General features: G+C 43.4%; 103 protein-coding genes and 1 riboswitch (2 of these 104 running past the window's edge). Of the genes, 56 read left to right on the top strand and 47 right to left on the bottom strand.

Features of this window, described 5'->3' with window-relative positions:
• The 3 genes in view from ACVW0P_RS09720 to ACVW0P_RS09710 are tightly spaced (at most 51 nt apart) and all read right to left on the bottom strand, a layout consistent with a single transcriptional unit that may run on beyond the window.
• Positions 1–308, bottom strand: partial view of a redoxin domain-containing protein gene (locus tag ACVW0P_RS09720; protein WP_457131908.1) — the 5' end (the start) only. It extends 823 nt beyond the left edge of the window; only the first 308 of its 1,131 coding nucleotides appear in the window; it begins with the start codon at positions 306–308; its stop codon lies beyond the left edge, outside the window.
• Positions 309–358: 50 nt separating this feature from the next.
• Positions 359–1,531: a redoxin domain-containing protein gene (locus ACVW0P_RS09715; protein WP_457131907.1), complete on the bottom strand. Its 1,173-nt coding sequence runs from the start codon at positions 1,529–1,531 to the stop codon at positions 359–361.
• A gap of 51 nt (positions 1,532–1,582) precedes the next feature.
• Positions 1,583–2,764, bottom strand: coding sequence for a formimidoylglutamase (locus ACVW0P_RS09710; protein WP_457131906.1), 1,182 nt, complete (start codon positions 2,762–2,764; stop codon positions 1,583–1,585).
• Between the two features lie 151 nt (positions 2,765–2,915).
• Here ACVW0P_RS09710 and ACVW0P_RS09705 point away from each other — a divergent pair, with 151 nt between their 5' ends.
• Positions 2,916–3,887, top strand: coding sequence for an NAD-dependent epimerase/dehydratase family protein (locus tag ACVW0P_RS09705; protein WP_457131905.1), 972 nt, complete (start codon positions 2,916–2,918; stop codon positions 3,885–3,887).
• 9 nt (positions 3,888–3,896) lie between these two features.
• Here ACVW0P_RS09705 and ACVW0P_RS09700 read toward each other — a convergent pair whose 3' ends face one another.
• From ACVW0P_RS09700 to ACVW0P_RS09670, 7 genes are all read right to left on the bottom strand, one after another.
• The gene (locus ACVW0P_RS09700; RefSeq protein ID WP_457131904.1) at positions 3,897–5,687 is read right to left on the bottom strand and encodes an ATP-binding protein; all 1,791 of its coding nucleotides are present in this window, start codon (positions 5,685–5,687) and stop codon (positions 3,897–3,899) included.
• A gap of 151 nt (positions 5,688–5,838) precedes the next feature.
• Positions 5,839–7,269 carry a 23S rRNA (uracil(1939)-C(5))-methyltransferase RlmD gene (rlmD, locus tag ACVW0P_RS09695; protein WP_457131903.1) on the bottom strand — a complete coding sequence of 477 codons (1,431 nt, stop codon included), beginning with the start codon at positions 7,267–7,269 and terminating at the stop codon, positions 5,839–5,841.
• 379 nt (positions 7,270–7,648) lie between these two features.
• On the bottom strand, positions 7,649–8,086 hold the full coding sequence (locus tag ACVW0P_RS09690; RefSeq protein ID WP_457131902.1) for a hypothetical protein: 438 nt from the start codon (positions 8,084–8,086) through the stop codon (positions 7,649–7,651).
• Between the two features lie 13 nt (positions 8,087–8,099).
• On the bottom strand, positions 8,100–8,852 hold the full coding sequence (locus tag ACVW0P_RS09685; protein ID WP_457131901.1) for a ferritin-like domain-containing protein: 753 nt from the start codon (positions 8,850–8,852) through the stop codon (positions 8,100–8,102).
• Between the two features lie 57 nt (positions 8,853–8,909).
• Complete coding sequence (gene creD, locus ACVW0P_RS09680; RefSeq protein WP_457131900.1) at positions 8,910–10,262, bottom strand: cell envelope integrity protein CreD; 1,353 nt, start codon at positions 10,260–10,262, stop codon at positions 8,910–8,912.
• Positions 10,263–10,315: 53 nt separating this feature from the next.
• Complete coding sequence (locus ACVW0P_RS09675) at positions 10,316–10,621, bottom strand: winged helix-turn-helix domain-containing protein (protein ID WP_354426643.1); 306 nt, start codon at positions 10,619–10,621, stop codon at positions 10,316–10,318.
• The gene (locus tag ACVW0P_RS09670) at positions 10,618–11,250 is read right to left on the bottom strand and encodes a hypothetical protein (RefSeq protein WP_457131899.1); all 633 of its coding nucleotides are present in this window, start codon (positions 11,248–11,250) and stop codon (positions 10,618–10,620) included. Before ACVW0P_RS09670 ends, ACVW0P_RS09675 begins: the two co-directional genes overlap by 4 nt.
• 82 nt (positions 11,251–11,332) lie before the next feature.
• On the opposite strand from ACVW0P_RS09670, the gene ACVW0P_RS09665 reads away from it, so the two are divergent.
• Positions 11,333–11,719, top strand: coding sequence for a hypothetical protein (locus ACVW0P_RS09665; RefSeq protein ID WP_457131898.1), 387 nt, complete (start codon positions 11,333–11,335; stop codon positions 11,717–11,719).
• Positions 11,720–11,723: 4 nt separating this feature from the next.
• Here ACVW0P_RS09665 and ACVW0P_RS09660 read toward each other — a convergent pair whose 3' ends face one another.
• Genes ACVW0P_RS09660 through kbl form a run of 4 tightly spaced genes read right to left on the bottom strand, consistent with a single transcriptional unit; the run spans position 11,724 to position 14,989 of the window.
• Positions 11,724–12,305, bottom strand: a complete 582-nt coding sequence (locus ACVW0P_RS09660; RefSeq protein WP_354426645.1) for a TetR/AcrR family transcriptional regulator — start codon at positions 12,303–12,305, stop codon at positions 11,724–11,726.
• 3 nt (positions 12,306–12,308) lie between these two features.
• Positions 12,309–12,719 carry a Rieske (2Fe-2S) protein gene (locus ACVW0P_RS09655; RefSeq protein WP_457131897.1) on the bottom strand — a complete coding sequence of 137 codons (411 nt, stop codon included), beginning with the start codon at positions 12,717–12,719 and terminating at the stop codon, positions 12,309–12,311.
• The gene (gene pheS / locus ACVW0P_RS09650) at positions 12,720–13,754 is read right to left on the bottom strand and encodes a phenylalanine--tRNA ligase subunit alpha (RefSeq protein ID WP_457131896.1); all 1,035 of its coding nucleotides are present in this window, start codon (positions 13,752–13,754) and stop codon (positions 12,720–12,722) included.
• A 44-nt stretch (positions 13,755–13,798) separates the two neighbouring features.
• Positions 13,799–14,989, bottom strand: a complete 1,191-nt coding sequence (gene kbl, locus ACVW0P_RS09645) for a glycine C-acetyltransferase (RefSeq protein ID WP_457131895.1) — start codon at positions 14,987–14,989, stop codon at positions 13,799–13,801.
• 130 nt (positions 14,990–15,119) lie between these two features.
• Here kbl and ACVW0P_RS09640 point away from each other — a divergent pair, with 130 nt between their 5' ends.
• From ACVW0P_RS09640 to ACVW0P_RS09600, 9 genes are all read left to right on the top strand, one after another.
• Positions 15,120–17,600 carry a DUF5686 family protein gene (locus ACVW0P_RS09640; protein ID WP_457131894.1) on the top strand — a complete coding sequence of 827 codons (2,481 nt, stop codon included), beginning with the start codon at positions 15,120–15,122 and terminating at the stop codon, positions 17,598–17,600.
• Between the two features lie 121 nt (positions 17,601–17,721).
• Positions 17,722–18,681 (top strand): oxygen-dependent tRNA uridine(34) hydroxylase TrhO, encoded by a 960-nt coding sequence (gene trhO / locus ACVW0P_RS09635; protein WP_457131893.1) that lies wholly within the window; start codon positions 17,722–17,724, stop codon positions 18,679–18,681.
• Positions 18,682–18,753: 72 nt separating this feature from the next.
• Positions 18,754–21,639, top strand: coding sequence for a ligand-binding sensor domain-containing protein (locus ACVW0P_RS09630; protein WP_457131892.1), 2,886 nt, complete (start codon positions 18,754–18,756; stop codon positions 21,637–21,639).
• A gap of 257 nt (positions 21,640–21,896) precedes the next feature.
• Positions 21,897–24,893: a SusC/RagA family TonB-linked outer membrane protein gene (locus ACVW0P_RS09625; RefSeq protein ID WP_457131891.1), complete on the top strand. Its 2,997-nt coding sequence runs from the start codon at positions 21,897–21,899 to the stop codon at positions 24,891–24,893.
• An 11-nt stretch (positions 24,894–24,904) separates the two neighbouring features.
• Entirely contained in the window at positions 24,905–26,389 is a 1,485-nt protein-coding gene (locus ACVW0P_RS09620; protein ID WP_457131890.1) for a RagB/SusD family nutrient uptake outer membrane protein, read from the top strand.
• An 18-nt stretch (positions 26,390–26,407) separates the two neighbouring features.
• Entirely contained in the window at positions 26,408–27,241 is an 834-nt protein-coding gene (locus tag ACVW0P_RS09615) for a LamG domain-containing protein (RefSeq protein ID WP_457131889.1), read from the top strand.
• Positions 27,242–27,335: 94 nt separating this feature from the next.
• Positions 27,336–29,012, top strand: coding sequence for a glucoamylase family protein (locus ACVW0P_RS09610; protein ID WP_457131888.1), 1,677 nt, complete (start codon positions 27,336–27,338; stop codon positions 29,010–29,012).
• 54 nt (positions 29,013–29,066) lie between these two features.
• Positions 29,067–30,425, top strand: a complete 1,359-nt coding sequence (locus ACVW0P_RS09605) for a glucoamylase family protein (protein WP_457131887.1) — start codon at positions 29,067–29,069, stop codon at positions 30,423–30,425.
• A 63-nt stretch (positions 30,426–30,488) separates the two neighbouring features.
• Positions 30,489–31,289 carry a carboxylesterase family protein gene (locus tag ACVW0P_RS09600; protein WP_457131886.1) on the top strand — a complete coding sequence of 267 codons (801 nt, stop codon included), beginning with the start codon at positions 30,489–30,491 and terminating at the stop codon, positions 31,287–31,289.
• 51 nt (positions 31,290–31,340) lie between these two features.
• Here the strand turns inward: ACVW0P_RS09600 and ACVW0P_RS09595 are convergent, their stop codons facing one another.
• The 4 genes from ACVW0P_RS09595 to ACVW0P_RS09580 form a co-directional block, all read right to left on the bottom strand.
• Positions 31,341–31,871, bottom strand: coding sequence for a hypothetical protein (locus tag ACVW0P_RS09595; RefSeq protein WP_457131885.1), 531 nt, complete (start codon positions 31,869–31,871; stop codon positions 31,341–31,343).
• A 133-nt stretch (positions 31,872–32,004) separates the two neighbouring features.
• The gene (locus ACVW0P_RS09590; protein WP_457131884.1) at positions 32,005–32,637 is read right to left on the bottom strand and encodes a response regulator; all 633 of its coding nucleotides are present in this window, start codon (positions 32,635–32,637) and stop codon (positions 32,005–32,007) included.
• A 195-nt stretch (positions 32,638–32,832) separates the two neighbouring features.
• Entirely contained in the window at positions 32,833–33,072 is a 240-nt protein-coding gene (locus tag ACVW0P_RS09585) for a hypothetical protein (RefSeq protein ID WP_457131883.1), read from the bottom strand.
• A 429-nt stretch (positions 33,073–33,501) separates the two neighbouring features.
• Positions 33,502–34,905, bottom strand: a complete 1,404-nt coding sequence (locus ACVW0P_RS09580) for a tetratricopeptide repeat protein (protein ID WP_354426661.1) — start codon at positions 34,903–34,905, stop codon at positions 33,502–33,504.
• Positions 34,906–35,138: 233 nt separating this feature from the next.
• Here ACVW0P_RS09580 and amaB point away from each other — a divergent pair, with 233 nt between their 5' ends.
• Both amaB and ACVW0P_RS09570 read left to right on the top strand, forming a co-directional pair.
• Positions 35,139–36,680: an L-piperidine-6-carboxylate dehydrogenase gene (gene amaB, locus ACVW0P_RS09575; RefSeq protein WP_457131882.1), complete on the top strand. Its 1,542-nt coding sequence runs from the start codon at positions 35,139–35,141 to the stop codon at positions 36,678–36,680.
• A 143-nt stretch (positions 36,681–36,823) separates the two neighbouring features.
• Entirely contained in the window at positions 36,824–38,467 is a 1,644-nt protein-coding gene (locus tag ACVW0P_RS09570) for a S8 family serine peptidase (RefSeq protein WP_457131881.1), read from the top strand.
• Positions 38,468–38,639: 172 nt separating this feature from the next.
• Here the strand turns inward: ACVW0P_RS09570 and metF are convergent, their stop codons facing one another.
• The 6 genes from metF to murQ all read right to left on the bottom strand — a co-directional run bounded on the left by metF (position 38,640) and on the right by murQ (position 46,586).
• Positions 38,640–39,596 (bottom strand): methylenetetrahydrofolate reductase [NAD(P)H], encoded by a 957-nt coding sequence (gene metF / locus ACVW0P_RS09565; protein WP_457131880.1) that lies wholly within the window; start codon positions 39,594–39,596, stop codon positions 38,640–38,642.
• A 35-nt stretch (positions 39,597–39,631) separates the two neighbouring features.
• A complete protein-coding gene (locus ACVW0P_RS09560; RefSeq protein WP_457131879.1) occupies positions 39,632–39,994 on the bottom strand; it encodes a four helix bundle protein in 363 nt (120 codons plus the stop codon).
• A 54-nt stretch (positions 39,995–40,048) separates the two neighbouring features.
• Positions 40,049–43,765 carry a methionine synthase gene (gene metH / locus ACVW0P_RS09555; protein WP_457131878.1) on the bottom strand — a complete coding sequence of 1,239 codons (3,717 nt, stop codon included), beginning with the start codon at positions 43,763–43,765 and terminating at the stop codon, positions 40,049–40,051.
• Between the two features lie 151 nt (positions 43,766–43,916).
• Positions 43,917–44,028, bottom strand: a riboswitch (SAM riboswitch).
• A gap of 219 nt (positions 44,029–44,247) precedes the next feature.
• Positions 44,248–44,985, bottom strand: coding sequence for a Bax inhibitor-1/YccA family protein (locus tag ACVW0P_RS09550; RefSeq protein WP_457131877.1), 738 nt, complete (start codon positions 44,983–44,985; stop codon positions 44,248–44,250).
• Between the two features lie 92 nt (positions 44,986–45,077).
• Positions 45,078–45,644: a hypothetical protein gene (locus ACVW0P_RS09545; RefSeq protein WP_457131876.1), complete on the bottom strand. Its 567-nt coding sequence runs from the start codon at positions 45,642–45,644 to the stop codon at positions 45,078–45,080.
• Between the two features lie 135 nt (positions 45,645–45,779).
• Positions 45,780–46,586 carry an N-acetylmuramic acid 6-phosphate etherase gene (gene murQ / locus ACVW0P_RS09540; RefSeq protein WP_457131875.1) on the bottom strand — a complete coding sequence of 269 codons (807 nt, stop codon included), beginning with the start codon at positions 46,584–46,586 and terminating at the stop codon, positions 45,780–45,782.
• A gap of 143 nt (positions 46,587–46,729) precedes the next feature.
• Here murQ and ACVW0P_RS09535 point away from each other — a divergent pair, with 143 nt between their 5' ends.
• Positions 46,730–48,316, top strand: coding sequence for a S41 family peptidase (locus ACVW0P_RS09535; RefSeq protein WP_457131874.1), 1,587 nt, complete (start codon positions 46,730–46,732; stop codon positions 48,314–48,316).
• On the opposite strand, the gene ACVW0P_RS09530 is transcribed toward ACVW0P_RS09535, so the two are convergent.
• Complete coding sequence (locus ACVW0P_RS09530) at positions 48,313–50,034, bottom strand: glycoside hydrolase family 3 N-terminal domain-containing protein (RefSeq protein WP_457131873.1); 1,722 nt, start codon at positions 50,032–50,034, stop codon at positions 48,313–48,315. The genes ACVW0P_RS09535 and ACVW0P_RS09530 overlap by 4 nt on opposite strands.
• 184 nt (positions 50,035–50,218) lie before the next feature.
• Between ACVW0P_RS09530 and ACVW0P_RS09525 the strand changes: the two genes are divergently transcribed.
• Positions 50,219–50,905 carry a porin family protein gene (locus tag ACVW0P_RS09525; protein ID WP_457131872.1) on the top strand — a complete coding sequence of 229 codons (687 nt, stop codon included), beginning with the start codon at positions 50,219–50,221 and terminating at the stop codon, positions 50,903–50,905.
• Positions 50,906–50,962: 57 nt separating this feature from the next.
• On the opposite strand, the gene ACVW0P_RS09520 is transcribed toward ACVW0P_RS09525, so the two are convergent.
• The 5 genes from ACVW0P_RS09520 to ACVW0P_RS09500 are packed head-to-tail and all read right to left on the bottom strand — an operon-like array spanning position 50,963 to position 56,752.
• Positions 50,963–51,904 carry a nucleotide-diphospho-sugar transferase gene (locus ACVW0P_RS09520; protein WP_457131871.1) on the bottom strand — a complete coding sequence of 314 codons (942 nt, stop codon included), beginning with the start codon at positions 51,902–51,904 and terminating at the stop codon, positions 50,963–50,965.
• A 25-nt stretch (positions 51,905–51,929) separates the two neighbouring features.
• Entirely contained in the window at positions 51,930–52,526 is a 597-nt protein-coding gene (locus ACVW0P_RS09515) for a hypothetical protein (RefSeq protein ID WP_457131870.1), read from the bottom strand.
• 8 nt (positions 52,527–52,534) lie between these two features.
• The gene (locus ACVW0P_RS09510) at positions 52,535–54,364 is read right to left on the bottom strand and encodes an ABC transporter ATP-binding protein (protein WP_457131869.1); all 1,830 of its coding nucleotides are present in this window, start codon (positions 54,362–54,364) and stop codon (positions 52,535–52,537) included.
• Positions 54,365–54,400: 36 nt separating this feature from the next.
• Entirely contained in the window at positions 54,401–55,546 is a 1,146-nt protein-coding gene (locus ACVW0P_RS09505; protein ID WP_457131868.1) for a glycosyltransferase family 9 protein, read from the bottom strand.
• Between the two features lie 24 nt (positions 55,547–55,570).
• Positions 55,571–56,752 carry a glycosyltransferase gene (locus ACVW0P_RS09500; protein ID WP_457131867.1) on the bottom strand — a complete coding sequence of 394 codons (1,182 nt, stop codon included), beginning with the start codon at positions 56,750–56,752 and terminating at the stop codon, positions 55,571–55,573.
• A 108-nt stretch (positions 56,753–56,860) separates the two neighbouring features.
• Between ACVW0P_RS09500 and ACVW0P_RS09495 the strand changes: the two genes are divergently transcribed.
• Entirely contained in the window at positions 56,861–57,595 is a 735-nt protein-coding gene (locus tag ACVW0P_RS09495) for a glycosyltransferase family 2 protein (protein WP_457131866.1), read from the top strand.
• Here ACVW0P_RS09495 and ACVW0P_RS09490 read toward each other — a convergent pair.
• The gene (locus ACVW0P_RS09490) at positions 57,592–58,650 is read right to left on the bottom strand and encodes a glycosyltransferase family 4 protein (protein WP_457131865.1); all 1,059 of its coding nucleotides are present in this window, start codon (positions 58,648–58,650) and stop codon (positions 57,592–57,594) included. The genes ACVW0P_RS09495 and ACVW0P_RS09490 overlap by 4 nt on opposite strands.
• Before the next feature lie 9 nt (positions 58,651–58,659).
• The gene (locus ACVW0P_RS09485; protein WP_457131864.1) at positions 58,660–59,547 is read right to left on the bottom strand and encodes a glycosyltransferase family 2 protein; all 888 of its coding nucleotides are present in this window, start codon (positions 59,545–59,547) and stop codon (positions 58,660–58,662) included.
• Positions 59,548–59,648: 101 nt separating this feature from the next.
• On the opposite strand from ACVW0P_RS09485, the gene meaB reads away from it, so the two are divergent.
• A complete protein-coding gene (meaB, locus tag ACVW0P_RS09480) occupies positions 59,649–60,542 on the top strand; it encodes a methylmalonyl Co-A mutase-associated GTPase MeaB (RefSeq protein ID WP_457131863.1) in 894 nt (297 codons plus the stop codon).
• 95 nt (positions 60,543–60,637) lie between these two features.
• Here the strand turns inward: meaB and ACVW0P_RS09475 are convergent, their stop codons facing one another.
• Complete coding sequence (locus ACVW0P_RS09475) at positions 60,638–61,927, bottom strand: aminopeptidase P family protein (protein WP_457131862.1); 1,290 nt, start codon at positions 61,925–61,927, stop codon at positions 60,638–60,640.
• A 148-nt stretch (positions 61,928–62,075) separates the two neighbouring features.
• On the opposite strand from ACVW0P_RS09475, the gene ACVW0P_RS09470 reads away from it, so the two are divergent.
• From ACVW0P_RS09470 to ACVW0P_RS09415, 12 genes are all read left to right on the top strand, one after another.
• A complete protein-coding gene (locus ACVW0P_RS09470) occupies positions 62,076–63,443 on the top strand; it encodes an OmpA family protein (protein WP_457131861.1) in 1,368 nt (455 codons plus the stop codon).
• A 75-nt stretch (positions 63,444–63,518) separates the two neighbouring features.
• Positions 63,519–63,662: a DUF6728 family protein gene (locus ACVW0P_RS09465; RefSeq protein WP_354426685.1), complete on the top strand. Its 144-nt coding sequence runs from the start codon at positions 63,519–63,521 to the stop codon at positions 63,660–63,662.
• Between the two features lie 21 nt (positions 63,663–63,683).
• Positions 63,684–64,064, top strand: a complete 381-nt coding sequence (locus tag ACVW0P_RS09460) for a RidA family protein (protein WP_457131860.1) — start codon at positions 63,684–63,686, stop codon at positions 64,062–64,064.
• Between the two features lie 12 nt (positions 64,065–64,076).
• A complete protein-coding gene (gene recG / locus ACVW0P_RS09455; protein WP_457131859.1) occupies positions 64,077–66,185 on the top strand; it encodes an ATP-dependent DNA helicase RecG in 2,109 nt (702 codons plus the stop codon).
• A gap of 52 nt (positions 66,186–66,237) precedes the next feature.
• Positions 66,238–67,626 (top strand): M20/M25/M40 family metallo-hydrolase, encoded by a 1,389-nt coding sequence (locus ACVW0P_RS09450; RefSeq protein WP_457131858.1) that lies wholly within the window; start codon positions 66,238–66,240, stop codon positions 67,624–67,626.
• 66 nt (positions 67,627–67,692) lie between these two features.
• Positions 67,693–69,000, top strand: coding sequence for an MFS transporter (locus tag ACVW0P_RS09445; RefSeq protein ID WP_457131857.1), 1,308 nt, complete (start codon positions 67,693–67,695; stop codon positions 68,998–69,000).
• 195 nt (positions 69,001–69,195) lie between these two features.
• Positions 69,196–70,914, top strand: coding sequence for a hypothetical protein (locus tag ACVW0P_RS09440; RefSeq protein ID WP_457131856.1), 1,719 nt, complete (start codon positions 69,196–69,198; stop codon positions 70,912–70,914).
• A gap of 679 nt (positions 70,915–71,593) precedes the next feature.
• On the top strand, positions 71,594–72,184 hold the full coding sequence (locus tag ACVW0P_RS09435) for a TetR/AcrR family transcriptional regulator (RefSeq protein ID WP_457131855.1): 591 nt from the start codon (positions 71,594–71,596) through the stop codon (positions 72,182–72,184).
• Between the two features lie 4 nt (positions 72,185–72,188).
• Positions 72,189–72,422, top strand: coding sequence for a hypothetical protein (locus ACVW0P_RS09430; RefSeq protein ID WP_354426692.1), 234 nt, complete (start codon positions 72,189–72,191; stop codon positions 72,420–72,422).
• Positions 72,423–72,428: 6 nt separating this feature from the next.
• The gene (locus ACVW0P_RS09425) at positions 72,429–73,709 is read left to right on the top strand and encodes an MFS transporter (RefSeq protein ID WP_457131854.1); all 1,281 of its coding nucleotides are present in this window, start codon (positions 72,429–72,431) and stop codon (positions 73,707–73,709) included.
• A gap of 476 nt (positions 73,710–74,185) precedes the next feature.
• Positions 74,186–76,255, top strand: coding sequence for a prolyl oligopeptidase family serine peptidase (locus tag ACVW0P_RS09420; protein WP_457131853.1), 2,070 nt, complete (start codon positions 74,186–74,188; stop codon positions 76,253–76,255).
• Positions 76,256–76,281: 26 nt separating this feature from the next.
• Positions 76,282–77,700 (top strand): hypothetical protein, encoded by a 1,419-nt coding sequence (locus ACVW0P_RS09415; protein ID WP_457131852.1) that lies wholly within the window; start codon positions 76,282–76,284, stop codon positions 77,698–77,700.
• A gap of 29 nt (positions 77,701–77,729) precedes the next feature.
• Here the strand turns inward: ACVW0P_RS09415 and ACVW0P_RS09410 are convergent, their stop codons facing one another.
• Positions 77,730–78,596 (bottom strand): PfkB family carbohydrate kinase, encoded by an 867-nt coding sequence (locus tag ACVW0P_RS09410; RefSeq protein ID WP_457131851.1) that lies wholly within the window; start codon positions 78,594–78,596, stop codon positions 77,730–77,732.
• Between the two features lie 249 nt (positions 78,597–78,845).
• Between ACVW0P_RS09410 and ACVW0P_RS09405 the strand changes: the two genes are divergently transcribed.
• Both ACVW0P_RS09405 and ACVW0P_RS09400 read left to right on the top strand, forming a co-directional pair.
• Positions 78,846–79,391 (top strand): peroxiredoxin, encoded by a 546-nt coding sequence (locus tag ACVW0P_RS09405; RefSeq protein ID WP_354426698.1) that lies wholly within the window; start codon positions 78,846–78,848, stop codon positions 79,389–79,391.
• A 92-nt stretch (positions 79,392–79,483) separates the two neighbouring features.
• Entirely contained in the window at positions 79,484–80,068 is a 585-nt protein-coding gene (locus ACVW0P_RS09400; RefSeq protein ID WP_457131850.1) for a carboxymuconolactone decarboxylase family protein, read from the top strand.
• Positions 80,069–80,285: 217 nt separating this feature from the next.
• On the opposite strand, the gene ACVW0P_RS09395 is transcribed toward ACVW0P_RS09400, so the two are convergent.
• Genes ACVW0P_RS09395 through ACVW0P_RS09380 form a run of 4 tightly spaced genes read right to left on the bottom strand, consistent with a single transcriptional unit; the run spans position 80,286 to position 84,904 of the window.
• Positions 80,286–81,827, bottom strand: a complete 1,542-nt coding sequence (locus ACVW0P_RS09395; protein ID WP_457131849.1) for a DHA2 family efflux MFS transporter permease subunit — start codon at positions 81,825–81,827, stop codon at positions 80,286–80,288.
• 5 nt (positions 81,828–81,832) lie between these two features.
• Positions 81,833–82,891, bottom strand: coding sequence for an HlyD family secretion protein (locus ACVW0P_RS09390; RefSeq protein WP_457131848.1), 1,059 nt, complete (start codon positions 82,889–82,891; stop codon positions 81,833–81,835).
• Between the two features lie 17 nt (positions 82,892–82,908).
• On the bottom strand, positions 82,909–84,279 hold the full coding sequence (locus ACVW0P_RS09385) for a TolC family protein (protein WP_457131847.1): 1,371 nt from the start codon (positions 84,277–84,279) through the stop codon (positions 82,909–82,911).
• On the bottom strand, positions 84,257–84,904 hold the full coding sequence (locus ACVW0P_RS09380) for a TetR/AcrR family transcriptional regulator (protein WP_457131846.1): 648 nt from the start codon (positions 84,902–84,904) through the stop codon (positions 84,257–84,259). Before ACVW0P_RS09380 ends, ACVW0P_RS09385 begins: the two co-directional genes overlap by 23 nt.
• Positions 84,905–85,077: 173 nt before the next feature.
• Here ACVW0P_RS09380 and ACVW0P_RS09375 point away from each other — a divergent pair, with 173 nt between their 5' ends.
• From ACVW0P_RS09375 to ACVW0P_RS09360, 4 genes are all read left to right on the top strand, one after another.
• The gene (locus ACVW0P_RS09375) at positions 85,078–87,594 is read left to right on the top strand and encodes a PIG-L family deacetylase (protein ID WP_457131845.1); all 2,517 of its coding nucleotides are present in this window, start codon (positions 85,078–85,080) and stop codon (positions 87,592–87,594) included.
• Between the two features lie 63 nt (positions 87,595–87,657).
• Positions 87,658–87,858, top strand: coding sequence for a hypothetical protein (locus tag ACVW0P_RS09370; RefSeq protein WP_354426705.1), 201 nt, complete (start codon positions 87,658–87,660; stop codon positions 87,856–87,858).
• Positions 87,859–87,969: 111 nt separating this feature from the next.
• Positions 87,970–89,667 carry a sodium:solute symporter gene (locus ACVW0P_RS09365; protein ID WP_457131844.1) on the top strand — a complete coding sequence of 566 codons (1,698 nt, stop codon included), beginning with the start codon at positions 87,970–87,972 and terminating at the stop codon, positions 89,665–89,667.
• A gap of 52 nt (positions 89,668–89,719) precedes the next feature.
• The gene (locus tag ACVW0P_RS09360) at positions 89,720–90,661 is read left to right on the top strand and encodes a cation diffusion facilitator family transporter (RefSeq protein WP_457131843.1); all 942 of its coding nucleotides are present in this window, start codon (positions 89,720–89,722) and stop codon (positions 90,659–90,661) included.
• Positions 90,662–90,696: 35 nt separating this feature from the next.
• On the opposite strand, the gene ACVW0P_RS09355 is transcribed toward ACVW0P_RS09360, so the two are convergent.
• The 3 genes from ACVW0P_RS09355 to ACVW0P_RS09345 form a co-directional block, all read right to left on the bottom strand.
• Positions 90,697–91,551 (bottom strand): DUF2911 domain-containing protein, encoded by an 855-nt coding sequence (locus tag ACVW0P_RS09355; RefSeq protein ID WP_354426708.1) that lies wholly within the window; start codon positions 91,549–91,551, stop codon positions 90,697–90,699.
• 327 nt (positions 91,552–91,878) lie between these two features.
• Complete coding sequence (locus tag ACVW0P_RS09350) at positions 91,879–92,382, bottom strand: hypothetical protein (protein ID WP_457131842.1); 504 nt, start codon at positions 92,380–92,382, stop codon at positions 91,879–91,881.
• Positions 92,379–92,960, bottom strand: coding sequence for an RNA polymerase sigma factor (locus tag ACVW0P_RS09345; protein ID WP_457131841.1), 582 nt, complete (start codon positions 92,958–92,960; stop codon positions 92,379–92,381). The genes ACVW0P_RS09350 and ACVW0P_RS09345 overlap by 4 nt, the downstream gene beginning before the upstream one ends.
• Positions 92,961–93,298: 338 nt before the next feature.
• Between ACVW0P_RS09345 and ACVW0P_RS09340 the strand changes: the two genes are divergently transcribed.
• Together ACVW0P_RS09340 and ACVW0P_RS09335 are read left to right on the top strand one after the other, a co-directional pair.
• Positions 93,299–93,649, top strand: a complete 351-nt coding sequence (locus tag ACVW0P_RS09340) for a DUF6249 domain-containing protein (RefSeq protein WP_457131840.1) — start codon at positions 93,299–93,301, stop codon at positions 93,647–93,649.
• A 100-nt stretch (positions 93,650–93,749) separates the two neighbouring features.
• Entirely contained in the window at positions 93,750–94,442 is a 693-nt protein-coding gene (locus ACVW0P_RS09335) for a hypothetical protein (RefSeq protein WP_457131839.1), read from the top strand.
• Positions 94,443–94,487: 45 nt separating this feature from the next.
• Here ACVW0P_RS09335 and ACVW0P_RS09330 read toward each other — a convergent pair whose 3' ends face one another.
• From ACVW0P_RS09330 to ACVW0P_RS09320, 3 genes are all read right to left on the bottom strand, one after another.
• Entirely contained in the window at positions 94,488–95,003 is a 516-nt protein-coding gene (locus ACVW0P_RS09330; protein ID WP_457131838.1) for a DinB family protein, read from the bottom strand.
• Positions 94,981–96,204, bottom strand: coding sequence for a sensor histidine kinase (locus tag ACVW0P_RS09325; protein ID WP_354426713.1), 1,224 nt, complete (start codon positions 96,202–96,204; stop codon positions 94,981–94,983). Before ACVW0P_RS09325 ends, ACVW0P_RS09330 begins: the two co-directional genes overlap by 23 nt.
• A gap of 61 nt (positions 96,205–96,265) precedes the next feature.
• Positions 96,266–97,462, bottom strand: coding sequence for a glycosyltransferase (locus ACVW0P_RS09320; RefSeq protein WP_457131837.1), 1,197 nt, complete (start codon positions 97,460–97,462; stop codon positions 96,266–96,268).
• A gap of 177 nt (positions 97,463–97,639) precedes the next feature.
• On the opposite strand from ACVW0P_RS09320, the gene ACVW0P_RS09315 reads away from it, so the two are divergent.
• From ACVW0P_RS09315 to ACVW0P_RS09285, 7 genes are all read left to right on the top strand, one after another.
• A complete protein-coding gene (locus tag ACVW0P_RS09315) occupies positions 97,640–98,287 on the top strand; it encodes a class I SAM-dependent methyltransferase (protein WP_354426715.1) in 648 nt (215 codons plus the stop codon).
• Positions 98,288–98,457: 170 nt separating this feature from the next.
• Entirely contained in the window at positions 98,458–99,258 is an 801-nt protein-coding gene (locus tag ACVW0P_RS09310; protein WP_457131836.1) for a shikimate dehydrogenase family protein, read from the top strand.
• Positions 99,255–99,833: a gliding motility lipoprotein GldD gene (gene gldD / locus ACVW0P_RS09305; RefSeq protein WP_457131835.1), complete on the top strand. Its 579-nt coding sequence runs from the start codon at positions 99,255–99,257 to the stop codon at positions 99,831–99,833. The genes ACVW0P_RS09310 and gldD overlap by 4 nt, the downstream gene beginning before the upstream one ends.
• Positions 99,834–99,966: 133 nt before the next feature.
• On the top strand, positions 99,967–100,602 hold the full coding sequence (locus ACVW0P_RS09300; RefSeq protein WP_457131834.1) for an MBL fold metallo-hydrolase: 636 nt from the start codon (positions 99,967–99,969) through the stop codon (positions 100,600–100,602).
• Between the two features lie 11 nt (positions 100,603–100,613).
• Positions 100,614–101,840: an FtsX-like permease family protein gene (locus tag ACVW0P_RS09295; protein ID WP_354426719.1), complete on the top strand. Its 1,227-nt coding sequence runs from the start codon at positions 100,614–100,616 to the stop codon at positions 101,838–101,840.
• A gap of 179 nt (positions 101,841–102,019) precedes the next feature.
• Complete coding sequence (gene rbfA, locus ACVW0P_RS09290; RefSeq protein WP_457131833.1) at positions 102,020–102,400, top strand: 30S ribosome-binding factor RbfA; 381 nt, start codon at positions 102,020–102,022, stop codon at positions 102,398–102,400.
• A 6-nt stretch (positions 102,401–102,406) separates the two neighbouring features.
• Positions 102,407–103,117, top strand: coding sequence for a peptidoglycan DD-metalloendopeptidase family protein (locus ACVW0P_RS09285; RefSeq protein WP_457131832.1), 711 nt, complete (start codon positions 102,407–102,409; stop codon positions 103,115–103,117).
• On the opposite strand, the gene ACVW0P_RS09280 is transcribed toward ACVW0P_RS09285, so the two are convergent.
• Entirely contained in the window at positions 103,104–105,002 is a 1,899-nt protein-coding gene (locus tag ACVW0P_RS09280; protein ID WP_457131831.1) for a DUF4153 domain-containing protein, read from the bottom strand. The genes ACVW0P_RS09285 and ACVW0P_RS09280 overlap by 14 nt on opposite strands.
• 126 nt (positions 105,003–105,128) lie before the next feature.
• Between ACVW0P_RS09280 and ACVW0P_RS09275 the strand changes: the two genes are divergently transcribed.
• From ACVW0P_RS09275 to dcm, 7 genes are all read left to right on the top strand, one after another.
• On the top strand, positions 105,129–106,112 hold the full coding sequence (locus ACVW0P_RS09275; RefSeq protein WP_457131830.1) for a pyruvate dehydrogenase complex E1 component subunit beta: 984 nt from the start codon (positions 105,129–105,131) through the stop codon (positions 106,110–106,112).
• A gap of 81 nt (positions 106,113–106,193) precedes the next feature.
• Positions 106,194–106,412: a zinc ribbon domain-containing protein YjdM gene (locus tag ACVW0P_RS09270; protein WP_457131829.1), complete on the top strand. Its 219-nt coding sequence runs from the start codon at positions 106,194–106,196 to the stop codon at positions 106,410–106,412.
• An 18-nt stretch (positions 106,413–106,430) separates the two neighbouring features.
• The gene (locus tag ACVW0P_RS09265) at positions 106,431–106,631 is read left to right on the top strand and encodes a hypothetical protein (RefSeq protein WP_457131828.1); all 201 of its coding nucleotides are present in this window, start codon (positions 106,431–106,433) and stop codon (positions 106,629–106,631) included.
• 75 nt (positions 106,632–106,706) lie between these two features.
• Positions 106,707–107,072, top strand: coding sequence for a CoA-binding protein (locus ACVW0P_RS09260; protein ID WP_457131827.1), 366 nt, complete (start codon positions 106,707–106,709; stop codon positions 107,070–107,072).
• A gap of 273 nt (positions 107,073–107,345) precedes the next feature.
• Complete coding sequence (locus ACVW0P_RS09255) at positions 107,346–107,765, top strand: very short patch repair endonuclease (RefSeq protein WP_457131826.1); 420 nt, start codon at positions 107,346–107,348, stop codon at positions 107,763–107,765.
• 56 nt (positions 107,766–107,821) lie between these two features.
• On the top strand, positions 107,822–108,055 hold the full coding sequence (locus ACVW0P_RS09250) for a helix-turn-helix domain-containing protein (RefSeq protein ID WP_457131825.1): 234 nt from the start codon (positions 107,822–107,824) through the stop codon (positions 108,053–108,055).
• The gene (gene dcm, locus ACVW0P_RS09245; RefSeq protein WP_457131824.1) at positions 108,055–109,272 is read left to right on the top strand and encodes a DNA (cytosine-5-)-methyltransferase; all 1,218 of its coding nucleotides are present in this window, start codon (positions 108,055–108,057) and stop codon (positions 109,270–109,272) included. The genes ACVW0P_RS09250 and dcm overlap by 1 nt, the downstream gene beginning before the upstream one ends.
• On the opposite strand, the gene ACVW0P_RS09240 is transcribed toward dcm, so the two are convergent.
• Positions 109,269–110,579 carry an MvaI/BcnI family restriction endonuclease gene (locus ACVW0P_RS09240; protein WP_457131823.1) on the bottom strand — a complete coding sequence of 437 codons (1,311 nt, stop codon included), beginning with the start codon at positions 110,577–110,579 and terminating at the stop codon, positions 109,269–109,271. The two genes, dcm and ACVW0P_RS09240, sit on opposite strands and share 4 nt — an antisense overlap.
• 101 nt (positions 110,580–110,680) lie before the next feature.
• Between ACVW0P_RS09240 and ACVW0P_RS09235 the strand changes: the two genes are divergently transcribed.
• The 3 genes from ACVW0P_RS09235 to ACVW0P_RS09225 all read left to right on the top strand — a co-directional run bounded on the left by ACVW0P_RS09235 (position 110,681) and on the right by ACVW0P_RS09225 (position 112,345).
• Positions 110,681–110,920, top strand: a complete 240-nt coding sequence (locus ACVW0P_RS09235) for a hypothetical protein (RefSeq protein ID WP_457131822.1) — start codon at positions 110,681–110,683, stop codon at positions 110,918–110,920.
• Entirely contained in the window at positions 110,904–111,092 is a 189-nt protein-coding gene (locus ACVW0P_RS09230) for a DUF4476 domain-containing protein (protein ID WP_457131821.1), read from the top strand. The genes ACVW0P_RS09235 and ACVW0P_RS09230 overlap by 17 nt, the downstream gene beginning before the upstream one ends.
• A gap of 425 nt (positions 111,093–111,517) precedes the next feature.
• Positions 111,518–112,345 carry an N-acetylmuramoyl-L-alanine amidase gene (locus ACVW0P_RS09225; protein WP_457131820.1) on the top strand — a complete coding sequence of 276 codons (828 nt, stop codon included), beginning with the start codon at positions 111,518–111,520 and terminating at the stop codon, positions 112,343–112,345.
• 94 nt (positions 112,346–112,439) lie between these two features.
• Here the strand turns inward: ACVW0P_RS09225 and ACVW0P_RS09220 are convergent, their stop codons facing one another.
• The gene (locus ACVW0P_RS09220) at positions 112,440–114,098 is read right to left on the bottom strand and encodes a glutamine--tRNA ligase/YqeY domain fusion protein (protein WP_457131819.1); all 1,659 of its coding nucleotides are present in this window, start codon (positions 114,096–114,098) and stop codon (positions 112,440–112,442) included.
• Positions 114,099–114,740: 642 nt separating this feature from the next.
• On the opposite strand from ACVW0P_RS09220, the gene ACVW0P_RS09215 reads away from it, so the two are divergent.
• On the top strand, positions 114,741–115,097 hold the full coding sequence (locus tag ACVW0P_RS09215; RefSeq protein ID WP_457131818.1) for an endonuclease domain-containing protein: 357 nt from the start codon (positions 114,741–114,743) through the stop codon (positions 115,095–115,097).
• A gap of 45 nt (positions 115,098–115,142) precedes the next feature.
• Positions 115,143–115,343, top strand: partial view of a cobalamin B12-binding domain-containing protein gene (locus ACVW0P_RS09210; protein WP_457131817.1) — the beginning only. The gene runs 222 nt beyond the window's last position; the window shows 201 of its 423 coding nt (coding positions 1–201); the start codon lies at positions 115,143–115,145; its stop codon lies beyond the right edge, outside the window.

The following is a 115,343-nucleotide window of genomic DNA, read 5'->3' as shown; positions in this document are numbered from 1 at the left end:
TTTACGGTGATGATCCCGGGCTCTATGTAAATGGCTTTGTAATCTTTAGACGCATTCATGCTGTTACCTTTTGGGTTAAGCAATAAATAGCCTTGTCCCGGTACAGCTGCCGCTTCGCCTTCAAATTTGAACGCGCCGTTTTTAAGTACCACAGAATCCATAATGGTTTTGCCTTCTTTACGGTATTGGATATATGCTTTGGCAGGTGCGTTATAGCTACCTAATTTACCCTGAACGGTAAATTTACCGCCTTGCGCAAAAGCCAGCGCAGGCAAAAGCGCTATTGCGCTTAAGGTTATTTTTTTCATAATGACAGTCAGTTTTGTTAAGGCCTAATATGCGGTTATTATGCTTAAAATCAAATTTTTCCAAGCAATTGTTCCAGCTTTTTATCCAGGTCATCGCCACGCAGATTTTTGGCTACAATTTTACCTTCGGGATTTATCAAAAAGTTTTGAGGGATGGATTGCACGCCGTATAAACTTGCGGCAAGGTTATTCCAAAACTTAAGGTCGGATACTTGTGTCCATGTCAGCCCATCGTTTTTGATGGCTGCCAACCAGGCCGATTTGCCATCCGCTTTGTCCAACGATACACCAAGCACGGTAAAGTTTTTGCCTTTATACTTATTATACATTTTTACCACGTTGGGGTTCTCCTGCCTGCAGGGGCCGCACCACGATGCCCAAAAATCAAGCAGTACATATTTACCACGAAATGATGACAAGCGCACGGGTAAACCCTTTGCATCGTTCTGAGAAAAATCGGGGGCCAGGGCGCCTATAGCTGTGATTTTCAATGCATCTATAGACATTTTCAGCTGCTTACCACCCTCAGACTTTTGAAGATCGGGAGATAACATATTGTACAATGGCTCTACCTCGGCAACATCCGGGTTGGGGCCGGCAACGCTTGATAGTGCCAGTAAGCTTATATAGCTTGTAGTGTGCGTAGTAATAAAATTCTTGATAACGCTCTTTTGCTCGTCCTGCAATGCTTTGTATTTAGCCTGCATCGCATTCTGGAACGCTGCAGAACGCTGTTGCTCTACGGCGGCTTTCTTACCTTCTTCGGTCACTTTTTGTGCTTTATCAATAATAACTTTTAGCTGTGCTTTAAGAGCTTTATTATCATCGTTTATAGGGGAGCCAACTACATCCGCTGTAGCGATAGAATCTTTACCGCTTACATTAATAGACCCCTTTTCCAGGAAAAAGCTTAAGCCATCAGCTGTTTTTGAGGGGCCGCCATCCGGGAAGTTTTGCTCTACATATTTAGCAAATCCCAGATTTTTATGATCGATGAATATAGACGCGGTTACCGGATCCATTATTACACCCTCAAACTTAAACTCGCCATTGACAATTGTAGCAGAATCTGTTTGGCTGTTCGCACCTAAGTAGTAAACCAAATAGGCGGTTGCAGGGCCGGTAATATTTGTGAGTTTGCTTTTAACGGTAAAAGGCTGCGCGTTTTGCGCAAAGGCCAAAGCCGGCAAAAATGCCGCTAAGGTGAAAAGAAATTTCTTCATTTAAATTATTAGTAAAGTACAATAACGTGTAAATACCTAATCAATTGCAGGTTAGTTCAATTTCTGGTAGGTGCGCCACCAAAGGTCGGGCATTTCGCCGGATACGGCTGTTTTGTAATCCTCGTAACGGCAGGGCACTAAATGAAATCGCTCGTTTTTTGAGCCACCTGTTGGGTAAGGCACCTGCATCCACCAGCGGTCGCTTTTTTTGCTTTTTACAAATACCAGTTCGTGCTCGTCATGCGTAAGGCTGGTTTTGTAAATAAGGTACTGCGATTTTGGGTTGAGTGGAAAGTCGCGCTTGCGGTTATAAACGCCATCGATAAAATACCAGATCATTTGCGATAGCAGCATGGCCGTTTGGCCGTTGGTGTCGTAAGCCGGGTTAAATTCGTAGAACCCTATCGAGGTTAGTTTATCGTTAAAACCCGCATAACGGCAAATCTGGCACGCCTCTTCGCCGTAAAAACCATTTGGTTTGGCGTTGGCATTACCGGCCGCGTCAGATGAGCGGATGGCACCCATATCAAAGCTCACCATGTTGGCATTGCGGATTATCGGCTCAGCTACCGCGATGTTTTGGGTAAGCTCGCCAAGGCGGTGTACATCAAAATAAAGCTTATCCATCACCCGTAAACTATCCTGGTTTACAAAGTAGGTTTGGTAGCCCAGGTTGCTATAATTGAACAAGTAGTTAGGCTCGTGCAGGATCACTTTATTCATGTACGATGCCGATGTGGTTTCAATAGCTTCGCTAAAGCCGTCGTCATCAAGGTCAAGCTGCGAATCTACTACCAGCATATCAACCTTTTGCTCCAGGTTTTCGTAGCCGAGGTATTGAGCGTAAGTAAGGTCCTGCCCACCGCCAATAATTAATGGAATTATATCTTTTTTTATCAGTTCTTCTACCACGGTTTTAAGGGCGTAGTAAGTATCTACCACAGTTTCGCCGCGGGCGATGTTACCTAAATCTACTATTTTAGTATTATAGCTACCCTCGTTTAGCAGGTACAGTTTTTCGCGAACATAGTCGGGGCCTAAGGCACAACCCGGATTATTTATGGCGTTACGGTCATCCAGCACACCAATAATGGCGATATCCGTTTTTTGCTCCAGATCCGGGAAATCAACCGAGTGATGGTTTATTTTATCGCCCAGCTGGCTCGTGAAATATCCATTCTTTGGCGTGATCTTTTTAAGATCTATGGGAGTAAAAAAATCGGCTAAAGACATGTTTTATTGATGAGCAGATACGAGGATGTGCAAATGTGCAGATATTTTTGGATGTGTAGATATTCAAATCTTAATATCACATCATTTTTTGTATTTTTCATCTGCACATCTGCCTATTTGCACATTTGCACATCTAATTGCACATTTGCATATGATTTTAGTTACGGGTGCAACAGGTTTTTTAGGGGCCGAATTAGCGAAGGAACTTATCCTTCGCGGAAACAGGATCCGCTGCAGTAAACGTGCTTCATCTACCATCCCAAAACTACTGGTGCCTTATGCAGATAATATAGATTGGGTTAATGCCGACCTGATGGACGCCGCCAGTTTGGAAGATGCATTGGAAGGAATTACACAGGTTTACAATTGTGCCGCCTTTGTATCACTTAAGCAAGCCGATAAAGACCCTATGATTCGCACCAATGTGAGAGGTACGGCCAATTTGGTAGACTTGTGTAATGAGAAAAGCATCCGCGTGGTGCATACCAGTTCTGTAGCGGCGGTTGGTGAGGCCAAACCCGGCGAACTGATCACAGAGAACCACCACCTGGATTCGTCGACCGAAACGGATGGTTATGCCATATCAAAACTGGAAAGCGAGATGGAAGTTTGGCGTGGCATTGCCGAAGGATTGGATGCTGTGATTGTAAACCCAACGATAATCATCGGCAAAAGCGCAGGCAAAGCCGGAAGCGGGCAGATCTTCGAGACCGTGCACAAAGGCCTAAAGTTTTACACCGGGGGCACTATAGGTTTTGTGGATGTGCAGGATGTTGCCAATTGCATGGTAGCCCTGATGGAAACCGGCCTGAGCGGTGAGCGGTACATCATCAACGCTGAAAATCGCCCATACAAACAGCTTTTTGAAGAAATAGCCAATGGCCTACAGGTACCCGCTCCAAAAACATTAGCCAAACCATGGATGATGGAACTGGCCTGGCGTGGCGCTTCTTTTTTAGGGCTATTATCTGGTAAAGCCCCTGCTTTAGATAAAACAAGTGCCCGCGCAGCATCAAACACCCGGAAGTTTGATAACAGTAAAATAAAACAAGCTATTGGTTTTGAGTTTAAACCCGTTAGTGAAACGATAAAGGAAGTTTGCCAGTCATTAGGCCGCCATTAAACCTATCATCTATCCTGCTAAAACCTTGCCTGCTTTAGCGGCACTCAGTGCCTCCAGTTTTTGATGTAAAGAGGCTGCCTGGAATGGTTTAGACAAATAATCGTTCATACCGGCTTCTTTAATTTTATCGTGGATATTGTGAGATACCGATGCGGTTAGGGCGATAATAAAGGTTTGCGCTTTGTTTTTATCTTTTAAGGCACGAATCATCTGCGTGGCCTGGTAACCATCCATTACAGGCATATGCAGGTCCATCAGTATCACATCAAATTTATTCTCCTTATGCTTTTTAACCGCTTCCATGCCGTTGTTGGCGACGGTTGCGGTTATATTCCACTTGGTTAACAGTTTCACCAGCAATAGGGAGTTTACCGCGTTATCTTCGGCAATAAGAACATTAAGGCCGTCCAGGTTACTGTTCATTACGGTATGCAACGATACAGGGTTTACATTACCTTTGTACAGATCAAACTGAACGGCAAAGGAAAACACTGAGCCTTTCTTGTGTTCGCTCTTTAGCTTGATGCTGCTGTTAAATAATTTTAATAGTCGCTTCACAATAGCAAGCCCAAGCCCCGTACCACCATAATGGCGGGTGGTATCTGCGGATGCCTGGGTAAACGGATCAAATATTAGCACTTGCCTATCTAAAGGAATACCAATACCTGTGTCAGATACCGAAAAATTCACGGTTACGTTATCTTCTGATCTTTCTTCGACAAGCGCTTTCACGCTTACCTGCCCGTGCTCGGTAAACTTAATGGCATTACCGGCAAGGTTGTATATGATCTGCGTAAGGCGGGTTGGGTCGGTTACTATCCATTGGTCTTTTAATTGCTGGTCTACATCCAACACCAACTGGAAACCTTTTTCGGCCGCTTTATGCTGCAAGCCCGAACACACTTTATGGAGCATTACCGGCAGGTTTACCGGAATAGCTTCTAATTCTATTTTATCGTTTTCACCTTTGTTATAATCAAGAATATCGTTCACCAGGGTAAGCAGGCTGGTGGCCGAAAATTCCAGGATATCAAGGTTCTCGGTTTGCTCTTTGGTGGCCGTGTCTTTTATAAGTCCGGTCATCCCAATAACGGCGTTGAGCGGCGTGCGCAACTCGTGCGACATGGTTGACAGGAACAACGACCGAGATTCGGCCAATGCCTTGGTTTCGGCAACGGTGGCCTGTAATTGTTTATTTAGCTCTTCCTTCTCGTTTACGTTATCCCTAAAAGCCTTGTAAAACAAGTAATGGATAAGCACAATGGTAATAAAATTAAGGAAAACGATCACCTCGAAACCTGGCGATGGCAGTTCCTGCGTTATCCCATCCAGATGCCATTGGGCGCGGTTACTAACTACCAGGCTGTACATTACTGGCGCTATAGCAAATACGCTGTAGACTATGGCAAACCTATTATTGATAAGGTAGTATCCCACAAAAGTCACCATAAATACAAACTGCACGGTAACCAAATTAAGGTGCTGGTTAAGAACAATAAGGTTTGACCAGATCCCGAAAACGCCCGATAATATGATGGTATGCGCTACAATGCCAATATGAGCAGGTTTATATAACAAGTATTTGGTAAGCCCAATATACAGCACAAAAACGAAGGCGATACGATATAGCCGATGGCCTTGTATGGTATCATAAACTAAGGGCATCAGTATTACAATTTTTAGCAGGGTAAGCAGCAGTGTGGTGTACACAATTTTTATCCGCGCGCGCTTCAGGTTGTCGGGTTCGCGGGATAAAACCTTTTTTATCGAGAAATTGAAAAAAGGTATAGGAGCATCCATTCAACAGCAATTAGGCAGGCATTTGCTTTATGAAGCTAAAATACCAAAACATTTGAATAAATAATGCCCTATAGTACTGTTAATTAGCAATAATTACCATTTCGCCGGCACGAATTTAGGCAAGTAAATTAATGGGCAATTTATTTAACCCTTAGTGTTTATTACGAAGTTTTAACAATACCACGTTTTCTACATGCTGGGTGTGCGGAAACATATCTACTGGCTGTATTTTTACTGTATCATACTTTTCTTTCAAGATAAGCAGATCGCGGGCCTGGGTGGCGGCGTTGCAACTTACATAGACAATTTTGTCGGCTTCTATCTCCATTAAACGGGCAACTACATCAGCGTGCATCCCTGCTCTTGGCGGGTCGGTGATGATCACATCCGGCTTGCCGTGCTCTGCTACAAAATCATGCACCAGTACATCCTTCATGTCGCCAGCGAAAAATTTGGTGTTGGTGATGTTATTTATCTGCGAGTTTACCTTTGCATCTTCTATAGCCGATGGCACATACTCTACTCCTACAACCTCCCGCACATGGCCGGCGATGAAGTTGGCAATGGTGCCTGCGCCGGTGTATAGGTCATAAACCAATTCGTCGCCGGTGAAGCCCGCAAAGTCGCGGGTTATTTCATACAGGCGCAGGGCCTGGATAGAGTTTGTTTGGTAAAACGATTTTGGGCCGACCCTAAATCGCACCACATTACCATTGGCAGCAGGCATTTCTTCGTGGATGTATTCGGGGCCTTTCCATGCTATTACTTCCTGGTCAAAAATGGTGTCGTTCATTTTTTGATTAAGGATGTATAGCAGCGATGTAATCTGAGGGAAGGCAGCATCCACATAGTTCATCAATAGGTCTACCTGCTCCTGATCCGCATGAGCGAAAACAACGATCACCATGATCTCGCCGGTTGACGAAGTTCGGATAATGAGGTTACGTAAAGCACCTGTATGCGCACGTACATCATAGTAACTGATGCCATTCTCTTTGGCAAAAGCGTTAATGCTGTTACGCAGATCGTTTGACGGCTCGGCCTGCAGGTAGCAGTGGTTTATGTTCAGGATCTTATCAAAACGGCCGGGAATGTGGAAACCAAGGGCATTCATATCAAGCGTTTCGTCCTCGCGGCTCTCGCCGTCGTATAGCCAGCGTTTGTTAGAAAAAGTATATTCAAGTTTATTGCGATAATACCTATCGGCAGGAGAAGGAACAATGGCATCCATGTGCTCTACATCAATTTTAGCGATACGGGTTAGGGCATCGTGTACAGCTTTTTGTTTGAACTTTAGCTGCGCCTCGTAAGTCATGTGCTGCCATTTGCAGCCGCCGCAAGTGCCAAAATGCTCGCAAAAAGCGGTTACGCGGTATTCTGAAGGGGTGATGAGTTTGATGATCTTGGCTTCGCCAAAGCTTTTTTTGCTGCGGTAAACTTCCACATCTGCAACGTCGCCCGGAACGGCCTTTTCAATAAATAACACAAAATCTTCAGCCTTGCCAACGCCCTTGCCTTCTTCGGCAATATCAATAACAGTTACGTTCTCAAAGAACTTAGGTTTTTTTGCAGATCTACTCATCAGGCTGCAAAGTTAATAAATTAGTGATTAGTTGATTTGTGAGTAGTGATTAGGAAAGACAATTTGGAAACTTTATAAATCCACACCTTGAAAGGGCCGGCAAAGAGACTAAATATCAGGCAAAAGAATTTACTGCCTGCCGACGACTGCCGTCAGATGAAAAGCGATATGGACAATTTCAGATAAATAGGTTGAGGATGTTGTTCCAAAGGTTATTCGGTTCAACACTCCCCAAATCTATCTCTATTTCGAACTGCTCATCAATAAGCTCCGAAAATTCAATCAGTTCCTGGCTCATAGTAATGTAGATTAAATTTTACTATGCAAACATAATAAAATTTATACCGAAAACCAAAACGGTATTTTGAAATTTATTTATTTAAGTTGTGATGCCTTCGGCCTCCGTAGAAATCTCCAACCTATAGTACAAAGAGCCGCCTGCAATACAAATGCAGTTAGAGACCATCAGGTAAAAAAACTCATTATGCAACTCAAACGCGGGAAAAAAAATGGCAAAAGTGCCAAGCGTAAGTAGTGACCCAATCCCAGCTATCACGAACCGGATTTGCTGCGTAATGGCCAAATAAATAGTAATTACTTTGATTATTAAAAAGAAAAGCAGCCAAGTGAGCAGGGAGAAAAAACCACCGAACACTAAGCACATTACATAGGTTTCTAATTGCTCATTAATAAAAGCCTCTGTAGTGAGGTAACTTTTGTGGCTTAGGCAACTTTCTACTACAAGGAACATTAACGGTGCTAAAGCGACGCTGGTTAGCCAAGTTTTAAGGCTGTAGATAAAGGGGTTTGATTGCATTTTATGTAATTAATTAGTTCCCGTATTTGAATACCATATCCTGATGACCCGCCGGGGCGGTAGTTATCACATCAATCGTCTTTTTATATTTATACTGCATCTTCTTCAAATACATTTCAAACGTTACGCCGCCTGCCATAAACAGTCTTTTGTGCCCGTACCAAACCAATAGCGACGTTGCATGGAAGAAATGCTTGTAGGCCGCCTTGCGCCAGGTTTTACCGAAATTTGAATTACGATCAAAGATGATTGCCAGCCGCTCGGTTTGAAAGGTGATATGCGGTGCTTCATCTATCAAAATATCGGTGCAAATATCTTTCAGCAACCGGCATTGGGTGGCATCTTTAAGGGCCTGGTAAAAGATTTGCGCAGTACTTTCTACAACGATAACAGCCAGCGTCCATAACTCCATGTTGGTGTTAAAATACCGCACCTGCCTAAACAGGCTGTCGCCCCAATCCTTTTTTATGCGCTTCTGCCCAATTTTATCAATGTAGCGGCCAAGGTTGTTGCCATGCTCCTGCTCCTCTTTAATAAATAGTTTAACGGCATCCACATAATCCGGGTCGCCAATGCGGTAGGCATATTTGGTAGACGCTGCAATGAGGTGCGCCCCTTCGGATGTTTCGCCCAGTTGCCATGCCTGTAACGATGGCAGGATGGCAACTATCTCGTCTTGCGTAATAGCGGGCGCGATGTTCCAGTTCACTCTTTTTTGAAGGGCATTTGCCTGGAAATACCCTATCCAATAATTACTTGTATGCATGGTTTTATGTTTAGTTTTTAAAACCGGCAGGCGAATCGCCTGCCGGTGGAATGAATGTTATTGCTTATCCCAATTGATCTTGCGGGAGAAATACATCAGGAGGGCTACGATTATAAACAGCGCCACACTGCCCATAAGCAAAGCCAACTCTTCTAACTGGATGATCACGAAAATAAAGATGTAGATGATAGAAAGTATCACCGCGAACAAGCTGGCTGCTTTTTTATTATTCAGCAAGGATGCGATGAACACTGATACCAACCCAACGGTAGACATAGATGCGATGAGGTATGCGTAGTTATAACCCACCTTTTCTGAAAAAGAGAGGAGCAAAATGTAATAGATGATCATAGCGGCACCTATCAAAATATAGTTAAAGGCGTGGATGCGCTGCTTGCGTATCAGCTCGGTTAGCAGCAACGATACAAACGTTAACAGGATGATAAGGATAGCGTATTTGCTGGTGCGGGTTATTTTTTGATATTGGTCTACCGGCAGGCGAAGCTTTACGCCAAACGATGCATCTTCCTCCTTCTTTTTACTGCCCAGCAATTCGTTATCATTTACCCATTGTTGCGGGTATGGCCTGTTGTAATAAAGCATGCGCCATTGGGCTTTAAAGCCGCTGCTATCAATTTCGCGTTTATCGGGCAGGCTTCGGCCATCAAAACTTGGGGTGCTCCATTTACCACTAACTTCCACATCGGTAGTTTTGCCAAGGTGTAGAAAGTGTAGTTCCTGGCTGCCTTTTAAGTCGAGCGTGTAATCGAAACTAAATGCACCATTAACAGTTGCTGCCAAGTTAATATTGGCTTTTAATCCGTTGCTAAATAGGTCGCGGCTGTTAAAGGAGGGTTCGGCAGCAACCTGCATGCCGGCAGCGCTTACTACCGGGTTGTTTTTTAAACCTTTTAAATCGCTGATACTAAACTCAAGGCGGGCTTTTTCCAGCATCAATTGCGCGGGCGCCAGGCTAAGCCCTGCCAGGTCGGCCCTGGCAAAGTTACCCGTTAAGTGAATGTTTGAGTTATAAACCACCGTCTCAAACATCCCGCGGTGCAACCGCTCGGGCTTTACGTTGGCCTTTATCTTTAAGTTTTCAGGCAGTACGTAAAGGTTCTCAATAACTTCTTTATCGATCTCTTTACCGCCCTCGGTAAACTTTACGGTTTTGCGGTACGGCACAACCAACACCGGGCCTTTCACCGTTTGGCTGCCCGACCAGTTATCGGCAACATCCCTTATCATCTCCTCTTGCCGTCCGGCGCGTTCGCGTATCAAGTCGTCTATCAACGATGAGGGGATCAGCAGCACCAATACCAGGATGCCAATAAAAACTAATTTAACGGTGATCGATTCCTTGAACCAATCCATAATGCCGCGTAGCGGGTTTTGTTGTTCTTGTATCATTTGATAATTTAAAAGTACTTTGAATTACAAAGTAATTAGATAAAAAAATATAGTTATAACGTTTTCTGATTTTTTATGATCTGTTCCAAGGCATCCAGGTGTTGCTTAAACGCCTGCTTGCCTTTTGTGCTGGCCTCATAATTGGTATTTGGCTTGCGGCCCAAAAATGATTTGTGTACGGTGATGTACTCTTCTTTTTCTAAAGCCTTAAGGTGCGATGCCAGGTTTCCGTCTGATGCATCAAGCAGTTCCTTAAGCGAATTAAAATCGTAGCGCTCGTTAACCACCAGCACACTCATTATTTGCAAACGAAGCCTGTTTTCAAAGGCCTTGTCGAGTTTTTCGAATGGAATCTTCACCGGTCGTATTTTAAGTACATTATGTTGCCGTAAACAATGTGCAACACGCCAAAGCCTATAGCCCAAAACAGTAAACCATAGCCCGGCAGTAAAGCGGCCAGCAAACCTAATATAATTTCTATGATCCCTAAATACTGTACATCCTTATAAGTAATATTACTGGCATTTACCAAAGCCAATCCGTAAAATATTAACGTGGCCGATGCGATAATACCAAAGTAGCCTCTTGAGATCAATATGAGTGATAGTGCACCGCCGGTTACTAAAGGTACAGCCAGGTTAAATAACAATTGCCTGCTGGTACGCCCCCATGGGTTTTGCCCCTTTTGTTTGGCTTTGCGCAGGGTTAAGTAAACACCTGTAATAAGCGAAGCCAACAAAACTGCCAGCGCAACCAAGACTAACGTATAAAGATTACCCGGCGAGCGTTTTACATCATCCATCACATATTCGCGATAGCTAAAAAAGCCGCCGCTGCCATAAATAATGCTGTAGCCTATGGCGGCCCCTATCAAAGCATAAACCCCTGCCAGCACACCGCTAAGGCCGCTAAGGGAGATAAATTTTGAGGAGCGCTCCATCATATTGCGGATGGATGTAAGCTCGTCCTGGATTTGGTTTTCTTTCACTTAAAAGTACTTTGTTATTCAAAGTAAGTTATTAATATTGATAGTTGCAAATAAAATATCGCATAATTCAATATCTTTATAAATGACCATTCAGGAACAAACATACAATTGGCTCATAATAGGGCTTCAGCAATCTCCTATCAGGTTTTCCGAAGTTTATTATTTCGATAGGCGTGATAAGCAGTTCTTTTCTATATTAATGATTGACTATTTTTTATTTGAAGCCGACGGTGAGTTATCCAAAGATGCAACATCTACTTATTCTGTAGATACTTTAAAACAACTTAAAGACAGGATAGCACGAATTAATATTGATGCCGATGTAATTGCTTTACCCAGACTTGGCGATACAGAAGATAATTACCTACAGCAGGCCGACAGCTTTTTAAATTTAAATGCAATTAATATTGATGAAGCAACCATATGGGAAGTAGAGGAAAGCGGATCAATAACTATTGAGGTTGATTAGGTCTCTACACTAATATCGCCGCCTTCACCAAATAAGGCAGGATCTCTTTCTGAAAAGAAACAAAATTCTTGCGCACGTCGCTGTCGCTTACTGATGTAAACGCGAAGCTGAACACGATGCTTTTGCTACATTTGATGAGGAAACGTACCCGTTGATGATAACCCTCGTGCTTGCGGATGCCGGGTAGTTGGGTGAATGATTGAACGAGCAGTTCTTCCAACTCGTTTGAAAGGTTCTTTAAAAAATCTTGCGAGTTGGTGCTTTCGCGGATAAAATCCCAGCCTATAAATTCGTTACAAACGGTGTATGAGAGGCGGCATGTTTTCATGATCAGGCTGCTCAGGTGGGCTTCCTCATCCATATCGGGTGTATTTGTGTTAATCAGTTCATCAACACTTGCTTTAATATAGTCCATTAGCAGCACGTGCAAAACGGCTTCCTTACTATCAAAATACTTGTAGATGGTTGCCTTTGCAATTTTAGCCCGCTTGGCAATTTCGTTCACACTGGTTTTGTGGTAACCGAATTTGCGGAACAGATCTTGCGCTGCCCGCTTAATACTATCTTTAATTTTATCGGCTTCCATTAATCAATTATACACATTTATTTGGCCAGGTGTAGCACTAACAGCATAAGCTTTCAACGACCTTGTGGCAGGGGCTTTGACCGGACTTCCATCAGATAGTAGGAATTTAGAGCCACTACAGGGATCTACAACAGTAAAGATATTATCATCGGCTACTACAGCACATAATTTTTCTGGCTGATAGCTACTACATCTATCGTAAGCTACATACCCTGCTGCACCGCGATAAATAATAATACCCGCAACACCAACCCCAGAAATAAAAACGGCTCCTCCCTGAGCGTTAAGTGCTATAATGCGAGGATCAGTAACAGGTATGCTAAACGCTATTTTGACGTTGGGCACAACATTTCCGGTTTTGCCGCATCCTAAAAACAGCAGGCAAATGATAAGCAGTGCCGGTATATTCCTCATCTATATAATATCTGTTGTAAACTGTTTCAGGAAACGCACGTCGTTCTCAGAGAATAAACGCAGATCGCGGATCACATATTTTAAGTTAGTGATACGTTCGATCCCCATCCCAAAGGCAAAGCCGGTATATTTTTTACTGTCGATACCGCAATTTTCCAAAACGTTAGGGTCAACCATACCGCAGCCCAAGATCTCTACCCAACCGCTGTACTTACACATGTTACAGCCCGCGCCTTTACAAATAGTACATGATATATCCATTTCTGCGGATGGCTCGGTGAACGGAAAATACGATGGGCGGAAACGCACCTTGGTACCCTCGCCGTAAAGCTCCTGCACAAAGTGGTAAAGCGTTTGCTTGAGGTCGCTAAATGATACGTTCTCATCTACATATAAACCTTCTACCTGGTGAAAAAAACAATGGGCACGGGCCGATATGGCTTCATTACGATAAACTCGACCCGGCATAATCGCACGGAACGGTGGTTTGCCATTCTCCATCATCCGCACTTGAACCGATGAGGTATGTGTACGCAAAGCGATATCATCACTACCGTCACCCTTGCGGATAAAAAAGGTATCCTGCATATCGCGCGCGGGGTGTTCCTGCGGGAAGTTCAGGGCCGAGAAGTTATGCCAGTCGTCTTCTATCTCCGGGCCTTCGGCCACTACGAAACCAAGGCGTTTAAATATATCGATGATCTCATTACGTACTAATGAAAGCGGGTGGCGCGAGCCTACCTCAAAACCATCGCCCGGCAAAGTTAAGTCAATTTCAGATTTCGGCTTTTCAATGTCGGTTATAAAGCTTTCCTGTATCTCTTGATACCTGCCTTCGGCAAATTGCTTAAACTGGTTAAGCACTTTACCAAAAGTGCGTTTCTCTTCGGGGCCAACGGTTTTAAACTCTTCAAAAAGGTCTTTTATAAGCCCCTTAGTGCCCAAAAACTTAATACGGAAAGCTTCCAGTTCATCAGCCTTGGCGGCTGTAAAAGCTTTTATCTCGGCTGTATATTGATCTATTTTAGATTGCATTATAACCTCTTATTCAAAAAATTCAACTACAAATATAACAGGTATTATTTAATCACCCCTAAAGCCTTACCTACCTTAGTAAATGCAGCTATAGCTTTGTCTAAATGTGCTACATCATGCGCGGCGGAGATCTGCACACGGATGCGTGCTTTACCCTGCGGCACAACCGGGTAATAAAAGCCAATAACATAAATGCCTTCTTCCAGCATTTTAGCAGCAAATTCTTGCGCAAGTTTTGCTTCGTACAGCATAACCGGTACAATTGGGTGCACGCCTGGCTTAATATCAAAGCCCGCCGCAGTCATCTTCTCGCGGAAGTATTGGGTATTGCTTTCCAGTTTATCGCGCAGATCGGTAGTTTCGCTTAGCATATCCAATACCGCGATAGACGCCCCCGTAATAGCCGGTGCCAAAGTGTTACTGAACAGGTATGGGCGCGAACGCTGGCGTAGCATATCAATAATTTCTTTACGGCCAGATGTAAACCCGCCCGATGCACCACCTAAAGCTTTACCCAACGTACCGGTAATGATATCTATCTTACCCATTACATTGTGATGCTCATGTGTACCACGGCCGGTTTTGCCCATAAAGCCGCTGCAATGGCTCTCATCAATCATTACCAAAGCATTGTATTGTTCTGCAAGGGCGCAAATCTTATCAAGCTGCGCAATGGTGCCATCCATACTGAAAGCGCCGTCGGTAACGATGATGCGATGGCGAAGAGACTGCGTTGCTTTCAGTTGCTCTTCCAGATCGGCCATATCGTCGTGCTTGTAACGTTTGCGCTGCGCTTTACAAAGGCGCACGCCATCTATAATAGATGCGTGGTTCAACTCATCGGAAATAATAGCATCCTGATCGTTAAATAACGGCTCAAAAACACCACCATTCGCATCAAAAGCGGCCGCGTAAAGGATGGTATCTTCAGTCCCTAAAAATTCAGATATTTTTTGTTCAAGTGTTTTATGTATATCCTGCGTACCGCAAATAAAACGTACCGATGATAAGCCGTAACCATGGGTATCCATAGCAGCCTTAGCAGCTTCAATCACTTTACCATTGCCGGATAAGCCCAGGTAATTGTTGGCGCAAAAGTTGATTACTTCCTGCCCGCCTTGCACAGTAATTTCTGCACCCTGCGGCGACGTAATGATTCGTTCGCGTTTAAATAGGCCGGCATTTTCAATATCGGCAAGTTCATGCTGTAAAACCGGTTGCAATGTATTATACATATTATAAAGAGTTAAAGCCCCAAAATTAAACATTAACAAACAATTGCAGGGATTATGTAAACATTTAATGTAAATTACGTGTACTCACAAACATTTTAAGCACAAATAGTATTAACCGTAAAAACACTATATGAGACGATGCCTGCCCCTTATAATATTTATACTGACGGCCTTTACCGCATCGGCACAACAATCTACTTTATCTGGCCGTGTGACCGGTCAAAAAAACGAGATGGTGCCCTTTGCATCGGTATATATCCGCAACACTACTTATGGCACAACCGCTAACGAGGAAGGCGTTTATCAATTAAAACTAAGCCCCGGCACTTACAATGTTATTTATCGCTCTACAGGTTATGCAGAACAGGTAGAAAAAATAACCATTGGCGACCAGCCCGAGGCACATGATATACAGCTAACCAACGAGACTTTTAAATTAAGCCAGGTATCTGACAAGTGGAAACAAAACCTGGACCCCGGCGATACCATTATGAGCCGGGTAATAGCTAAGCGCAAGCAACATTTAGAAGAAGTACAAAGCTACTCGTGCGCGGTATATGTAAAGGGAGTTCAAAAACTTTTAAGTTCGCCGAGGGCCCTAACCAGTAAGGCTGTTATCCAGGCATTAGACCTCGACTCTAACGGCCGCGGCATACTTTATCAAACCGAGATCCTATCAAACCTTAACGTTGCAATGCCTGATAAGATCCACGAGGTTACCATTGCGTCAAAAAAATCGGGTATTAATACGGCATTCGATTATAGTAAAGCATCAGATCTGCAGGTTAATTTTTATAACGATGTATTCAAAATAAATGGCTTGAGCACACGTGCCTATCTTTCACCCATTGGCACAGATGCAGCTAAGTATTACGATTATAGGTTGGTTGGCAGCACCATACAAAACGGACTGACAGTTGATAAAATTGAGGTGATCCCCAAACGCGAGAACGGCCAGTACTTTCAGGGCAATATGTACATTGTAGAAGGCGATTGGCGCATTTACAGTGTCGACCTGATGCTTACGAATAAGAGGGCAAGTTTAAACCTGGTAGACACTTTAAAAATAAGCCAGCAGTATATCCCCATAACAGATAGCGTATGGATGCCGGTAGCCGTGCAGGTGAACTTTAAAGGATCTGTTTTAGGTTTTAAGTTTGGCGGATACTACCAGGGCATCTACAACAACTATAAAATAAACCCAACCTTCCCTAAAGGGTATTTTAATGGCGAGGTTTTACGTATTGACACCGCGGCAAATCTAAAAACCCCCGCTTATTGGAATGCTACACGCCCATTACCTTTAACCAGGCAAGAGACACGCGATTACGAGAAAAAGGATGCCATAGCCGCTTACCAAAAAACAGATGCTTATTTAGATAGTATCCAACATACTAAAAACAACATCAACTACTTTACCTACACCATATTTGGCTACCGGGCAAGCAACCGCAGCGAGCGCGATTCGCTTTATATTTTCCCTTTCCTGCAAACGTTTTATTATAATACGGTTGAAGGCTTTGGTATAAATGCCAAGGTGCGTTACTCGCATAAAATTGACGACCTGCATTCGTACAGCATCACCCCGGCTGTGCGTTATGGTTTTGGCAACAAACTTTTTAGCGCTAACGTGCATGCCGAATATCTAAACGACCCGTTCCATAACCAAAAATTTTATGTAGATTTTGGTAGCGACGTGCTCGATCTAAATAACGTGGGTACACGCTCACTTTATTTTAATACTTTAAGTACGATACTTTACGAGAATAATTACGTAAAATATTACCGCTCGCAATACGGGGGCTTCGGTTTTCAGCGCGAGTTAAGGAACGGCATACTATGGTCGGCTGCATTTCAATACGCCAGCCGTACCCAAATGTATAACAATGCATTTGGCCACCTGGTAGACGTAAAAGACAAGGAATTTACCTCAAACAACCCGTTGGCCCCGGCGGGCGCCCCGGTGGATGACCGCTCGTTCCTGTTCCCGCAAAACCAGGCCTTAACTTTTGCCACATCGGTAGCCTTTACGTTCGATCAGCAATACATCACCAGGCCTACGGGCAAATTTAATATCCCGTCAAAGTATCCAACCCTTACGGTTAATTACCGCAAGGGTATAAAAAGCGCGTTTGGGTCTGATGTTGATTACGATTTTGCATCGGTTGATATCTCGCAATCCAACGTCCGTATAGGTTTGTCGGGTTTCTCGTCTTTCAAGTTAACAGCTGGCGATTTCTTCCGGAATAACAACCTGTACTATATGGATTATTACCATTACTTAGGTAACCAGGGTACCACGTTCGACCCTACCTACATCGGTAGCTTCCACTTCCTGCCATTTTATACTTACAGTACAAACGGCGCGTTCTTCGAAGCACATTACCAGCACAATTTTGCAGGATCATTGCTGAACAAGATCCCGTTGATCAGGAAGCTCAAACTGGAGGAAGTAATAGGCGCAAACTATTTAACAACTAAAGGCAACCCTAATTACAAGGAGTTTTACGTAGGTGTACAACGCCTCATCTTCCGTGTAGATTACGGTATCTCTTACGCCGGCGATAAAAAATACATCCAAGGCTTTAGGATATTTTACGGTTTGAGGTAGAGAGTTGAAGTGCAAAGTCGAAAGTGCAAAGTACCAATAGCTCACTTTCGACTTTAAACTTTCAACTTTTTACTATCTTTGCGCTTCATTTAACACCGTTTGCAGCGGTATCAATGTAGTCATGATAAAATATAACACACTACTATACTATTGTTATTCAACAATAGCCGATGGTGAGCAATTTGCAGCCGATCATTTAAAATTTTGCAAATCCCTTGGGTTAACCGGGCGCATTATTGTGGCCGATGAGGGCCTTAACGGTACCGTTTCCGGCACTGCCGAAGCGTGCAAAACTTATATAGATACCCTGCATGCAGACGAGCGTTTTGCAGGTATCGATTTCAAAGTGGATGAGGTGGATGAGCCATCATTCGTAAAAATGCACTGCCGTTATAAATCAGAGATTGTACACTCTGGCCTTCGCGACCCGGGTATGATAAATCCGCAACAGCAAACCGGTAAACATTTAGAACCAAAAGAATTTTTGGCCATGAAGGACCGTGATGATGTGGTGATATTGGATGTACGCTCAAACTATGAGCACTCCCTTGGCAAATTCAAGAACGCCGTCACGCTGGATATTGAGAACTTCCGCGATTTTCCGGCAATGATAAATGAGCTTGCCAAATACAAGGATAAAAAAATACTTACCTATTGCACCGGCGGTATCAAATGCGAAAAAGCATCTGCCCTGTTACTGCACGAGGGCTTTAGCGACGTGTACCAACTACATGGCGGTATTATAAAATATGGTAAAGAAACCGGCGGCGAAGACTTTGAGGGCAAATGCTACGTTTTTGACAACCGCCTTTCGGTTGATGTAAACAGCGTAAACCCGGTTGTTATTTCAACCTGCCGTAACTGTGGTAAAACCACGCCGAAGATGATCAATTGCGCCAACCCCGAGTGTAACGAACACTTCACACAGTGTGATGAGTGCGGCACCGCAATGGATGGCTGCTGCAGCGATGATTGTAAAGAACACCCACGCAAACGTATTTACGATGGCACAGGTTACTATGTAAAAGTACCCCAGCCGGTAAATACTGCTAAAAAGGGAATCGTTCAATTAGCAGATTAGGCTTACAAGCGTCACGGTTATTCAAAGTCAATTTGTATTTTTGACGACATACCAACACGTGCGGCTATACCTATGCGTAAACAATTCCTGTTTGCTTTACTGACACTCATTAATACACTGGCTAATGCAGCCGATGTAAAAAGCATTGGTGTGCCTTATGTACAAAACTATACCAAGGCGCAGTATCAGTCGGGTAATCAAAACTGGTCGGTAACGCGGGATGAGCACGGCATCATGTATTTTGGTAACGACGAGGGCCTGCTCTCTTTCGATGGCAAGTACTGGCAGCTTAACCGGATGCCAAATGGCCTCATCGTACGCTCGGTAGCTGCTGATGGCAAAGGCAAAATTTACTCTGGCGGCTTTGGCGAATTCGGTTACTGGGAAAACAATAAAAAAGGCTTCCTCAAATACAATTCCCTTACCCATCTTGTTCCAAAGAAACACCAGCCTGTAACAGAAGAAACCTGGAAGATCTATGTCGATAATAATAGGGTTATCTTTCAATCGTTTGGCTCCATCTACATTTACAGTAATGGCAAAATAAATGTCATAAAAGCCCCTAAACCATTCCTGTTCCTTTTTAAAACAGGCAACCGATATTTTGTGGAACAGGTTGATGCAGGCCTGTTCGAACTAAAAAATAATAAACTCATTTATGTAAACGGCAGTAATGTTTTAGGCGGCCGTGTACTGTCAATACTGCCATTTTCCCCAAATAAATACCTTATTGGCACTGCTAAAAATGGTTTGTTTATATACGATGGTACTACCATAAAGCGATGGCAAAACCAGGCAAATGACTTTCTTAAAAATTACCAGCTCAACAATGGCGCTACCATACCCGGTAAATACTTTGCTTACGGCACTATTTTAAACGGTATTGTTATTATCGATACCGCGGGCAATGTGGTACAACACATCAACAAATCCAGCGGGTTGCAAAATAACACGGTTTTAAGTTTATATACCGATGCCGAACAAAACTTATGGGCTGGGCTGGACAATGGTATCGACCGTATAGAAGTAAATTCCCCGCTATATTTCTACTTTGATAAAACCGGGCGCTTCGGCACGGTATATTCCAGCATCATTTTTAACAATAAGATCTATCTGGGTACCAACCAGGGCCTGTACTATAGTGACTGGATAAATCCCGGCAACAAGCGCTTATTCCGGTCGTTTGATTTTCAGCTCATCCCGGGGTCGCAGGGTCAGGTTTGGGAACTATCATTACAGGATGGCAAGCTGCTTTGCGGCCATAACGACGGCACGTTCCAGGTAAATGGCAATTCACTCACCAAAATAAACCCCTTAAGCGGCGGGTGGACCATCAAAAAAATCAATGCCGATCAACTTATACAGGGCACGTATAATGGTTTGGTTATTTATCGCAAAGACGCTGCGGGGAACTGGGCCTTCGACCATAAAATAGAGGGTTTTAGCGAACCGTCACGTTATGTGGAGCAGGATAGTAAAGGGCAGATCTGGGTAAGCCATGCCTACAAGGGCATCTATAAAATAACGCTGACTGCAGACAATAAAAAGGTAGGTTCACGAAAATATTACGACAAAAGCTCGGGATTACCTGATAGCTATAATGTAGGCGTTTTTAACCTTGATAACCGGATTATTTTTTCATCTGATTCGGGATTTTATGTTTACGATGATATCACCGATAGATTTTATAAATATCAGCAGCTAAATAAAAAGCTAAACACTTTTCAATCATCAAACAAAGTAATAGCAGCCATCGGCAAAAAATATTGGTTCATCAACCATGGGCGCGTGGCACTGGCAGACCTATCCGTGCCCGGCAAGCTTACTATCGACTCTAACCGCTTTAGTAGCCTTAACGGCCAAATGGTGCAGAATTACGAGAACATCAGCATGATCAATAACCAGATCTACCTGATAAGTGTCGACGATGGCTTTGTAATATTAAATGATGAAGATGCATCGCGCCAGCCAAGCCTGAAGTTGCCATCGGTACTGATACGCCAGGTAGACAATATCACCGACAAAACATCGGTAATAACGGATATGAACAGCGATGACAACGAGATAGCAATCCCCTTCAATCAAAACAATATCCGAATTGCATATTCGCTACCTTACTATAAGCAGTCGAAAATAAAATACCAATACTACCTGGAGGGCTATTCGCACCAGTGGAGCGATTGGAGCGCGCAAAGCCAAAAAGAATTTACCAACCTTAACCAGGGCACTTACCATTTTAAAGTACGTGCTAAAATTAACGACCAAAACATATCGGGTATAACCACATTTACCTTCGAGGTTTTGCCACCATGGTATGCGGGTAAGGCTGCCATCGTATTTTATTTGATTATGGCGGCGTTGATATACTACGCTATCCGCAAATACTACCTGCTGAAACTACAGCGCCACCAGCACGAGATTCAGGATAACCTGCAACGCGAAAAAGAAGAATTTTTACAGCGCGAAGCAATTGCTAATGAGCAGCATATCGTAACTATTAAAAACGAGCAATTGCAGTCTGATCTTGCAAGCAAGAGCCGTGAACTGGCAAACTCGGCCATGAATATTGTCTACAAGAACGAATTGCTTCAAAAAATAAGTGACGAGATAGACCATTTTAAAGATAGCAGCGGCAAAAAGTTGTCAGAAGATCAGCTCAAAAAGATCCACAAGGTTATTGAGCAAGGAATGAGCGATGACCGCGACTGGAATGTTTTTGAAAATAGCTTTAACGAGGCGCACGAAAACTTTTTCAAAAAACTTAAATACGGCCACCCCGACCTGGTACCCAACGATTTAAAGCTTTGCGCCTACCTGCGCATGAACATGAGCAGTAAAGAAATGGCATCGTTATTGAACATTTCTTTACGAGGCGTAGAAATAAGGCGCTACAGGCTACGTAAAAAGCTTAATCTCGACCATGACAAGAACTTGGTAGAATTTCTCATCGAGTTATAACACTACATCATTACCTCTCATACCCCTACTTTGCTACTACTATGCTTGCATAATACTTGTAGTATGCAAGCCAAGCAAAATATATCACTAAATTGGTGTATATCAACAATTTATATTTCTTTCTTAAAATATTTGTGAAAGTATTTTAAGGTTGATGTATTAATGTAGAGTTGCATTATTTGTTTAAAATAGAATATCTCCTCAACTTCGAACCCACAATTACCAATTAAACCAGTACTTAAAATTTATTAACCACTATGAAGAGAATTTACACAATCTCGGGCTTGCTCCTATTGTTTACTTTTTTCTCAACTGCCCTATTTGCACAAAACGTTACTATTAAAGGTAAGGTTACTGATGCAAAAACCGGGGAAGCGCTTATAGGCGTATCAGTTGCTGTAAAGGGTACATCCTCAGGCTCTCAAACTGATGTCAATGGTATTTACACGGTAAGTGCCGCATCAAATGCAACACTGCAGGTATCCTACTTAGGTTATACCACGCAAGACGTTTTAATTTCTGGCCGTACCAATATCGATGTATCACTATTAAGCGCAACCAACGAGTTGCAGGGCGTAGTTGTAATCGGTTACGGCGTTCAGCGCAAACTTGATGTAACCGGTTCGGTAGCATCAGTTAAAGGCGAAGAAATTTCAAAACAAGCATCTATTAACCCGCTAAGTGCTTTACAAGGTAAAGTGGCAGGTGTGCAGATCACCAACTCAGGTTCGCCGGGGGCATCGCCAAAAGTAGTGATACGTGGCGCGGGTACCATATATGGTAACACTAACGTACTATACGTAGTTGATGGTGTTTGGTACGATGATATCAGCTTTCTTAATCCTTCGGATATTGAAAACATGAGCATCCTTAAAGATGCTTCGAGTACCGCTATCTACGGTATCAGAGCGGCCAACGGTGTTGTTTTGGTTACTACCAAAAAAGGGAAAAAAGGCACTACTACTGTTAATTACAACGGTTACGCGGGCTGGCAATCGGTTACAAACCCGGTAAAAATGGCTAATGCTACCGAATATGCTACCATTATTAATGAACTGTTTGCAAGCAATGGCTCTACACCATTATTTAGCGACCCTAACAGTTATGGCACGGGTACGGATTGGTCTAAACAAATACTGAGGGACGCATTCGTACAAAGCCACCAGGTATCGATAAACGGCGGTGCCGAAAAATCGAGCTACAACTTGTCATTAGGGATACTTGACCAAAACGGTAACATCAAAACCAACAACTACAAACGCTATACAATGCGTTTAACAGATGACTACCAACCGTACAAAAACCTAAAATTAGGTGTAAGTGCAAGCGGTTTATACAGCAAATCAAAAGATATCCCCGGTGGCATATTCCACGAAGTTTATGGCGCAGCGCCTGTTGTGCCGGTTTATTATGCCGATGGCGCTTACGGTGATCCAAGTGATTACAACCTGGGCGATGGCAATAACTACAACCCGCAAGCCTCACTTGATTTTTTCAACCAACGGTCAACTAACTTCCGTTTTACAGGTAATGTATACGCGCAGTTAACGTTCTTAAAACACTTCAACTTTAAAACAAGTGGAGGTGGCGATTTTGGCCAGGCAGAAGTTAAAAACTACAACGGATTATATGTTGCTACCTTAAAGCAACGTAACACTACCAGCGTATTAAGCCAGGACAGGACCGAAACCCGCAACTGGATCGTTGAAAATACATTGACGTACGATAACCAATTTGGCGATCACAGAATTTCGGTATTAGCCGGCCAAACCGCGCAACGCAACCAGGGTTATACATTTAACGGCCGTGCAGAGAATGTACCGGGCGGTGGCGATGAAAACCTTTACTTGTCACTTGGTACAAACCGTACCTCTACTGATGGTGGTTCATTAAATACGGCTTCATCATACTTTGGCCGTGTCAATTATGCTTTTAAAGATAAGTACCTGTTAAACGCCTCTATCCGTGATGATGCCGCTTCACAATTCTACGGCGATTTCTTACACACTACGCTTCCTTCAATAGGTGCGGGTTGGGTTATCACCAAAGAAGATTTCATGAAAGATCAGCACGTTTTTGACCTTTTAAAACTAAGGGGCAGCTGGGGTAAAGTAGGTAACGCAGGTATCCCTTATAACCCGTTAACCCCAACCATAGCACGCGACCCTTATTTAACCGCGGTGTTTGGCGGCGTGCCTTACCAGGGCGCGAGTTACAATACCGTACAGCCGGAACTTTTACGTTTAGAAATTGGCGTAGGTACCGACATTGGATTAGAAGCGGCAATGTTTAATAACCATTTAACTATTGAGGCTGATTACTATAACCGTACAACCAACAACGCTATTTTTGTTATCCCTGTTCCATCTTCAACAGGTACTTCGGGTGGTTTAATTGGCAACCAGGCTAAGATCCGTAACCGCGGTTTAGAGTTCTCTGCAACATGGAGAGGAACTGCCGGCGAATTCACTTACTCGGTTAGCGGTAATATTGGTATCAACAACAATAAATTGCTTGAAGTTGTATCGGGCAAAAACCCGTTATATCAGGGTGGTGATGGTATAGCAAACGGTGCTTTAGCAACACGTTCGGTAGTTAACGAGCCAATTGGCCAGTTTTACGGTTACAAAGTTGTGGGTATTTTCCAAACCGCAGCTGAGGTTGCATCATCCGGCCAAACCAGCGCACAGCCAGGCGACTTTAAATATGCCGATACCGATGGGGACGGAACCATTACCAGTAAAGACCGCGTGGTATTAGGTAACCCTAACCCTAAATACAACTACGGTTTTAATACCAGCTTTGGCTACAAAAACTTCGATCTGGCTTTAGATTTTCAGGGCCTTGCAGGTGTTGATGTTTACAACGCAAACATTGCCTACCGCTTTGGTAACGAAAACTACACGAAAGACTTTTATGACAACCGCTGGCATGGGCCGGGTACTTCAAATACATACCCATCAGCAAACGTAGGGTCAACCGGTAACTCGGCACCAAACTCTTTCTATGTAGAAAGCGGTGCTTATTTCAGGGTTAGGAACGCGCAATTGGGTTACACCTTGCCAAGCTCGATGCTAAATACTATCGGTATTAAACGTTTAAGAGTTTACGCTAACGCGCAAAACCCGTTAAACTTCTTTAAATACAAAGGCTTTAACCCCGAAGTTGGTGGTGGCCCCGGCAGTGCAGGTATCGATGCAAGCGTGTACCCGTTATACGCTACTTATAACTTTGGTGTTAACGTTACTTTTTAATTTAATTAAAAATGAATTACTCAAAAAATATATTGCATAAAGCAGCAGGTATTGCACTTTTTGCATCTCTTATATTATCGCAAAGCTGTAAAAAAAGCTTTTTAGATGTACCCCGCCAGGCGCAACAGCCGGCAACTCAATTCTGGCAAACTGCCGATGATGCCAAGGCCGCAGTAAGCGCCACTTATGCTAACCTGCACGAGTGGACAAACATTGCCTTTGCCCCTATGGCAATTGAAAGTGTTGGTTCTGACGATACTGAAAAAGGCAGCAGCGCAACTGACGCCACTTACATGAACGATTACGACAATTTTACTGTAACCGCAGGCCAGGGCCAGATTGGTGACTTTTGGGGTGGCGAATACAAAACAATCAACTTTGCAAACCAGGTTATTACCCGTGTGCCTGCAATTGAAATGGATGCTAATTTAAAGGCCCGTTACATTGCCGAATGTAAATTCATAAGGGCCTACGCTTACTTTAGGTTGGTTAGGGCCTTTGGCGATGTGCCTTTGCGCCTTGCTCCACCAAAAGATGCAAGCGAGTATAACATTCCGCGTACGCCAAAAGCGCAGGTCTGGGCTGCAATAGAAACAGACCTTGTAGACGCTGCCGCTATTTTGCCTGCCACCTATCCCGCTACCGATGCGGGCCGGATCACTAAAGGCGCAGCGCTTTCGTTACACGCTAAAGCTGCTATGTACCAGCAAAAATGGGCTGATGTTTTATCGTTTACCAACCAGGTAAAAGGCTTAGGTTACTCATTGTTCCCTAATTACGAGCAAATGTTCAGGACCAATAACGAGAACAATGTGGAATCGATATTTGAGATCCAGAGTGACCTTATACCGGGTAACCCTGCTGCATCAAATTCTCAGTATTCGCAAATACAGGGTGTAAGGGGTGTAACCGGTGGTGGTTGGGGCTTTAATGTACCAACCCAAAGCCTTGCGGATGCTTTTGAAACAGGCGACCCCCGCCGTGATGCATCTATCATTTTCCGCGGCGAAACTACGCCCGAGGGTGATGCGATACCGGCAACTGGTGATAACCCAATGTATAACCAAAAAGCTTACGTGCCGTTTAGCATGTTCGTAAACGGATACAACGAAGGTGTGCAGCAAAATATCCGCGTGATACGTTATGCTGATGTATTGTTAATGAATGCTGAAGCAGCCAATGAACTTGGCGACGCTACTACGGCGCTCGCAGACCTTGAACTGATTAGGGCAAGAGCAAGGGGCGGTAACAACGCAGTTTTACCAAAAGTTACCACAACCGATAAGGAAGCCTTACGTACTGCTATCTGGAAAGAAAGAAGGGTTGAGTTATCACAAGAGTATGACCGCTACTTTGACGTTATACGCCAGGGACGTGGGTTAGCCGTATTTGGCCCTAAAGGCTGGAAAGCTAACAAAAACGAAGTTTGGCCTATCCCACAGAACGAGATAGACTTAAGCTTTGGCGTATTAACTCAAAACCAGGGATACAATTAATTTTAACCTTTACATAAAATGAAAAAATTAAATATATGTTTAATAGCGGCGGCACTTGTAAGTACCGCGCTATCTTCATGTCAAAAAAAATTCGACCCATCTTCTTACGCCCCGCCGTTAAGTATTGATGGTTTCACCAGCTCAAACGAAGTCGCTCCCGAAAGCCTTGTTGCAAAATGGTCTTTTGATGGCAATTTGGTTGATAGCGTTTCAAAGGTTGCCGGTACAAACACAGGTACAACCTTTAGCACAGGTGTTAAAGGCGGTGCTTTACAAGGCGCTTTAAATAGTTATGTGTTAACAGCGCCGTCTGCCGCTGTCTCCAGCTTAACAAGCTTCACATTTGCCGAGTGGATCAACACCCCGCCACCAACTGTGGGTATCGTACCTGTTTTTGCATTAGCAAACAAAGCCGGCTTTTGGGGCAACATCGAAATATTTTTCGAGAACGGTAGCACAAACGACAACGGTTTATTGCGGATCCACATTTTTAATGGTACCGATGATAAAACCTTAGAAGTTAATGGCACAAAAAACTGGTTCGATAAATTTGTACACTTCGCGGTATCTTATGATGCAGCTACGGCAACCTGTAAAGTTTATATAAATGGTACACGCATTGTTAACCAGGCTTTTCCAGGTGTTACAGGCCCTTTAAACTTTAAAAACCAGGGTAACATCGTATTTGGCGCACCGCAGTTTATGACCACGCCAAGCCAAACAACAACCCACGGTGCTGAAGGCTGGGCAAGTTTTTTAACTGGTTCTATTGACGAAGTAAGAATATATAGCAAAGCACTATCTGACAAAGAAGTTGGCGCTATTGCTAAACTTGAAGGACGAGGAAAGTAAACATTTGATTGAGTATGAGGTTGTTCGGTGTATATCCGGGCAGCCTCTTTTTTTGAAATTTGGTTGCAGGCCAATTGATTACCAAGATGTATTGATGATGAGAGATTTAAAGATTTTTGCCGGCTTAAGTTTATTGATGGTGTTTTTTGCATGCAGTAAAGGTGGCAACACGCCAACACCAGATCCTGTTAAACCCATAACGCCTTCGTCGTTCAGTTTTGATGCCCTAAAGGTAAACGGTGTATTTAATGGTTACACCTATGCCAACGTTAACAAAACCCCGGTTATCAAAATAACCTTCTCTACCCCGGTAAATAAGGCAACTGTTGCATCAGCTGTAAGCTTAAAAGATAAAGCGGGCGCGGCGGTAAGCTTCGCTACCAGCTACGAGGATAGCGACAATACCATAGTTATAAAACCTACGCTTGCGGTTATCAGTAAATACACTTTGGATGTAAGCACAGCGCTAAGGTCTTCAAAAGATGGCGCGCTGCAATCCGGCGTAAACGTTGCCCTTGCCACGGGTATCGATTCTACTAATAAATTTACTACCATATCAGACAACCAGCTGCTTGATCTGGTTCAGAAACAAACTTTTAAGTATTTCTACGATTTTGGGCACCCGACCAGCGGCCTCGCCCGCGAGCGTAATACATCGGGCGATGTGGTTACTACGGGCGGCTCGGGCTTTGGTATTATGGCGATGGTGGTTGGTGTTAACCGTGGGTTTATCAGTCGTGCCGAGGGTGTGGCCCGCATGCAAAAAATAGTAGGTTTCCTGAAAACAAAGGCCCAAACTTTTCATGGGGCGTTCCCGCATTGGTTAAACGGCGCTACAGGCGCGGTACAGCCTTTTAGCGCATTGGATAATGGTGCCGATCTGATAGAAACTTCCTACCTGATGCAGGGCCTGCTTACCGCCCGCCAGTATTTTAACGGTGCGGGTAATGATGAAACAACCCTGCGCGCAGATATCAACACGCTTTGGAACAACGTAGAGTGGGACTGGTTTAGGCAGGGCGATCAAAACGTATTATATTGGCACTGGAGCCCCAGCAACGGTTGGGCCATCAACATGAAAATTAGCGGCTGGAACGAAGGACTGATCGCTTACGTATTGGCGGCTTCGTCTACCACGCACAGTGTGCCAAAAGCTGTTTATGACCAGGGCTGGGCTGGCAATGGCAGTATGAAGAATGGCAACACTTACTATGGTGTAAAGCTACCTTTAGGCCCACCGCAGGGCGGCCCGTTATTCTTTGCACATTATTCATTCCTGGGTATCAACCCGAATGGCTTAAGCGATGCGTACGCTAACTACGAAGAACAGAATAAAGCACATAGCAAAATCAATTACAAATACACTGTTGCCAACCCCAAAGGGTACTATGGCTATAGCACCGAAAGTTGGGGCTTAACCGCAAGCGATATTGAAGGTGGCTACACAGCCAGTTCGCCAACAAATGATGTTGGTATAATTGCGCCTACTGCGGCTATCTCATCGTTACCATATACGCCAACAGAATCAATGGCGGCGCTTAAATTTTTCTATTATAAACTGGGCGACAAAATGTGGGGGCCTTACGGCTTTTACGACGCGTATAACTTAAATAACCCGTGGTTTGCAGATTCGTACCTGGCTATTGACCAGGGGCCTATCATCGTGATGATAGAGAATTACAGAAGCGGCTTGCTGTGGAATTTATTTATGAGCTGCCCCGAAATTAAAACCGGCATGAAAGGTTTAGGCTTTACCAGCCCTAATTTATAAGAATTAAAAACTGCTATCTTAAACTAACCCGCAGTTTTTTAAACAGATCCACTAATGAAGAAAGTAATAATATCCGCCTGCCTGGCAATGGCATCGGTTTACGGCATGGCACAAAAGCCGACCGCTAAACAAGGTGGCATAAAGCCGGTAGGCATTATAAAAAACCTTAGCGACAGCGCCCTTTTAGACGTAGTACAGCGCCAAACATTCCGTTATTTTTGGGATTTTGGCCACCCGGTAAGTGGCCTTGCCCGCGAGCGCAGCAATACATCTTTCGATTATGGCAATGAAGTAGTAACCATTGGTGGCTCTGGTTTTGGCGTTATGGCCATGATAGCAGCCGATCACCGCAAGTTCATCACCCATGAACAATCTGTCGACCGGATGCTGAAGATCGTTGAGTTTTTATTCCGGGCCGATGCTTACCATGGCGTATTCCCACATTGGCTAAACGGCGAAACTGGTAAAACTATCCGCTTTGGCCGTAAGGACGATGGCGGCGACCTGGTAGAGACCGCATACCTGCTGCAAGGGCTTATCTGCGCTAAACAATACTACACCGCAAATACGCCAAAAGAACGCCGCATACGCGATGTTATCAGCTGGATCTGGGGCGAAACAGAGTGGAGCTGGTACACACACGAAGGGCGCGACAACCTGTACTGGCACTGGAGCCCCAACAACGGCTGGGCTATGAACTTCCCAATCCGTGGGTTTAATGAGTGTTTGATCACCTACATCCTTGCCGCATCGGCCGACCGCTACCCCGTTACTGCCGATGTTTACCACCGCGGTTGGGCACAAAGCGACTTTTTCAAGAACGGCAATACCTATTACGGCTACAAATTGCCTTTGGGTTTCCACTATGGCGGCCCGTTGTTCTTTTCGCAATATTCATTCCTTGGGCTTAACCCAAAAGGCTTAAGCGACCGTTATGCCAATTACTGGGAGCAGAACCTTAACCATACGCTTATTAACCGTGCCTACTGTATAGATAACCCTAAAAAGTTTAAGGGCTATGGCGAAAACTCATGGGGCTTAACCGCCAGTGATAATTACGAAGGGTACAACGCACACTCGCCGGATAATGATCTGGGTGTAATTACACCTACCGCGGCTTTATCGGCATTCCCGTACACGCCGGAGTATTCGATGAAAGCTTTGCGACATTTCTACTATGACCTTGGCGATAAGATATGGGGCGAGTATGGGTTTACCGATGCCTTTAGCGAATCCAAGGATTGGTATGCAAAATCATACCTGGCTATCGACCAGGGGCCTATCATCGTGATGATAGAGAATTATCGCAGTGGCTTGTTGTGGAACTTATTTATGAGTGCTCCCGAGATCCAAAACGGCCTCAAAAAGCTGGATTTTAAAAGCACAGCGGTAACCGCATTAAAAAATAAATAGGTTGATTTAAATCGAAACCGGTTTATTTACGTTTAGTAGAGATAACCACATTAAACGTTTACCATGATTATTAAAAAAGTAAGAATATTGGCAATGCTGGGTATTATGTACCTGGCATTTCCTTTTTTAGCGCAGGCGCAGGTTAATTCGGCATTTGATAAGGGTTCATATACTTCCAAAAAAGATACGCTGGCTTACCGTATCCTCTTCCCCAAAAAATTCGACCCGAACAAAAAATATCCGCTCATTATTGTGCTGCATGGTGCAGGTGAACGAGGTAACGACAACGAGTCGCAAATAAAATACTGCCCCAAGTTATTCCTGAATGATACCATCCGCCAGAATTACCCGGCTATAGTAGTTTTCCCGCAATGCCCGGCAGATGGGTTTTGGTCTAACGTAAAAATTAACAAAAACGACGCAGGCAAATACGTATTCAATTTCCAGGAAGGCGGCGAACCTACAAAAGCCATGAGCGCCTTATTAGGTTTAGTAGCTAATTTTCTGGACAAACCATTTGTAAACAAAAAGCAATTGTATATCGGCGGTCTTTCCATGGGTGGTATGGGTACGTTTGAAATGCTGAGGCGCAAACCAAACACCTTTGCCGCGGCTTTTGCCATATGCGGTGGCGATAACACCAATAACGTAAGCAAGTACGCTAAGAAAACTCCCTTGTGGATCTTCCACGGGTTAAAGGACAGCGTGGTACCTTTCGATCACTCACAGGTGGTGGTTGATGCCCTTAAAGCCGCCGGTGCCGACCCCAAATTTACCATTTACCCAAACGATGACCATAATAGCTGGGACGACGCCTTCGCCGAGCCACAGCTTATCCCCTGGTTATTCGCTCACAGTAAATAAATAAAGCGCCCCCGGAAGCCGGGGACGCTTTATCGTAAGGTTTAGTTGATCTTATCGTTTATTTAAAGTTCCTGAAAATTTGCCTTGTTCAACAAAAGCATCTTTACCTGCGCTGTTATGGGCAACAATATAGAATGTACCTTCGGCTTCGGTGCTGGTTAATTTGGTGATAATAACTTCGCCACCGCCTTTCATGCCGCCTGTTGCCGGTAGGTCTGTACTGTAGCTGCCAACACCTGTTGGGCTGTTAAAATCTTTTAACATGATAGCGCCGTTGCCATCATTGTTATCCTGGTCTAACTTGTAAGTACCTGTTGATGTAACATTACCCAGTACAATAGAAACAGACTCGTTACTACCATCTTTAATCGCGCTAAGCGTCCAAAGATTCCCTACTTGTACAATGCCGGCTTTTGTGCTTTTAAATGAAGCACCCGCGGTACCGTCGAAACCATAATTACTTGCAGTAACTGTAGCCGCGCCACCTGCGTTGTTGTTAGTGTTACCGTCGTCTTTTTTACATGATACCGCGTTTACGGCAATTAGCATTGTTAGTATTAATGCATGTCTAAGTTTTTTCATCGTGTTTGTTTAAGTGGTTGTTTGTTAAAACAAAGTTGACGAAAACCACTACGAGGTACAATCACCTTAAAAGGGCATATTTTACTACGTACTAACCGCAATTAAAAAATTGGAGAATGGTTACAGGGTACTATTAGATGATCTTACGTTCGTAAGCATATTTAAGCAGGCCTACCACAGTTTGGGTATTGGTTTTACGGAGGATGTTTTTGCGGTGCGTCTCAACCGTGCGCTCACTGATGAAAAGCATATCGGCAATTTGCTTATTGCCAAAATCCTGCTCAATCATCCTGATGATCTCAATCTCCCGGTCTGTAAGGCGGGATGTCTCGTCCTGGTTGCGCTTAAAGGATTTCATAAGTTGCAGCGTAATATCCGGCCCAAAATAGTTTTGGCCACATGATACCTTATTAAGCGCTTCAATTAGTTCCTGCTTGCCTGTATTTTTAAGGATATAGCCGGAGATGCCCGCGTCTATCATTTCGGCAACCACCTGGCTTTCGCTAAACATAGATAGCGCGATGATCTTAATATGCGGGAATTTCTTTTTAACCAACCGTGTAAGTTCGATGCCGCTCATTTCGGGCATGCTTACGTCGGTTAATAAAATATCTGCGTGGGTAGTGGTAAGTACATCCAGGGCGTGTGGGGCGCTGGTGCTTTCGCCAACAATATCAAACCCATTAATGGTATCGATTATTAGCCTAAGGCCGTCAATAACCATTTGGTGATCATCAACAATAAAAATACTTTTTACAACTTCCATTTGGTTTATGGGTATTAGGTTGTGCACGTGTGTATTACCATGTTAATAGTATTTCACACACCTAAAATACGCGAAATAAAAATAACACTTGTTACGCCGGTAAAAATACCGTCTACAGGGTATTTATTATTGCGCTAATCCCTAAACAAAAACAGCAACTTTTTGGGCTGCTGTTAGGAGTTTGATTATGTTGATCTAAAACTGCTCATCTTGCTCCAGTTGATCCGTGCCTGCGCTATCGTTGTTGGTGATCTGGTTATCCGCGTTTAAGTCGGTGGCGGGTTCGCTTTCGCTCAGGGTTTCGGTGATGCCATCCATATCGGCTACGGCACCGTCGTTCTTGGTTGCTTTTTCGGTGTCATCCTTATTGGTGATCACATCTTGTTCGGCCGCGTTAACTTTCGGGTCAGGTGTTGGGCTATCTGGAGTATTCATAATTATTCGGTTTATATGACTAACGAATGAGGGATGGGGTTGTTTGATACTTTACTCACGCCGGCTGCTGCGAAAAGAGGACGCGGAATCTAATTTTTCGCCGCCCGGATCGCCTAAATGTTCACGTTCACGGCCGTGAACGCACTTGTTATTTTATAAATAACTAACAATCAGGTATTTATTAAAAGCACACTACTGACAAAATGGTGCCACCACAGTGTTATAAAATTATAGTAAGTAACCCGTCGAAAAAAATCAGGCGAATTATTCGCCCCCTCCCTAACCCTCCCACGGGGAGTAAAAACAAAGACCAACAAAAAAGCCGAACGAGTTATTCGTCCGGCCTTTTCAACATTTTATTATAATTAGTTGGATTTGGTTTTTTACTGATCTCTTCCCGATAGCTATCGGGACACCTTCTCTGGTCTCTTACTTACTGTATCGGTTAATGATGTCAACAATCACCTTATTTTCCTGCAGTTGGGGAAGGTAATCAAACAGAATATAATGCTTCTCCGGGTCAGATGCTAAGGCCATCTCCAGGTAGTTTAGTGCTTCGTTATACTCACCTTTAGCAAACAGGTAAGCTACCATACGGTAGTAAAGCTCTGCTGCATCCGGGTTGTTTTTTATCGCCTGCGATATTACTTCAATGGCATCTACCAGTCGTTTTTGCTCATACATGATAGACGAATAATCCAGCCAGGCATCCACGTCAAGCGGGTTAAGTTCCACTACTTTCTCGTAGGCATCTTCAGATTCCTTCATGTGGCCAAGCTTGTACTCTGCATCGGCAATGGCAAACCAATAGTCGGCATTGGCAATATCAAGGTCTAACGCTTTTTTGTAAAAGTGCAGGGCCTCAAAATAGCGCTCTTCAAAATCAAGGGTCACACCAATTCCAAACCAGGCATCTGCCAGTTTAGGGTCCATCTTGACTGATTTTTTGTAGAACGAACGCGCCTCGTCCATCTGCTCCAGCTTTTCGTAACACTCGCCTATAGCGCAATACGTATCGGCATTGGGCTGCTCGTACTCAAACGTTTGTCGGTACACCTCAATCGCTTCGGCATATTTCTCCAGGTTAACGAGGGCATTACCTTTGTTAAAGTAGGCGGATGCAAAGCTGTCTTTGATCAGGATTGCATAATCGTAAGCGTCGATAGCTTTTTCGAACAGGCTAAGCTTGGTGTATGCGTTACCTAAGTTATACCATGCGGCATAGCTGTAGGGCTCGTTATCGATGTATTGCTGGTAAAACTGAACGCTCTCTTCCTGGTTGTCTAAAACATCGTAGCAAAATGCCAGCTCGTAAAGCGCATCCTGGTTTTCCATGTTTTGTTTAAGGCACAATTTTAGGTAGGTTATCGCGGTATCGTAATCGCCCATGTTTTGGTAAACGTAGGCAATATGCAATAGTATCTCGTCTGTTTCTTCCGAAAGGTCAAGCGCCTTTTCGTAGTTTTCCAAAGCCTCGATATTGCGCTCCATACTCTCGTAAAGGTTACCGCGGATGATGTAGATATCGGCGTCGCTCGCCTCTAGCATGGCGGCTTTATCCAGCACGGCAAACGCCTCGCTCGCGCGGTTGGTAACTACCAGCAACTGGGCTTGTTTTATCAGGAAAACCGCTGCAAATGGGTGCTGGTTGCGGGCATACTCTGATACCTGCAGCGCTTTTGCCGGGTCGTTCTTTTCTATGTAGTAGTCTATAATGTTCTCAAACGCCTGGGCGTCAAAAAAGTACTGGTCATGATTGCGGATCATTTCTTCGTACCGTTCTACCGAAAACTTTGGATCTTCGGTAAAACCAAAATCAAATTCTTCTTCCATTCAAGTTTATTTGCAGAACACCATATTTGCCGACGGATGTTTATCCGCAAGGCTTAAACATGAGTTCAAATTACAATAATAAGCCTCTATAAGTCAATTAAGTTTTCAACATACAAACATTATTAACACGCGCTAATACAAATGGCTGATAATAAATGAAAAGCATTTATGCCGGCAGTTGATGAGTTGATTAATTGCCCTAAAGATTTTTACCTTTGACAAAAGTACCAATTATGAGCTTAGCAATAAAAGATATTCTTGAACATTTACATATTAACGATATAAACCATGCCTTTAGTACGGGCAGCAATTGGGGCAGCAGCGCCGGCGCCGAAGCTAAAGATATCATATCGCCAACAGATGGTAAAAAAATAGCCACAGCAACGTTTGCTACTGCTGGTGAGTATAACACCGTGGTAGAAACCGCCCAAAAAGCGTTTAAAACATGGCGCACCATCCCGGCACCAAAACGTGGCGAGATAGTCCGCCAGATTGGTGAATCGCTCCGCGAAAATAAAAAACAACTTGGCACCCTGGTATCTTACGAGATGGGCAAAAGCCTGCAGGAAGGTTACGGCGAGGTGCAGGAAATGATAGACATCTGCGATTTTGCGGTGGGGCTTAGTCGCCAGTTATATGGCTTAACCATGCACAGCGAACGCTCGGAGCACCGCATGTATGAGCAATACCAACCGTTGGGGATTGTCGGCGTAATCTCGGCCTTTAATTTTCCGGTAGCGGTTTGGAGCTGGAATGCCATGTTGGCCTGGGTTTGTGGCGATGTTTGCATCTGGAAACCATCAGAAAAAACACCTTTAACGGCCATTGCCTGCCAGCACATCGCGCAGGAAGTGTTCAAAAGAAATAATATAGACGAAGGCGTTAGCTGCCTCATCATCGGCGACCGCCAGATAGGCGAATTAATGAGCAACGATACCCGCGTACCATTGGTATCGGCAACCGGGTCTACCCGTATGGGCAAGGCGGTAAGTGCTGCTGTTGGCGCGAGATTAGGCAAAAGCCTTTTAGAGCTTGGCGGTAACAATGCTATCATCATCACAGAAAATGCCGACCTGGATATGTCGCTTATTGGTGCCGTATTTGGCGCGGTAGGTACTGCCGGGCAGCGTTGCACCAGTACCCGCAGGCTCATTATCCACGAAACGGTTTACGATGCGTTTAAACAAAAATTGGTTAAGGCCTACGCGCAAATAAAAATTGGCGATCCGCTGAACGAGCATAACCACATGGGCCCGCTGATAGACACGGATGCGGTTGCGCTGTATCTTGATTCTATCGAAAAATGCAAAGCCGAGGGTGGCAGGTTTGTGGTTGAAGGTGGCAAGCTGGAAGGCGACGCCTATGCATCGGGCTGTTATGTTAAGCCTTGTATTGCCGAGGTAGAGAACCATTACAAGATCGTTCAGCACGAAACCTTTGCGCCCATACTTTACCTCATCAAATACCAAACCATAGAAGAAGCCATCGACTTGCAGAACGGCGTACCGCAAGGTTTATCATCGGCCATCATGACCAATAATTTACGCGAGGCAGAAACATTCCTATCATACGCGGGTTCTGATTGCGGCATTGCCAACGTTAACATCGGCACATCCGGCGCGGAGATAGGCGGTGCCTTTGGCGGCGAAAAAGAGACCGGCGGTGGCCGCGAAAGCGGATCTGACGCATGGAAAGTGTATATGAGGCGACAAACCAATACTATAAACTATTCTAAAACGTTGCCTTTAGCGCAGGGTATTAAATTTGACCTATAATTAAACCAAGCAGTTCAGCCCCACCCAAACCCTCCCCGAAAGGGAGGGCTTAAAAAAAAAAGCAAAACAAAAGTCTCCCTATCGGGGGAGATTTAGAGGGGGCTATCGGCAATGAATAATAAGTATAAACACTAAAAAGAAATATGTATAAATTCTGCAAGACCATTACGGGCCTATTACTGAGCACCGCCCTTTTAATAAGCTTTGATGTTACCGCGCAGGTTGCCCCGAAAGCCCCTGCCGAACTCCCAAAAAACTGGCACCTGATGGACCTTAAGACCGATGGCTACTACGGCATCAGTTTAAACCAGGCCTATTTATTTGTTAAGGGCAAAAAAAGCAAAACGGTTATTATAGCCACGATAGATAGCGGAATAGATACCGCGCAGGCTGATCTTAAACCGGTGCTTTGGACCAACACCAAAGAAATTCCCGGTAACGGAATTGATGATGACAAGAATGGTTATATTGATGATGTGCACGGCTGGAACTTTTTAGGCGGCCCGGGCGGCAAATGCGATTTCACCGAAACTACGGAAGAAGTACGCGAGTACAACAGGCTTAAAGGCAAATATGAGAACCTGACCAGCGCCCCTGCAGGCAGCGAAAAGGAATTTGCCTACTGGGAAAAGGTGAAGCTGCAGCACGATGCTACGCTTACCAAATCTAAAACCGAGATCCAGCAATTACAACCCGTGATGAACGCGCTGATGACTACCAGTGGTTACATTAAAAAAGCGATTAACTTAAAAAGCGACGCTTCTTTTAAAAAGACCGACCTTGTTAAGATAACTTCTAAAAGCGATACCATTACACAAAGTAAAAATGTTTGGGCCTCTGTTTTTGAGCAGCAAGGTGGCAACGAAACCAACGCCAAGATCATTAATGAGCTGAGCGAATATCTTGCTAAGTTGAACAACGATGTTAGCCCCGATCTTGAAGCCCGGAAACGTATTGTTGGCGACAACCCGGACGTGCAGGATGGCAAGCCTTACGGCAGTAATATTCTAAAATTTGCCGATGCCGAGCATGGTACCGGCGTGGCGGGCCTTATTGGCGCGGTACGTAATAACAAATATGGCATTGATGGCGTGGCCGATAACGTGCGCATTATGGCCATTAAAGGTGTACCTAACGGCGATGAGTACGATAAAGATATTGCTAACGCGATCCACTACGCGGTTGATAACGGCGCACGTGTTATTAACATGAGCTTTGGTAAAAAACTATCGCCGCATAAAGCATGGGTTGATGAGGCCTTTAAATATGCCGCTGCTAAAAACGTATTACTGATCCAGGCATCGGGTAACGACAACCAGGATATGGATGCCAAGCCGGAGTTTCCGAATGATATGTTTGAGGACGGATCGGGCATGGATGCGGATAACGTGATCAGTGTTGGCGCATCTGCCGATAAAGCTGACGCTAATCTTGCAGGCACATTCAGCAATTACGGTAAAAAGAATGTGGACATTTTTGCACCGGGTGTTAAGGTAACATCTGTAAACATGGATGCCGAATTTAATACCGCCGATGGCACCAGCTTTTCATCGCCAATAACCACAGGTATTGCAGCGTTGATATTGGAGTATTACCCAACGTTAACGGCAAAACAAGTTAAACAAGCCCTACTGGCATCCGCCACACCGGTAACCGGCCTTATGGTTTTAAAACCGGGCAGCACAACCGAAAAAGTCGACTTTACAACCCTGTCAAAAACAGGTGGCGTGGTTAATGCCTACAAAGCATTGGTTGCCGCTTCAAAAATGAAAGGCGAAGGGATATAAGTATCGCTTTAGAATATAACAAGAGAGGCCAGACTAATCGTCTGGCCTCTCTTGTTATAAAACTTGTCATCCTGAGCGATAGCGAAGGATCTATTATTGAACTATACATATCGAAGATGCATGTCGGCGATTAGATGCTTCGCTATCGCTCAGCATGACAAACTTATTGTATCTAAAATATCGCTTCCGCTATCCTCTTCGTTGGACCAGGGTTACCCATGGTATAAAAATGCAGTACCGGCGCGCCGAATTTCACCAATTCTTTACACTGCTCTATCATCCACTCTATACCAATATCTTTTACGTTCTTTTCATCCTTACAATCGTGGATGGCATCGCTTAGCCCCTCAGGGATATCGATATGGAAGGTTTTGGAAAGGTTGACCAATTGTTTTGATGTAGTAATAGGCTTTAAACCCGGGATGATGGGCACGTTGATACCCTCGGCACGGCAGCTGTTAACAAAATCAAAATACTTTTGGTTATCAAAAAACATCTGGGTAACGATGAAGCCTGCACCCGTATCAACCTTTTGCTTCAAATATTTAAAGTCGGTTTTTAAGTTTGGCGCCTCGAAGTGTTTCTCAGGATAACCGGCTACACCAATACAGAAATCTGTTTTTAAAATACCTTCGTAATGTTCGTGCAGGTAAACGCCGTTGTTCATGTTCACCACTTGCTTTAGCAGGTCGGTTGCATAGCAGTGGCCGTTGGGCGTAGGCACAAATGAAGCATCCCCACGGCGGGCATCGCCACGTAAAACCAGTACGTTATCAATACCTAAAAATTGCAGGTCAATCAGGCCATTCTCGGTTTCGTCTTTAGTGAACCCCCCACAAAGCAAATGCGGAACAGTGTCTACTTTGTATTTGTTCATGATAGCAGCACAAATAGCGATAGTGCCCGGACGCTTGCGATAAGCCAGTTTCTCCAATAAACCGGTTTCGTGTTCCTTATAAATATAATCTTCGCGCAACGAAGTCACATCAATAAACGGTGGCTTAAACTCCATCAACGGGTCGATAGCATCATAGATCCCCTGGATGCTTTGCCCTTTTAGTGGCGGGATAAGTTCGAAGGAAAACAAGGTTTTCCCTGCTGCATTTGCGATATGTTCGGTAATCTTCATATTCTTTAGTGCGTAGAGCGAGGTTAGAGGTGCGGTTAGGTTGTAATTTTGGCTTTTTGATGATTTATCAACCCTGCTAATAAAACCCTCACCCGTTTTAACTTTTCTAATAATTCCTTCAAAATATCTTCATCTATAAATTCCAAATCAAAGGATAAATATAATTGAGTTTCTAATTCATAAGCTGAGCCCCGGGCAATGAAAAAAAATCTCATAATATCTTTGGGGTGGCTTCGTCCACAACCTTCTGCAATATTTGAAGGTATCGAAATAACAGACCTTTTTATTTGCGATTGCAAACCATAAATTTCTTCTTTAGGAAAAGGCAGCAAGCAAGTATAAACCATTTTAACTAAAAGTCTTGCTTCTTTCCATGCTTCTAAATCAGTAAATATCATATTTATCTCTTATCATCAAACATGCCGCACCTCTTTCCCCGTTCTCCGCTCCTTTTAGTAGTTTAAGTTCGGCCCCAACCAACGCTCAACCGTTTCCACAGATAAATTCTTACGGACCGCGTAATCTTCTATCTGGTCTTTACTTATCTTATTCAAGCCAAAATACCTTGCCTGCGGATGCGCGAAGTAAAAGCCGCTTACTGCTGCTGCCGGTGTCATGGCGAGGCTTTCGGTAAGGTGCATGTGGGCGTTTTCTTCGGCACTTAATATCTCAAACAAGGTGGTTTTCTCGGTATGATCCGGGCAGGCGGGGTAACCCGGTGCCGGGCGGATGCCCTGGTATTCTTCCTTGATCAGTTCATCGGTAGCTAACTGCTCATCTTTGGAATAACCCCAATGTTCTTTACGTACCAGTTCGTGCATTTTTTCGGCGAAGGCCTCGGCAAAGCGGTCGGCGATGGCTTTGGTCATAATGCTGTTGTAATCGTCATGGTCGGCCTCAAATTCGGCAACCAGTTCATCGCAACCAATACCTGTAGTTACGGCAAAGCCTCCAAAGTAATCGGCAACGCCGCTCTCTTTTGGTGCCACAAAATCCGACAGGGCATAATATGGTTCACCTTTCACCTTTTCGTTTTGCTGGCGAAGCGTGTGGATGCGGGTAAGTAAGTGTTGGCGGGTTTCGTCGGTATATAATTCGATATCATCGCCCACGCTATTAGCCGGCCAAAAACCGATAACGCCGCTTGCACGCAATAGCTTATTATCTACAATACGTTTCATTAATGCCTGCGCATCATCAAAAAGTTTCTTGGCTTCGTCGCCTACAAACTTATCGGCAAAAATTTTGGGGTAGCTGCCGCGCAACTCCCATGTATGGAAGAAAGGTGTCCAGTCGATATACGGCACCAATTCTTCTAACGGATAAGCGTCAAAAACTTTAGTGCCTAAAAATGATGGCGCTTGTGCTACCGTTTTCAAATCTATTTGGAACTTTTGTCCGCGGGCTTGTTCGATGCTTACAAAACGCTTGTCGTTTTTCTTGTTGGCATGCGCTTCGCGGGCTTTGGTATATTCGTCTTTAATGTTCTGGATGTAGCCGTCGCGGGTGTCGCGGTTCATCAGGCTGCTGCAAACGGTTACACTGCGTGATGCATCCAGTACGTGGATGGCAGCACCCGAATAATGTGGTGCCACTTTTACCGCCGCATGGATGCGCGACGTGGTAGCCCCACCAATAATTAGCGGGATAGTAAAGCCCTGGCGTTCCATCTCTTTGGCAAAATGCACCATCTCATCAAGCGACGGGGTGATCAAACCACTCAAGCCGATGATATCTACTTCCTGTTTTTTTGCTTCTTCTATAATTCGCTGGGCAGGCACCATCACCCCAAGGTCTATCACCTCGAAGTTGTTACAGGCCAGCACCACACCAACTATGTTCTTGCCAATATCGTGTACATCCCCTTTTACGGTGGCCATTAAAACCTTGCCCGCATTGGCGCGGCTGCCGCTGCTATCTTCACCGGCATCTATTACACGCTGTTTCTCCAGTTCGATAAATGGCAGCAAATAAGCAACGGCCTTTTTCATTACACGGGCCGATTTTACCACCTGCGGCAAAAACATTTTACCCGCGCCAAAAAGGTCGCCAACTACATTCATGCCATCCATTAGGGGGCCTTCGATAACCTCTAAGGGTTTAGCAAATTTTTGGCGGGCTTCTTCCACGTCATCGTCCAGGTACTCAATGATGCCTTTTACAAGGGCGTGCGACAGGCGTTGCTCTACCGGGTTCTTGCGCCACTCTTCATCACGAACTATCTCTTTCCCTTTACTTTTGATGGTATCGGCAAATTCGACCAGGCGTTCGGTGGCATCATCGCGGCGGTTTAATAGCACGTCTTCAACCAGCTCCAACAGGTCTTTAGGGATCTCCTGGTAAACCTCCAGCATCCCGGCGTTTACGATACCCATATCCAACCCGGCCTTTATGGCATGGTAAAGGAATGCCGAGTGCATCGCCTCGCGCACCACATTGTTACCGCGGAACGAGAACGAAATATTACTCACCCCGCCGCTCACTTTAGCGTATGGCAGGTTTTGTTTTATCCAGCGAGTAGCTTCAATAAAATCTACCGCGTAATTATTGTGTTCTTCAAGCCCGGTGGCAACGGTCAATATATTCGGGTCGAAGATGATATCCTGGGGCAGGAAGCCGACTTCTTCAACCAGGATCTTATACGAGCGGCCGCAAATCTCTTTACGGCGTTCTAATGAATCTGCCTGGCCGGTTTCGTCAAAGGCCATTACAACGGCTGCTGCACCATAGCTCAGGATCTTGCGGGCGTAATCTTTAAAGCTATCCTCGCCCTCTTTTAATGAAATAGAGTTTACGATACCCTTCCCCTGTAAACATTTTAAACCTGCCTCGATAACCGTCCATTTAGAGGAATCGATCATGATGGGCAGTTTGGCAATATCGGGTTCGCTGGCAACCAGGTTCAGGAATTTAACCATCACCGCTTCAGAGTCTATCATCCCCTCATCCATGTTAATGTCGATCACCTGCGCGCCACCTTCTACCTGTTGCAGGGCAACAGCAAGAGCAGCCTCGTAATCTTCGGCCAGGATAAGTTTGGAAAATTTTGGCGACCCGGTGATGTTGGTACGTTCACCTATGTTTACAAAGTTTGTTTCGGGGGTAAGGGTTACGGCTTCCAGTCCGCTTAAACGCAAATAGGGCTCAATTTCGGGAAGTAAGCGCGGGGAATATTTAGCAGCCTTATCGGCAATACATTTAATGTGATCGGGCGTGGTGCCGCAACAACCACCCACTATGTTTACCAACCCGGCCTTGATAAAATCATCAACCTGGTGGGCGGTTTCATGCGGGGTTTCATCGTAAGCGCCAAATTCGTTTGGCAAACCGGCGTTAGGGTACGCTGAGATAAACACACCCGCCTTAGCAGAAAGTTCCTCTAAGTGGGGCCTCATTTCTTTTGCACCCAAAGCACAGTTCAACCCTACAGACAGCAAATTGGCATGACTGATAGAATTCCAGAAAGCCTCCACTGTTTGGCCCGAAAGGGTACGGCCTGACGCATCGGTAATGGTACCCGAGATCATGATACCACCCGTATCGCGGAAAGCAAGGTAATCTTTACCCGCTGCTGCACATTCTTTTTTATACCTGTCGATAGCGAACAGCGCCGCTTTAGCATTCAGGGTATCAAATATGGTTTCGACAAGTAACACGTCTGAACCCCCATCTACCAAACCACGCACCTGCTCATAATAAGCTTCGGCAAGGTCGTCAAAAGTAACAGCGCGGTAACCCGGGTCGTTTACATCGGGCGATAGGGATGCAGTACGATTTGTAGGACCAACAGCACCTGCCACAAAACGTGGTTTCAACGGGTCTTTTTTGGTGTACTCGTCCGCTACTTCACGGGCTATGCGGGCACCTTCGTAGCTTAATTCGTAGTCAAGTTCTTCGAGGTGGTAATCGGCAAGCGAGATCTTTTGTGTACTGAAAGTATTGGTTTCGATGATATCAGCACCCGCGTCCAAATACTCGGCATGGATAGCTTTGATCACATCCGGGCGGGTAATATTCAGCAGGTCGTTATTGCCTTTAAGGTCGGAGGCATGATCGTAGAAACGCTCGCCGCGGAAATCCTCCTCGGTAAGTTCGTAACGCTGTATCATGGTGCCCATTGCCCCGTCAATAACCAGTATGCGCTTTTGTAATTCTTTTCTAATATCCATTTGTTGGTATCAAGTAGCGAGTATCAAGTATCAAGTACCGAAATTTCGATACATGAGCATAATAACCAGCACAAGAAAAGTCTTGATACGTGATACTAGTTACCTGATACTAAAAAACTTATTTCGAAAAGTCGGGTGTTAAATTGACTTTCACTTATCTGTCCCCGGTTATTCTTTTAACCGGAGTAGAATGTAGCACCTTGTTAAGTAACAGGTTGCTAAGACATCGCAGGGTCTAATCCCTCCGTCTTTCTCCATAAGCGTTACAAAGATGAATAATAATGTTGTAAAGTGCAAGTTTTAACTCACCCCCTGCCCCCTCTCTGCTACGCAAAGAGGGGAGAGCTATAAAAACATCTTTTTTACCCTCTTTGCGCAGCAGAGAGGGTCGACGAGCGAAGCAAAGTCGGGGTGAGTAAACTCTTAAACCAAAAAGCCGCTTGCTTTATCAGCAAACGGCTTCAATTGTATTAGATATCTAACTATCTCCTGTTACCGCCAAATACGCGAAGCAATGCGAGAAAAAGATTTATAAAATCAAGATAAAGTGTTAAAGCGCCCATAACGGCCATTTTTTTGCCCGAGGCATCGCCATACTCTATACCGGCTCCAATGCGTTTTAGCTTTTGCACGTCATAAGCGGTTAGCCCTACAAACACGGCAACCATAACATAGCTAATGATCAGGTCAAAACCTCCGCTATGAAATATAAGTACATTTAACACCGTTGCCACGACACCGCCTATTAAAAGCATGATAAGGATAGAGCCGAATTTAGTCAAATCCTGGTGGGTGATGTAACCGCCAACCGCCATAACACCAAATACAATTGACGATGTTATAAACGCGCTTGCAATCAATTGCGGCGGATAAGCGTAAAATATAGAACTAAGGCTGATACCCATCAATGCCGAAAATACAACGAACATTAAGCCAACGCCCACAATGCTTAGTTTGGCTAACAACGGCCTAAAAAGAACCACAATGATTAGAGGAGACAACATAACTACTGTTCCCCATATATTGTTAGCACCGGTTTCGGGGTTACGGATAAGGGCCGATAACTCTTTTGTATTGGCAAAGAAATACGCGCAAGCTGCAGATATGGCAAGCGCGGCAAACATCCACACAAACACATTCGCAATAAACCTTCGGGACGCGTCTGGGTTTTCTACATAACTTACATTCTCGTAAACGTAATCTTGGGTTTTAGTTTCCATTTATTTTTTAGAAATTATTTGTACGAATATAGTAAAAACGCTTTAATGCGTATAAAGTTGCGGCTTTTATAAAGCTTACAATCTGATGAAATTTAGTTGAGCCTTTTGGTTAACTGTTCTTCTATCAGCTTAAACACCTGCACGGGCTTTAAGGCGCGCCAGTTAAGCTCGTCAAGTTGGCCGCCAAAGTTGATGTAGTAATCTATATTGGCGCTTTTAAACTCGCTGATCACATGATCGCGAAAGTTTATGCCTGCTATCCAGCCATCTTCCACTTCCTGAAACCATTCCTCATAGTAGCTGTCATCAGAAAAATGGAAGTTAAGCACATTCTCGCCTATCAGGATAAATTGGGTAATGCCCTGGTCAATCATCAGCTCGATGATCTCGCGCTTCATCAGCATAATATCATTATTGATGGCGTCGTTCCACTCGCCAATAAATTCGATGATGCTGTAGCCGCGGTCGTAATCAACATACAATACTTTTAAGTACAGCGTGTTAGACCCAAATGAATCCCATTGCGGATGCAGCAAATAGTTATACACCTGCTTATCAAACTCAAACTCGCTATACTGCGTAGCGTAAAAGGGCGAAAACTCATCCTCTGATGCTACATAGTCATCCCGCCAGCGGTAATATGGTTCTATTTCGTGCATAGTATTGATGTGCAGATATGCAAATGTGCAGGTGTGCAGATGCTGGCACGGCTCATATACATATCTAAATTATTTTTAATCAATCCTTTAATTTATTTTTCTCATTTGCACATATGTATATCCGCACATCTGAAATTACTTTTTAAAAGCCTCAACCGCTTTTCTTACGCTTCCGTATCGTTTTAAAAGGGCGGCGGCTTCTGCTTCCGGCAGACCAGTTTCGGCCATTACCATGTTGGTGCCGCGTTGTATCAGCTTATCATTTGATAACTGCATATCAACCATTTTATTACCTTTTACCCTGCCCAGTTGTATCATTACACTTGTGCTCAGCATATTTAATACCAGTTTTTGCGCGGTACCGGCTTTCATGCGGGTGCTGCCCGTTACAAACTCGGGGCCGGTAACTACTTCTACCGGGTATTGGGCTGTCGCTGCTACCGGGCTGCCCGCATTACAAACAATGCAGCCCGTGGCAATGCCATGCTCGTTAGCGGTTTTTAAGCCGCCAATAACATAAGGCGTAGTGCCAGATGCTGCAATACCTACCACCACATCGCCCTCGTTGATATCAAATTCCTGTAAGTCTTTCCACGCTTGTGTAGTGTTATCCTCAGCAAATTCTACCGCTTTGCGGATGGCTGTATCGCCACCGGCTATGATGCCTACCACCCAATCAAACGGCACACCAAAAGTTGGCGGGCACTCTGATGCATCAACCACGCCCAACCTGCCGCTGGTACCGGCGCCTATGTAAAACAGGCGGCCACCGTTGCGCATGCGGTCGGTAGTGATCTTTGCCAGCGCCTCAATTTGCGGCAAGGCTTTTTCTACCGCCAAAGGCACTGTTTTATCTTCGTTATTGATGTTCTGTAAAAGTTCCATCAGCGGCATGTTTTCCAGGCTGTTGTATTTAGAATCTTTTTCGGTACTTCTTTCCATTTTAGCTATCCCTAACCCTCACCGAAGGAGAGGGAGTTAAATTTATTTTTAACAAAATTGAATAAAAAACATCAAAGCAACGAAGGTGATATAAATTATAAGCAATAGCTGCTATTTATTAGATTTGCAATGGCTATTTACACATGAAAAGAACTGCGGGAATAATTTTCAGGACGATCATCTTAATTTTGATAGGAATAGGTATCGGCATTGTTCTTAAAGACAGCGATAATGTAGGCCTCAAACTCGGCATTGGTTCCGGTCCCGATAAAATTTCCCGGGTACTCTCCCTTGTAAATGAAAAGTATGTGGATTCGGTAAATACCGACAGCATCGAGGGTGTTACCGTTAATGAAATGCTGCAAAACCTCGACCCGCATTCGGTTTATTTGCCCGCGCAACAAGCACGTTCTATCAACGAACGCTTAGAAGGTGGTTTTAACGGCATCGGTTTAGAATACCAATTGCTGCGCGATACCCTTGTAATTACCCAGGTTAATGCCGGTGGCCCCGCCGCCAAAGCAGGTGTTATTGTTGGCGACCGGGTGATAAACGTAGATGGCAAACTTTTCTCGGGCACTAAACTGGATGTACAGCGCATCAGCAAAACTTTTAGGGGCGAAAAGGACACGCAGATAAGCCTGGGCATTAGCCGTGATGGAGCTAAAACCATAAAAGATTTTCCTATAAAACGCGACCGTGTTAGCCTGAGCAGCCTTGATGCCGCCTATAACGTGGGCAACGCGGGCTATGTTAAAATAAGCAAATTTGCATCAACCACCGACGATGATTTTAGGGATGCACTTAAAAAATTAAAGGCCGATGGCATGCAGAAACTGGTACTTGACCTGCGCGGCAATGGCGGTGGTTACCTAAATACCGCTACCAGTATGGCCGATGAATTTTTACCAAAAGGCAAACTGATAGTTTACACCAAAGGCAGCCACGAACCACGTACAGATTATTTTGCAACCGACTCTGGCAGTTACGAAAATGGCGGCCTCACGGTTATTATCGACGAGTACTCCGCATCTGCAAGTGAAATACTGGCGGGTGCATTGCAAGACCTGGATAGGGCAACTATAGTTGGCCGCCGCTCTTTTGGAAAAGGTTTGGTACAGCAACAATTCCCGTTTGGAGATGGTACCGCCATTAACTTAACAGTTGCACGATACTATACCCCATCAGGCAGGTCGATACAAAAATCGTATGCAAACGGGGTGGCAAGCTACCGTGCCGAACTACTTAACCGCATGCGCAAAGGTGAATTTTTGAATGCCGGGAGCAACTTAAGCGATAGCGCGTTCATTGGCGCATCAGCCTACCACACTACCAAAGGCCGCAAGGTGTTTAGCAGGGGTGGGATTATGCCCGATGTTTTTGTACCTGCAGATACCGCGCAAAACACGCAACTGGTAGACCAGCTTGCGCAGAACCAGTTGTTTACAGCTTACATTATAGACAGGCTGCAACCCGTGATGTCGAAGTATTCAACTGCTGACAATTTTATTGAGCAATATAATCTTAGCGATGAGGGGCTGAAGAACTTTATTGGGTATGCATCACTAACCATAAAGTACGTTAAACCTGCCGATCTGCAACAATCTAAAGAAAGTATTAAAACGCTGGTAAAAGCCAACGCGGCCCGTTTTAAATGGGGCAACAATGCTTACTACCGAGTGCTTAATGCTAACGATACTACCTTCAAAAAAGCCTTAGCCAGCAATTAAAAGCTTACACCCGTCCCTGTCGGGAAAAACATGTTGATGCTTACCGGTAGTTTACCCGCGGGTTTCATTAACCCTGTTATTACTTTTACTGCAGAGCGTTGCATAGCATCATCTTTTTGATAACCAACCAAAATCCCCGCGCTTTTTTCGATACCCGGCAAACCTGCAATAGTATATGGGTTTGCAAAAAGGCTCATTACAACGTTTGGTTTAGCGGCCAGTTCAGATATCAACAGCTTTAAGTTATTGCTATAATCGAGTTTACTGGCGGGGCGGGTACGCGTATCGTGGATGCTTACAAAAACCTGCGGGTATTGCTTTAACACTTGCAGCATGCGGTTCATTTCGGGCACTCCCATATTTTTATCTACGTGGAAGATCATGCTATTGGCATACCATTTTGATAGCTCCATCTGAAAAACCGTCGGCTTATCTAACCCAATACTGATTATAGCCGTTTTCCGTAAAGGATCTTGCCTTATGCTGCGACTATCGCCCTTTATTACCGTTACCGACGCATCAGCCAATTGCTGGATCAGTTCGGCAGCAGCAGGGCGGTTTATATCCTGCGGGATGGTAGCCGGCGATACCGGCTTGTAATTATTTAAACCTGCCCAGTATTTGGCAGCAAGTAGTTTCTTGATCTTTGCTTCAAACTCTTCTTTGCTTATCTTCTTTTTTTTGATAGCTTTTAAAATAAGTTTAGCCCCGTTTTTTGAGTTGACAGATAGTTCTAACAGATCGTTTCCCGCCAAAAATGCCCTTACATCAGCCTCACCGTTAGGGAAATTTTTTACAACGCCTTGCATTTCCATCGCATCAGATGCTACGATCCCTTTAAACCGCAAAGAATCTTTAAGCACACCGGTTACTATTGGGCGGGATAAGGTTGACGGCAGATTCTTGGTACTATCCAGCGCGGGAATATTCATGTGGGCAATCATCACACCGCTTATACCAGCCTCTATGGCTTGCTTAAACGGGTATTCTTCTAAAGAATCTAAACGCCCTTTTGTAAATGGCAATTGCGGCAAAGCAAGGTGCGAATCTACATTAGTATCGCCGTGGCCGGGGAAATGCTTGGCGAATACGATAACACCTGCATCCTGCATGCCTGTAAAATAGGCGATGCCTTTTTTAGCTACGTTATATTTATTATCGCCAAACGAGCGGTAATTAATCACCGGGTTGTTGGGGTTATTATTGACATCCATATCTGGCGCAAAATTGATATGCATGCCCAACCGTTTAAAATCATAAGCCACCATCTGCCCCATTTTGTAAATGAGGGTATTATCCTGGATAGCGCCAAGCGTCATCTGGTATGGGTACGATACGGATGAATCCAGGCGCATGCCCAAACCCCACTCGCCATCCATCGCTATCAACAATGGCACTCTCGATTGCTTTTGATAAAGATTGATCAGGTTGGCATGCCTCACCGGCCCTCCCTGGAAAAACACCAGGCCACCTACATGCTCATCGCGGATGATGTTAGCGACAGAATCTTCGTAAGCCTTACCCTTATTGGTATGCGCCCTCACATAAAACAACTGCCCTATGCGCTCCTTACGGCTCAGCTTTTTGTACACCGAATCTACCCAGCGGTTTTGTTCGGTTATGGTGGCGATAAAGCTTTTGTTTTGAGCGGAACCAGCTTGGCTAAGCAGGCTAAATATTAAAACGAGGCAGCAGGTTATGTAATTTTTCTGTTTCATTATTATCCAAATGTAGCTTAAATCTCTATTACGGCTAATTGTTTTACCCGGTAAAGTTATTATATGAGATATACGAATAAACCTTGGCTCAGAATTTCACTCTATAGGTTATAAAAATTAACAATCAGGAAATATTATGGGATGATGCCGATAATATTCGACAACAATTAAAAAAATAGAACCGATGAAAAAATTTCTTCTAATGGCAGTTTGCCTTATTGCCGTTGCCGGATCAGTAAGCGCGCAACGTTATGACAGGCGTTACCCACGACGCGTAGTAAGGCGCCCCGCCCCCGTGCAGGAACGATACAACAGGCGTGGTGGCGATGATTTTTACATGCCGAAGGTTGGTATTGCGGGTGGTGTAAACTTTTCTAACACCATTGATGCTTACAACTCTGATTTTAGCACCAGCACTATTGCAGGCTGGCACGCGGGTTTAACGTTTGAGATACCAATCGCTTACCCGCTATCTTTCGCGCCAGAAATTTTGTTTTCGCAGAAAGGTTATAAAGCCGAAACTATCGACGGTACATTTAAGCAGCGCACCAATTATGTTGATATCCCTTTATTAGCTAAATTCCGTTTGGTGCCGGGCTTTAATTTTGTGATAGGCCCGCAGTTAACGTTCATCACATCAACCCGTAATACTTACGACGATGGCTTTAACACCATCTCAGAATCAGAGTATAACTACCGTGGCGATAAAAGCTACATATCGGGTGTTATTGGTGTGGGTATCAACCTTAACCGCAATGTAGAGTTAAGGGGCCGTTACGCTATCGACCTTGATAAAAATTACTCTAACAGCGGCGCGCCAGATTATCGCAACCAGGTATTCTCATTGGGCTTAGGCTTTAAGTTTAATTAAGTAGAATTTACTATTAACGTAATTTAAGCCATTCGCCCGGTTGGGTGGGTGGCTTTTCTATTTGAACAGGTTTTGTACCCAGCGTTTAAGTTTGCGCTTGGTTTTGTTGTAACGCCTCCACCTGTAATCGAGGTTAAAATCCTGGTTAAGGGTAAAGTAGTCAGCTTTTTTTTGGGATAATACATATAGGGGGTGCGTTATTTCACCCAAGTCTTGCAAAGGCACATTGGCATTAGGGTTATTAGCATCACGGGTATGGGTAGAGTTTTCGCCAAACCCAATATTACTAATAAGATTATAGTTAGGTATTACCGAAAGGCTGTTATTAAAAAAGTTAAGAAAAGCATACTGGTAATCCCAGGTATCTATCTCGCCTGCTTTCACTTTAACAAAGGTTTCAAACCAGGTATCAACGGCAAAGCGGTCATCAAAAATAGTTTCCAGTTTAGCCCGCACATCGGCAACCTGGTAGCGGCCCAGTTCTTTATCATAATCATTCCAAACCCTGCGCCAACCGGCCCAACCCCATACATGGGTCATGTTAGAATAGTAATAACTTGCATCGCCCCATTTTTTGCCATATTGCAAATTAGCACCACCAATGTGCCGTATGCGGGTATCATGGCGATAACGCTCCAGCATTACATCGCAGTATCTGAAAAAATCATTATTTGGCAGGCAGTCGTCTTCTAATATGATACCCTCTTCTTCATGAGCAAAAAACCAATCTATAGCAGATGATACCGCATTTTTGCAACCCAGGTTTGTATCACGAAACAGCGTCTTCACTTCGCAGGGCCAATCTACTTTAGATGCAATTGCACGGGTTTGTTCACATAAAAGATCTTCGCCGGGCCTTTGCTCCCTTGGGCCATCTGCAGCAATATATAACCGGGGTGGCGTTGCTTCGCGAATCTTTGCAAATATCCGCTCTGTAGTATCCGGTCTGTTAAATACAATAAACAATACGGCTGATTGGGTTAGATACACTTGCTTCACGTGGTAAAGGTATCAATATTGAACTTTAGCAACGGAATATTTTATCAGAATTAGTGCCCTGGTAAGCCATTACGCCAAGCCTGTCAATCTCGATATGCTGCTCGTTCACCATCAGGTGGTTTTTAAAATCCCACTCGATAGGTGTTTCGTTGGTTATTGAAAAATCGAGACTATCGATAGTTTCTATCAGTAGCCACTTTTTCATATAATATAAAAAGGTATGGTAGCCATTGCCTACATACACATCATTATCATTCTTAAACATACTGTCAAACTTATTCTGCAACGCCAGCACCTTTTCAAAAAAGTAAGGCTCTTCAATAATATACCTGCCCGATAGTTTGATAATGGCTGTATCGCCGGGCAAATCCGCTTGCATTAAAAAGGCACGTAAATGGTTGGTTTCGTTAAGGCCTTTGTTAGGGTGGTTATTGGTTTCTTTGCTGTAAAAAGTATTGTAATTATCAAGGTAACTTTCCTTAGCTGATACACATTCCAGAATGGTATAGCTGTCAAACAAATGCGCGTATTGTAAACACGCATCTATAGACCGCAGATACTGTTGCTTCCTGTTTTCGTAAGCCTCAGTGATGTTTGCTGTAGTGATAATTACATGGACCATGTAAATGTTTATCCTTCGTTAAAGGTTTGCATATCTATTAGCTTACGATATAGGCCGTTTTTGTTGATCAGGTCCTGGTGATTGCCTTGTTCAATCAACTTGCCGTTTTCCAGTACCACTATCATATCGGCGTTTTGGATAGTACTTAAACGGTGGGCAATGATTAGTGATGTACGGTTCTTCATCAGGTTGTTCAATGCATCCTGCACCAGTTTTTCAGATTCGGTATCAAGGGCTGATGTTGCCTCGTCCAACAGCATTATTGGCGGGTTGTTTAACACCGCACGGGCTATACAGATCCGCTGGCGTTGCCCGCCCGATAGCTTTGTACCGCGGTCGCCCACGTTGGTATCGTACCCGTTCTCGGTCTCTAAAATAAAGTTGTGTGCATTTGCAATACGTGCGGCGTTCTCTACATCGGCCGGGCTGGCTCCGGGTTTACCAAAAGCGATGTTATTATAGATGGTATCGTTAAATAAAACCGACTCCTGGTTTACCACGCCCATTAAACCGCGCAGCGAATCGGCAGTTAGGCTTTTAATGTCGTGCCCGTCAACAGTGATGCGTCCACTTTGCGGGTCCATAAAACGAGGGATAAGGTCCATCATGGTAGATTTACCACCACCCGACGGGCCAACCAATGCTATGGTTTTACCTTTAGGCACAACAAGGTCTACATTTGACAATACCGCCTTTTCCTGATAAGCAAATGATACATCCTCGAAGCGGATAGCATTGTTAAAATCTTTTATAGTTGATGCATCAGGGGAATCAAAAATGGCAGGTTTTTCGTCTATCAGGCTTAGCACACGTTCGCCGGCGGCTATCCCCTGGTGGATGTTACTGAACGAATCTGAGATGGCTTTTGCCGGCCTCAAGATCTGCGAGAACAGTACAATAAAGGCAATAAACTCGGCAGGCTTTAACGTCGTTGTTTTATTTAAAACCAAGCTACCACCGTATAAAACGATCCCGGCAACCATGGTAATCCCCAAAAACTCCGATACCGGTGACGCCAGTTGTTGCCTGCGCGCCATAGATTTGGTAATGTCCGAGTACTTCTTATTTTCGCTATCAAACCTGTTTTTTATGAAACCCGTTGCATTAAACGCTTTAATGATCCTGATGCCCGAAAGTGCTTCGTCCAAATAGCTTATCATGTTACCATAAGTTTGCTGCGAGGCAACGGCCTGTTGTTTTAACCTCTTTACGATCCGTGCTATAATAAATGCCGAAAAGGGGATGATCAAAAATGAATACAGCGTTAAACTTGGTGAGATCAGGAAAAGCATCACCAGGAAAGTAACCAACGTTAGCGGCTCTTTGAAAACAACTTGTAGCGTACCGGTTACCGAATATTGTACCACCTGCACATCTGATGCTATTTTAGAGATGATATCCCCCTTGCGCTCGTTGCTAAAAAACCCGAGGTGCAGGTTCATTACATTATTAAATACGGTACGGCGAAGGTTTAAAAGAGTATATACCCTTAAATTTTCCATAATACGCTGCGACAGGTAACGGAAAAAGTTCCCCAGCAAAGCCGATATCACGATAGTACCACAAACAAATTTTAACGCCCCGCCGGTACCATAATTATTAATAGCATAGCGCACGTAATAATTAAAGGTTGCCATGATATCTATAAACGCAGGCTTCGGCCCTAATGGTAAAAAATTATGCGCCTGGTTATTAGCAAAAAGCGTAGTTAACAACGGCGCCACTAAAGCCAGGTTTAACGTGCTAAATATTACAGCAAACAGGGTGGTAAGAATATAGGGAATTGCAAACTTTTGAATAGGTTTTGCAAATGATAATAAACGGAAATACGTTTTCATTTAAACAATGTAAGTTTGCAAAGTTAACGTAAATAATCAAATGCTGTTGTTTGGCAAAAGGGGCAGCGTGGCCTGCCACACATTATCAACGCTTACCGCAGCAATACAAGGGAACGGCTGCAAAGCCCCTGTTTCGAAAATGCACAACCAATTGCAATAGTAACAGGGCAACTTTTCGTAAACGCAAACAGGCTTACCCGCAGCATCGGCAGGGTAAGGTACAAACCGGCCAAAGTGCCCGCCGCCTAATATACAAACAGATGGTGTTTGCGCGGCAACCGCCATGTGTATAACACCCGTATCATTCGCTATTAATAAAGCCGAGTTGCTTATTAACCGGATAGTTTGGGATAGGGATGTTGTATTGATATGGTTTGTTACGCTGCCAGGTGCATTGTGTTGCATTAAGTATTCACCAATTTCTACTTCGCTTGGGCCACCCAATAAATAAACCTGTTGTGTGGTATTGTTAATAATAAGCTGTATCAGCTCTAAAAGCTTTTCTTTTTCCCATCCGCGTTTAAATACCCCTGCACCTGGCTGCACAGCAATCCCGCTTTTAACACCACTGGTAGTTATTGATGGTGCCGATAATGAAATAGACTGTGTTAATACTGTTTCGAAAAAGAAACGGGTACGGTGAAACTCGTGGTAAACACCCGGCGGTAATTGGAGTTTGAGGCTATAAAATTTATCGGTTTTGTTTTTGTACCGCGCTTCGATGCCTTCGTTATCGCTTTGGAAGCCTATGGTTTGTTTTGCCGCGGCAAGGCCTGCAAAACCGTCGTTAATAAAATTGCGGGTATAAGTTGGTTGCAACACCACCTCATAATTATTAAGAAACAAGCGCCAGCCAAGTTTAAATAATGCTAACGGCGCGTAGTAAAAGCTATCGGGTTTTACAAAATAGGTGTCGTTTAAGAGGTGCTTGTCAAAATTTAAACAAACGTCTTCCCATAAAATATTGCCAAGCAGGTCTATCTGATGATCCCAATATTTTGTCGATTTTTTTGTTACCTCAATAAAGTTTCTGAAAAGGATGTAGTCGCCTATCGCGTCAGTTTTTATAAGCAGTAAACGTTTGGCCGGCTTTCTGAACCGGGCAAAAAAACGTAGCAACTTGGGCAGTTTTAGCAGTATTACTCGAGATAGCCTGAATAAATTCCGGTTTTGCTTTTCCATTATTAAATAAGAGCGTATTGGTATCTATTTATTTGAGAAAATGCCGTCAAGAATACTAAAAACTGCTTGCCTGCTAAAATTGTTATCAAATGTGTAAAAAGCAAGCTCACTATGTTGTAGATAAAACTTTGTATTATTTAATAAGCTAATAATTCCGTCACAAAAAGCCTGCTTGTCATCCGTCACAATACAGCCATTGTCAGTTTTATTAGGTAGGCCATCAACACCCCGTGTATTGCATACCACGGGTAAACCATACGCTAATGCCTCCACAACTTTTACTTTTATACCTGTACCCGAAAACATAGGGCAAATAGCCACTTTTGCGTCAGTATAATAAGGGGCCAAATCTATCACAAATGGCAATTGAGTAATATGCTTATCTAAATCCAAATAGTTATTAATTTTGCCTATTACACATATACTAACGGTTTTAGGAAGTAATGGATAAACATTATCAAAAAACCATTTTGCAGCCAGTTGATTGTGCACATTATCGCTCGCTACATATATAATGTCGTATTTTTGGTTCCGGGAATTTGTCGACGTTGCCTTTGGCAAGTTTAACATAACAGGTAATAGTTTAACCGGCGGCTTACAAAATTGACTAAAAATAAATTGTTCGTCAGATGAAATAGCCCATATTTCATCAAATAAGTTAAGCCTGTTTATTTCATCTTCAAAGGTTGTACCTAAATTAAATCTCTTTTTATCTTTAAACTGGGCGGTTATAAAATCGTGCGTATCAACAATACAATGGGCATTGCCTGTTAATCTTTTATTACTGATCAAATCGGCACACTGTACGTAGCTAATGATGATATGGTCGTAGCGTTTGTTCTTTAAAAGCTGTTGAAACGCACGTTTCAGCGCGATGGTTAAAAACGTAGGGATACTTGAATTGATACGGAAGGTAAACAGGTAGTAAAATAAATCCCAAAGTTTATATTTAAAAAAATAAAATAATGCATTTTGGGTTACGGGTTTACGGGGCAACAAAAAAACATTATCAGCCAGCTTATTATTTTTAATAAATGTTAGCGCCTCATCCTCATTATAAAAATTCCGCTTTTCTGCCTTTAATGTGGCAAAATCAACACCTATACCCCTGGCTTTAAAAAAACTGAGTAACTCTATTGCCCGGGTTTTATTACCTGCATTTAATTGCCCTAAGTTATCCGGGAAAAAATATAATACTCTCTTCATTTACATCTGCTACTCAAAAGTGGGTGTGCCGCGCACATGTACCAAAATAAGTACCTTTGCGTTAAATCAACAAACGCCAAATATACTATAGGCCAGCTCAATTTGTTTATGTCTACCCAAAAAAATGCGTCAGATCCGTTCGCTAAGGTTTCAGTTATTATAGTAACGTTTAACGCCGCCGAAACTTTGCAGGCCTGCTTAAACAGCATTCAGAATCAAACCTACACCGCGTTAGAAATTGTAATAGTGGATGGCTTAAGCACCGACGGCACCGTTAACATCCTTAAAAAGAATACCGAAAAAATCGCGTTTTGGATAAGTGAAAAAGATAACGGCATTTACGACGCGATGAATAAAGCCCTTGATTACACTACTGGGGACTGGGTTTATTTTTTGGGTGCTGATGATATACTATTTGATGATTTTAGCTTAATGTGTAAAGAGCTGAAAAATGACAACATCATTTACTACGGCCGCGTGATGACACTTGGCGGACCAACCATCCCTGTAAATGCCTACGGGTTTGCAAAATATGGCCTTTGCCACCAGGCGATGATTTATCCGCGCAAGGTATTCAACAACAGGCGCTTTAACACACGTTATAAAATATCTGCTGATTACGCTTTAAATATGTCTTTATTTAACAGCGGTGAATTTTCATTTGTATTTAAAGATTTGTTGGTGGCTAACTTTAATCAAACCGGAGTTTCAAGCACCCACACTGATAATATTTTCGAACATGACAGAGGCTTTCTTGTACGTAAATATTTCGGGCTAAAAATATGGTTGCGTTTTTTGATCTGGAAAGTGAAGAGAGATCGTAAAGCGAAATTAAAGAATTAGCTCTCTAAACAATTTACATACAGATCCAAATATTGCTGCGAGGCTGCCTGCCAGGAAAATTTAGAGGCATGTTCTATAATAGCTTCTGCCCTGTTGTTATTTATATAGTCTTCCATTCCTGTTTTAAATACTTTTCTCATGTGCACAGGCTCAAACGAATCAAAATAATAAGCAACGTTACCGCCAACCTCTGGCAATGAGGTAAACTTTGACAAGAAAACAGGTTTACCGAAATGCATAGCCTCGATGATAGGCAACCCAAAACCTTCAGCAATAGATGGAAATGCAAAAGCTTCGCAGTTTTTAAAATACCATGCTTTATCGGCATCGCTTATCGGCCCTGTTATAGTTAGTCTGTCCAGGCAGTTATGCTTTATTGCTTCCTCTATAATTACTGCCTTATGTGGGGTTTCGTTCCCGGCAATCACCAATTCATAAGCATTGTCTCGTAATAATGCGGGCAGCAGATGAAACCCTTTTTGTGCAGATAGCAAACCAATTGTAAAAATAAAAGGTTTCTGAGGTAAATACGCCGGTAGATGATTATTCTGGACAACTAATTGATCTGCGCCGTTATAAATAACACTTAACTTTTCTTCAGCTTCGGGTACAAACTTAATAATGTCATTAGCTACAAATTTTGATATGGCTACCACTTTATCACAATAACTTATATAACGACGCAACTTCTTGATCCGCTTGTTTTTGTTCCGTTCAGATTTAAAAGATAAATGGATGTTATTAATATCATGGACGGTCATGACCTTTTTTGCATTAACCATCCAGGGGCGTAATCTGCAATTCTGATCCGTAAAATGCACCAACTCGAATGACGTACGAGAGGGGAAAAACACCTTGTGAAATAAAGACCTGAAAACGATAGGCACCTTACGTTCAAAAAAATAATTTGTGGACGCGAACATATAATAGCTTAAGCTAAACCGATCTTTATTCTCTGCGATTAAAGCATTACCCAAACCTTTGCCAAAGTAATAATATCCCGAATTGGGATGTTTCATAGAATCAAAAGTTACCAGGATAGATCTTTTGGACATTTAGTATGCTTATCTTTTAACGATTTTATAATTCCTGTATTCGCTAATTCGCCAGCCGGTAAAGTCTTCTACCTTTTGCAGAACCTTGCGGCGGAAACTCATTTTCTTATCCAACTCATTTAAATCAATAGCCAAACTCCAGTTAGTAGCGGCCAGTCGCTTTTGCATAACTGCCGGGTGGGTGCCGTTAAAAAGCACTAACCTATCGGGATTTTTTTGGCTATAATCAAACGTAAACGTTTCGGGCAGGTTTTTCGCCATCCAGACATCATCATGATAAAACCGATTAAAATTACGCAGTTTATTTCCCAATCCTGTTGGTGGTTTTACCCACCCATAATGATAAATATAGACATCAATCAGCTTTACTTGTATTTTTTTTCCATCTAATCTAAACCCTTGTGCATCGCGGTAGGAACGGATAGCTTTATTATTACGCACAATCCTAATTTCTCGTCTATACCACCTGCGCGAATGCCCGTAATAATCATATGAACCATAAAAGTGAAGATACTTTAATAGTAGTCCCTCGACTTTAGCATCAGTAAGGTTATTCTGCATTTCTTGTCTTATTAAAGGCAAGTATTGTTCATGCACCACTTCGTCTCCTTGTATGTAAAAGGCCCAATCGCTATCATGAGAAATAGCATTGAATGCTTTATCGGTTTCATCCGCAAAAACCTTACCCCCGTCGCGCACGCTGGTATCCCATATAGTATAAATGATTTTAATTTTGGGCGATTTTATATCTTTTATCAGCTTTTCAGTATCGTCGTCACTATCGCCAAGCGCCACAATAAATTCATCGCAAATGGGTAGTATAGATGTAATAGCCTCCACAATCGGATAGTCATTTTTTACTGCATTACGTATAAAAGTGAACCCCGAAACCTTCATTCAATATAGATATATGTTCGCTACAAATATAATTATCTAAGCTTGCCCATTTATATTATTATGGCTTGATTAAATATCGTGTATTTTTGTTTCTTTGACACATGCCTGCATCCACACCACATATAACCCCCACCTGCACCGATTTTAGATCGGTAGCGCGGGCGTTGACTATTGTGGAGAACAGCCTTGCCGGCAGCGCCCAGCTTTTAAAGAGCCTTACCTTTAATATACATACACCTATTATAGGTATTACCGGCCCGCCGGGCGCCGGAAAAAGCACGTTGGTTAATGCCATTATTAATAACCTGGTGCAGCAAGGTAAAAAGGTGGCAGTTTTAGCTATCGACCCAACATCGCCATTTAATTTTGGTTCGCTGCTTGGCGACCGCATCCGCATGGCATCGCATTTTAACCATCCGGATGTATTTATCCGCTCGCTGGCTACGCGAGGTTCACTTGGTGGCTTATCTGCCAAAACCATCGAGATGACGGATGTGCTGCGCGCATCAGGCTTCGATCATATCATAGTAGAAACCGTTGGCGTAGGGCAATCAGAAGTGGAGGTTGCCGGCCTTGCAGACCTAACCTTTGTGATGCTGGTACCTGAGGCCGGCGACGAGATTCAGAACATTAAATCGGGGCTGATGGAAATTGCTGATGCCTTTATCATCAACAAAGCTGATAGGGATGGCGCCGATCTCTTCATCAACAACCTTAAAAAGATATTGCAACAAAGCAAGGATGGTAAGCTGCCCATTTTTAAAACCGTGGCATCCAAAAACGACGGGATAGATGCCATTACTGATTTTATACTATCAAACCATAAAACAAAAAACAGCCGCCGCCAACTGCTGCTTACCCAAAAGGTCTACAATATTATCCAACAAAATAAAATGGTTGGGATTAATAAACAAAAGCTACAGCAAGACATTGCCGAAGCCGCAAAAGAGGGCGATTTTAATCTATATCGGTTCGCAGAAGAATACTCAAAATAACAATCAGGACATTTAGACCTCAACAAGAAAGCCCTTTAATATATTAAAGGGCTTTCTTGTTGAGTTGACTCTTATTCTTACCGTCTTAATACTCTTTATGAGTTCATCAACTCTTCAATCTCTTCTGCTTCAATAGGGATATGTGCCATCAGGTCGCGGTTACCATCCTTGGTGATCAGGATGTTGTTTTCTAAACGGATGCCTAAACCTTCCTCGGGGATGTAGATACCCGGCTCGCAGGTTAGGATATTACCAACCTCGAATGGTTTGTAACGACTGGCAAAATCGTGTACATCTAAACCCAGGTGATGCGATGTGCCGTGCATAAAGTATTTTTTGTACAAAGGCGCTTTAGTGTCTTGTTTATCCGCATCGTTTTTTGAAAGTAAGCCAAGGCCTATAAGTTCGCCTGTCATTATTTTGCCCACCTCTTCGTGGTACTCGTTCCAAACCGTACCGGCAACGATCATTTTACTTGCAGCACGGAAAACGCGAAGCACAGCATCATACACCTGCCGCTGGCGTTTAGTAAAGCGGCCGTTCACCGGGATAGAACGGCTCATATCCGCATTGTAGTTGGCATACTCTGCAGCCCAGTCAAATAATATCACATCACCATCATTACAAACCTGGTTGTTATCTATATAATGTAGCACAATAGCGTTTTTACCAGATGCTATAATTGGGTTGTAAGCATGGCCTGTTGCGCGCTGTTTTAAAAATTCGTGGGTTATCTCGGCCTCTATTTCATACTCGGCCACACCGGGTTGTACAAATTTTAGTACGCGGATAAAAGCGTCTTTGGTAATATCACATGCTTTTTGGGTGAGAGCGACCTCAATTTCCGACTTTACAACACGCAGATCACGCAGTATAACTGCCGATCTTTCGTAGTGGTGCAAGGGGTACTTTTGTCGCAGGGTTTCCAACATTCGAAGATCGCGGTAAGGTACAGTGTGCGCATACCTATCGTTCTCATTAGTATTGATATATATATTATCTGCGTAGTTTATGATACTATGCAACACAGTATCATATTCTTGCAGCCAATATATGTTTTGGATTCCCGATGTTTTGCGCGCTTCCTCCTTAGTGTACTTGTGTCCTTCCCAAACTGCAATATGTTCGCTGGTTTGTCTTAAAAAAAGTACTTCTCTGTATTGCTGATTAGGACAATCAGGGTATAAAACCAATATACTTTGCTCCTGGTCTATCCCCGTAAGGTAATAAAAATCGGGATTTTGCTTAAAAATGAAGTTTTGGTCGCCATTTCTGGGATATTCGTCATTGGAGTGAAAAATGGCAATAGAATTGGATTTAATTCGCGAAACGAAATTTTTTCTATTATTTGTAAATAACTGTTCGTTAACAGGTAGATATTTCATGAACAATAAAATATTAAATTAAAAAAAAACAAACATTACTACAGTTTGTAGTAGATATTGTGAATTTTGGAATAAAAATTGGTATTTGTTTCAAACATAATTACTAATTTTGAAAAAAATCACAAATAAATCGTTTAATCTTAAAACTATGAATTACTCTACATTAAAGAAATCAGTAGCATTGTCATTTGCTTCTCTGCTGGTTGCTGGTATGGTAAGTGCACAAACAGACAGCACTAAAACTATGACCACAACTATGGCAGACACAACAATGTCATCAACCATGTCTACCGCTAAGGTATTTGGCGGCAGAGGTCAGTACAAAACCTGGAGCATTGGTTTGAACGCCGGTGTTACTTCTCCAGCTCTTGCGATCGGCGGAAGAATGAATAACTTCTCAAACAAAGCGCTTGAGTTAGGTTACGGTATCTCGGTAAGGGATCAATTGGGTCACAACTTCGGCTTACAATTAGATGTACGCGGTGGTAAAGTATCTGGCGACAATGGCGAATCTGTTGGTAATTACACAACTAAATTTTATCAAGCTACTTTAAGTGGTGTTGTTAACGTTGCAACTATCGACTTTATCCGTCGTAAAAACTCTGTTAACTTCTTCTTAAATGCAGGTGCTGGTTTAGCTATGTACAACCCAACCGGTAACTACCCTGTAACTGGTACTCCGTTTGATTATAAAAACGGTGCAACTGGTGGTAACGTTGGTACAGACAAATACGTTAAAGAATTGGTTATCCCGGTTGGTGCTGGTGTTAAATTCCGTTTAAGCGATGTTGTTGCTTTAAACTTGGGTTACACAATTAACTTTATCGATGGTGGTAACTTTGATGGTGTTACTAACGGTGTAAACACAAAAGATCGTTACTCTTACGGTTACGGTGGTTTAGAATTCACTTTAGGTTCAAAATCAAAACCGAGCTTAGAATGGGTTAACCCGGTAGCTATGATGTACGACGAATTGTACGATGCTGCTTTACGTCAGGAAGTTGAAGCTCTTAAAGGCCGTGTAACTAACGTTGAAAACGCAGTTACTGATCTTAAGAAAGATTCTGATGGTGACGGTGTATCTGATCAATTTGACAAATGCCCTAACACTCCTGCTGGTAGCGTTGTTGACGGTTCTGGTTGCGTTATCGTATTCCCTAAATCTGTTGATTCGGTTGCTACTACCGGTACTGCTTACTCAAACATCCAGTTTGAATTTGATAGCTCGGTATTAAGAACTTCTTCTTACCCAGTATTAGATGCTACTTCAGCTGACTTACGTTCATCTGGTAAAACTGTTGAGATCGATGGTTACGCTTCATCTGAAGGTACTGCTGCTCACAACATATCATTATCACGTGACCGTGCTAACTCTGTAAAAACTTACTTAGTTAACTCTGGTGTTGCTGCATCAAAATTAAAAGTTAAAGGTTACGGTGAAACTAACCCGATTGCTGATAACTCAACTGAAGAAGGACGTGTTGCTAACCGTCGTGTTGCCTTCAAACAAAGATAATATCTAAATAAAATATTATTTAAGAAGCCCTCCGAATAACTCGGAGGGCTTTCTTTTTTTTATTAAATTTGTGTTATGTACTTCTTTAGAAAAAAGGATCCAAACAGGCCAACCAGCTTTAACCTAAAGGTTATGCATATTATAAATGCTATTGCCATTTGTATGTTTGTGGCCGGCATCACCTGGAAACTTATCCAGTGGTTTATTCTGAAAAAGTAATACCTACAACATAACACCATCATGAAAACAATCATCAACACCAATAATGCCCCGGCGCCAATTGGCCCATATAGCCAGGCTGTTGCCGCAAACGGGTTACTGTTCGTATCCGGCCAGATCCCAGCCAACCCCAAAACAGGCGAGATAGTAACAACCGGTATTAGCGATGAAGCTACCATGGTAATGGAAAACCTTAAAGCGATATTGACAGCGGCTGGTATCGGATTTGACAGCATCATAAAAACTACCATCTTCTTAACTGATATGCAAACCTTTGGGCAGGTTAACGAGGTGTATGCCTCATACTTTACAACTGATTTCCCGGCTCGAGAAACGGTACAAGTATCTGCGTTGCCAAAAGGTGTCAATGTAGAGATCTCTGTAATTGCTTTAAAGCCCTGATCTATATAAAAATTGAACCGTCAGCATTTTCAAACACCCATTGAGTATTTAAAAGGTGTAGGCATAGCCCGTGCGGATGTGCTTAAAAAGGAATTGCAGATAAACAATTTTGAAGACCTGTTACGGCACATCCCTTATAAATATATTGACCGTACGCGGTTTTATAAAATAAAGGATATCCAACCCGATATGCCCTATGTGCAGGTACTTGCACGAGTAAACAAAAAAGAACTTATTGGCGAAAAGCGCACCAAACGTTTAGTAGTGCAGGCCAATGACGATACCGGCACAATAGAACTGGTATGGTTTCAGGGGATTAAATGGGCCGAGAAGATGCTGGTGCCAGGCAAGGTGTATGTGATATTTGGTAAGCCCGGCTTTTTTAATCATAAAGCCCAAATGGCTCACCCGGAGATGGACCCCTATTTGCCCGGCGCACCGATACAAAAGGGTAACTTAACCCTTCAGCCTGCTTACAACTCTACCGAAAAGTTGAAGCAGTTTAGCTTGGATAGCAAAGGCCTTCAAAAACTAATTGCGGCCCTGCTTGAGCAAACTGCAAAAGACATCCACGAGAATTTACCTGCTTATATCCTTAACCGTTTTAAACTGGCAGGCAGGCAGGAGAGTTACCGCAACATCCATTTCCCTAATGATGCCAACCAGTTAAAGGAGGCACAATACAGATTGAAGTTTGAAGAATTATTCTTTCTGCAACTAAAACTGCTAAAGAATAAACTGATGCGCACGCAAAAGTTTAAAGGGAACATTTTCAATAAAGTTGGCCACTACTTCAATGACTTTTACCACGATAAATTACCTTTCGAGCTAACCAATCCGCAGAAGCGGGTGCTAAAAGAGATCCGTACCGATACCCAGCGCGGTGTGCAAATGAATCGTTTGCTCCAGGGTGATGTGGGCAGCGGCAAAACGGTGGTGGCGCTAATGAGTATGTTGATAGCCATTGATAACGGTTTCCAAACCTGTATTATGGCACCTACCGAAATTTTGGCCAATCAGCATTACCAAACCATAAAGGATTTAGTTGGCGATGGCTTTATTGAAGTCGCCCTGCTCACCGGATCGGTGCCTACCAAAGCCCGAACGGGTATCCACGAAAAACTGGAAGACGGCTCACTTAACATCCTGATAGGTACGCATGCGCTTATAGAGGATAAAGTGCAATACAAAAATCTGGGCATGGTGGTTATTGACGAGCAGCACCGCTTTGGTGTTGAACAACGCGCTAAGCTTTGGCGCAAGAACATCGTTCCCCCGCATATCCTGGTGATGACGGCTACCCCAATCCCCCGTACCCTGGCTATGACCATGTACGGCGATCTGGATATATCTGTAATTGACGAACTGCCCGCCGGCCGCAAGCCCATCAAAACCGTACATTTTTACGAGGCGCAACGCCTGCGAATGTTCGGTTTCATGAAAGAAGAGATTGCCAAAGGCCGCCAGGTGTACGTGGTGTATCCGCTGATAAAGGAAAGCGAAAGGCTCGACCTGAAGAACCTCGAGAGCGGCATCGAGATCATGACACGCGAATTTCCATTACCTGATTACCGCATCAGCATAGTACACGGCAAACTTAAACCCGCCGAAAAGAATTTTGAAATGGAACGCTTTGTAAAAGGCGAAACGCAAATAATGGTAGCAACTACAGTGATAGAGGTTGGCGTAAATGTACCCAATGCATCCGTAATGATCATTGAAAATGCCGAGCGTTTTGGCCTCTCGCAATTGCACCAGTTACGTGGCCGTGTTGGCCGCGGCGCCGAACAGTCGTTTTGTATCTTGATGAGTAACGAGAAGCTAAGCAACGATGGCCGCATCCGTTTAAATACCATGGTTAAGACCAATAACGGCTTCGAAATAGCTGAGATAGATATGCAACTGCGCGGCCCAGGTAACATCGGGGGCACCCAGCAAAGCGGTGTGTTAGACCTTAAGGTTGCCGACCTTACCACCGATCAGGAAATACTGCAGCAAGCCCGCGACTGCGTTATCGAAATTTTCGAGAAAGACCCGCAACTGGCCGCTCCCGAAAACCAGATCCTAAACCTTGCCTTCCAGACTCAAAATGCGGGTTTAAACTGGGATAAAATATCATAGGCAGCTATTAAAATGCGTGGCAAATATTACATTTGCTTAAACGCATCTTATCATGAAAAAATCCTTTCTTCTTTCCATTGTTTTATTAGCAACAGCGATATCGTCGCAAGCACAAGACTCCTTACAGATCCGCAAGTTTTATGACGAAGCCCTGGTTAACGGCCAGTGTTACGAGAACCTGCGCTACCTGTGTAAAAAGATAGGCCAGCGTTTAAGCGGCTCGGCAGGTGCTGCAAAATCTGTCGAGTGGAGCAAGAAGCTGATGGATGGTTACGGATTTGATAAAGTTTACCTGCAAGAGGTGATGGTACCACATTGGGTACGCGGCGCAAAAGAACAGGGTTATATTATAGATGGCAAAACCAAAATATCGGTGCCAATAGCTGCACTGGGCATGTCGGTTGGTACACCTGCTTCAGGCATCACCGCAAATATTGTAGAGGTGCGCAGTTTAAAAGAACTGGATGCCCTTGGCGAAAGCGTTATAAAAGGCAAGATCGTTTTCTTTAACGGCCCGTTCGATCAGCGTTTTATTGAGACAGGCGCGGGCTATGGCTCTGCAGGTGTACAACGTTTTGCAGGCCCGGCGGCGGCAGCCAAATATGGGGCGGTTGGTGCAATAGTGCGCTCGATAACCACTGCGCTTGACGATTATCCGCATACAGGTGGCACCGTTTATGCCGAGGGTGGCAAAAAGATCCCGGCAGCAGCAATATCTACGTTGGCAGCTAATAAGCTGAGCAATATGCTTAAGCTGCGTAAATTTCCGCTTATTAAATTCTACTTTAAACAAAGCTGTCAAACCCTGCCCGATGTTAAATCATACAACGTTATCGGCGAGATAAAGGGCAGCGAGAACCCAAACAAATTCATCACCGTTGGCGGCCACCTCGATTCGTGGGACCTGGCCGAAGGCGCGCATGATGATGGTACAGGCGTAATGCAATCTGTAGAGGTCTTGAGGGTTTTAAAGGCGACTGGTTACAAACCAAAAAACTCTATCCGTGCGGTATTTTTCATGAACGAAGAGAATGGTCACAAAGGCGGCTTGAAATATGCTGAAATTGCTGCCGCTAACAAAGAAGAACACATTGCTGCTATAGAAACCGACGAGGGCGGTTTTACCCCTCGTGGTTTTAGCTTTGAAGGTGCATCAGCATCATTCTTAAAAGACCTTAACAAAAAATGGAAACCGCTGTTTGAACCCTATGAGGCCGACAGACTTATTGCGGGTGGCAGCGGTACAGATATTGGTCCATTAAAAGAAACCATCCCTTCTATTATGTTAATAGGTTTCAGGCCAGATTCGCAGCGATACTTCGACATCCACCACACACCGAACGATGTGTTTGAGAACGTGAACAAACGTGAGCTTGAACTGGGGGCCGCAGCCATAACCGCATTGGTTTATCTGATAGACCAGCACGGTTTAAATTTTTAATGATAATACTTTGAGGCCGCATCTTACTATTGTAAATTGCGGCCTCATTTCTAATATACTACCATAGTGCCAGACGACGGAACAATAACACCCAAAACCGATTCTTTTGCCGCCCTTAAATACAAAGATTTTAGATCTTACCTGGGCATGCGGTTTTGTTTTACTTTTGCGTACCAAATGCAAACGGTTGTGCTTGGCTTCTATATTTACCAGTTAACGCACAGCAAAATTGCGTTGGCTTTTATTGGTTTAAGTGAAGCGATACCTGCGGTGGGCATAGCCCTTTATGGCGGCTATATTGCCGACAAGTATGAAAAACGCAAAATGCTGCTCATTATTTTTGTTGGCGTATTTATCTCATCTCTTGTGATGTTTATTACAACGCTTACCAACGTGGCATCGCAATTACACACCAATGGCATACTGATGATACTGTACGCCATGATATTTTGTAACGGCCTTGCCCGTGCCTTTTATGGCCCGGCAACCTTTACCATATATGCCCAAAGCATACCTAAAGAGCTTTACCCTAACGGCAGTACCTGGAGCAGCTCCAGCTGGCAAGTGGCATCTATACTTGGGCCGCTTACCGGAGGGTTTATTTATGGCTTTGCACATCACGTCATCCCGGGCTTAAGCGGCATTACTGCAACCTTTGGCTTAACGTTAATATTTATGCTTGTATCGCTTATATTGGTATATGTGCTGCGCGAGTACCCCCCGGTTTTTATACCAAAAGAAAATATTTGGGTGAGTCTTAAAGAAGGCCTCAACTTTGTCTTTACCAACAAAATGATGTTTTATGCCATGAGCCTCGACTTGTTCTCGGTGTTTTTTGGCGGCGTTGTAGCCTTGCTGCCGGTTTTTGCCCTTGATATATTAAAGGTTGGAGCCGAAGGTTTGGGTATCATGCGTATGGCGTCATCATTAGGCGCGGCATTAACCATGCTGGCCATGATCCGTTTTTCGCCTATGAATAAACCATGGCGCAATTTATTAATAGCAGTTGCAGGTTTTGGTGTATGCATAATAGGCTTCGGCCTTTCAACTGTATTTTACGTGTCGCTGGTGTTTTTGTTTTTACAGGGTGCGTTCGACAGCGTGAGTGTTATCATCCGTGGCACTATTATGCAACTTTTAACGCCAGATCATATGCGCGGCCGGGTATCGGCAGTAAACTCTATGTTTATTGGTTCATCTAACGAGATAGGAGATTTCGAATCAGGCATGGCTGCTAAGTTATTCGGAACCATCCCGGCGGTTTTGTTTGGCGGCAGCATGACGCTTGTGATTGTGACTATCACCTTCCTTAAAACCAGAAAATTGATTCCGCTGTCATTAAACCAAATACACGAACCCGGGCCTGTTAAATAACGTACACGTCTAAAAGGTGAATGCCCCCTTAATTAAAGCGTTATTATGCACTGGCTTATTGAATAATATATCGACCTTTAGTAATTTAGCACGTAATTGATCCCCTACTTATAACTATTACTTAACGGTTTGATTTCAAAGTATTTAAACCTTCTGCCATTAAGGCTAATTGGCATACTTATAGTATGGTTAATATTGGCCGTACCCCTATTTTCTAATGCTGCCAGACAGCAAGAAAAGCACGTATATCACCCAAATATTTTCAATTCTCTTAAAGATACTGCCGTAGCCAACCGCATAGACTTAGCCCGGATTTTATATAAGGATTGCCGTAAAATGACCGGGGCAGATGCCATGCATAGCCTGGACGACTTTGCTGTTATTGCAGAAGATCTGAACGACCGGTCTCTTATTTGCGCTACCTATGACCTGCGTGCCGATTACTACTCCGTAAATCGCGGATATAACCAAATAAGCAATAAGTATTTTGACCAGGCAATCGCTTTCGCTCAAAAAGAAAAGATGCAGTTGGAAGTCGGCATCTACCAGCATCGTAAAGCAAATTATTACTTCCTGTATAAGAAAAATGCGGAAGCTTGCCGTTATTACCTCCTGTCTGAACAGAATTTTCGTGAGGTTGGCTTTGATAACGTGCCGGGTATGGGTAACCTTTTTTCGGAGGCATCCAACTTCTACTACTACCTTGGCGATTTTGAGAACGCCCGCCAAAGCCTCCGCCAAGCTTTAAAGTATCAAACAAAAATATCCCGCACGCGCATTAATATTGTAAATACCATCGGCCTCACTTACCGCAACGACGGGCAGTATAAAGACGCGTTAGTTTACTTTACCAATGCTTTAAATATGGCAAAGATAAGTAACGATACTATTTGGATGGGTATTACAACAGGCAATATAGGCTCTGTTTATTTTCTGCAGCACTATTACGAAAAAGCTATCCCGCTTATAACGTTCGATTATCTAACATCAATTAAGTACGATCAAAAACAGAATTCGGCCATTGCTTTATTACGTTTGGTTAAAATAAATGTAGAGCAAGATAACCTTAAGCTGGCAACAGCACAATTGAACAATGTTTACAAAACCCTTGCCTTATGCACAGAAGACGTGCTTGGGCAAAGGGTAGATTATTATAAACTGAAGGCTACCATAAGCGAAAAGAATAATCAAATTAAGGATGCGATAAGGTACCGTGATGAGTCGGAAAAACTACGCGAAATAGTATCAAAACGTGATAACATAACGGCTATAGAGCGCGTGCGCATGCAATGGATTACTGAAAGAAGCCGTGAAGAATTTGACAACTTAAAAAAAAGCACGCGAATAGATACCTTCAAATTATACACCGTTATAGTAGTATTAATATTGCTTATAATAATAATAGCATTGGTATATAACCGCCAAAGGCTAAAGGCTAATAAAGATAAGGACTTGCTGGCATCAGAAAAGCGCAGGGTTGATGAGGAATTGAAAAATGCAACAATGGCACTAAACGGGTACACCGAAAATCTGACTCAAAAAAACAACCTGATTAATGAGATAAAGGCCGAACTGGAAAACATGCAACTTAAATACAGTGGATCTGAAGTAGCGGAAAGTCTTGATAAAATGATGCAAGCACATATCATGACCGAGGATAACTGGGTTGAGTTTAAGAAGCTGTTTACTCGGGTGCATAATACTTTCTTTTATAACCTCCGCCAGGCCTACCACAATTTATCGGGCACAGATGTACGTTTACTTGCGCTAATTAAATTGAAACTTAACAACCGCGAAATGGCAGGTATGCTGGGCATTACTATTGATGGCGTAAAAAAGGCTAAACAAAGGCTCCGAAAAAAAATGAAAATTTCAGAGGATGACGAATTAGACCACATTATAAACACGCTTTAACAACTCTAAAAGCTATATATAAAATTTTGTCTTGATTTTGTCCACCCTGAAAATTCTTTAAATGTGTACATTATACACCATATTTGATAATCAATCCAACTTAATTAAGACGCTGTATTAAACGTTTGTTAACAAATTACTTTTTACGCAATAACTGAATGATTGTTGCTAAATTGGCACTTTAACCTTATTAATTGTTAGCCTTGATTACCCCTACAATGGAAACAAAACAAAAAAAAGCCTGCCCGCATTGCGATAAAGGCAAACTCACCAACCGCGCGCGAAGGCCGGCCTTGATGAAGGCAACACTTTTTTGGTTGCCTATAAAAAGATATTCATGCAATATTTGCGATAAAAAATCATATGTGTACGGCTCCGTTTGGGAAGACACAAATAGAAAAACCTCTGATTAATGCGATTTAGAGGGGGAGTCTAAACTCTTGCCCTGAAGCTATCGAACCCTGTGCCGTTAAGTTACTCTGCTCTAAATTAGTAGCATTGATAATTTATACGGCATTTTTTTTGACAATTCTCCCAAAATCTTCCGGCTTCCGGCAGTTTAAATATAAACTGTGCTTTTTGACTCGCAATGCCCTGTTCGGCACCAATAAACAATTAAATTGAAATAAATTAATAAATGAATGAATATTCATTTATATTTGCATCTTGATTTATTTAGATGCGTGTAAGAAATTCAGATAAAGTACAATTGGTTAAGCAAACCGCTATTGAGTTGATCGTAAAAGATGGATTGGAAGGCTTTAGCATGAATAAGTTAGCTAAGGCTTGCAATATTTCTGTAGCTACGCTATACATCTATTACAAAGATCGCGACGACCTGATCCTGAAGATCGCCATGGAAGAAGGAACGGTAATGGCAGAGGCTATGATTAAAGATTTTAACCCCGATATGCCTTTTGAAGACGGTCTGCGCAGGCAATGGCTAAACCGTTACGCATATATAAAAGATAAACCGCAGATAAACTCCTTTTTTGAACAAATGCGTACATCCAGTTACCAGGAGGAATTTCTTGCAGGCTTTTTAACCGAGTTTAAAGTAACCATGAGCAAGTTTATGCATAACATAATAGACCGTGGCGAAATTGAGGTTATGCCATTTGAGGTTTACTGGTCTATTGCATTTTCCCCCTTATACAATCTTATCCGTTTTGATAACGAAGGCAAAAGTATGGGCGGCAAGCCCTTTAAACTTACCGACCAAATGCTTTGGCAGGCCTTTGAATTGGTTGTAAAAGCCCTTAAAAAATAAGCTGATGAACACAATAGAAAATTTTGACCACATACTGCTTTTTAAAACCAACGTTAACTGCGATGCCGATAAACTGCTGCTGCATACCGTACTTGATGCCAACCCCGATATACAATGCTGGAACGTAGACCTGGACGATGAGGATTGCGTTTTGCGGATAGTATCGTACACGATAAGCCATCCACAAATAATTGAATTAATGAATAACCACGGCTATTATTGCTGTGAATTAACCTAACCAAAAATGGAAAACAACCAACCGGCAGTACCTTTTACGGGCTATCAAAAATTTGTGATATTTATACTGGCTATCACCCAGTTTACGGTGATACTTGATTTTATGGTGATGTCGCCATTGGGCGATATGCTGATGAAATCGCTTAACTTAAAACCATCGGCATTTGGCGTGGCAGTATCTGCTTATGCCTTTAGCGCAGGGATCTCGGGCTTGTTAACTGCCGGCTTCGCCGATAAGTTCGACCGAAAGAAGTTACTGCTGTTCTTTTACGTCGGTTTTATTGTGGGCACAATCTTTTGCGGGATGGCGCAGTCCTACACTGCCCTCGTTGCCGCGCGGATCATCACCGGTTTATTTGGTGGCGTTATCGGCTCCATATCCATGGCTATTATTACTGATATTTTTGCCTTGCAGCAACGCGGCCGGGTAATGGGTTTTATTCAAATGGGCTTTGGCGCAAGCCAGGTATTGGGTGTACCCATCGGCATTTACATCGCCACACTTTACCGTTGGGAAGCGCCGTTTTGGATGGTGGCCGGCTTGAGTATATTCATTGCGGCAGCTATTGGGTTTTTCCTTAAACCGCTAACAACCCATTTAGCTATCCAGCGCGACAGATCGGCGTTGGCGCATTTGTGGCACACAGTTTCAAAAGCAGATTACCGGGTAGGCTTTACCTCTACCGCCCTGCTATCTATAGGTGGCTTTATGATGATGCCTTTTGGCAGCGCCTTCGCGGTGAATAACCTTGGTGTCAACTACAAGCAACTTACCATGCTGCTAATGGTATCGGGCTTAAGCTCGTTACTGATAATGCCGGTAATTGGTAAGCTAAGTGATAAGATAGATAAGTTCAAGATCTTCGCCGTAGCATCTGTTTGGATGATGATCATGTGTGTGGTGTATACCAACCTTGGCGTTACGCCGCTAATATTGGTAATGGTACTCAACATTTTAATGATGATAGGGATCATGAGCCGCATGATCCCCTCCTCGGCATTAACCAGCGCCATACCGGAAATGAGCGACCGTGGCGCTTTCATGAGCATCAACGCATCGCTGCAGCAAATAGCGGGTGGTGTTGCCGCCGCGGTTGCGGGCATTATAGTTACCCAGCCAAGCAAAGGCGCGCCATTACAGCATTACAATGTGGTGGGTTATGTAATTGTCGGCATCTCCATTTTAAGCATCTTTCTAATGAGCCGGGTTGATAAACTCACCAAAAAAAGAATGGCCGATAAGACGGTTATAATACCCGAAGAAGCAGCCATTAGCGAAGGTTTTTAACCGATTTATATTTACTGTCCCACTGTTTGTGACATAACGAGTGGGACAGTTTGTAATAGGCTGAAAATCAAACGATAACAAAAACAGTAAATTCCACTCTACATCAAGTATTTCTTTAGGTACAGTACAGAATATTCTGTATTGTACCTAATTGTGCTTTTTGGCCTGTCTGTACTATTCGGCAAAAAACGGTACACCGTGGGACACCCTGAGACTGCACCTTCTGTCGCTTTAAAAGCACCTTTTTTGAATAGATAATCACTATGATTATTTCCATTTAGTTTTTTAGCATCAACCCTAAACCTTATAGTAGCGGATACCGGCCCGTGCGGAATGCCTGCAGGCGTATAAGCGAATAGAAGGGCCGCCCTAACCCAAACGCTACCGGAACTGCATTTCCTAAATTTTATGATTTTAGCGGGATATAAAATGCAGCCCACATTACTTATATTAGCCTGCACCTTATTCATATCACAATGAAACGCACCCTACTGCTCACCCTAATTACTACCGCCGCTATGGCCGCAAACGCCCAAGTAAAATTCGACCCGCCAAAAACTAAAGCCAAGCCTGTTGTTGATACCCTGCACGGGGTACAGCTAACCGATAATTACCGCTGGCTGGAAGATAAAAAAAATGAAGATGTTATAGAGTGGACCAAAAAGCAGCATGATTATGGTGTAGAGTACCTCGCCAAAACCCAAAAGGTACACCCCGACCTGAAAGAGAAAATTGCCGCCTACCTGAACATGGATTATGAAGGCCCGCTAAACACGGTTGGCAAACGCGTTTTTCAAACAGTGAAGAAAAAGGGCGATAAACAATATAAGATCTACACCATTATCGACGGTAAAAAGATTTTGATATGGGACCCGGTTACGCTGGATGCCGATGGCAAGATCTCGACCAGTGGTACAAGCTATACCTATGATGGCGAACGCGCGGCTATCAGCGCACAAAAAAGTGGTGCCGAGGTGAACACCGTTTACTTTATTGATACCCGCACGGGTAAGCAGATTCATGAACCTGTTACTAATACCAGCGGGTTCGATTGGGCGCAGGACCAGCAGCATGCCTACGTTACCCTGCGCAGCCAGGAAGATGTAGACAAGCAACGCCCCCTTAAAACTTACTATCTAAAAGTTGGCGACCCAATAGAGAAGGCAACTTTTGTAGGCACTACCAAAGATGCCCAAAACAGCTACTTTATTTATGATAACCGCTACAGCGATGTAACTTTTAGCGGCGAGGGCGACTTTTACTCGAACAGTTTACGCATGCGCCCTACGGGGAGTTTAAAGGATGGCAAGCTGATCTACAACAGTAAAAAATTCCAGGCGTATCCCGAGGCTATCGGCAACCACCTATATATAAAAACCAATGATAACGCGCCCAACAGTAAGCTGATGATAGCTGATAAACTGAACCCGGACTATAAGAATTGGAAAACGCTGATCCCAGAGAGCAGCACGGTGATGGAGAGTTACGCGGTGACTAAAAACAGCATTATTATACAGGATAAAAAAGACATTGAAAGCCGGTTAACCATCTACAACCTTGCCGGTAAAAAACTGCGCGCCGTGCCCCTGCCCGAGAAAGGCAGCGTAGGCAGCATGAGTTACGACCGCGAGGAAGACAAGCTGTACATATCGCTGGTAACGTTTACATCCACCCCAAAAACCTACGTTTGCTCGCCTAAAGATTATAAGTGGACGCTGTTTTACCAACGGATCTTGCCGGTTGATATGAGCCAGATAGTCGGCGAAATAAAATTTTATAAATCTAAGGATGGCAGCCGTGTGCCGGCCTTTGTGGTACACCGAAAGGATCTTAAAATGGATGACAACAACCCGGTGCTGTTAACTGCTTACGGTGGTTTCCAGTCGGGCATTAAACCGGGGTATTACGGCTTTTACGCGCCGTTCATCCAAGCGGGTGGCATTGTGGTGCAGCCGGGCATCCGTGGTGGCGACGAGTTTGGCGAGCAGTGGCACCTGGACGGGATGCTTGCCAAAAAGCAAAACAGCTTTGATGATTTTTACGCTTGCGCGGAATGGCTGATCAAAGAGAAATACACGAAGGAAAACAAGATAGTAGCCCTTGGCGGCAGCAACGGCGGCCTGCTGATGGGTGCCGCTGCAACCCAACGCCCCGACCTGTTTAAAGCCATTGTATGCGAAGTACCGCTACTGGACATGCTGCGTTACCACAAATTCCTGATAGCCCGCTACTGGATTCCCGAATACGGCGCAGCCGAAGACCCGGAACAGTTTAGATGGTTGCTGCGCTATTCGCCTTACCAAAACATCCGCGTGGGCGTGAACGTGCCGCCAATGCTGGTAACCGCCGGTGCCAACGATACCCGTGTTGACCCAATGAACGCCAAAAAGTTTGTTGCCGCCCTGCAGAACAACCCCGGCCAAACCAGCCCCATCATCCTCCACATGGATTTTGACAGCGGCCACGGCAGCGGCCAAAGCACTCAGCAAGCCATAGAAAACTGGACGTTTGTATTTGAATATGTGATGAACCAATTGGGGATGTAAGGGTCTAAAAATTTATAAACAAGAAAATGAAAAACATTGCGACAATAGGTATAGAAATTCCATCCGTTGAAAATAATATAAAACTTAATACATACGCTTCATTGTCAGATATTGATATTGCAGTTTTTGCACCGGTAATAAAAAATCCATTTTATAATCTGTATGAAAGCTATATGGCAACTAATGAATCTTATGAAGGAAAAAAACTTTATAGCAAAGACTTTTCACCACAGATTAAAGAGCACGCGAGACATTGGAAAAATGAATTATCTCACTTTGTTAATACCGGAGGCACTTTGTTTATTATTTTGCCAAAAAAGGAGGATTTTTTCATCTATTCCGGAACAAGAGATGTAAGTGGAAGCGGGAGAAATCAAAAAATTACTTTTCATATAGAGCCATTTTCCAACTATAAATTTCTGCCTTTTGATGACATTAAATTCAAATTCGTATCTGGGGAATATATCCTTCCAAATTCGTTTCTTGTAAACGAATTTTATTCTTTGTTTAAAGAATATATGTCTTTCGAAGCATATTTTGCTAAGAGCCCTGATAACCCATTATTTTTCACAAAAAACAAAGATCGCGTTTTAGGTGCTAAAATCAGCAGTCAAAAAGGTGATACAATTTATTTACCAAATATTAATTTTCATGTAAATAAACTTTTAAAGCATAATGAAAAAACTGGAAGAAGCTCATGGAATTCGATGGCGAGCAAAGTAGGCTTATCTTTTGTAAGTAATTTGATTGAAATTGAAAATACCATAAATAAGACTGAATTAAAAACACCAAAACCGAACTGGTTAAATACTCCTCAATATGAATTGGTCGAGGCTACGAAAACCATTACTACTATTGATCTAAACCTGAAAAAAATCAAAGACATATCTATTGAGAATGAAAGACTTCAATTAGTACTGATTGAGCAAGAGTCTCTTAAAGATTTACTATTTGAAACCGGTAAAACGTTAGAAAAAGCAGTAACCAAAGCGCTTATTATTTTGGGCTACACTGCGGAGAATTATGACGATGGGGAACTTGAACTGGATCAAATAATTATTTCTCCAGAAGGATATAGATTTATTGGAGAATGTGAAGGTAAAGACAATAAGGACATTGATATTAGTAAGTTCCGACAATTATTGGATGGTCTTAACGCAGATTTTGAAAAAGAAACTATACCAGAAAAAGCTTTTGGATTGCTAATCGGTAACCCGCAACGATTAACTGCTCCTAACGAACGAACCTTGGATTTTACCAAAAAATGTCAACAAGGTGCCGAAAGAGAAAAAATTGGTTTAATAAAAACTTCAGATTTATTCGCTATTTGTAAATATATAATTGAGAATGATGATAGTACGTTTACAATAGCTTGTCGCGAAACTATTTTTAAGCAACTTGGGAAAATCGTGAATTTCCCCGTTACACCAACAGCAAAATTGTAAAGTATTTGTTTACGGTATTAATGCTAACCCTACCTCGCCATCATCGCCACAACATCCGCTTCACTTCCCTCAAAAGGGCCGGAGGTTTCTATTTTGAGGCCTGCCATGGCGGCGGCAAATTCGCCGGCTTTTTGGATGTCGGCCCCTTTAACGCGTTTGTACAGGTAGCCCGCCATATACGTGTCGCCGCAACCGGTGGCATCCACTACTTCGGTAGGTTTGTAGGCAGGGATGGTGTAAAAGATACTATCGTGATAAATTATCGAGCCCATGCTGCCAAGGGTTACAACCACCTCCTTTACGCCCCACTCGGCCAGTACCTTCGCCCCTTCTTTAATGTCGGCTATGCCGGTAAGCACTTCCAGTTCGTGTTCATTTACTTTCAATACATCAATGTATTTGAGAGCTTCCTGTTTATCTGCCCAGTCTATGGCGTGTACGCCTTTGTCAATTACCTCGCGCAGGTAACCTTGCGCATCTACTGATACATTGCCCCGGCTAAACAAAGCTTTGATCAGATCGGTCGACATATCATCTGCCAGCAGCGGGCCAAGGTGAAAAATGATGGCTTCCACATCTTTCAGGTCTTCGGCTACAAAGGCATCCGCTTTTTGCAGAACGCGCTGGGTACGGTTATCCTGGTTCTCGCCGTAAATGTTTTCAAAATAAACGGTATGTGCGCTGGGCAATACTTTTACCTCGATGCCTTTATCGCGCAGGGCGGTAACGCTGGGCAGTTCGGTATCGGCTACTGCCGTAACCAGGCCGTATTTCACATCCATATTTCGGATAGCGTTCGAAAAATAAAAAGCCGTGCCACCCGCCATGTGCTTCACAGCCTTGGGGGTAACAATTTTATCTAAGGTGATATGCCCTATGCAACAAATATCGTACATGCGTTAAAATTCAATTTACGGTTAACGGGGTTACAAATGTAATATTCTGCCAGTTAATTATTTGGCACTTAGTTAATTTAACAAACTCACCCCGTAATATCATGGAGTATTTACACCGGCGTTAATAGCATCGCTCAATACCAACCAGATAACCGATAGAGAAAAACTATATACCATAGATTTTTAAGATGCAAACCGGAGGTGTTTAAACCGTATATTTGTTGCATAAATTATAACAAAACAACCATTATGTTAACGATAGGACAAAAATTCCCGCAATTTTCTAAAACAGCCGTAACAAGTCTTGAAAAAGGCAAAGAGTTTGAAACATTAACTTCAGACTATCTTGTTAATGATGATAACGTTTGGACCGTAATGTTCTGGTGGCCAAAAGATTTCACTTTTGTATGCCCTACAGAGATTGCCGAGTTCAACAAAAACTTTGGTGAATTCCGCGACCGCGAAACCCGTTTAATTGGTGCATCAACCGATAGCGAATTTGTACACGCTGCCTGGAGAACCCACCACGATGACCTTCGCGACCTTAAGTTCCCGATGTTGGCTGATACTTCAAAATCATTAGCAGAAGACCTTGGCATTTTAGAGCCAAACGAAAAAATCGCTTACCGTGCTACTTTCATTATAGACCCTACAGGTGTTATCCGTTGGGTATGTGTTAACGACCTTAACGTAGGCCGTAACGTTAAAGAAGTTTTACGTGTACTTGATGGTTTACAAACCGACGAACTTTGCCCTTGTAACTGGGAAAAAGGCCAGGAAACTTTAACTGCATAATTTTAATGTGCAAATTTCAGATGTGCGGATGTGCAAATTCTTATCATCTGCACATTTGAAATCTGCACATTTACACATCTGTATATCTACCCATGAGCGAAAGCACCGAAATAGTTCAGGAACTGTTGGAAACAACCGGCCTTGACAAAACATACCGCACCCCCGCCATCAGCCTGTTAGAGGCAGGCGAATCGCGCTACTTACGTGATTTGAAATTAAACTTTACCAGCACACTTACATCCGAGCATTTAAGCGCTAAAGAATGCGCTTTGTTGGGTTTAAGCACGGCAGTTAATAATCAGAATGCGCCGCTGATCGCGTATTACACCAATATTGCCAAACAAGCCGAAGCTACCGATGCCGATGTGGCAGAAGCGGCAGGTTGTGCATCGTTATTGGCATCAAACAATATATTTTACCGTTTCAGGCATTTTACCCAGAAGGAAAAATACACCCAGATCCCGGCGCGCATCCGCATGCAGCTGATGATGAAACCTGTAACCGGGAAAGAGTTTTTTGAATTGATGAGCCTTGCCATATCGGCCGTTAACGGCTGCGAAATGTGTGTGAACGCGCACGAAGATTCGTTAATAAAACTTGGCACTACCGAAGAGCGCATTTTTGATGCCGTGAGAATAGCATCATTGGTAACAGCTACCGGGAAAATTATTTTCTAAAAAAGCAGAAATTTTCGGTTTGTATAAATAATATCCGGCAATGTTTGGGTTTGTTAATTTAAAACCCTTAATTTTAAGCCTTAGATTATTACGAACCCCTGTCATCATCATAATTTTATAGCTTATAATATTACCGGTACCAGGGAGGAATACAAATTTAATTGTTGATTTTTTGGAAAAGCCATTCCGTTCGTAAGAACAGAATGGCTTTGTTTTTTTAGTGAGAATCTGTCACTGCCTTTAGCTTTTTAAAGGGCTGCAGGTATAGTAACGGTATCGAGAAGAGCATCACCAGACCAGAGATCCAATAAGCATCGTCATAACTTAACAACATGGTTTGCCTTATCACCGTACCTTCAATAGCTGCATAAGCCATGTGGGTAGCATCAAGTACAGATTTACCGCGGGATATAAACCCTTGGGTAAGTATGTGCATCCTTTCGGTAAATGCAGGGTTATACGGGTTAACGTGTTCTATTAATGCATTCCGGTGCACTCCCTGACGAATGTGTATGATGGTTGTTAAAGCAGCGATACCAAACGACCCGCCCAACTGGCGCATCATATTGTTTAGGCCAGATCCCTGCCCAAGCTCGGGTCCTTTAAGGTTGGCCATGGCAAGCGTAGTTAAAGGCACAAATAATAAGGCCATACCTACACCACGGATCAATAGAGGTATCAACACATCATTTTCGCCGGTTGCCAGGGTAGAGTTGCTTAGCATCCAGGTAAACACAAAAAACAGGAACATACCAAGCGTCGCCATAAATTGTGCGGGGATGCCTTTGTTAAGCATCTTACCTATAAATGGCATCATAAAAATAGTACACAAGCCGCCGGGGAACAATAATTGGCCTGTTTGCTGGGCATTAAAGCCTAACAAACTCTGACAGAATACCGGGAACACGAATATAGACCCATACAACCCAAAACCGAGGATAAAAGAGGTGAACATACCTACGGCAAAACTGCGGTGCCGCATAATGCTAAAGTTAACGATGGGGTGCTCGGTACTCATTTCCCGCCATATAAACAGCAGGGTACCCAAAACAGCACAAACAGTAAGCACAGTAATATAAGTAGTAGCAAACCAATCTTCCGATTCCCCTTTTTCAAGGATGGTTTGTAAACTACCTACGGCAACCGCAAGCAAGCCAATACCCCACCAATCGATGGGCTTCTTCTCGGCCTTTGGCGTTTCATTAATAAACGTATAAGCCAGGAACGCCGCAAGTGCGCCTACCGGTAAGTTCACATAAAAGATCCACGGCCACGAGTAGTTCTCGGTTATCCAGCCACCAATGGTTGGGCCTACAGTTGGGCCTACCACCGCGCCTAAACCAAATAGTGCTGTAGCAGTACCAATCTGCTCGCGGGGCCAGGTCTCTATCAGAATAGTTTGGCCGGTAGATATTAAACCACCACCCGCGATGCCCTGCAGGATCCGGAAGATCACCAGTTCATCAAGCGTGGTTGCATTACCACACAAGAATGAGGCTATCGTAAATACAATAATAGACGTAAGGAAATACTGCTTGCGGCCAAACCGGCCACCAAGCCATCCCGACATTGGGAGGATAATTACGTTTGCCACGGCATAACCGGTAACCACCCAGGCAATATCCTCTAAAGTTGCGCCCAGGTTACCCTGTATGTGCGGTATAGCTACGTTTACAATGGTGGTATCGATAAGCTCAAGCAACGATGCCATAATTACCGTTATGGTAATTATCCATTTTTTAAAGCCAGTTTCAGCCATGTTATTTAGTCTTTTGTAATTACCGAAACGTCAACGCTCATACCCGGGCGTAGTTTCGCTATATCTTCTTTGCTGCCTGTGATCTTGATCTTGACAGGGATCCGTTGTACAACCTTAACAAAGTTACCGGTAGCATTATCTGGTGGCAGTAAAGAGAATTTTGCACCTGTAGCAGGCGAAAAATTGTAAACTGTACCTTCTATTTTTAAACTTGGGTAAGCATCAACCTTAAGGTCAACTTTTAAACCGTTCTTAATATCGTTTAATTGGGTTTCTTTAAAGTTTGCGGTAATGTAAATACTGTTATCGTTCACTACCGAAAATAAAGTTTGCCCTGCCTGTACCAACTGGCCTACCTGTACATTCTTTTTAGCTACCATACCACTTGCCGGGGATTTTACATCGGTATAGCTCAACTGTAGTTTCGCGTAATCGATATCTACCTGCTTTTGAGATACACCTGTATTGGTAACCTTTAACAAACTGCGGCTGGTAGCTATCTGCTCTAACGCGGCTTTGTATTTATCGCGCGATGCATTGTAGTTTGCCTGGGCAACTTCCAGATCGGCTTTGGCCTGGTCAAATTGCTGGCGCGTTACCGATCCATCCTGCACTAGGTTGGCGTAACGGTCGTAATCTTTACGCACTTTATCTAAACGTGCCTTTGCAGATGCTACATCAGCTTTAGCGCTTGATGAGTTTGCGGCAGTGGTAGAGATCTGCGATTCGCCAACATTAATGTTAGCGCTTGCACCAACCTGTGCAGCTTGTGCCTGCTCTAATTTTACTTTGTAATCGCGTTCGTCAATTTTAACCAGTAGCTGGTTTTTGTTAACGTGCGTATTTTCTTCGAACATGATGCTGTCAACATAGCCGCCAACACGTGCCACAACCGGGCTTATGTCGCCATCTATCTGCGCATCATCAGTATCAACGTGTTTGCTGAAGTATATATATTCTTTTACGCCGAATATGATACCCCCTAAAAGAACCACCCCTAATATGATAGGAAGTACCTTACTTTTCTTTTTAGGTTGTTCTGTTTCTTGTGTTTCCTTTGCCATCGCTTTGTATATTGTAATTATTTGTTAAGTTTTCCTGTTGATTTTAATAATGTATAGTATGCTAATCCCGCATCGGCTTTAGCCAACTCTAAGTTGATCTCGGCCTGGTAAAGCAGGGTTTGCGCGTCGGCACGATCTGTGGCCGATGATATGTTGCTTTTGTATTTCGATTCTAGGATCCTGTTGTTCTCGTTAGCCTGGTTAATGGATGTTTGCAGCAAGGTTATTTTATCTAAAGCCGCTTTATAATTCTGGTAGCTTTGGTTAACCTCGTTCTTTACGTTATCCATGGTGATGCCACGGTTTATGATCACTTCTTCACGCTGTAGTTTAGCTTCGTTAACCTTGTTCTTGTTTGTCCAAAGGCTGCCAAAATCCCAGCCTAATGTTAAACCGATAGATATTGGGGTGATGTAGTTACCGCTTTTAGGCAGTGGGTTTGCAGATACACCTACATAGTAAGCACTGCCCGATGCCGAAAGCGTTGGCGTTGTGTTTGCTTTGATGTTTTTGATATTGATATCGGCAACTTGCGTGCGAAGGTCTAACTGTTTAAACTCGGGGCGGTTGGTCAAGGCCGAATCCAGGTAGCTGGTTAGCGGCAACGCGTTCCTGTCGGTTTCAACAATCTGCGCTATACCTAACTGGGTGGTTTCCGGCAATCCTAAAAGGATATTCATGTTATAGTTAATGATGCGGCGGTTGTTTTCCAGGTCGATGCCGTTCAACTCGATGTTTGAGCGTTGTAACTGGAAACGTAGCACATCATTTTTGGTAACCAAACCCTGGTCAAAAAAGCGTTGCGATTGTTTTATCTGCGCATCAATGGTAGCCAAATTCTGGTCAACCACTTTTTTGCTTTGCAGCACCTTGTACAGGTTGTAGTACGAGTCTATAATGTTGTACGCTATCTGGTCTTTATCATTAACAGCATCCAGGCGGGCAACTTCGCTTAGTAAATTGGTTGACTCGCGAGCGTACTTTAATTTGTTACCTGCAAATATCACCTGGTTTAACGATAACGTACCCAAATAAGCGTTGGCGCTTGTTGGCAAGCGCAGGCTTTGTTCGCCAAAGTTTAATTTGTTGGCGGGGATCTGCGCCCGGTTATAACCAAAACTGGCTCTACCTGTAGGCAACGAGCGGTCTTTAGCCTGTTGGTATTGTGATACCGCCTGGTCTATCCGAGATTGCGAAAGTTTAAGCACTTTACTGTTATCGATCCCGAGTTTAAGGGCTTCCTCCAGCGTAAGGGTTTTGTCCTGCGCGGCGGCGGGGTTGGTAATTAGCAATGCCAAAAGCAGCAGGGTTAAACTACCCGCGGCCTTTAGGGCTTTGTTTAGTGGTGATGGTTTCAAGGGTGTATTATTTATTGTTATCATTTTCATTTTGCAAGTAAGCTTTTAACAGCGTTTTCATATATTTCTTAAACCGGGGTTTAAGAAGGTTATTTTGGTTATCCACGTCCATTACATCATACCCAAGCACCCTTGTTGAAATGTGCGGTGTGTTTACGATATAGTTTTTGGTACCGAAAATGGTTGCAACCAAAAGTTGCAGGTCGGCATCTTTATTAAAGTCACCTTTTTTTATCCCCTCGGTGATTATAGCCTGAAAAACAGTTACGTTCTTCATCATAATATCGGTGATCTGATCGGTAAGTTCCGATTTTTTGGATTTAGAGATCTCCCGGTTCAGCATAATGTGGAAACAGTTATTGGTTACTACCTTATCTATATAACTATCCAGGTATTTATCCAACTTCTCCCAGGGGTTAATGCTTTCATCATTACCTATGCTAAGCAGTATGGTTTGGAAACTGGTGATCCTGCGATCGAATATTGCCAGGAAAACCCCTTCTTTTGAACCGAAGTAATAATTAAGCATAGCCATATTAACCCCGGCCTCGCCCGATATCATACGGGTAGATGCACCATCGTACCCCTGTTCGGCGAAAACACGCTCGGCAACATCGAGTATGTGATCTTTTTTATCTGATTTTTCCTTTTCCATTTTCTTTTTTGTCCAATGCAAAATTAATTAATCGATTGATTAATAAAAGAGGGTTTTATCATTTAAATGTAAATTCAATCAATCGATTAAATAATAGCGGGAGATGTAATTATGACGGTATAATTATCATACCCATTATTGCGTAAAGCCTTCTTTCAGATATATTTGTCGTCATGAAGCGCATCCTGCCTGTAACCCTTGTCTTGTTTTTAATTTACGCTAAGGTATTTTCACAAACCGCACCACCATCAGACATTGGTACTATCCAGCAAAATTTAAAAAAACTGAATGTGTTGGGCAGCGTACTATATATAGCCGCCCACCCCGATGACGAGAACACACGCTTATTAGGTTACCTGGCGCAGGAAAAACATTACCGTACGGGATATTTATCATTAACCCGTGGCGATGGCGGGCAAAACCTGATAGGCACCGAGCAGGGCGAACTTTTAGGCTTGATCCGCACGCAGGAACTTTTAGCTGCCCGCCGCATGGATGGCGCGGAACAGTTTTTTAGTCGCGCTAATGATTTCGGTTTTTCTAAAAACCCCGAAGAAACCCTTAAATTTTGGGACAAGGATAAAGTGCTGGGCGATATGGTTTGGGTGATCCGTAATTTTAGGCCTGATGTGATGATCTGCCGTTTCCCTACAACCGGCGAGGGCGGCCACGGTAACCACACCGCATCGGCCATATTAGCACAGGAAGCATTTAGCGCGGCTGCCGACCCAAAACGTTACCCCGAACAACTAAAATATACAACCGTATGGCAGGCAAAACGCCTGTTATGGAACACCTTTAGCTTTGGCTCAGTTAACACAACCTCGCCGGATCAGTTTAAAATAAACGTTGGTGGATACAACCCGACATTAGGTAAAAGCTACGGCGAAATAGCTGCCGAAAGCCGCAGCAACCACAAAACGCAGGGCTTTGGCTCGGCTAAGCAACGCGGCGATGCCTTTGAATATTTCAAAACCATCCTTGGCGATGCCCCAAAAACCGACCTGCTGGATGGCGTGGATGCCACCTGGACCCGCACACCATTCGGTACGCCGATAGCTCAGAAAATTGCCGCCATCACCAAAACATTTAACAGCGATGCGCCGCAGGCATCCGTGCCGGCCTTAGTGGCTTTACTTGGCGATGTTGACCAAACCGTAGCCACCAATAAAGCGTTCCAAACCGTTAGGTTAACCGAAGGCGCCAACACCGCCTACGACTATTGGCACAAACAAAAAACAAAAGAGTTAAAAGATATCATTGCCGCCTGCGCCGGATTATGGTTTGAGGCGTACACGACAGAACCCGCCTATGCTGTAGGCGATACCATGAAAATTCAATTGCAAGGGATTAACAGCAGCGATGTACTTGTAAAACTTTTTGGCATCACCATAGCGGATACATTTATCACCTATGCGGATAGCGTGTTTAAAAAGAACCAACTTAAAACGCTGTCACAAAAATTTGCAGCTAATAAACTTACCCAACCTTACTGGCTGGAATCGCCTCATGGTATTGGCAGCTATACAATAAACGATGACCTAAAAGTTGGCAACCCGGAAAACCCGGACGCGCAAATAGTGAGAGTTGATTTTAATATTGCCGGAAAGACTATTAATTACTACCGTAAACTGATATATAAATACGTTGACCCTGCCCGTGGCGAAATCTATCAACCTTTAGAAATCACCCCACCTGTTACCGCCAATATTGCCGAAAAGGTTTACGCCTTTAATAATACGCAGCCGCAAACTATCCAGGTAAAATTAAAAAGCTTTACCAATGCCAGCGGCAGCATCACCCTTAAGCCTGTTGCGGGGTGGAAGATCAGCCCGCAGAAAATTGATTTTACAGGCAAAAACAAAGGCGATGAATGGACGGTAGCTTTTACCGTATCACCTACGGACAGCAAAACTACCACAGCTATTTTACAAGCTGACGTGACCGTCAACGGCAAAGTATTTTCACTGGGCTTATTGGATATCAGGTACAACCACGTGCCGGCCATCACTATCTTCCCGCCGGCGCAAGCTAAACTGGTAAACATCGACCTGAAAACCGCAGGCAAAAAAATAGGCTACATTGCCGGTGCAGGAGATTTGATCCCCGAATCGCTGCGCGAGGTGGGTTACGACGTACACCAACTTACCGAAAGCGAGATCCTCAACAGCGATCTATCTGTTTACGACGCCATTGTAACCGGGGTGCGCGCCTACAATGTAAACGAGCGCCTTACCTACGAGCAGCCTAAGCTGATGGAATACGTTAAAAACGGCGGTAACCTGGTTGTACAATACAATAACAACAATGGTTTGGTTACCCGCAATATCGGCCCGTACCCGTTCACAGTAGTTAACCAGCGCGTAACCGAAGAAGATGCCAAAGTAACTTTTGCTGAGCCAACAAGCCCGGTACTAAATTACCCTAACAAAATAACCAATGCCGATTTCAGCGACTGGATCCAGGAACGCGGCTTATACTTTGCAGATAATATTGATAGCCGGTACAGTACTCCACTACAAATGAATGATACCGGCATGGCGCCTAATAAAGGTTCGCTTATTGTAACAAATTTAGGAAAAGGCCGTTTTGTTTACACATCGCTTGCATTCTTTAGGGAATTACCTGCCGGCGTGCCGGGCGCATACCGCCTGTTTATTAATTTATTGAGCAAGCCAAAAAATCAGTAATTTGAATTAGGCATCAATACTTTAATAATATAAATTTGCAGCATCATATTTTAATATAATACTATGTCACATCATCAACACCCACATCACCACGAAGAAAAAAACTACGATTACGTATTTTACCTGGTTGCTTTATTAACCGGTATGTTTGTTGGTGCAATTGTAGAAAGAGGCTTTATCTGGATCCCTGTAGGTGGTGTTTTCGGTTTGTTAACCGCGGCTATCTTCTTAAAATTCCTGGTGAAAGGCCGTGAAAAGGTCTGAGAATACCGACCTCCCTTCTTTTATAAAAAACTGGAACCAGTTTTACGGTATTGTTATCGTATGGCTGGTTTTTTTGATCCTGGTATTTTGGCTCATCACTAAATCTTTTGAATGAGCTTAACCGATTGGATAGTACTGGGCACAACGCTGCTCGCCATTGTTATTTATGGTGTATGGAAAAGCGGCACCAGTAAAAATATAGACCAATACCTGGGCAACCGCTCGCTGCCCTGGTACCACGTTGGGCTCTCGGTTATGGCTACACAGGCCAGCGCTATCACTTTCTTATCCGCCCCTGGCCAAGCCTACAGCGATGGGATGCGCTTTGTACAGTTCTACTTCGGTTTGCCGTTGGCTATGATCGTGCTGTGTATCACCTTTGTGCCGATATTTCATAAGCTGAAGGTTTATACCGCTTACGAGTTTTTAGAGCAACGGTTTGATTTAAAGACCCGCGCGCTTACCTCTATCCTATTCCTAATTCAGCGTGGGCTTTCTACTGCCATAACCATTTATGCCCCGGCCATTATCCTGTCGGGCATTTTGCATATCAACACTACTTACACAACGCTTTTTATAGGGGGATTGGTGCTTTTTTATACCGTTTACGGCGGGGCAAAGGCGGTATCTTACACCCAATTGCTGCAAATGAGCATTATTTTTACGGGGATGTTTTTGGCAGGTGTTTTTGTGGTGTTGCTGTTACCGCAAAATGTAGGTTTTGGCAAGGCTATTAAACTGGCCGGCAACATGGGCCGCATGAACGTTATCGACTGGAAATTTGACGCTAATAACCGGTATAATATCTGGAGCGGGATCATCGGTGGTTTCTTTTTACAGCTCTCGTATTTCGGTACAGACCAAAGCCAGGTTGGGCGATACTTAACCGGCAGCTCGGTAGGGCAAAGCAGGCTTGGGCTCATCATGAACGGGTTGATCAAGATCCCGATGCAGTTTTTGATACTGCTGATAGGCGTGCTGGTTTTTAGCTTTTACCAGTTTAACCGCCCGCCCGTCTTCTTTAATAATTACGAGGTAGAACAGGTAAAGAAAAGCACATATGCCACGCAGTTTAATGACCTGGAAAAGCAATATGAAGGCGCGTTCGCCAACAAAAAAGAAAAGACCGAAGCCCTTGTAAAAGCATTCGACAGTAAAGATGCCGGGCAAATTGCCTCAACAAAAGCCGAATTAAAACTTGCCGAAACACAGGCAGATACCATCCGCAAAAGCGCTATCAACATCATCAAAAAAAGTAGTGGGAACGAGGCCGTTAACGATACCAATTACGTATTTCTAACCTTTGTTACGCAATATCTCCCAAAGGGATTGATAGGCTTACTTATTGCTATTATCTTCCTGGCATCAATGGGCTCTACCGCAAGCGGATTGAATGCCCTGGCTTGCACATCGGTTGTAGATATCTATAAACGTATCTTAAAACCTAATGGAAGCGAACAAAGCTATGTTACCGCATCCCGCCTTGCAACTGTATTTTGGGGCCTGGTTTGCATTGGCATGGCTTTATACGCCGGCAAAATTGGCAACCTGTTAGAGGCCGTAAACCAGTTGGGATCCTATATCTACGGAACCATCCTTGGGGTGTTCATCGTTGCATTTTATCTTAAAAGCATCAGGGGCACGCCGGTGTTTATCGCGGCTGTAATAACCGAGATAATCATTTGCGTTATGGGTTATTACGAAACGGTTGCCTATCTATGGCTAAACGCTATTGGCTGTATTGGGGTAATCATCATAGCTGCCATTTTAAACAAGCTGATAACCACGAAACCGGCTACCGCTCAATAAAAACATATCAAACAAAACACATCCGGCTTTTTGGCATTAGTAGTATACAAGTATGAAAGCTACAAACAATGCATCTATTTACAGCGCGCTTGCTGCCAACCTGTTAATTGCTGTAACTAAATTTATTGCGGGTGGTTTCACCAACAGCTCCTCCATGATATCCGAGGGGATCCACTCCATGGTTGATACCGTGAACCAGGTGCTGCTTTTGTACGGCCTTAAACGCAGCCACAAAGCGCCTGATGTTAGTCACCCTTTTGGTTACGGGCGCGAGCTTTATTTTTGGTCGTTCATCGTATCTATATTGATATTCGGGCTTGGCGGGGGCATCTCCATTTACCAGGGCATTAATCACATCGTTAAACCTGAAGAACTGGGCGACCCGTTCTGGAACTACATTGTACTGGCATCATCGTTTGTATTTGAAGGCGTATCGCTGGTTATCGCTATAAAAGAATTTAACAAAGTACGTAACGGGCAAAGCTGGTGGTCGGCCATTGTAAGGAGTAAAGATCCCTCGAGCTTTTTAGTGTTGTTTGAGGATGGGGCCGCTGTATTAGGTCTGGCCATCGTTTTTGTTTTTATGCTAATAGGCCACAACTACAACATGCCATATATGGATGGCATCGCGTCGGTATTGGTAGGTTTGCTGCTGGTATTTGTATCGGCCATTTTGGCCCGCGAAAGCCGCAGCCTGCTTATGGGCGAAGGCATAGCCCGTAACACCCAGCACAAAATAAGGGTGCTTGCCGAAAAGGATGAATCGGTTATTAAAGTAATAAACGTGCTATCTACCTACCAGGCGCCGGATGACGTGGTACTCCTGCTAATCGTGGAATTTAATCCGGATATCGATACCGAAGATATCACGGCATCTATCGAACGGGTACGCCTGGCAATTAAAACCGCGTTTCCGTTAATAAAACTTGTTTTTGTGCAGCCGCAAACCTATACGCGCATCCCCAGCAGTTTATTTGAAACAAAAAAGCCTTAAACTTTCGTTTAAGGCTTCCATATATCGGGGTTTAATTAGTCTTTTGCTTGTGATACTACCGCTTCGTTAAGGCGAACGTACTCTTCATCGTTGCTTTCTTTAGCCAATTTTATGCCTTCCTGCGCAGTTGCAATGGCAGCAGTTTTGTTGCCCATTTTTAACTGTACACGTGCCTTCCAAAGTTTGAACCATGGTGCCTTTGGCTCCAGCTTTTCGGCTTCTAATGCCCATTGCATGGCTTTTTTAAGGTCCTTATCGTTTTCGTAGTAGTATTGGATAGCGTTAAAATATGGGCGCTTTTTTATATCCCCCTGCATCAGCTTATCAATGTTAGCGGTTATCTGCGCATCATCATCTGTTTGCATGTGGATAGGCACCGCGGTATGGTCCCAAATAATATAAAGATCGGATGTTTTGGTGGTAGAGTTAGCAAACGCCATTGTAAAGCTTTCGCGTTTCTCCTTAACATCAATTGGTTTTACAGTAAAGCGCACCAGGTCGGCATCCTGCTTGTAAGTGTAAGCGCCCCATTGCTTTACAGTTTTATTGAGGATAATGGTCCAGCTATTTTTTTCGGGGATACTAAATAAGGAATAGGTACCGGCAGGGACTTTATTACCTTCTACCAAAACGTTTTCGCTAAAGGTGATGGTTGTGGCCCAGTTAGCACCTGTGCGCCAAACCTGCCCGTATGGGTTTATGCCACCGAAGATCTTGCGCCCCTTAACGTTTGGGCGCGAGTAGGTAATGGTTATTTTACCAAGTCCAAAGTCTTGTATTATGGTTTGTGTAGAACTTGCCTCGGGGATACGTGGCTCCTGCTGCGCGTAAGTATTTAAAGTTACGCACGCCATTAGCATGGTAAATAAGTATATTAACGTTTTTTTCATTGGCATAATTTACCACTAAGGTAGCAATTGTAAGATGAATTTTTAGTGAAAAGGTTTAATGCGAAATTGAACGGGTGCCCATAAAAAAATAAAAGCCTCCCAACCTTGCGTCGGGAGACTTTCAACCTAAACCTTATCACAATTAACCGGCAAGATTGCCGGTATGCAGGGGTTAATACAAATACTATACCAAACTTCATGAAAAGTTTGAACTTATCTTAAATGTGTCGTTATAACGCAATAGACCGCTTTTTTACATTAATTTAATATCCTGTTAATTTAGTAGACGTAACTAATGTCAGTAGTTTTATATACAAGGCCTGACAATTATTGCCCTTTTGCCACAGTTTTGCGGCGCAGATAATGATCTAAAAGGAACAATCCCATTACCACATCAAAAAACAAAAATCCTTTTACAACCGGGCCGCTAAAGAAGTTTGATAAGTGCACCGCTTTTAAGTTGAGCTCCACGGGTATTTTAAATTCGCTACCGCCGGTTGACCAGTTTACGGTACTTAGCACGTACACTAACATGGCGGTAATAGTAAATATAAAAAATGCTGCTATGCTTGTTATAATACGTTTGTTTATGGTGGCTTTAAGCGGTTTCATGGCATTTTCTGCCCGGATAGTTTCCATCACATTGTAGGTGAACGCCATTGATGGCTCCTCAAGTTCCATCGCTTTAAACTCACTGTTTAGCTGTAACAACTCATTGTACTTATTACGGTAAACTTCTTCTTGCTCAATAAGCAGGGCAATGGCTTGCTGCTCAGCTGCAGGCAGTGTCCCATCAATGTAGTCCCAAAGCTTTTCTTCTATACTGTTCATATCAGTTCGTTAACTTCGTGTTTTAAATTACGCTCCAGCTTATCTTTCAAACGCTGGCGCGCCCTAAATAGTTTTACCTTAACCGTGTTGGCCTCTATCCCCATTGCCCGCGCAATTTCTTCCAAGGATTGCTCACCTTTATAAAACAGGGTAATTATAGTAGCATCATCGGGCAAAAGCTGTTCAATAGCCTGGTTTAAATAGTACGACCGCGATTTATTCTCAACGTTATACTCGTCATAACCACTCGGTTTGCTTTCTATCTGTATATAACTTTCGTCTGCATCAATTGAATCGGTATCCAATCTCTTCTTCCGCAAAAAAGTCATGGCGGTGGTGTAAACAATACTGTACAACCATGTGCTAAATTTTGATTGCTGCTGAAAAGAGCTGAGCGATCGGTAGGCCTTTATAAAACAATCCTGCGCTATCTCCTCGGCATCTTCCCTGCCTTTTGCAAAACGTAGCGCTAAAGTAAATACAAACCGCTGGTGGCGCTTTACCAGGTCGGCATAGGCCGCCTGGTTGCCCCCAAGGGTTTGTTCTATCAGCTCTATATCGGTAAGCTTGCTTTGCATATTATACAAACACTCTGACTACAAGTGAGGGGAACAGGTTACAGTTTGATTTACGATTTCGGATGATCGATTTCGGATTTATATAAATATACACTGATTTAGGGATACGGATTTGATTTCGGATTTATGTTTAGTAAAATTGACTTCAAAATTCCGATACCTTGCCTATAGTATAGCGCTAATATGTGGGGATAAACAAATCTAAAATCGAACATCCAAAACCCGAAATATTTTTCTTCCTATGTGTAACCTCCTTAAAAAAAGTGTGGTCATAGCTTACAAATACACCGCAATGGTGCAACAACAAACAAAAAATTAACTTATTAAAATTAAATATCATGGAAGATAGCGTATTAGTAGCAATTTGCTTTTTAGGGTTTTTCTCGCTCGTTTTTGGGATTTTTTACATCAGGAACCGCGAACGCATGGCGATGATAGAACGCGGTATGGACCCACGCAACTACAAACCCAAACCGGCACCTTATCAAAACCTTACCTGGGGCCTGTTATTAATAGGTGCAGGTTTAGGCTTATTCCTGGCTTATGTGCTCGACCGCACCGTTTTTGCACAAACAGATCGTGAGAACGAAGCCATTTACTTTGCATTGATAGCCATGTTTGGCGGCATTGGCCTGGTACTATCATACCGCATCGAGAAAAAAGAAGTGCTTGATAAGATGGTTGACTAATAAGCATAACATCTTTTAAAAGAGGGGCCAAATGGCCCCTCTTTTTTATTTGTATTAATAGCTAAAACATAACTATCTTTATAGTAATTAACCCAACACCATGAAAAAGAACCTATTACTTACCATACTGATAGCCTCAGGGTTATCGGCCGGTGCACAAACCGTAGAGAAAAAAGTAAAAATTAATAATGTAGCAGAAGCTGTTTATAGCGTAAATAAAGAGACGCGTGCCAAGGATGGTATCTTTGCTGTACAAAACCCTACCAATGAAACGCTATGGGCGCAGGGTAATTATAAAAATGATGAGCGAGCCGGCAACTGGAATTTTTTTAATAAAGATTTTAAATTAGCCATGCGTTATAACTATGATCAAAAAAAGGTTGCTTTTATAGATCAAAACGAGCTTAATAATGTTAGCGTTAAAGTATTGAGCGATGATGACGCCGTAAAAAACCAGGCAAGTGCACCATTGCCAATATGCTCTATGGATTATTATCTGCAAACTGTAGCTAACAGCATCACTGCAATAAATGACCCCGATAAAGGCGATAATGCCGAGATTACGGCGCTTGTTGCTACTGATGGTAAAGTTACCTACACTGTATCGTACCTTGTAAATGGTAAAAAAACACCAAAACAAAAACTAATAGTAGCAAGAGACAAATTTGCGATTGACTGGATACCGAGCATGTATAAAAACCAGCCCGTTGCTTCAGAATTTACCGTTTATGCGAATATAACCGGCACTACACCCGAGTTTGATGCTACAAAACGTAACCGTTGGGATAATTAATAACACATTATATCATAAAAAAGGGGCCTTATTAATGCCCCTTTTTTATTTCAGGTATCTTTCCTTTATAATATCCAGGTGATAAATTTCGTGCCCGGCGGTAATGTAAACCAATGCTCCTACTTTAACCAGTGCCCCACTGGCAACACCGCTGCGATGCAATTGCTCCCCGCTAAATGATCTAAATAAAAACAAGGTAGCTGCTCTCACGGCCTTAAATTCGTCGGCAAGGCTTTGAATGGTGCGGCTGTTAAAATCGGTGCTAAATACATATGTTTCCTGGTCGAAGCCCGGCAGGGAGATATCCTCGCGAGAGAACACGAACGCCCGGAAAGAGAATACCCGCTCGGTATCTATCATGTGCCCAAGCACTTCTTTCAGCGTCCACTTACCTTCGGCGTAGGCATGCATGGCCTGCTCGTCTGTCATGCTGTGGAACAGGTTGTAGGTTGCTGTTTGGTTATCTGCCAACACCTGCAAAACATCAGCACCATCGGGCACTTTATTTACATAACCGGCTGCATATGGCGCGTACTCGTCAGATCTTGGCTTGCTTATCATATCTTATTGTTTTTAATACTATCCTAAAGGTTGTGCCCTTACCTACCTCGCTATCTTTTACAAAGATCTGGCCGTTGTGGTAGTTTTGTATCATCCGCTTAGTTAACGATAAGCCCAATCCCCAACCACGCTTACGGGTGGTGTACCCTGGCTGGAAAACGGTATCAAATTTAGACCGCGGGATGCCTTTACCCGTATCGGTAACATCGATGTATATCAAATTCTTTTGCTTGCTGCCCGTTATCTGCACCTTTATACTGCCGCTTTCGGCAATGGCATTTACTGCGTTTTTTAGCAGGTTCTCTAATACCCAGTCAAACAAAGGTACGTTAAGGCCGGCGTGCAGGCGGCGGTTACCCGTAAGTTCAAAACTAATTTTATTGCTTACCCTTACCTTAAAATAATCTACAAAGTCTTTCACCACTTCGTAAACGGCATGCTCTTCCAGTTTAGGGGTCGACCCTATTTTAGAGAATCGGTCGGCAACTATTTCCAACCGCTTTACATCATTCTCCATTTCGGCCATTAAAGGGTCGTCTTCGGCATTAAACTTATCTTTTATAAGTTCTATCCATGCCATTAGCGATGATATAGGCGTACCTAACTGATGGGCTGTTTCTTTTGCCAAACCAACCCAAACCTGGTTCTGCTCCGATTTCCTCGACGAGCTAAACGCCGTGTAAGCAACCAGTAAAAAGATTGCAATAACCGACAACTGGATATAAGGGAACATCTTAAGCTGCGTAAGCAGTGGCGAATCTTTATAATAAACCAGCCAGGTTTCGTTTAAAACAGTGGTAAGCTTAATTGGTGCATGCTGCTTTTTCATGTAAGCAAGCTCATCTTTGAAATATTGTGGGTCGTAGCTTAGTTTGCGTTGCTTTAACTCTTCTTTATCATAACCAAGGAAAGTTTTGGTTGCATCAAGCCCGCGGGTAAATAAAAAATCGCCTTTAGCATCCGTAACAAGGGCGGGCACCACCAGGCTATCCCGCACCGATAGCACATACGATAAGAAGTCGTTATCGTAAGTATTGCCAATTTGTTTCATGCTGAGCGCCCAAACCTGTGCACGGGTACGCTCTGAACGGGCAATATTGCGCACCAGGTAACTGGTGTAAAAAACCGACCCACTGGCAATAACCACGGCAAAGGCAAGCAAAAAATATTTCCAGCGGCGTTTCTGTTGGTACGGGTTCATAAATGGATGCTCAAATAACGGGATTTTTTTCCGTTTGATGAATTGGGCTTTGGGGTGGATGTTAATTTAACCCGGCCTCTACCTGCTCAATCACGATAGATAGTTCTTCGGCGCGTTTATCCCAGGTATTGTTTTCGGCAGTTTTTAAACGGGCCATGCGTTTCTCAGGCGTGTCATCTGCAATTTCAGATAACACATATTGCAGGAACGTTTCTTTATCATCTGTTATTTTGATGAGGCTTTCAAAATCGGTAATATCACCAAATGCGGTGCTTACTACGGGCAGGCCGGCAGCCAGGTATTCGTTTATCTTCATAGGATAGATCCCCTTGGTAAAATCATCCTTCACAAAAGGTATTATACCTACCGAAAAACTTTGCAGGTATGCAGGCAATTGCTCCGGCATTTTTGGGCCCTCAATCTTAACGTTGGGGTATTTTTGGAGGATGGCTAAGCCACGTTCGCTAAGTATGCGGCCTACAAATACAAACTCCGCATCGGGCATACTGGTGAACAGGTGATGCAGCAAATCATAATCGCTGCGGTCATCAACGGTACCTATATAGCCAACCACTTTTTTTCCCGGGCTTGGCGAATTGTTAAAGCCTTTTTTAAACAGATCTACCTTTACGGCATTCTTTACAATAAAACACTGTTTGGTGAGGCCTTTCTTGCTATCGTACAACCCTTGTGAGGTTACAATAGTAGCATCAACCATTTTTAAAAAACCTTCTTCTAACCGCAAACCGTGGCGGGCAAGCCAATAAGGCGCGCCTTTTATTTCGTCGTAACAGTGGTATATCAGTGTTTTTTCGCCAAAGGTGCGGCCGGTCATCAGCCCCATGCCCGGGTTAAAAGAGGTGAAGTTGATCAGTTCCTGCTGCATATTCAGCTTTTTGAGTGCCTTTTTTACTACACGGCGCAACAGCCACGCGTTAAATTTAAGCAGGTTGTTAAATAGCATGCCCTCAGCTAAAAAATTAACCGGGAAAACCAACGGTGGGAACAGAATATATACCATACCACCGTTATCTGTTTTAACGGTGCGGATGCGGACTTTAAGGCCAAATACTTTTTTAAAATCTATTTTATCCTTGTCGCTTACCCCGGCAAGGGCATCTTTAAAGGTGTAGGCATTCTCCACAAAAAGGACGCGGTTTTGGGTAGATAAAACCTTCATTAATTCAACCACCGCTTTAATATAATTGCCGTTCCACTCGGTACCGCTAATGCACAATATATTACGGTTACTTAACATGGTTGATGTATTTATTGCTAAACTAATAATAAAACGCGTTGCTATTAAACGGTTGTACGTTAAAAAGAGCTATTTGTTCTAACTTATGCGTTTTTGGCACCTTTGTAATTCCTGTAAAACGTTTACCTTTAAAACGATAAACATTCGCTTTTTTTTATTAGAAATCCCGTATAAATTATGTCTGAAAATAAACTATATGTGCATTACGGTTGCGGACAAACTGCCCCTGCAGAGTGGAAAAATTTCGATGTATCACCAACTCTTGTTATCCAGAATACACCGGTTGTAGGTTTCTTGTTAAAGAAAAGCCTTGGGCAGGTTTTTGATAAAAATGTGCAATACGGCGATATCACCAAAGGCTTACCCGGGATAAAAGATGGCACTGCAGATGGCGTTTACTGTTCGCACGTGTTAGAGCATATGTCGCTTGAGCATTTCAGGACCGCTTTGCGCAATACCTATAAAATGCTTAAACCGGGCGGTATCTTCCGCATTATTATGCCCGACCTGGAAACCCTGGTACGTGACTATGTTACCGATAAAGACGTAAAGCACGACCCCGAAGCTTCTATTACCCTCATAAAACGGATGATGATGGGCGTTGAGGTAAGGCCACGCAGCTTTAAAGCCGTTACCAAACACCTGTTTGGCTACCTGGAGCACCTTTGGCTATGGGACTGGGAATCTACAGAAAAAGAACTGCGCGACGCCGGTTTTACCAACATCCGCAGGTGCGAATTAAATGACTCGGCCGACCAGATGTTTAAACTCGTAGAAAACCCGAAACGGTGGGAACTGGTCGTTAAATTTGAATGTATTAAATAAGGCAACCGCCCCTAAATATTTAACCCGCATAATATTTCATGAGGATTTTTTATTTATTGAAATAAGAATCGGCCCGTACGAAGCACTTATAAAAGCATCGGTGTAAAACAGAAAAAACTATAATTGTTGCCTTATTGTTGCTAATATTACATTTTATAAAACTGCCGGCAATGAAACATTATGGCCTCATCGGGTTCCCGCTAACGCACTCGTTCTCTAAAAAATACTTTACCGAGAAATTTGCAACAGAAAATATCGGGGATTGCACCTACGAACTTTTTTCTTTAGAGAACATTGCCGACCTGCCCAAATTACTGCACAACAACCCCAACCTATGCGGCCTTAACGTAACCATCCCCCACAAAGTAAATGTTTTACAATACCTGGATTGGATTGAGCACGATGCCAAAGGCGCCGGCGCTGTCAACTGCATCCGCATTACATCCGAAAGCCCGCTGGAAGCAGCGTTTTCGGGCGAGGTAGGCGTAAAAGGCCACGATTTTAGGTTGGAGGGGTACAATACCGATATTTATGGGTTTGACATGTCGTTGAGCCCATTGTTGACAGATAAACACGAAACCGCTTTAATTTTAGGCGATGGCGGCGCGGCAAGAGCTGTTAAATGCGTGCTGACCAATAAAGAGATCCCCTACAAATGTGTTACCCGCAAACCCGCTGAAGGCAATATCTTGTTTAGCGACCTTACTGTAAAAGACATTGCCGATCATAGACTCATTATTAACACCACCCCGGTTGGCACACACCCTAACGTGGATGAATGCCCACCAATACCCTATGAGGGTGTAACGGAAAACCACCTGCTGTTTGACCTGATATACAACCCGGAAGCAACGCTTTTCCTGAAAAAAGGTGCGGAGCAGGGCGCAGCTATAAAAAACGGATATGAAATGTTAGTATTGCAGGCCGAAAAGGCCTGGGAGATCTGGAACTCAAAACAAAAACACCCGTGAGATATTTTGCGCTGATAATAATCGTATTGCTTTTCGCTGCCTGTGGCGGCAATACAGATTACTCGCCAAAGCCGCGGGGGTATTACCGCATTATTTACCCCGCAAAAGAGTACCAGTCATACACCGAAGGCTGCCCGTTTACTTTCGATTATCCAAAATATAGCAAGGTAGAACAGGACAGATCAAGGGATGCCAAACCTTGCTGGCAAAATATCCAGTTCCCGCAATTTAATGCCACGCTGCATTTAAGCTACCAGCCCATTACTTCTAAAAAAGAATTTAACCAATTGATAGAAGATGCCCACAAGCTCAGTTTTAAGCACAGTGTAAAAGCAACGTCCATAGATGAGGGCGTTATTGCCTATCCGGACCGGAAAGTTTACGGCATTTATTACACCATTGATGGCAACGCGGCGTCGTCGGCACAGTTTTACCTAACGGACAGTACCAAACATTACCTGCGCGGCGCCCTCTACTTCAACTCCGAGCCCCGCCTCGATTCCATCCAACCTGTTCTTAATTTTATTAAAAAAGATGTAGACGTGATGATCAAAACGTTTAAGTGGAAGGATTGAAATCAAAACATCAAACATCGAATGCCCAACGCCGAATGATGAAGTAAGGCTTTTCACTTCGTTATTATAAATTCGTTATTTGATATTATTTAATTCGAAGTTACCTTTCACCTTTAATAGCTACTTTTGCCCTATGGCTACCGTTCAATCCTTTGTAAATAATCCTTACCAGGAAAATACCTATATTTTATTTGACGAGACCGGCGAATGCGCAATAATAGACCCGGGTATGGACACCGCTGCCGAGCAAAACACGGTGGTGAGTTTCATTGCCGATAATAATTTAAAGCCTGTTTTATTGCTGAATACCCATTGCCATATAGACCATGTGTTGGGCAACAAATTTGTGTTTGAACAATACGGGTTAAAACCACAGTTCCACAAGGGCGAATCTGAATTGCTGGCCGCGGTTTTGGCTTATGCGCCATCAATGGGTTTCAGGTATGACCCATCGCCGCTGCCGGATACATTTTTGCCTGAAACAGGCACCGTTAAATTTGGCAATACCGAACTGGAGCTGGTATTTGCACCCGGCCATTCGCCGGCGCATTTGTGCTTTTATGATAAAGCGGCCAACATCCTGATAGGCGGCGACGTACTGTTCAGGAACAGCATTGGCCGTACCGACTTGCCGGGTGGAGATTTAAGCACCCTTGTAAAAAGTATCGAAGAAAAACTTTTTGCCCTGCCCGATGATTGTACAGTTTACCCGGGCCACGGCCCCGAAACTACCATCGGGTACGAAAAACAAACCAACCCATATTTGTAATATAGCAGCATTTGAACACCTCCATTTACATAGCCAAAAGGTACCTGTTCTCAAAAAAACAGACACACGCCATAAACATCATATCGGGCATATCTATACTTGGTGTATTGGTGGGCAGCGCGGCGCTTATCATTATCCTTTCGGTATTTAACGGCTTAGAGAGTGTCATTCTGTCACTATATAGCAACTTTACCCCCGAATTGAAGATAGAGCCACGTATGGGCAAAACCTTCGATCCTAACACTCCTTATTTTAATGCGTTGGGTAAAGATACGCGTGCAGTATCTTACACCCAGGTACTACAGGAAAAGGCGTTGATCCGCTACTCGGGCAGGTCGTTTATTGCTACCGTAAAGGGTGTAAGCGATGATTTTTTAAAGGGGCGGATGCTGGATAGCACCATTCAATTTGGTTCGTTCACGTTAAAAGATAAAGGCGAGAACTATGCGGTTATTGGCTCTACGGTGCAAGGTAGCCTGGGGGTAAGTTTAAAGAACCAGTTTGTCGCTTTGCAGATCTTTTCGCCAAGGCGGAATGCGGGCAGCTCTACCGACCCGATGAACGATTTTGTTTTCCGTTCCATACAGCCATCGGGAGTGTTTGGCATCCAGCAGGATTTTGACGACCTTATCATCACCCCGATAGAATTTACCCGCGAACTGCTCGATCAACCCAACCAGGTATCATCACTCGAACTTAATTATAAAAAAGACACCGACCTGGACGAGGTGCAGGAAGCCATTGAAGACCGCATAGGCAAAAGCTTTACTGTACGCAACCGCAAGGAACAAAACACCGAACTTTATAAAACTATCAATTACGAGCGCTGGTCTATATTTATGATCCTGACGTTTGTGCTCATCATTGCCATATTTAACATTATTGGCTCGCTTACCATGCTGGTGATAGACAAGCGGAAAGATATTGCCATATTAACCAGCCTTGGCGCAAACAAAGGCCTAATACAACGCATATTCTTTTTTGAAGGGATGATGATCTCGTTTATCGGCTGTATTGCAGGCCTGGCTTTAGGGCTGATCATTTGTTTGATCCAAAAGCAATTCGGTTTGATAAAGATGGGGTCGGCCTTGTCTGTATTAGACGCCTACCCCGTTGCCTTTAAATTAAGTGATATAGGCCTGGTGTTTTTAACCGTTACGGTGATTGCAGTTATAGCATCGGGCATCAGCTCGAGCCTGAGTGTAAAAAGGTTGGATGAGATAAAAGCGGATTTGTAAATGCCTCTCCCCGGCCCTCTCCTTTGGAGAGGGGGTTAAGAATCAAACTATCAACTTGGTGAAAGGGCTTTTTTACCAACACAATTTTGTAGAAGCATTTTCAATTCATTAGCTTTAACCATTACCTTCGCCAAATAATAATTCAAACTCAATCGCCCAAGCGGCGTTTATTAAACACTATGGAATCTAAACGTCAGCAAAAATTTGCCGGGGTAATTCAGGAAGACCTGGCCGCGATATTTCAACGCGAGGGCATGAACTACCTACCGCATACATTGGTTACCATTACCAAGGTGAGGGTTACGCCTGATTTGGCCATCGCCCGCGTCTTTCTAAGCTTTTTTAACAATACCGATAACCAAACCGCCCTGCAAACCATCAAGATGCACGCGTCGGAGATCCGCTACAAGCTTGGCGCCCGTATTAAGGACCAGGTGAGGGTGATACCACAACTGGAGTTTTTTGTGGATGACACCAGCGAGTATGTTGAACGCATGGAAAAGATCTTCGACAAGATAAGCCACGAGCCACGCCAACCCGATACGGAAGAAGAAAAATAACCCTTGATGCTTGCTACCGAACAATTAGCAGCTTATATTAAAGTCCACCCCGGTGCCATTGGCAAAGTGGTGGACTTTGATGTTAAAAGCGACTGCCTTTACCAACTGGACCTTACCGCCGCCAACGCCGAACTTACGCCAGAGTTAGTTACCGATACCAAGGCCTTTACCCAATGGGTAACCAAAAAGCTAAACGATAACAACTGCCGCTACGGCATTGGCGGTTATATGGAACACCGCACCATCTATTCACGCAGCGCCCATTTTGACACTGCCGACGAGCCACGCCGCCTGCACCTGGGTATAGACATTTGGGGCGATGCCGGTACACTTGTTTACTCACAATTGGCGGGAACGGTACATAGCTTTGCTGACAATGATAACTTTGGCGATTACGGGCCTACCATCATTCTGCAACATGACCTGGACGGGTTAACAATGTATAGTTTATACGGGCATTTGAGTCGCGCGAGTTTGATGGGGTTGCAAGTTGGGCAAGCCATCCGCATAAACCAACAGATAGCTACCTTTGGCAATGCTACAGAAAACGGCAACTGGCCGCCACACCTTCATTTTCAACTAATGCTGGATATTGGCGACGCAAAAGGCGACTATCCAGGGGTTGGACAGTACTCGCGAAAAGCGGAATATCTGCACAATATCCCGGACCCGGAACTGATACTGGCATTTTCAGGTCTACCTTTTACTTCTTTTTAATAAGGAAGCTTGCGGAAAGTCCGCCGGATATTGAGTAGCCTTCAGTCTTATAATAATTGTATTCGATATTGTTGATCTTTAAGGCTATCAGATATCCGGGTATTTCTTTATTAAACGTTAACTGGTCTTCCGTTAATAAGTAATTTGTTAAACTTTGATCCTCTACTTTTTCTCCTTTTTGGCCGCTTGCTTTAATCGCACTATTTAGTAGTTCCGGGAGGTTAAACAATACTTTTTTATCATTTACAGTTAGCACCCAAATGTTTTTATTTGTTACGTCTTGCTTTATTTTCAAGTTGCCGATGGTATCGGTAAACACATCGCTATAAACATCCTTTAACTCCATAGAATAGTCAAACCCGGTAACACTTGTAACATATTTATGGTCAACGCTAACGTGGAAATTCTTAGGCAAGTCGTTATCTTCTTTCCCTATTTCTGAGCCATCCCAATAAAGGCCAGTGTACTTGCTTAAACCCAGATAGTTCTTTACCCACCTTACTTTTTTTGCACTTAATTCGTATCTGGCTATCGGAGCCTTTCTGTCTGAACTATCTCTTAAACCGTTTAATGAATCGGTTATATGAGCCAGATCTTTTTTAATATAAGCCTGAACTGCTTCCAACCCCTGAGAGCTTACAAGGTAGTTTAACTGCTCAACAGCCTTATTGCCATCATTAGATGTTAAAGAAGCGTTATGTATAGGGATCAGGTATCCATCTTTCACTGCATTATACTTCTTAAATATTTTTTTTAGTACCTGCATTTGCGAATAGTTTGAAATTTTAAACGCATTGAAAGGGCCGTAAATAGATAAAAATGCCACAATACAAAGTGATATAGGAATCACTTTAATATTTTGCTTTTTCGATAGCAAAAAATAACCGGTTGTAAATAATAACCAAAACCCCAGGGTTACCAGATAATATCTTGGAATAGTGATGCCGTAAGGAAGCACTCGTCTACTCACTGCCAGAAAAAGCAGTATTAATAGTGGAATAAGCAAAAAATAAAAGCTTTTGGTATAAGTTTTTATCCATTTATTTTCTGACTCCTCGCGAATTGGATACACAAGCAAAATCGATAATATCCCAAATACAGAATACCCCATAATCAAATTTGATACCGTGCCTTTTGGCAGGTTCCATTCTATTAAAATTTTAACTTCATAGGCTAATAGTATTAAAACATATACTGTAGATAAAGGTATAAGTACATACTGCGTAAATACCTTTAGTCCTTTAGGGTAAGAAAAATCTTCGTTAAGGGCATTGATGCTTGCAGGAACTCCGGCTAAAAAAAACAGGGTATTAAAAATTCCTGCTATCCAAATAAAAAGGATAAGATTTGTATTGCTACCGAGTGATAATCCGAATAAAAACCTAATTGCCTGTAAGGCTACAATTAAACCTAAAAACAACACGCCGCTATACAAAATCGATGTTAAAAAACGTAAAAAAAGCGACTTGTTAAATTGCCAAAAGCCTTGTATTTTCCCCTTTGACGTGAATGCAGCAAAAGAAACAAGCAAATGGAAACAGATGCTCAGTACAAAAAACCTTATGTAATCAAGCGGCTCTTTTTGAGGATTTATAATTAGAAAAGTTCCTATTCCCAATAAACAGGCGGCAACCTTGAAAATTGTTTTTAAGGCAGGGATAATGCTTTTGCTCTCTGTAAACAAAGTTGCTGAAAAGGCTAATAAAAGGCCCAAGTTGGCAGACATGATAATTCTCCAATAAAGGCCTCCATCATTTGTAAACCTATTCTGCACAAATACATTAGCCGCAACCGTACCCGCTAATGCAAACAACACCTCAAACGGGAAGCGCTTGATAGTTACCAACGCGCTTTGGGCAAGATTTTTTAATGAAGGGAATTTCATGAGCTTAGGTTTGTTTAGCCGAATGTAACAAATAATACATAAAAACTTATAGTGCCTTTACCCAATTGCATTTTACACATTAGTGATTATATTTGCGGTCGTAAAAAACTTCATTTTAACAACATAATGAGAGAAATACAATTCAGGGAAGCGCTAAGAGAAGCCATGCAGGAAGAAATGCGCAAGGATGAGAATGTGTACCTAATGGGTGAAGAAGTTGCCGATTATAACGGTGCCTACAAAGTAAGCCAGGGTATGCTTGACGAGTTCAGTGCTAAACGTGTTATAGATACGCCTATCTCTGAATTGGGTTTCGCGGGTATCGGTATAGGTTCGGCCATGAATGGTTTAAAACCCATTATCGAGTTTATGACGTTCAACTTCTCGTTGGTAGCTATCGATCAGATCATCAACGGCGCTGCCAAGATCATGTCGATGAGTGGTGGCCAGTTCTCTGTGCCAATTGTATTCCGCGGGCCAACAGGTAACGCAGGGATGCTAAGCTCTCAGCACAGCCAGTGTTTCGAGAACTGGTACGCAAACTGCCCCGGCTTAAAAGTGGTTGTACCATCAAACCCTTACGATGCAAAAGGCCTTTTAAAATCTGCCATTATCGATCCGGATCCGGTTATCTTTATGGAATCTGAGTTGATGTACGGTGATAAAGGTGAAGTGCCCGAAGAAACTTACTACATTGAAATAGGTAAAGCAAATGTAACCAAACAAGGTACCGATGTTACCTTAGTTGGTTTTGGTAAAATAATGAAAGTGGTTAACGCTGCCGCTGCCGAACTTGAAAAAGAAGGCATCCATGCAGAGGTTATCGACCTACGTACTGTGCGCCCTATTGATTACGATACCGTTATTGCTTCAGTTAAAAAAACGAACCGTTTAGTAATTGTTGAAGAAAGCTGGCCTTTAGGATCAATCGCTACTGAGATCGCCTTCAAAGTACAAAAAGACGCTTTTGATTATCTTGATGCACCTGTATTACGCATCACCGGTGGCGACGTACCATTGCCGTACGCACCAACCCTGATCCAGGAATACCTGCCAAACCCCGACCGCGTGGTTAAAGCAGTAAAAGAAGTAATGTACGTTACCAAATAATTGTAACGACTATATATTTGAAAGCCTTCCCGACTATGTTGGGAAGGCTTTTTTGTTAAACCTTATCTTTAGCTTTGCCCGATGGCAGAATCTAATGTAAAAGACAGCAACGGCAATACCCTTAACGATGGCGACAGCGTTACCCTCATCAAAAGCCTGAAGGTAAAAGGCGGTGGCGTTACCCTTAAACAAGGCACGCTGGTAAAAAAAATCCGACTTACGGATGATGACGGCGAGGTGGATTGCAAAATTGACGGCATGAGCATCGTACTGAAAACCGAATTTTTGAAGAAAAGATAATTTCCTTTAACTTTAGTTATGGAAAAAACAACGCGCCAAAAACTGCTGCCCTCGCTGTTTATCTTTATAGTGCTGCTAACCCAGGGTGTTATCGGGTTGATAAAAGGAATAGAGAGCCACCAAACCTGGCGCATTGTATTGGCTTCGGCGGGGATAGCGCTTATAGGTGCCGGCGTTGTGTTAGTACTCGTTAAAACGAGGCGGCGCGAAAAGGCATAGATCACCCGATTGTAAACGTGCAAACTGCCGGCCAACAACTGCAAACTAAACAACCGCCCCGCACGTTATACTTACATGGCCGATAAAAAAACACTGATACTGGGCGCCACGCCCGACACAAGCCGATACGCTTACCTTGCGGCCAACCGTTTAATTGACAAAGGGCACAGCATCGTAAACGTGGGCATTAAAACCGGCGAGGTTGCCGGCGTACCCATCGAAAAGCCCGAAACCATCCACACCGATATAGACACCATAACCCTGTACATTGGCCCGCAAAACCAACCGCCCCTGTACGACTATATCATCAACACCCACCCCAAACGCATCATATTTAACCCCGGCACCGAAAACGGCGACCTACGCCGCCTTGCCCACGAAAACGGCATAGCAACAGATTACGCCTGCACATTGGTGCTGCTATCTATAGGCCAGTATTAGGGGAGAATTGGTTACTGTCCCACTTTTATATTTATATAATGAGACAAATAGCGGAACACCTTGTATTACAATTAGTTGCAGTTTTATGTTTTTCGCTTTTTTGTGAAGTTTCTCTTGATAATTTAAATGGTAAGTTATTATATACTAAGCAGTTATTGCTTTCTGAAGCCCTGCCCAATTTGTGAAAAAACGGTACAGAGTGGGACACCGTGGGACAGGGGGAGAAAATTGGGCATTTCTAAACAAATAAGCGTCATTTTAGGTTGAATTAACATGGCCGATGTACACAGTAAAGAAACGCGCAGCTACAACATGTCCCGCATTAAAAGCAAGGACACCAAGCCCGAATTACTGGTACGTAAATTTCTTCATAAAAACGGCTTCCGCTACCGCCTCCATGTAAAAAACATGCCAGGCAAACCAGATATAGTATTGCCTAAATACAAAACGGTAATTTTTATTCACGGATGTTTTTGGCACGGGCATGAGGGTTGTAAATATTATGTGGTTCCCAAGACCCGTACGGAATGGTGGCTAAACAAAATCCAGGGTAACGCTGCAAATGATACCAAAGCAGAGAAAGCCTTAAATGCCGCCGGGTGGAGGATAATTAACTTGTGGGAATGTGAATTGAAAAAGATCACAATTGATGCCACGTTTTCAAAGTTATTAAGCGTCTTCGACCCTCAATAATTCTTCAAAGTTCACTTATATCCGATTGACTTATAGTCGAATTGGAGATAGCTTGCATGATGGATATTCGTAAGAAAATCGGTCTGCGTATAAAGGAATACCGAACAAATTTAAAACTCACCCAAGAAGCTTTAGCCTTTAAAGCTGAGATAGATAAGACCTATGTTAACGAAGTTGAAAACGGAAAACGTAACGTCTCCGTGATCAATCTTGAAAAAATAATTTGTGCACTTGATTCATCTGTAAGGGATTTCTTTAACAGCGAAGTTTTCGAAGGAGGGGTTAATTAATGGCGCTAAAACCCTCAAAGGCTAATTCACCGCTATTGCCTAATGAATTAGATTCAGCAGTACTTACCCACTACGTTGTCACAAAAAACCCTGTATATAAAGAAAGGGCTTACGATATAATCGAAAATGCCCCGGATGAATTTAAAGAACCAAAAACTTTATATCAAGCTGTACAAAAAAGCCTCTTTGATGTAACTGATATTCCATTTCCCGGACCAAAAGATGGAAAAGAAAAATTCACTTTTATTGATCTGTTCGCTGGGATAGGTGGCTTTCGCCTTGCCTTACAAAATTTAGGTGGCCTTTGCGTTTATAGCTCTGAATATGACAAATTCGCCCAGAAAACATATTTTGCAAATTTTGGCGAAACACCGTTTGGTGATATTACCAAAGAAGAAACTAAGTCATTCATACCAAAAAAATTTGACATCCTTTGCGGTGGTTTCCCGTGTCAGCCCTTTTCTATAGCTGGCGTTTCAAAGAAAAACAGTTTGGGCAGAAAACATGGTTTTGAAGATGAAAAACAGGGCAATTTATTTTTCCATGTGGCAGAAATAATTGAAAAGCATCGGCCAAAAGTATTTTTTTTAGAGAATGTAAAAAATCTTGTTTCTCATGACAAGGGAAATACATTCAAGGTGATTAAGCAAACCTTACTTGATTTAGGTTACTCATTTAATCATAGGGTCTTAAATGGAAAGCACTTCGTCCCCCAACATAGAGATAGGACAATAATGGTAGGCTTTGATAAAGAGGTTTTCGGCGAAGATATGAGCTTTGATTTTGATTTAGTTAAACTGCCCGAAGCAAATCATCCTATAAAATCAATTTTGAAAGACAATGTAGATTCTAAATACACACTTACTGATAATTTATGGCATTATTTACAGGAGTACGCCAAAAAGCATAAAGCAAAAGGTAATGGCTTCGGATTTGGGATGGTAAATTTAGATGGCATTAGCCGCACAATGAGTGCACGTTATTACAAAGATGGCGCAGAAATACTAATTCCACAAGTTGGCAAAAACCCAAGGAGATTAACACCAGATGAAAGCGCCGCATTACAAGGTTATCCTGTAAATAAAGGAGATAAAAGTTTTAGAATACCGGTGTCGGATAATCAAGCTTATAAACAGTTTGGGAATTCCGTAGTAACTCCATTGATACAAGCGGTAGGGAAAGAAATAGCTCATGTTTTAACTACTTTTAGACCTTAAATCTCTAACAGATTGACCGTTTCGGATTTGTGATAAAGGGCGTTTAAACTGCCGGATTTAATTCTGAACTGACTTCTTCGTTTGATTGCCGGTTTTTTAGACGCATTCTCCATTTTTATACCTGGATCATAATAAACATTCCCTAATGCCATTTGCTTTAAAAACAATTGGAAATCAGTACCTGTTCCTAACATGATTTTGTTTCCATAGAAATATTGCTGGACAGGCTCTTTAGTGGTTTTCGAAGGCACATAACATGCTTGATTATGTTTTCGGTTCCAATGTTTAAGTAAAGACGTAAAACTCCAACTCGAGGCCTCATTCCCATGTTTATCTATTAGGGCAATCGAACCACTAGTATTTCTGATTTTTGAAGTATCCTTATCAAAACCAATTAGTTTCATGGTTAAACCTGTTAGTGGTTGATCTACATCGCACCGATGAACACCCCCAAAATTTATTCTATCGACTTTCCCTTTTTTATCTGGATAACCGTAAGTTCTAATAAAACTCTCCACACCTTTCTGGGTATAAATGCCTCCCGTGGGCTCGGGTGTCATTAGTGTAATAACCTCATTAGCTAACTTGTCGAAGTTAGCTACTTTGAATTGTTTAATCTCATAACCTAAATAATCAGGTTCAGAATACCCATTAGCGGAAACACCTAATTCTGCTTCTAATGTATATCCTCCACAATTCGAAGAATTACATGGTAAAATCTGTCCCGATTTATGCAAACGCTTTGAATCAATCCAACCTAAAGTATGTATCCTCATTAGTTCGTTTAACAATTGCTCCTGCGAATCTATCTTTGCTTTAAGTTCCAGTATTCTAAATACCCCATATTCAGTCAAATTGCTTTCTGAATTAACAGCTTTAGCAATTTCACTGTCTGGAGAAACTACATAACCCAATGTTTGACCGATGTTATCTACAGATAATAAAAGCAAACGCCCGGCAATTTTATCATTCATTATTTTTGATGGCGCATCTTTGCAACCCTTTAAAAATCCTGAAAATCGAACTTCTGGATAAGCCGGATATAGGATGAATTTTGCGGTTGGAGCACGACATAAATCACCGCCATCAGTTATCCACGAAAAATTTAAATTGGCTTTAAAACGTTCACTTTCCCAACTTCCAGAAGTATCTGCAGTGACTTCTGACAGAGGAAAAATATTTAAAATATTATAACTTCCACTTAAATATACTTGACTTTTTGAAAGGTCATTTGCCGCCAACGTTTTGACATATATCTTTTCACAACCGTGATCAATAAAGATTTTCTTCAAGTTTTCTAAGTTCATGTATTCGCCAAATTTGAAAATAAACATAGCCATAAAAACTGAAACATCTTTAACTTCCCCCTATTCTCCTACATTTAATTCCAATCAATACCCCTGAACAAATGAAACTATTAATACCTATCATCCTGCTGTCGGCAAGCATTGCGCATGCTCACCCTGCAGCGGTTATGCCAACTGCCTCTAACATCACTTACGATAAAATAAAGCACCCGGAAAAAGCAATGGCGCCCGAGCAAGCCGAAGCCATCCTCCAGGGAATGCAGCAGCAGCGTAACGATGAGGAGGAAGATAGCCGTTATAAAAGCCAAAATAAACAGCAAAGAGTTGGGCCTCACCATTAACCAACTGGCAACCTTCATAAACCAGTTCCTGACGGATGATTCTAAACTTGCCGCCGCCAAATATGCGTTCGGGTACACCATCAACTACAAATCGTTCCTTGATCTGGTAAACCTGTTTAGTCGCGAAGAGTATAAGGATGCGTTGGAGGATTTTTATAAGAAGAATAAATAGGGACGGGATTGAAATCATATAGACCATTTTCGTGACGTCACGAAAATGGTCTATATGCATCAAAAACTTTAACTTAAACGAGCCAGACGAACGGAACGACAACCTAAAACTGCGACATAGCACACACGGGTGGCACAGCAACCGATAATGCACTAACTTACATAGGGTGTTACCAAGTCGCGACTTTGTTGGTTACTTTCTTTTGAGAGAAAAGAAGGGCGTAGCCCTCTTGAGTACCAAAACAAAATAAAAGTAACACGAAAAACGTACATCCAACGACGATTAATAAAGCACACTGCCACACCTAACGGAGAACTAATCGTCCGCTCTGTAAAGAAAAGAGATTGCTTCGTACCTCGCAATGACGCGTGGAAAGCATGGTTTTTCATCATCAAGGCACAAAAATTGCTAATTTAGCATCGACTATGAAAAACCGCCTGTTCCTGCTGCTTTTTGCCGCAACTACTATAACCGCCTGTTCTAAAAAAGTAATTAATCCGCATACCAAAACAAATAGTGTTTACACAACAAAGGCTGACAGTCTGGGCAAAATATTACTGACCGAAAACCCCGCTATGCTGGTCGATAGCCTGGGTGCTGCCATTCCTTCAGACTTCATTGGCACGGTAAACTTTAACCTGCGCAAACCTAACTATGTAGTCATCCATTATACCGCGCAAGATTCGGTAGCCCAAACGGTGCGGACCTTCACGCTAGTTAAACCGCAGGTAAGCGCGCATTACGTGATAGGTAAAGATGGCAAGGTTATCCACATGCTGAACGATTATATGCGTGCCTGGCATGCCGGCGTTAGCAAATGGGGCAGCATCAGCGATATGAACAGCTGCTCTATAGGGATCGAACTGGACAATAAAGGCAATGTTCCTTTTACCACCCAACAAATGAACAGCCTGTTTATCCTGCTGGCCAAACTAAAAAAGGATTATAACATCCCCACCGCAAATTTTATAGGCCATGGCGATATAGCCCCCGGTCGCAAACCCGATCCCGGCATACTCTTCCCATGGGAGGCATTGGCTAAAAAAGGGTTCGGCTATTATTCGGATATCATCATTGTACCCGCACCCGTTAACTTCGATAGCGCCACAGCACTTAGGTTAATAGGTTACGATACAAGCAACCTTCCCGCCGCCATCGGCGCCTTTAAACGCCATTTTGTACAGCGCGAAGGATCAAGCACGCTAACGCCCTTTGATCTGGATGTACTGTTTAATGTGTATAAGAAATACTAAGGGAAAGTTGGCAGTTACAGGTTTGCAGTTTGCACAAAAAAGCGGTTAGCAATATTCGAATTGATACTGCTAACCGCCAACTTATAACTGAAAACTATTTCTTCACCCACCCATCCTTCAGCGTCACTGTGCGGTTAAACACCAAATTATCGGGCGTCGAGTTTTTATCGAGGGTAAAATAACCTTTACGCATAAACTGTACGGCGGTACCTACAGGGGCGTTCGCCAGGTCTGGCTCTACGTAAACGGTTGGCAACACGTGCAGGCTGTTCGGGTTAATGTAATCTTTAAAGTCACCGTCCTCACTGCCTGGGTCTTCCACCTGGAACAGGCGGTCGTACAGGCGCACTTCCACGCTTTTGGCATGGTCGGCACTCACCCAGTGGATAGTACCCTTAACGTTGATGCCGCTGGTATCATTACCACTTTGCGATTCGGGGATATACGAGCAATGGATCTCGGTGATGTTGCCCTCAGCATCCTTAATAATGCTTTCGCCCTTAATAATGTAAGCGCTTTTCAGGCGCACCATCAGGCCAATGCCTAAACGGAAATATTTCTTGGTAGGCTCCTCCATAAAGTCGTCGCGCTCTATCCAAAGCTCGCGGCCAAACGGAAACTCGCGGCTGCCATCGCCACCTTCTGCCTCGGGGTTATTCTCCCCGTGGAAAATCTCTGTTTTACCTTCCGGGTAGTTATCGATGATGAGTTTAACTGGGTCAAGGACTGCCATGCGGCGCCACGCGCTTTTGTTCAGATCCTCGCGGATGCAAAACTCCAGCAAACCAACGTCTATCATGTTCTCGCGCTTTGCAACACCAATACGCTCGCAAAACTCGCGGATGCTGGCAGGCGTATAACCACGGCGGCGCAGGCCGCTAATGGTAGGCATGCGCGGGTCGTCCCAACCGTCTACATGGCCTTCTTCTACCAGTTGCAGCAGTTTGCGCTTGCTCATCACGGTATAGTTAAGGTTAAGGCGGGCAAACTCATATTGCTTGCTCGGGAACAGGTTCAGTTTCTCAATAAACCACTCATAAAGCGGGCGGTGTGGTATAAACTCAACCGTACATATCGAGTGGGTAATGTGCTCGATGGCGTCACTTTGCCCGTGTGCAAAATCATACATCGGGTAAATGCACCAGGCATCGCCGGTACGGTGGTGATGCGTATGTTTAATGCGGTACATCAATGGGTCGCGCAGGTGCATATTGGTGGATGCCAGGTCCAGCTTGGCACGTAGCACTTTGGCGCCATCCGGGTATTTACCCGCTTTCATGTCTGCAAAAAGTTGTAGGTTCTCTTCAATAGAGCGGCTGCGGTATTGGTTAGCCACACCCGCTTCGGTTGGCGTACCTTTTTGTACGGCAATTTCTTCGGCGGTGCTGTCGTCAACATAAGCAAGGCCTTGTTTAATCATTTCAGCAGCAAGCTCATAAAGCTGGTCGAAGTAATCCGAAGCATATAGTTCCTCGGCCCATTCAAACCCAAGCCATTTTACATCCTCTTTAATGCTGTCCACATATTCAACCTCCTCTTTAGCAGGGTTGGTATCATCGAACCGCAGATTGGTTTTACCGTTATATTTTTTAGCGAGGCCAAAGTTCAGGCATATCGATTTAGCGTGCCCAATGTGCAGGTAACCATTCGGCTCGGGCGGGAAACGTGTCAAAACCCTACCGTCGTTTTTGCCGGCAGCTAAGTCCGCTTCAACAATTTCTTCTATAAAATTTAGTGATCTTTCTTCGCTCATGATGTTTGTAACAGTTGGCAAAAGTACGGAAATTTCACGTTTTTTCTCAGTTACATATCAGGTATATCATAGCTATTAACGTCAATTTGCTTCTCGATTTTTCACAAATCAGTGGCGTTGCCCGCGGCCAGGTCATCCGCTCATAATGCACGGGCCTTAGCCAGAGGGCCGGTATCCGCTTCTACCCCTAACACATTTGTCCTTTTCCCTACCTATTGGTTTGACCCCTTATGAAAGCAAATGCTATAGCACTGTCCCTGCCTTCCCCTTAAAAGGGGAACACCACTGCCGGTGCAACTTGAAGCAACGTTAATAAGGGGTAAAGGAAGATGCAAGTCCTTCATCTGCCCACCCGCACACATTTTGACCCCTTATCTAAGCAACTGCCATAGCACTGTCCCTGCCTTCCCCTTAAAAGGGGAAAACTACTGCCGGTGCAACTTGCACTGCCGTTAATAAGGGGTAAAGGAAGATGCAAGTCCTTCATCTGCCCACCCGTACACATTTTGACCCCTTATCTAAGCACCTGCCACAGCACGGTCCCAGCCTTCCCCTTAAAAGAGGAACAATACTGCCGGTGAAATTTACACTGCTGTTAATAAGGGTTAAAACAATATACAGATTTTTACTACCTTCCCTTTAATGAACCCTGTTACCCAACTTTGCCGTTTGCTTCGTAACAATCAAACCCTTTCCGAAAAGCTTCTTTGGGATGAATTGCGTCGTCGTAATATTAATAACCAGAAGTTTTTACGCCAGTACCCTATTTTTGTAGTTAATGGTTTCGGAAGGAGGTCATTTTATATCGCTGATTTTTATTGTGATGTTTTAAAATTAGTTATCGAAGTTGATGGCCCTATCCATTTGCAAAAGAAAGATTATGATGCAAATCGAGACCTGGTAATGCAGGGGCTTGGTTTAACCATATTGCGCTTTACTGATGACGAGGTAAAGAAAGATCTTGGAAGCGTTGTAAATAAAATTGCTAATCACTTATAAATTCTTTCTCTTAACTTTGATTTAGCTTTTTACTGCCTTATAAACATGAGCGAGAACCAATTTAACCGCCCAATACGTGTATTAGTTGCCAAAGTAGGCCTGGACGGGCACGACCGCGGGGCACGCATTATTGCCACCACCCTGCGCGATGCCGGCATGGAGGTGATCTACACCGGCCTGCGCCAAACGCCCGAAATGGTGGTTAACACCGCCCTGCAGGAGGATGTGGACGCTATTGGCATCTCT

The sequence above is a fragment of the Mucilaginibacter sp. UYNi724 genome, assembly GCF_054057495.1.
This window is presented reverse-complemented; position numbering and strand designations above follow the sequence as displayed.

Coding starts and splice junctions, on each gene's coding strand:
- ACVW0P_RS09715 (WP_457131907.1), bottom strand. CDS start 1,531: ATGAAGAAATTTCTTTTCACCTTAGCGGCATTTTTGCCGGCTTTGGCC.
- ACVW0P_RS09710 (WP_457131906.1), bottom strand. CDS start 2,764: ATGTCTTTAGCCGATTTTTTTACTCCCATAGATCTTAAAAAGATCACG.
- ACVW0P_RS09705 (WP_457131905.1), top strand. CDS start 2,916: ATGATTTTAGTTACGGGTGCAACAGGTTTTTTAGGGGCCGAATTAGCG.
- ACVW0P_RS09700 (WP_457131904.1), bottom strand. CDS start 5,687: ATGGATGCTCCTATACCTTTTTTCAATTTCTCGATAAAAAAGGTTTTA.
- rlmD (WP_457131903.1), bottom strand. CDS start 7,269: ATGAGTAGATCTGCAAAAAAACCTAAGTTCTTTGAGAACGTAACTGTT.
- ACVW0P_RS09690 (WP_457131902.1), bottom strand. CDS start 8,086: ATGCAATCAAACCCCTTTATCTACAGCCTTAAAACTTGGCTAACCAGC.
- ACVW0P_RS09685 (WP_457131901.1), bottom strand. CDS start 8,852: ATGCATACAAGTAATTATTGGATAGGGTATTTCCAGGCAAATGCCCTT.
- creD (WP_457131900.1), bottom strand. CDS start 10,262: ATGATACAAGAACAACAAAACCCGCTACGCGGCATTATGGATTGGTTC.
- ACVW0P_RS09665 (WP_457131898.1), top strand. CDS start 11,333: ATGACCATTCAGGAACAAACATACAATTGGCTCATAATAGGGCTTCAG.
- ACVW0P_RS09660 (WP_354426645.1), bottom strand. CDS start 12,305: ATGGAAGCCGATAAAATTAAAGATAGTATTAAGCGGGCAGCGCAAGAT.
- ACVW0P_RS09655 (WP_457131897.1), bottom strand. CDS start 12,719: ATGAGGAATATACCGGCACTGCTTATCATTTGCCTGCTGTTTTTAGGA.
- pheS (WP_457131896.1), bottom strand. CDS start 13,754: ATGCAATCTAAAATAGATCAATATACAGCCGAGATAAAAGCTTTTACA.
- kbl (WP_457131895.1), bottom strand. CDS start 14,989: ATGTATAATACATTGCAACCGGTTTTACAGCATGAACTTGCCGATATT.
- ACVW0P_RS09640 (WP_457131894.1), top strand. CDS start 15,120: ATGAGACGATGCCTGCCCCTTATAATATTTATACTGACGGCCTTTACC.
- trhO (WP_457131893.1), top strand. CDS start 17,722: ATGATAAAATATAACACACTACTATACTATTGTTATTCAACAATAGCC.
- ACVW0P_RS09630 (WP_457131892.1), top strand. CDS start 18,754: ATGCGTAAACAATTCCTGTTTGCTTTACTGACACTCATTAATACACTG.
- ACVW0P_RS09625 (WP_457131891.1), top strand. CDS start 21,897: ATGAAGAGAATTTACACAATCTCGGGCTTGCTCCTATTGTTTACTTTT.
- ACVW0P_RS09620 (WP_457131890.1), top strand. CDS start 24,905: ATGAATTACTCAAAAAATATATTGCATAAAGCAGCAGGTATTGCACTT.
- ACVW0P_RS09615 (WP_457131889.1), top strand. CDS start 26,408: ATGAAAAAATTAAATATATGTTTAATAGCGGCGGCACTTGTAAGTACC.
- ACVW0P_RS09610 (WP_457131888.1), top strand. CDS start 27,336: ATGATGAGAGATTTAAAGATTTTTGCCGGCTTAAGTTTATTGATGGTG.
- ACVW0P_RS09605 (WP_457131887.1), top strand. CDS start 29,067: ATGAAGAAAGTAATAATATCCGCCTGCCTGGCAATGGCATCGGTTTAC.
- ACVW0P_RS09600 (WP_457131886.1), top strand. CDS start 30,489: ATGATTATTAAAAAAGTAAGAATATTGGCAATGCTGGGTATTATGTAC.
- ACVW0P_RS09595 (WP_457131885.1), bottom strand. CDS start 31,871: ATGAAAAAACTTAGACATGCATTAATACTAACAATGCTAATTGCCGTA.
- ACVW0P_RS09590 (WP_457131884.1), bottom strand. CDS start 32,637: ATGGAAGTTGTAAAAAGTATTTTTATTGTTGATGATCACCAAATGGTT.
- ACVW0P_RS09585 (WP_457131883.1), bottom strand. CDS start 33,072: ATGAATACTCCAGATAGCCCAACACCTGACCCGAAAGTTAACGCGGCC.
- ACVW0P_RS09580 (WP_354426661.1), bottom strand. CDS start 34,905: ATGGAAGAAGAATTTGATTTTGGTTTTACCGAAGATCCAAAGTTTTCG.
- amaB (WP_457131882.1), top strand. CDS start 35,139: ATGAGCTTAGCAATAAAAGATATTCTTGAACATTTACATATTAACGAT.
- ACVW0P_RS09570 (WP_457131881.1), top strand. CDS start 36,824: ATGTATAAATTCTGCAAGACCATTACGGGCCTATTACTGAGCACCGCC.
- metF (WP_457131880.1), bottom strand. CDS start 39,596: ATGAAGATTACCGAACATATCGCAAATGCAGCAGGGAAAACCTTGTTT.
- ACVW0P_RS09560 (WP_457131879.1), bottom strand. CDS start 39,994: ATGATATTTACTGATTTAGAAGCATGGAAAGAAGCAAGACTTTTAGTT.
- metH (WP_457131878.1), bottom strand. CDS start 43,765: ATGGATATTAGAAAAGAATTACAAAAGCGCATACTGGTTATTGACGGG.
- ACVW0P_RS09550 (WP_457131877.1), bottom strand. CDS start 44,985: ATGGAAACTAAAACCCAAGATTACGTTTACGAGAATGTAAGTTATGTA.
- ACVW0P_RS09545 (WP_457131876.1), bottom strand. CDS start 45,644: ATGCACGAAATAGAACCATATTACCGCTGGCGGGATGACTATGTAGCA.
- murQ (WP_457131875.1), bottom strand. CDS start 46,586: ATGGAAAGAAGTACCGAAAAAGATTCTAAATACAACAGCCTGGAAAAC.
- ACVW0P_RS09535 (WP_457131874.1), top strand. CDS start 46,730: ATGAAAAGAACTGCGGGAATAATTTTCAGGACGATCATCTTAATTTTG.
- ACVW0P_RS09530 (WP_457131873.1), bottom strand. CDS start 50,034: ATGAAACAGAAAAATTACATAACCTGCTGCCTCGTTTTAATATTTAGC.
- ACVW0P_RS09525 (WP_457131872.1), top strand. CDS start 50,219: ATGAAAAAATTTCTTCTAATGGCAGTTTGCCTTATTGCCGTTGCCGGA.
- ACVW0P_RS09515 (WP_457131870.1), bottom strand. CDS start 52,526: ATGGTCCATGTAATTATCACTACAGCAAACATCACTGAGGCTTACGAA.
- ACVW0P_RS09510 (WP_457131869.1), bottom strand. CDS start 54,364: ATGAAAACGTATTTCCGTTTATTATCATTTGCAAAACCTATTCAAAAG.
- ACVW0P_RS09505 (WP_457131868.1), bottom strand. CDS start 55,546: ATGGAAAAGCAAAACCGGAATTTATTCAGGCTATCTCGAGTAATACTG.
- ACVW0P_RS09500 (WP_457131867.1), bottom strand. CDS start 56,752: ATGAAGAGAGTATTATATTTTTTCCCGGATAACTTAGGGCAATTAAAT.
- ACVW0P_RS09495 (WP_457131866.1), top strand. CDS start 56,861: ATGTCTACCCAAAAAAATGCGTCAGATCCGTTCGCTAAGGTTTCAGTT.
- ACVW0P_RS09490 (WP_457131865.1), bottom strand. CDS start 58,650: ATGTCCAAAAGATCTATCCTGGTAACTTTTGATTCTATGAAACATCCC.
- ACVW0P_RS09485 (WP_457131864.1), bottom strand. CDS start 59,547: ATGAAGGTTTCGGGGTTCACTTTTATACGTAATGCAGTAAAAAATGAC.
- meaB (WP_457131863.1), top strand. CDS start 59,649: ATGCCTGCATCCACACCACATATAACCCCCACCTGCACCGATTTTAGA.
- ACVW0P_RS09475 (WP_457131862.1), bottom strand. CDS start 61,927: ATGAAATATCTACCTGTTAACGAACAGTTATTTACAAATAATAGAAAA.
- ACVW0P_RS09470 (WP_457131861.1), top strand. CDS start 62,076: ATGAATTACTCTACATTAAAGAAATCAGTAGCATTGTCATTTGCTTCT.
- ACVW0P_RS09465 (WP_354426685.1), top strand. CDS start 63,519: ATGTACTTCTTTAGAAAAAAGGATCCAAACAGGCCAACCAGCTTTAAC.
- ACVW0P_RS09460 (WP_457131860.1), top strand. CDS start 63,684: ATGAAAACAATCATCAACACCAATAATGCCCCGGCGCCAATTGGCCCA.
- ACVW0P_RS09450 (WP_457131858.1), top strand. CDS start 66,238: ATGAAAAAATCCTTTCTTCTTTCCATTGTTTTATTAGCAACAGCGATA.
- ACVW0P_RS09435 (WP_457131855.1), top strand. CDS start 71,594: ATGCGTGTAAGAAATTCAGATAAAGTACAATTGGTTAAGCAAACCGCT.
- ACVW0P_RS09430 (WP_354426692.1), top strand. CDS start 72,189: ATGAACACAATAGAAAATTTTGACCACATACTGCTTTTTAAAACCAAC.
- ACVW0P_RS09425 (WP_457131854.1), top strand. CDS start 72,429: ATGGAAAACAACCAACCGGCAGTACCTTTTACGGGCTATCAAAAATTT.
- ACVW0P_RS09420 (WP_457131853.1), top strand. CDS start 74,186: ATGAAACGCACCCTACTGCTCACCCTAATTACTACCGCCGCTATGGCC.
- ACVW0P_RS09415 (WP_457131852.1), top strand. CDS start 76,282: ATGAAAAACATTGCGACAATAGGTATAGAAATTCCATCCGTTGAAAAT.
- ACVW0P_RS09410 (WP_457131851.1), bottom strand. CDS start 78,596: ATGTACGATATTTGTTGCATAGGGCATATCACCTTAGATAAAATTGTT.
- ACVW0P_RS09405 (WP_354426698.1), top strand. CDS start 78,846: ATGTTAACGATAGGACAAAAATTCCCGCAATTTTCTAAAACAGCCGTA.
- ACVW0P_RS09400 (WP_457131850.1), top strand. CDS start 79,484: ATGAGCGAAAGCACCGAAATAGTTCAGGAACTGTTGGAAACAACCGGC.
- ACVW0P_RS09395 (WP_457131849.1), bottom strand. CDS start 81,827: ATGGCTGAAACTGGCTTTAAAAAATGGATAATTACCATAACGGTAATT.
- ACVW0P_RS09390 (WP_457131848.1), bottom strand. CDS start 82,891: ATGGCAAAGGAAACACAAGAAACAGAACAACCTAAAAAGAAAAGTAAG.
- ACVW0P_RS09385 (WP_457131847.1), bottom strand. CDS start 84,279: ATGAAAATGATAACAATAAATAATACACCCTTGAAACCATCACCACTA.
- ACVW0P_RS09380 (WP_457131846.1), bottom strand. CDS start 84,904: ATGGAAAAGGAAAAATCAGATAAAAAAGATCACATACTCGATGTTGCC.
- ACVW0P_RS09375 (WP_457131845.1), top strand. CDS start 85,078: ATGAAGCGCATCCTGCCTGTAACCCTTGTCTTGTTTTTAATTTACGCT.
- ACVW0P_RS09370 (WP_354426705.1), top strand. CDS start 87,658: ATGTCACATCATCAACACCCACATCACCACGAAGAAAAAAACTACGAT.
- ACVW0P_RS09365 (WP_457131844.1), top strand. CDS start 87,970: ATGAGCTTAACCGATTGGATAGTACTGGGCACAACGCTGCTCGCCATT.
- ACVW0P_RS09360 (WP_457131843.1), top strand. CDS start 89,720: ATGAAAGCTACAAACAATGCATCTATTTACAGCGCGCTTGCTGCCAAC.
- ACVW0P_RS09355 (WP_354426708.1), bottom strand. CDS start 91,551: ATGAAAAAAACGTTAATATACTTATTTACCATGCTAATGGCGTGCGTA.
- ACVW0P_RS09350 (WP_457131842.1), bottom strand. CDS start 92,382: ATGAACAGTATAGAAGAAAAGCTTTGGGACTACATTGATGGGACACTG.
- ACVW0P_RS09345 (WP_457131841.1), bottom strand. CDS start 92,960: ATGCAAAGCAAGCTTACCGATATAGAGCTGATAGAACAAACCCTTGGG.
- ACVW0P_RS09340 (WP_457131840.1), top strand. CDS start 93,299: ATGGAAGATAGCGTATTAGTAGCAATTTGCTTTTTAGGGTTTTTCTCG.
- ACVW0P_RS09335 (WP_457131839.1), top strand. CDS start 93,750: ATGAAAAAGAACCTATTACTTACCATACTGATAGCCTCAGGGTTATCG.
- ACVW0P_RS09330 (WP_457131838.1), bottom strand. CDS start 95,003: ATGATAAGCAAGCCAAGATCTGACGAGTACGCGCCATATGCAGCCGGT.
- ACVW0P_RS09325 (WP_354426713.1), bottom strand. CDS start 96,204: ATGAACCCGTACCAACAGAAACGCCGCTGGAAATATTTTTTGCTTGCC.
- ACVW0P_RS09320 (WP_457131837.1), bottom strand. CDS start 97,462: ATGTTAAGTAACCGTAATATATTGTGCATTAGCGGTACCGAGTGGAAC.
- ACVW0P_RS09315 (WP_354426715.1), top strand. CDS start 97,640: ATGTCTGAAAATAAACTATATGTGCATTACGGTTGCGGACAAACTGCC.
- ACVW0P_RS09310 (WP_457131836.1), top strand. CDS start 98,458: ATGAAACATTATGGCCTCATCGGGTTCCCGCTAACGCACTCGTTCTCT.
- ACVW0P_RS09300 (WP_457131834.1), top strand. CDS start 99,967: ATGGCTACCGTTCAATCCTTTGTAAATAATCCTTACCAGGAAAATACC.
- rbfA (WP_457131833.1), top strand. CDS start 102,020: ATGGAATCTAAACGTCAGCAAAAATTTGCCGGGGTAATTCAGGAAGAC.
- ACVW0P_RS09285 (WP_457131832.1), top strand. CDS start 102,407: ATGCTTGCTACCGAACAATTAGCAGCTTATATTAAAGTCCACCCCGGT.
- ACVW0P_RS09280 (WP_457131831.1), bottom strand. CDS start 105,002: ATGAAATTCCCTTCATTAAAAAATCTTGCCCAAAGCGCGTTGGTAACT.
- ACVW0P_RS09275 (WP_457131830.1), top strand. CDS start 105,129: ATGAGAGAAATACAATTCAGGGAAGCGCTAAGAGAAGCCATGCAGGAA.
- ACVW0P_RS09270 (WP_457131829.1), top strand. CDS start 106,194: ATGGCAGAATCTAATGTAAAAGACAGCAACGGCAATACCCTTAACGAT.
- ACVW0P_RS09265 (WP_457131828.1), top strand. CDS start 106,431: ATGGAAAAAACAACGCGCCAAAAACTGCTGCCCTCGCTGTTTATCTTT.
- ACVW0P_RS09260 (WP_457131827.1), top strand. CDS start 106,707: ATGGCCGATAAAAAAACACTGATACTGGGCGCCACGCCCGACACAAGC.
- ACVW0P_RS09255 (WP_457131826.1), top strand. CDS start 107,346: ATGGCCGATGTACACAGTAAAGAAACGCGCAGCTACAACATGTCCCGC.
- ACVW0P_RS09250 (WP_457131825.1), top strand. CDS start 107,822: ATGATGGATATTCGTAAGAAAATCGGTCTGCGTATAAAGGAATACCGA.
- dcm (WP_457131824.1), top strand. CDS start 108,055: ATGGCGCTAAAACCCTCAAAGGCTAATTCACCGCTATTGCCTAATGAA.
- ACVW0P_RS09240 (WP_457131823.1), bottom strand. CDS start 110,579: ATGAACTTAGAAAACTTGAAGAAAATCTTTATTGATCACGGTTGTGAA.
- ACVW0P_RS09235 (WP_457131822.1), top strand. CDS start 110,681: ATGAAACTATTAATACCTATCATCCTGCTGTCGGCAAGCATTGCGCAT.
- ACVW0P_RS09225 (WP_457131820.1), top strand. CDS start 111,518: ATGAAAAACCGCCTGTTCCTGCTGCTTTTTGCCGCAACTACTATAACC.
- ACVW0P_RS09220 (WP_457131819.1), bottom strand. CDS start 114,098: ATGAGCGAAGAAAGATCACTAAATTTTATAGAAGAAATTGTTGAAGCG.
- ACVW0P_RS09215 (WP_457131818.1), top strand. CDS start 114,741: ATGAACCCTGTTACCCAACTTTGCCGTTTGCTTCGTAACAATCAAACC.